Source organism: Arthrobacter sp. ISL-48 (genome assembly GCF_018613805.1).
Lineage (GTDB): Bacteria > Actinomycetota > Actinomycetes > Actinomycetales > Micrococcaceae > Arthrobacter.
Map to the genome: position 1 here is coordinate 229,565 of NZ_JAGGPL010000003.1, position 112,322 is coordinate 341,886.

General features: G+C 64.0%; 105 protein-coding genes, 4 tRNA genes, 3 pseudogenes and 3 riboswitches (2 of these 115 running past the window's edge). Of the genes and pseudogenes, 29 read left to right on the top strand and 83 right to left on the bottom strand.

Annotated elements, in window-relative coordinates; genetic code table 11:
• From J7E83_RS04850 to pdxT, 9 genes are all read right to left on the bottom strand, one after another.
• Positions 1 to 1,503 carry the 5' portion of a bifunctional (p)ppGpp synthetase/guanosine-3',5'-bis(diphosphate) 3'-pyrophosphohydrolase gene (locus J7E83_RS04850; protein WP_214959593.1) on the bottom strand. 891 nt of this gene lie to the left of the window's left edge, so only the first 1,503 of its 2,394 coding nucleotides appear in the window; its start codon is at positions 1,501 to 1,503; its stop codon lies off the left edge, out of view.
• Positions 1,504 to 1,638: 135 nt separating this feature from the next.
• Positions 1,639 to 2,658: a protein translocase subunit SecF gene (gene secF, locus J7E83_RS04855; protein WP_214959595.1), complete on the bottom strand. Its 1,020-nt coding sequence runs from the start codon at positions 2,656 to 2,658 to the stop codon at positions 1,639 to 1,641.
• A complete protein-coding gene (gene secD, locus J7E83_RS04860; RefSeq protein ID WP_214959597.1) occupies positions 2,658 to 4,415 on the bottom strand; it encodes a protein translocase subunit SecD in 1,758 nt (585 codons plus the stop codon). The genes secF and secD overlap by 1 nt, the downstream gene beginning before the upstream one ends.
• 113 nt (positions 4,416 to 4,528) lie before the next feature.
• Positions 4,529 to 4,918 (bottom strand): preprotein translocase subunit YajC, encoded by a 390-nt coding sequence (gene yajC / locus J7E83_RS04865; protein WP_214960958.1) that lies wholly within the window; start codon positions 4,916 to 4,918, stop codon positions 4,529 to 4,531.
• Between the two features lie 233 nt (positions 4,919 to 5,151).
• Positions 5,152 to 6,240, bottom strand: a complete 1,089-nt coding sequence (gene ruvB / locus J7E83_RS04870; protein ID WP_214959599.1) for a Holliday junction branch migration DNA helicase RuvB — start codon at positions 6,238 to 6,240, stop codon at positions 5,152 to 5,154.
• A complete protein-coding gene (gene ruvA, locus J7E83_RS04875) occupies positions 6,233 to 6,877 on the bottom strand; it encodes a Holliday junction branch migration protein RuvA (RefSeq protein WP_214959601.1) in 645 nt (214 codons plus the stop codon). Before ruvA ends, ruvB begins: the two co-directional genes overlap by 8 nt.
• A 98-nt stretch (positions 6,878 to 6,975) precedes the next feature.
• Complete coding sequence (gene ruvC / locus J7E83_RS04880; protein WP_214959603.1) at positions 6,976 to 7,554, bottom strand: crossover junction endodeoxyribonuclease RuvC; 579 nt, start codon at positions 7,552 to 7,554, stop codon at positions 6,976 to 6,978.
• Positions 7,555 to 7,589: 35 nt separating this feature from the next.
• Complete coding sequence (locus J7E83_RS04885) at positions 7,590 to 8,345, bottom strand: YebC/PmpR family DNA-binding transcriptional regulator (protein WP_214959604.1); 756 nt, start codon at positions 8,343 to 8,345, stop codon at positions 7,590 to 7,592.
• Between the two features lie 3 nt (positions 8,346 to 8,348).
• A complete protein-coding gene (gene pdxT / locus J7E83_RS04890; protein ID WP_214959605.1) occupies positions 8,349 to 9,059 on the bottom strand; it encodes a pyridoxal 5'-phosphate synthase glutaminase subunit PdxT in 711 nt (236 codons plus the stop codon).
• Positions 9,060 to 9,149: 90 nt separating this feature from the next.
• Between pdxT and J7E83_RS04895 the strand changes: the two genes are divergently transcribed.
• Positions 9,150 to 10,442 carry a Mur ligase family protein gene (locus tag J7E83_RS04895; protein WP_214959607.1) on the top strand — a complete coding sequence of 431 codons (1,293 nt, stop codon included), beginning with the start codon at positions 9,150 to 9,152 and terminating at the stop codon, positions 10,440 to 10,442.
• Complete coding sequence (locus J7E83_RS04900) at positions 10,439 to 11,191, top strand: type 1 glutamine amidotransferase (protein ID WP_214959609.1); 753 nt, start codon at positions 10,439 to 10,441, stop codon at positions 11,189 to 11,191. Before J7E83_RS04895 ends, J7E83_RS04900 begins: the two co-directional genes overlap by 4 nt.
• Positions 11,192 to 11,235: 44 nt before the next feature.
• On the opposite strand, the gene J7E83_RS04905 is transcribed toward J7E83_RS04900, so the two are convergent.
• The gene (locus J7E83_RS04905; RefSeq protein WP_214959610.1) at positions 11,236 to 12,483 is read right to left on the bottom strand and encodes a CapA family protein; all 1,248 of its coding nucleotides are present in this window, start codon (positions 12,481 to 12,483) and stop codon (positions 11,236 to 11,238) included.
• A gap of 83 nt (positions 12,484 to 12,566) precedes the next feature.
• On the opposite strand from J7E83_RS04905, the gene J7E83_RS04910 reads away from it, so the two are divergent.
• Positions 12,567 to 14,579 (top strand): M3 family metallopeptidase, encoded by a 2,013-nt coding sequence (locus J7E83_RS04910; protein WP_214959612.1) that lies wholly within the window; start codon positions 12,567 to 12,569, stop codon positions 14,577 to 14,579.
• Between the two features lie 97 nt (positions 14,580 to 14,676).
• Here the strand turns inward: J7E83_RS04910 and pdxS are convergent, their stop codons facing one another.
• From pdxS to J7E83_RS04940, 6 genes are all read right to left on the bottom strand, one after another.
• Entirely contained in the window at positions 14,677 to 15,603 is a 927-nt protein-coding gene (gene pdxS, locus J7E83_RS04915; protein ID WP_214959614.1) for a pyridoxal 5'-phosphate synthase lyase subunit PdxS, read from the bottom strand.
• Between the two features lie 146 nt (positions 15,604 to 15,749).
• The gene (pgsA, locus tag J7E83_RS04920) at positions 15,750 to 16,373 is read right to left on the bottom strand and encodes a phosphatidylinositol phosphate synthase (RefSeq protein ID WP_214959616.1); all 624 of its coding nucleotides are present in this window, start codon (positions 16,371 to 16,373) and stop codon (positions 15,750 to 15,752) included.
• Positions 16,363 to 16,950: an HIT domain-containing protein gene (locus J7E83_RS04925; RefSeq protein WP_214959618.1), complete on the bottom strand. Its 588-nt coding sequence runs from the start codon at positions 16,948 to 16,950 to the stop codon at positions 16,363 to 16,365. Before J7E83_RS04925 ends, pgsA begins: the two co-directional genes overlap by 11 nt.
• A 20-nt stretch (positions 16,951 to 16,970) precedes the next feature.
• Positions 16,971 to 18,977 carry a threonine--tRNA ligase gene (thrS, locus tag J7E83_RS04930; RefSeq protein WP_214959620.1) on the bottom strand — a complete coding sequence of 669 codons (2,007 nt, stop codon included), beginning with the start codon at positions 18,975 to 18,977 and terminating at the stop codon, positions 16,971 to 16,973.
• 115 nt (positions 18,978 to 19,092) lie between these two features.
• Positions 19,093 to 22,581, bottom strand: a complete 3,489-nt coding sequence (locus tag J7E83_RS04935) for a DNA polymerase III subunit alpha (protein WP_214959622.1) — start codon at positions 22,579 to 22,581, stop codon at positions 19,093 to 19,095.
• Entirely contained in the window at positions 22,578 to 22,916 is a 339-nt protein-coding gene (locus J7E83_RS04940; protein ID WP_214959624.1) for a DUF6504 family protein, read from the bottom strand. The genes J7E83_RS04935 and J7E83_RS04940 overlap by 4 nt, the downstream gene beginning before the upstream one ends.
• Positions 22,917 to 23,082: 166 nt before the next feature.
• Between J7E83_RS04940 and J7E83_RS04945 the strand changes: the two genes are divergently transcribed.
• On the top strand, positions 23,083 to 23,472 hold the full coding sequence (locus J7E83_RS04945; RefSeq protein ID WP_214959626.1) for a hypothetical protein: 390 nt from the start codon (positions 23,083 to 23,085) through the stop codon (positions 23,470 to 23,472).
• 43 nt (positions 23,473 to 23,515) lie between these two features.
• Here J7E83_RS04945 and J7E83_RS04950 read toward each other — a convergent pair whose 3' ends face one another.
• Complete coding sequence (locus J7E83_RS04950) at positions 23,516 to 23,839, bottom strand: chorismate mutase (protein WP_214959628.1); 324 nt, start codon at positions 23,837 to 23,839, stop codon at positions 23,516 to 23,518.
• Positions 23,840 to 23,855: 16 nt separating this feature from the next.
• Here J7E83_RS04950 and J7E83_RS04955 point away from each other — a divergent pair, with 16 nt between their 5' ends.
• Positions 23,856 to 24,278, top strand: a complete 423-nt coding sequence (locus J7E83_RS04955; RefSeq protein ID WP_214959630.1) for a VOC family protein — start codon at positions 23,856 to 23,858, stop codon at positions 24,276 to 24,278.
• Positions 24,279 to 24,305: 27 nt separating this feature from the next.
• On the opposite strand, the gene J7E83_RS04960 is transcribed toward J7E83_RS04955, so the two are convergent.
• Positions 24,306 to 25,055, bottom strand: a complete 750-nt coding sequence (locus J7E83_RS04960; protein WP_214959631.1) for an SOS response-associated peptidase — start codon at positions 25,053 to 25,055, stop codon at positions 24,306 to 24,308.
• Between the two features lie 163 nt (positions 25,056 to 25,218).
• Here J7E83_RS04960 and J7E83_RS04965 point away from each other — a divergent pair, with 163 nt between their 5' ends.
• Positions 25,219 to 25,476, top strand: coding sequence for a mycoredoxin (locus J7E83_RS04965; protein ID WP_214959633.1), 258 nt, complete (start codon positions 25,219 to 25,221; stop codon positions 25,474 to 25,476).
• Positions 25,477 to 25,497: 21 nt separating this feature from the next.
• Here J7E83_RS04965 and J7E83_RS04970 read toward each other — a convergent pair whose 3' ends face one another.
• Together J7E83_RS04970 and J7E83_RS04975 are read right to left on the bottom strand one after the other, a co-directional pair.
• Positions 25,498 to 26,265, bottom strand: coding sequence for a lipoyl protein ligase domain-containing protein (locus J7E83_RS04970; RefSeq protein WP_214960960.1), 768 nt, complete (start codon positions 26,263 to 26,265; stop codon positions 25,498 to 25,500).
• A gap of 122 nt (positions 26,266 to 26,387) precedes the next feature.
• The gene (locus J7E83_RS04975; protein WP_214959635.1) at positions 26,388 to 27,191 is read right to left on the bottom strand and encodes a thioesterase family protein; all 804 of its coding nucleotides are present in this window, start codon (positions 27,189 to 27,191) and stop codon (positions 26,388 to 26,390) included.
• 160 nt (positions 27,192 to 27,351) lie between these two features.
• Here J7E83_RS04975 and J7E83_RS04980 point away from each other — a divergent pair, with 160 nt between their 5' ends.
• On the top strand, positions 27,352 to 28,029 hold the full coding sequence (locus tag J7E83_RS04980; RefSeq protein WP_214959637.1) for an endonuclease/exonuclease/phosphatase family protein: 678 nt from the start codon (positions 27,352 to 27,354) through the stop codon (positions 28,027 to 28,029).
• Here J7E83_RS04980 and J7E83_RS04985 read toward each other — a convergent pair.
• Positions 28,023 to 28,605 (bottom strand): annotated as a pseudogene (locus tag J7E83_RS04985) (NUDIX domain-containing protein). The gene J7E83_RS04980 and the pseudogene J7E83_RS04985 overlap by 7 nt on opposite strands.
• A 58-nt stretch (positions 28,606 to 28,663) precedes the next feature.
• Positions 28,664 to 28,855, bottom strand: a complete 192-nt coding sequence (locus tag J7E83_RS04990; protein WP_214959639.1) for a DUF1918 domain-containing protein — start codon at positions 28,853 to 28,855, stop codon at positions 28,664 to 28,666.
• Between the two features lie 71 nt (positions 28,856 to 28,926).
• On the opposite strand from J7E83_RS04990, the gene J7E83_RS04995 reads away from it, so the two are divergent.
• Positions 28,927 to 29,433 carry a metallophosphoesterase gene (locus J7E83_RS04995; protein ID WP_214959641.1) on the top strand — a complete coding sequence of 169 codons (507 nt, stop codon included), beginning with the start codon at positions 28,927 to 28,929 and terminating at the stop codon, positions 29,431 to 29,433.
• Between the two features lie 139 nt (positions 29,434 to 29,572).
• Positions 29,573 to 30,466: a glucose 1-dehydrogenase gene (locus tag J7E83_RS05000; protein WP_214959643.1), complete on the top strand. Its 894-nt coding sequence runs from the start codon at positions 29,573 to 29,575 to the stop codon at positions 30,464 to 30,466.
• 80 nt (positions 30,467 to 30,546) lie between these two features.
• Here the strand turns inward: J7E83_RS05000 and J7E83_RS05005 are convergent, their stop codons facing one another.
• From J7E83_RS05005 to J7E83_RS05030, 6 genes are all read right to left on the bottom strand, one after another.
• Entirely contained in the window at positions 30,547 to 30,987 is a 441-nt protein-coding gene (locus J7E83_RS05005) for a DUF1810 domain-containing protein (protein WP_214959645.1), read from the bottom strand.
• Between the two features lie 15 nt (positions 30,988 to 31,002).
• The gene (locus tag J7E83_RS05010; protein WP_214959647.1) at positions 31,003 to 31,530 is read right to left on the bottom strand and encodes a DNA alkylation repair protein; all 528 of its coding nucleotides are present in this window, start codon (positions 31,528 to 31,530) and stop codon (positions 31,003 to 31,005) included.
• 7 nt (positions 31,531 to 31,537) lie between these two features.
• Positions 31,538 to 31,900, bottom strand: a complete 363-nt coding sequence (locus J7E83_RS05015) for a TraR/DksA C4-type zinc finger protein (RefSeq protein WP_214959649.1) — start codon at positions 31,898 to 31,900, stop codon at positions 31,538 to 31,540.
• A 122-nt stretch (positions 31,901 to 32,022) separates the two neighbouring features.
• Positions 32,023 to 33,309 (bottom strand): lytic transglycosylase domain-containing protein, encoded by a 1,287-nt coding sequence (locus tag J7E83_RS05020; protein WP_214959651.1) that lies wholly within the window; start codon positions 33,307 to 33,309, stop codon positions 32,023 to 32,025.
• Positions 33,310 to 33,414: 105 nt separating this feature from the next.
• Entirely contained in the window at positions 33,415 to 33,861 is a 447-nt protein-coding gene (locus tag J7E83_RS05025) for a nuclear transport factor 2 family protein (protein WP_214959653.1), read from the bottom strand.
• Positions 33,862 to 33,883: 22 nt separating this feature from the next.
• Positions 33,884 to 34,402 (bottom strand): putative immunity protein, encoded by a 519-nt coding sequence (locus J7E83_RS05030; protein ID WP_214959655.1) that lies wholly within the window; start codon positions 34,400 to 34,402, stop codon positions 33,884 to 33,886.
• Positions 34,403 to 34,486: 84 nt separating this feature from the next.
• Between J7E83_RS05030 and J7E83_RS05035 the strand changes: the two genes are divergently transcribed.
• Together J7E83_RS05035 and J7E83_RS05040 are read left to right on the top strand one after the other, a co-directional pair.
• Positions 34,487 to 35,203: a DJ-1/PfpI family protein gene (locus J7E83_RS05035; protein WP_214959657.1), complete on the top strand. Its 717-nt coding sequence runs from the start codon at positions 34,487 to 34,489 to the stop codon at positions 35,201 to 35,203.
• Between the two features lie 72 nt (positions 35,204 to 35,275).
• Positions 35,276 to 35,944 carry an HAD family hydrolase gene (locus tag J7E83_RS05040; protein ID WP_214959659.1) on the top strand — a complete coding sequence of 223 codons (669 nt, stop codon included), beginning with the start codon at positions 35,276 to 35,278 and terminating at the stop codon, positions 35,942 to 35,944.
• Between the two features lie 19 nt (positions 35,945 to 35,963).
• Here J7E83_RS05040 and J7E83_RS05045 read toward each other — a convergent pair whose 3' ends face one another.
• Positions 35,964 to 36,359, bottom strand: a complete 396-nt coding sequence (locus J7E83_RS05045; RefSeq protein ID WP_214959662.1) for a GNAT family N-acetyltransferase — start codon at positions 36,357 to 36,359, stop codon at positions 35,964 to 35,966.
• A 167-nt stretch (positions 36,360 to 36,526) separates the two neighbouring features.
• Positions 36,527 to 37,045 carry an adenylyl-sulfate kinase gene (locus J7E83_RS05050; RefSeq protein ID WP_214959664.1) on the bottom strand — a complete coding sequence of 173 codons (519 nt, stop codon included), beginning with the start codon at positions 37,043 to 37,045 and terminating at the stop codon, positions 36,527 to 36,529.
• A gap of 192 nt (positions 37,046 to 37,237) precedes the next feature.
• Between J7E83_RS05050 and J7E83_RS05055 the strand changes: the two genes are divergently transcribed.
• Complete coding sequence (locus J7E83_RS05055; RefSeq protein WP_214959666.1) at positions 37,238 to 38,665, top strand: HNH endonuclease signature motif containing protein; 1,428 nt, start codon at positions 37,238 to 37,240, stop codon at positions 38,663 to 38,665.
• Between the two features lie 73 nt (positions 38,666 to 38,738).
• Here the strand turns inward: J7E83_RS05055 and J7E83_RS05060 are convergent, their stop codons facing one another.
• Positions 38,739 to 39,716, bottom strand: coding sequence for a dienelactone hydrolase family protein (locus tag J7E83_RS05060; protein WP_214959668.1), 978 nt, complete (start codon positions 39,714 to 39,716; stop codon positions 38,739 to 38,741).
• A gap of 137 nt (positions 39,717 to 39,853) precedes the next feature.
• On the opposite strand from J7E83_RS05060, the gene J7E83_RS05065 reads away from it, so the two are divergent.
• Entirely contained in the window at positions 39,854 to 40,327 is a 474-nt protein-coding gene (locus J7E83_RS05065; RefSeq protein WP_214959670.1) for a nuclear transport factor 2 family protein, read from the top strand.
• Here the strand turns inward: J7E83_RS05065 and J7E83_RS05070 are convergent.
• The gene (locus J7E83_RS05070) at positions 40,324 to 41,091 is read right to left on the bottom strand and encodes an MBL fold metallo-hydrolase (RefSeq protein ID WP_214959672.1); all 768 of its coding nucleotides are present in this window, start codon (positions 41,089 to 41,091) and stop codon (positions 40,324 to 40,326) included. The genes J7E83_RS05065 and J7E83_RS05070 overlap by 4 nt on opposite strands.
• A gap of 190 nt (positions 41,092 to 41,281) precedes the next feature.
• Positions 41,282 to 41,481, top strand: a riboswitch (cyclic di-AMP (ydaO/yuaA leader).
• 69 nt (positions 41,482 to 41,550) lie between these two features.
• On the opposite strand from J7E83_RS05070, the gene J7E83_RS05075 reads away from it, so the two are divergent.
• Entirely contained in the window at positions 41,551 to 42,315 is a 765-nt protein-coding gene (locus J7E83_RS05075) for a LysM peptidoglycan-binding domain-containing protein (protein ID WP_251043453.1), read from the top strand.
• Positions 42,316 to 42,535: 220 nt separating this feature from the next.
• Positions 42,536 to 43,735, top strand: a complete 1,200-nt coding sequence (locus J7E83_RS05080) for an acyltransferase (protein ID WP_214959676.1) — start codon at positions 42,536 to 42,538, stop codon at positions 43,733 to 43,735.
• A gap of 315 nt (positions 43,736 to 44,050) precedes the next feature.
• Here the strand turns inward: J7E83_RS05080 and J7E83_RS05085 are convergent, their stop codons facing one another.
• Together J7E83_RS05085 and J7E83_RS05090 are read right to left on the bottom strand one after the other, a co-directional pair.
• Positions 44,051 to 44,578 carry a mycothiol transferase gene (locus J7E83_RS05085; RefSeq protein ID WP_214959678.1) on the bottom strand — a complete coding sequence of 176 codons (528 nt, stop codon included), beginning with the start codon at positions 44,576 to 44,578 and terminating at the stop codon, positions 44,051 to 44,053.
• A gap of 164 nt (positions 44,579 to 44,742) precedes the next feature.
• Positions 44,743 to 45,288 (bottom strand): YceI family protein, encoded by a 546-nt coding sequence (locus J7E83_RS05090; protein ID WP_214959680.1) that lies wholly within the window; start codon positions 45,286 to 45,288, stop codon positions 44,743 to 44,745.
• Between the two features lie 145 nt (positions 45,289 to 45,433).
• On the opposite strand from J7E83_RS05090, the gene J7E83_RS05095 reads away from it, so the two are divergent.
• Positions 45,434 to 45,910 carry a MarR family winged helix-turn-helix transcriptional regulator gene (locus tag J7E83_RS05095; protein WP_214959682.1) on the top strand — a complete coding sequence of 159 codons (477 nt, stop codon included), beginning with the start codon at positions 45,434 to 45,436 and terminating at the stop codon, positions 45,908 to 45,910.
• 153 nt (positions 45,911 to 46,063) lie between these two features.
• Positions 46,064 to 46,245: riboswitch (cyclic di-AMP (ydaO/yuaA leader) on the top strand.
• A gap of 646 nt (positions 46,246 to 46,891) precedes the next feature.
• Here the strand turns inward: J7E83_RS05095 and J7E83_RS05100 are convergent.
• Positions 46,892 to 47,113, bottom strand: a complete 222-nt coding sequence (locus J7E83_RS05100; protein WP_214959684.1) for a hypothetical protein — start codon at positions 47,111 to 47,113, stop codon at positions 46,892 to 46,894.
• A gap of 15 nt (positions 47,114 to 47,128) precedes the next feature.
• Positions 47,129 to 47,293 (bottom strand): hypothetical protein, encoded by a 165-nt coding sequence (locus tag J7E83_RS05105; protein ID WP_214959686.1) that lies wholly within the window; start codon positions 47,291 to 47,293, stop codon positions 47,129 to 47,131.
• A 369-nt stretch (positions 47,294 to 47,662) separates the two neighbouring features.
• Between J7E83_RS05105 and J7E83_RS05110 the strand changes: the two genes are divergently transcribed.
• On the top strand, positions 47,663 to 48,145 hold the full coding sequence (locus J7E83_RS05110) for a hypothetical protein (RefSeq protein ID WP_214959688.1): 483 nt from the start codon (positions 47,663 to 47,665) through the stop codon (positions 48,143 to 48,145).
• A 165-nt stretch (positions 48,146 to 48,310) separates the two neighbouring features.
• On the opposite strand, the gene nrdF is transcribed toward J7E83_RS05110, so the two are convergent.
• From nrdF to J7E83_RS05135, 6 genes and pseudogenes are all read right to left on the bottom strand, one after another.
• The gene (gene nrdF / locus J7E83_RS05115; protein ID WP_214959690.1) at positions 48,311 to 49,285 is read right to left on the bottom strand and encodes a class 1b ribonucleoside-diphosphate reductase subunit beta; all 975 of its coding nucleotides are present in this window, start codon (positions 49,283 to 49,285) and stop codon (positions 48,311 to 48,313) included.
• A gap of 91 nt (positions 49,286 to 49,376) precedes the next feature.
• Positions 49,377 to 51,497, bottom strand: coding sequence for a class 1b ribonucleoside-diphosphate reductase subunit alpha (gene nrdE / locus J7E83_RS05120; protein WP_214960962.1), 2,121 nt, complete (start codon positions 51,495 to 51,497; stop codon positions 49,377 to 49,379).
• A gap of 68 nt (positions 51,498 to 51,565) precedes the next feature.
• Positions 51,566 to 52,051, bottom strand: a complete 486-nt coding sequence (nrdI, locus tag J7E83_RS05125; RefSeq protein ID WP_214959692.1) for a class Ib ribonucleoside-diphosphate reductase assembly flavoprotein NrdI — start codon at positions 52,049 to 52,051, stop codon at positions 51,566 to 51,568.
• Positions 52,052 to 52,105: 54 nt separating this feature from the next.
• Positions 52,106 to 52,351 carry a glutaredoxin-like protein NrdH gene (nrdH, locus tag J7E83_RS05130; protein ID WP_015937305.1) on the bottom strand — a complete coding sequence of 82 codons (246 nt, stop codon included), beginning with the start codon at positions 52,349 to 52,351 and terminating at the stop codon, positions 52,106 to 52,108.
• A gap of 849 nt (positions 52,352 to 53,200) precedes the next feature.
• Positions 53,201 to 53,521: pseudogene (locus J7E83_RS21045) on the bottom strand (hypothetical protein); the annotation flags it as partial.
• 202 nt (positions 53,522 to 53,723) lie between these two features.
• Positions 53,724 to 54,623 (bottom strand): M48 family metallopeptidase, encoded by a 900-nt coding sequence (locus tag J7E83_RS05135; RefSeq protein WP_214959694.1) that lies wholly within the window; start codon positions 54,621 to 54,623, stop codon positions 53,724 to 53,726.
• A 374-nt stretch (positions 54,624 to 54,997) separates the two neighbouring features.
• On the opposite strand from J7E83_RS05135, the gene J7E83_RS05140 reads away from it, so the two are divergent.
• Positions 54,998 to 55,372 carry a hypothetical protein gene (locus J7E83_RS05140; protein WP_251043454.1) on the top strand — a complete coding sequence of 125 codons (375 nt, stop codon included), beginning with the start codon at positions 54,998 to 55,000 and terminating at the stop codon, positions 55,370 to 55,372.
• Positions 55,373 to 55,468: 96 nt separating this feature from the next.
• Here the strand turns inward: J7E83_RS05140 and J7E83_RS05145 are convergent, their stop codons facing one another.
• The 6 genes and pseudogenes from J7E83_RS05145 to J7E83_RS05170 all read right to left on the bottom strand — a co-directional run bounded on the left by J7E83_RS05145 (position 55,469) and on the right by J7E83_RS05170 (position 60,774).
• The gene (locus tag J7E83_RS05145; RefSeq protein ID WP_214959697.1) at positions 55,469 to 55,924 is read right to left on the bottom strand and encodes a DUF4304 domain-containing protein; all 456 of its coding nucleotides are present in this window, start codon (positions 55,922 to 55,924) and stop codon (positions 55,469 to 55,471) included.
• 194 nt (positions 55,925 to 56,118) lie between these two features.
• Positions 56,119 to 56,706 (bottom strand): NAD(P)H-dependent oxidoreductase, encoded by a 588-nt coding sequence (locus J7E83_RS05150; RefSeq protein ID WP_214959699.1) that lies wholly within the window; start codon positions 56,704 to 56,706, stop codon positions 56,119 to 56,121.
• Between the two features lie 196 nt (positions 56,707 to 56,902).
• Entirely contained in the window at positions 56,903 to 57,688 is a 786-nt protein-coding gene (locus J7E83_RS05155) for a DUF695 domain-containing protein (protein ID WP_214959701.1), read from the bottom strand.
• Positions 57,689 to 58,065: 377 nt separating this feature from the next.
• Positions 58,066 to 58,482: pseudogene (locus J7E83_RS05160) on the bottom strand (IS30 family transposase); the annotation flags it as partial.
• Between the two features lie 452 nt (positions 58,483 to 58,934).
• Positions 58,935 to 60,269, bottom strand: a complete 1,335-nt coding sequence (locus J7E83_RS05165; protein WP_214959703.1) for a PP2C family protein-serine/threonine phosphatase — start codon at positions 60,267 to 60,269, stop codon at positions 58,935 to 58,937.
• A 286-nt stretch (positions 60,270 to 60,555) separates the two neighbouring features.
• Positions 60,556 to 60,774 carry a hypothetical protein gene (locus tag J7E83_RS05170; RefSeq protein ID WP_214959704.1) on the bottom strand — a complete coding sequence of 73 codons (219 nt, stop codon included), beginning with the start codon at positions 60,772 to 60,774 and terminating at the stop codon, positions 60,556 to 60,558.
• A gap of 212 nt (positions 60,775 to 60,986) precedes the next feature.
• Here J7E83_RS05170 and J7E83_RS05175 point away from each other — a divergent pair, with 212 nt between their 5' ends.
• Positions 60,987 to 61,904, top strand: a complete 918-nt coding sequence (locus tag J7E83_RS05175; RefSeq protein WP_214959706.1) for a LysR family transcriptional regulator — start codon at positions 60,987 to 60,989, stop codon at positions 61,902 to 61,904.
• A 45-nt stretch (positions 61,905 to 61,949) separates the two neighbouring features.
• Entirely contained in the window at positions 61,950 to 62,456 is a 507-nt protein-coding gene (locus J7E83_RS05180; RefSeq protein ID WP_214959708.1) for a DUF2004 domain-containing protein, read from the top strand.
• A gap of 73 nt (positions 62,457 to 62,529) precedes the next feature.
• Here the strand turns inward: J7E83_RS05180 and metE are convergent, their stop codons facing one another.
• Both metE and J7E83_RS05190 read right to left on the bottom strand, forming a co-directional pair.
• On the bottom strand, positions 62,530 to 64,869 hold the full coding sequence (gene metE, locus J7E83_RS05185; RefSeq protein WP_214959710.1) for a 5-methyltetrahydropteroyltriglutamate--homocysteine S-methyltransferase: 2,340 nt from the start codon (positions 64,867 to 64,869) through the stop codon (positions 62,530 to 62,532).
• A gap of 56 nt (positions 64,870 to 64,925) precedes the next feature.
• The gene (locus J7E83_RS05190; protein ID WP_214959712.1) at positions 64,926 to 65,891 is read right to left on the bottom strand and encodes a methylenetetrahydrofolate reductase; all 966 of its coding nucleotides are present in this window, start codon (positions 65,889 to 65,891) and stop codon (positions 64,926 to 64,928) included.
• 359 nt (positions 65,892 to 66,250) lie between these two features.
• On the opposite strand from J7E83_RS05190, the gene J7E83_RS05195 reads away from it, so the two are divergent.
• Positions 66,251 to 66,454, top strand: coding sequence for a hypothetical protein (locus J7E83_RS05195; protein WP_214959714.1), 204 nt, complete (start codon positions 66,251 to 66,253; stop codon positions 66,452 to 66,454).
• A 13-nt stretch (positions 66,455 to 66,467) separates the two neighbouring features.
• On the opposite strand, the gene J7E83_RS05200 is transcribed toward J7E83_RS05195, so the two are convergent.
• The 6 genes from J7E83_RS05200 to J7E83_RS05225 all read right to left on the bottom strand — a co-directional run bounded on the left by J7E83_RS05200 (position 66,468) and on the right by J7E83_RS05225 (position 73,403).
• Complete coding sequence (locus J7E83_RS05200) at positions 66,468 to 67,352, bottom strand: carbohydrate ABC transporter permease (protein ID WP_214959716.1); 885 nt, start codon at positions 67,350 to 67,352, stop codon at positions 66,468 to 66,470.
• Positions 67,349 to 68,212 (bottom strand): carbohydrate ABC transporter permease, encoded by an 864-nt coding sequence (locus J7E83_RS05205; RefSeq protein ID WP_214960966.1) that lies wholly within the window; start codon positions 68,210 to 68,212, stop codon positions 67,349 to 67,351. Before J7E83_RS05205 ends, J7E83_RS05200 begins: the two co-directional genes overlap by 4 nt.
• A 57-nt stretch (positions 68,213 to 68,269) precedes the next feature.
• On the bottom strand, positions 68,270 to 69,622 hold the full coding sequence (locus tag J7E83_RS05210) for an extracellular solute-binding protein (protein ID WP_214959717.1): 1,353 nt from the start codon (positions 69,620 to 69,622) through the stop codon (positions 68,270 to 68,272).
• Positions 69,623 to 69,729: 107 nt separating this feature from the next.
• Entirely contained in the window at positions 69,730 to 70,932 is a 1,203-nt protein-coding gene (locus tag J7E83_RS05215) for an ROK family transcriptional regulator (RefSeq protein WP_214960968.1), read from the bottom strand.
• Positions 70,933 to 71,106: 174 nt separating this feature from the next.
• Positions 71,107 to 72,282, bottom strand: a complete 1,176-nt coding sequence (locus J7E83_RS05220; RefSeq protein ID WP_214959720.1) for a class I SAM-dependent methyltransferase — start codon at positions 72,280 to 72,282, stop codon at positions 71,107 to 71,109.
• Positions 72,283 to 72,320: 38 nt separating this feature from the next.
• The gene (locus tag J7E83_RS05225; RefSeq protein WP_311379581.1) at positions 72,321 to 73,403 is read right to left on the bottom strand and encodes an FAD-dependent oxidoreductase; all 1,083 of its coding nucleotides are present in this window, start codon (positions 73,401 to 73,403) and stop codon (positions 72,321 to 72,323) included.
• A gap of 209 nt (positions 73,404 to 73,612) precedes the next feature.
• Here J7E83_RS05225 and J7E83_RS05230 point away from each other — a divergent pair, with 209 nt between their 5' ends.
• Positions 73,613 to 74,947 (top strand): cyclopropane-fatty-acyl-phospholipid synthase family protein, encoded by a 1,335-nt coding sequence (locus J7E83_RS05230; RefSeq protein WP_214959724.1) that lies wholly within the window; start codon positions 73,613 to 73,615, stop codon positions 74,945 to 74,947.
• 68 nt (positions 74,948 to 75,015) lie between these two features.
• Here the strand turns inward: J7E83_RS05230 and J7E83_RS05235 are convergent.
• From J7E83_RS05235 to J7E83_RS05295, 13 genes are all read right to left on the bottom strand, one after another.
• Positions 75,016 to 75,091: transfer RNA gene (locus tag J7E83_RS05235), tRNA-Ala, on the bottom strand.
• 211 nt (positions 75,092 to 75,302) lie between these two features.
• Positions 75,303 to 75,375 (bottom strand) — tRNA-Ala (locus J7E83_RS05240).
• Positions 75,376 to 75,474: 99 nt separating this feature from the next.
• Positions 75,475 to 75,876: a ribosome silencing factor gene (gene rsfS, locus J7E83_RS05245; RefSeq protein WP_214959726.1), complete on the bottom strand. Its 402-nt coding sequence runs from the start codon at positions 75,874 to 75,876 to the stop codon at positions 75,475 to 75,477.
• A 49-nt stretch (positions 75,877 to 75,925) separates the two neighbouring features.
• On the bottom strand, positions 75,926 to 77,182 hold the full coding sequence (locus tag J7E83_RS05250; protein ID WP_214959728.1) for a hypothetical protein: 1,257 nt from the start codon (positions 77,180 to 77,182) through the stop codon (positions 75,926 to 75,928).
• Between the two features lie 7 nt (positions 77,183 to 77,189).
• Positions 77,190 to 77,849 (bottom strand): nicotinate-nucleotide adenylyltransferase, encoded by a 660-nt coding sequence (gene nadD, locus J7E83_RS05255; RefSeq protein ID WP_396020518.1) that lies wholly within the window; start codon positions 77,847 to 77,849, stop codon positions 77,190 to 77,192.
• Between the two features lie 10 nt (positions 77,850 to 77,859).
• A complete protein-coding gene (locus tag J7E83_RS05260; RefSeq protein ID WP_214959730.1) occupies positions 77,860 to 78,099 on the bottom strand; it encodes a hypothetical protein in 240 nt (79 codons plus the stop codon).
• 78 nt (positions 78,100 to 78,177) lie between these two features.
• Positions 78,178 to 79,563, bottom strand: coding sequence for a glutamate-5-semialdehyde dehydrogenase (locus J7E83_RS05265; RefSeq protein ID WP_214959732.1), 1,386 nt, complete (start codon positions 79,561 to 79,563; stop codon positions 78,178 to 78,180).
• 26 nt (positions 79,564 to 79,589) lie between these two features.
• On the bottom strand, positions 79,590 to 80,741 hold the full coding sequence (gene proB, locus J7E83_RS05270) for a glutamate 5-kinase (RefSeq protein WP_214959734.1): 1,152 nt from the start codon (positions 80,739 to 80,741) through the stop codon (positions 79,590 to 79,592).
• Positions 80,731 to 82,320 carry a GTPase ObgE gene (gene obgE / locus J7E83_RS05275; RefSeq protein ID WP_214959736.1) on the bottom strand — a complete coding sequence of 530 codons (1,590 nt, stop codon included), beginning with the start codon at positions 82,318 to 82,320 and terminating at the stop codon, positions 80,731 to 80,733. Before obgE ends, proB begins: the two co-directional genes overlap by 11 nt.
• A 116-nt stretch (positions 82,321 to 82,436) precedes the next feature.
• On the bottom strand, positions 82,437 to 82,700 hold the full coding sequence (rpmA, locus tag J7E83_RS05280; protein ID WP_009372867.1) for a 50S ribosomal protein L27: 264 nt from the start codon (positions 82,698 to 82,700) through the stop codon (positions 82,437 to 82,439).
• Between the two features lie 59 nt (positions 82,701 to 82,759).
• A complete protein-coding gene (gene rplU / locus J7E83_RS05285) occupies positions 82,760 to 83,068 on the bottom strand; it encodes a 50S ribosomal protein L21 (protein ID WP_090953333.1) in 309 nt (102 codons plus the stop codon).
• Between the two features lie 339 nt (positions 83,069 to 83,407).
• A complete protein-coding gene (gene thiD, locus J7E83_RS05290; protein WP_214959738.1) occupies positions 83,408 to 85,024 on the bottom strand; it encodes a bifunctional hydroxymethylpyrimidine kinase/phosphomethylpyrimidine kinase in 1,617 nt (538 codons plus the stop codon).
• A riboswitch (TPP riboswitch) is annotated at positions 85,007 to 85,104 on the bottom strand. Its footprint overlaps the gene before it by 18 nt.
• Positions 85,105 to 85,215: 111 nt before the next feature.
• Positions 85,216 to 88,572 (bottom strand): Rne/Rng family ribonuclease, encoded by a 3,357-nt coding sequence (locus J7E83_RS05295; RefSeq protein WP_214959740.1) that lies wholly within the window; start codon positions 88,570 to 88,572, stop codon positions 85,216 to 85,218.
• Positions 88,573 to 89,027: 455 nt separating this feature from the next.
• Here J7E83_RS05295 and J7E83_RS05300 point away from each other — a divergent pair, with 455 nt between their 5' ends.
• Complete coding sequence (locus J7E83_RS05300) at positions 89,028 to 89,705, top strand: vitamin K epoxide reductase family protein (protein WP_214959742.1); 678 nt, start codon at positions 89,028 to 89,030, stop codon at positions 89,703 to 89,705.
• 98 nt (positions 89,706 to 89,803) lie between these two features.
• Here the strand turns inward: J7E83_RS05300 and ndk are convergent, their stop codons facing one another.
• The 4 genes from ndk to ileS are packed head-to-tail and all read right to left on the bottom strand — an operon-like array spanning position 89,804 to position 95,400.
• The gene (gene ndk / locus J7E83_RS05305; RefSeq protein ID WP_214959744.1) at positions 89,804 to 90,217 is read right to left on the bottom strand and encodes a nucleoside-diphosphate kinase; all 414 of its coding nucleotides are present in this window, start codon (positions 90,215 to 90,217) and stop codon (positions 89,804 to 89,806) included.
• A gap of 38 nt (positions 90,218 to 90,255) precedes the next feature.
• Positions 90,256 to 90,699, bottom strand: coding sequence for a DUF4233 domain-containing protein (locus tag J7E83_RS05310; RefSeq protein ID WP_214959746.1), 444 nt, complete (start codon positions 90,697 to 90,699; stop codon positions 90,256 to 90,258).
• A gap of 3 nt (positions 90,700 to 90,702) precedes the next feature.
• Entirely contained in the window at positions 90,703 to 92,061 is a 1,359-nt protein-coding gene (locus J7E83_RS05315; RefSeq protein ID WP_214959748.1) for a folylpolyglutamate synthase/dihydrofolate synthase family protein, read from the bottom strand.
• 3 nt (positions 92,062 to 92,064) lie between these two features.
• Positions 92,065 to 95,400 carry an isoleucine--tRNA ligase gene (ileS, locus tag J7E83_RS05320; RefSeq protein ID WP_214959750.1) on the bottom strand — a complete coding sequence of 1,112 codons (3,336 nt, stop codon included), beginning with the start codon at positions 95,398 to 95,400 and terminating at the stop codon, positions 92,065 to 92,067.
• Between the two features lie 385 nt (positions 95,401 to 95,785).
• On the opposite strand from ileS, the gene J7E83_RS05325 reads away from it, so the two are divergent.
• Positions 95,786 to 96,802 carry an endonuclease/exonuclease/phosphatase family protein gene (locus J7E83_RS05325; protein WP_214959753.1) on the top strand — a complete coding sequence of 339 codons (1,017 nt, stop codon included), beginning with the start codon at positions 95,786 to 95,788 and terminating at the stop codon, positions 96,800 to 96,802.
• Here the strand turns inward: J7E83_RS05325 and J7E83_RS05330 are convergent, their stop codons facing one another.
• On the bottom strand, positions 96,803 to 97,561 hold the full coding sequence (locus tag J7E83_RS05330; RefSeq protein WP_214959754.1) for an SDR family oxidoreductase: 759 nt from the start codon (positions 97,559 to 97,561) through the stop codon (positions 96,803 to 96,805). It abuts the gene before it with no gap.
• A gap of 152 nt (positions 97,562 to 97,713) precedes the next feature.
• On the opposite strand from J7E83_RS05330, the gene valS reads away from it, so the two are divergent.
• The gene (gene valS, locus J7E83_RS05335) at positions 97,714 to 100,320 is read left to right on the top strand and encodes a valine--tRNA ligase (protein WP_214959756.1); all 2,607 of its coding nucleotides are present in this window, start codon (positions 97,714 to 97,716) and stop codon (positions 100,318 to 100,320) included.
• A gap of 353 nt (positions 100,321 to 100,673) precedes the next feature.
• On the opposite strand, the gene J7E83_RS05340 is transcribed toward valS, so the two are convergent.
• From J7E83_RS05340 to J7E83_RS05365, 6 genes are all read right to left on the bottom strand, one after another.
• Complete coding sequence (locus tag J7E83_RS05340; RefSeq protein WP_214959758.1) at positions 100,674 to 101,288, bottom strand: DsbA family protein; 615 nt, start codon at positions 101,286 to 101,288, stop codon at positions 100,674 to 100,676.
• Positions 101,289 to 101,369: 81 nt separating this feature from the next.
• Entirely contained in the window at positions 101,370 to 102,650 is a 1,281-nt protein-coding gene (gene clpX / locus J7E83_RS05345; protein ID WP_214959760.1) for an ATP-dependent Clp protease ATP-binding subunit ClpX, read from the bottom strand.
• A 179-nt stretch (positions 102,651 to 102,829) separates the two neighbouring features.
• Positions 102,830 to 103,489: an ATP-dependent Clp protease proteolytic subunit gene (locus J7E83_RS05350; protein ID WP_214959762.1), complete on the bottom strand. Its 660-nt coding sequence runs from the start codon at positions 103,487 to 103,489 to the stop codon at positions 102,830 to 102,832.
• 37 nt (positions 103,490 to 103,526) lie between these two features.
• Entirely contained in the window at positions 103,527 to 104,150 is a 624-nt protein-coding gene (locus tag J7E83_RS05355) for an ATP-dependent Clp protease proteolytic subunit (RefSeq protein ID WP_214960972.1), read from the bottom strand.
• Positions 104,151 to 104,374: 224 nt separating this feature from the next.
• Complete coding sequence (gene tig, locus J7E83_RS05360; protein WP_214959764.1) at positions 104,375 to 105,772, bottom strand: trigger factor; 1,398 nt, start codon at positions 105,770 to 105,772, stop codon at positions 104,375 to 104,377.
• A gap of 81 nt (positions 105,773 to 105,853) precedes the next feature.
• Positions 105,854 to 105,928, bottom strand: a tRNA-Pro gene (locus tag J7E83_RS05365).
• A gap of 132 nt (positions 105,929 to 106,060) precedes the next feature.
• On the opposite strand from J7E83_RS05365, the gene J7E83_RS05370 reads away from it, so the two are divergent.
• A tRNA-Gly gene (locus J7E83_RS05370) sits at positions 106,061 to 106,131 on the top strand.
• 89 nt (positions 106,132 to 106,220) lie between these two features.
• Here J7E83_RS05370 and J7E83_RS05375 read toward each other — a convergent pair.
• From J7E83_RS05375 to J7E83_RS05385, 3 genes are all read right to left on the bottom strand, one after another.
• Positions 106,221 to 107,111 (bottom strand): DNA-formamidopyrimidine glycosylase family protein, encoded by an 891-nt coding sequence (locus J7E83_RS05375; RefSeq protein ID WP_214959766.1) that lies wholly within the window; start codon positions 107,109 to 107,111, stop codon positions 106,221 to 106,223.
• Positions 107,111 to 107,605 (bottom strand): ribose-5-phosphate isomerase, encoded by a 495-nt coding sequence (locus J7E83_RS05380; RefSeq protein WP_214959767.1) that lies wholly within the window; start codon positions 107,603 to 107,605, stop codon positions 107,111 to 107,113. The genes J7E83_RS05375 and J7E83_RS05380 overlap by 1 nt, the downstream gene beginning before the upstream one ends.
• Positions 107,606 to 107,776: 171 nt before the next feature.
• Positions 107,777 to 108,796, bottom strand: coding sequence for a hypothetical protein (locus J7E83_RS05385; protein ID WP_214959769.1), 1,020 nt, complete (start codon positions 108,794 to 108,796; stop codon positions 107,777 to 107,779).
• A gap of 174 nt (positions 108,797 to 108,970) precedes the next feature.
• Between J7E83_RS05385 and pepN the strand changes: the two genes are divergently transcribed.
• From pepN to J7E83_RS05400, 3 genes are all read left to right on the top strand, one after another.
• Positions 108,971 to 111,523 carry an aminopeptidase N gene (gene pepN, locus J7E83_RS05390; RefSeq protein WP_214959771.1) on the top strand — a complete coding sequence of 851 codons (2,553 nt, stop codon included), beginning with the start codon at positions 108,971 to 108,973 and terminating at the stop codon, positions 111,521 to 111,523.
• Between the two features lie 22 nt (positions 111,524 to 111,545).
• Positions 111,546 to 112,019 carry an OsmC family protein gene (locus J7E83_RS05395; protein WP_214959773.1) on the top strand — a complete coding sequence of 158 codons (474 nt, stop codon included), beginning with the start codon at positions 111,546 to 111,548 and terminating at the stop codon, positions 112,017 to 112,019.
• A 97-nt stretch (positions 112,020 to 112,116) separates the two neighbouring features.
• Positions 112,117 to 112,322 carry the beginning of a hypothetical protein gene (locus J7E83_RS05400; RefSeq protein WP_214959775.1) on the top strand. Its footprint extends 610 nt past the window's final position, so 206 of the gene's 816 nt are visible here — the first part of the coding sequence; its start codon is at positions 112,117 to 112,119; its stop codon lies beyond the right edge, outside the window.

Sequence of the window (112,322 nt, forward strand, 5' to 3'; positions counted from 1 at the left end):
GACCAGCTTGCCGTTGACCCGTGCCCCGATGGTGCGGTGCCCCACTTCAGTGTGGACTGCGTACGCGAAGTCCACGGGGGTAGAACCGGCCGGCAATGCCATGACCTCGCCCTTGGGCGTAAAAACGAAAACCTCACGGGCATTGATTTCGAAGCGCAACGAATCAAGGAACTCCCCGGGGTCGGAGGTTTCCTGCTGCCAGTCCACCAGGGACCTGAGCCACCCCAGATCCCCGTCGCGGGGACTGCCCGGGCCGGTCGCCGTGCGGTTGGGCTGATCCTTGTACTTCCAGTGCGCGGCCACGCCGTATTCAGCGCGGCGGTGCATTTCATGGGTCCGGATCTGGATTTCCACAGGTTTGCCGCCAGGCCCGATGACGGTGGTGTGGAGGGACTGGTACATGTTGAACTTGGGCATCGCAATGTAGTCCTTGAAACGCCCGGGCAACGGATTCCAGCGCGAATGCATGGTCCCAAGCGCCGCGTAACAGTCCCGTACCGAGTCCACCAGTACCCGGACGCCCATCAGGTCGTTGATGTCATCAAAGTCCTTGTCCCGGACGATCATCTTCTGATAGATCGAGTAGTAGTGCTTGGGCCTGCCCGTGATGGTCGCCTTGATCTTGGCTGTCCGGAGATCCTCGGTGATCTGGTCCCTGATGACCCCAAGGCTCTTCTCGCGCTCCGGAGTACGGTCGCCCACCATGCGGACGATCTCCTCATAGACCTTGGGGTACAACGCTGCGAAGGACAGGTCCTCAAGCTCCCACTTGATGGTGTTCATACCCAGCCGATGCGCCAGCGGGGCAAAGATTTCCAACGTTTCGCGCGCCTTGCGGGCGGAAGATTCCGCGGACACAAATCGCCACGTGCGCGCATTGTGCAGCCTGTCAGCCAGTTTGATCATGAGGACCCGGATGTCCTTGGCCATGGCCACGACCATCTTGCGGACAGTCTCGGACTGGGCAGCTTCGCCGAAACTGACCTTGTCCAGCTTGGTGACGCCGTCCACCAGCATGGCGACTTCGGGGCCGAAGTCCCTTTTCAGGTCAGCCAGCGTGTACGGGGTGTCCTCTACGGTGTCATGGAGCAAGGCGGCGGCAAGGGTTGTGCCACTCAGGCCCAGTTCCGCGAGGATCGTCGCGACCGCCACGGGGTGGGTGATGTACGGATCACCGCTCTTGCGCTTCTGCCCCCGGTGGCTGCGTTCGGCCACTTCGAAGGCGCGCTGGATGAGATCAAAGTCCTCTTTGGGATTATTCGCCCGGACCGTCCGCAGCAGCGGTTCGAGGATGGGCGAATAGCTGGCGGCCGCTCGACCAGTCAGGCGGGCAAGCCGGGACCTGGTACGTTCGCGCCGGCCAGGAAACGTGGGGCGGGCACCGGAATTGTCCACCGGGACAACCGGTGTTGGACGTGCGGAAGCTGCGAGCCCAGTCTTCAATCCGTGGCCCGGGCTGTTGTCCCCGGCTGCCGTTGGCACCGACGCCGAACGTTCTTCCAATGAAGCACCCCTCACGACCGTTTAATTACCTCAGTCTATTCCTCCGTCGGGGCTCCCATGTAACCGGTGCTTAAATGCGAACGGGCCAGCCGGCGTCGCTATTCCGACGCCGGCCGGCCCGTTCGGGAGGTTCGCTCAGGACTGGGCGGGTGCGGCCGCAGCGGCCGCCCGGGACGAGCCCTCGGCCCGCCGTTGCTCCACGCGCCGTGCCTGCTTTGCGAGCTCGGGTTCGTTCTGCCGAAGCCAGGCATACAACGGCGCGGCCACGAAGATGGTGGCAGCCGTGCCGATCAGGATGCCAACGAACAGGGCGAGGGACAGATCGCGCAGCGTGCCCGCCCCCAGCAGCCCGGCACCGATAAACAGGATGGCACCGACGGGGAGAATTGCCACCATCATCGTGTTGATGGAACGCACCAAAGTCTGGTTCACGGCAAGGTTGACTTCCTCGCCGAACGTCCGCCGGCTCGACGAACTTATGTCCGCCGTGTTCTCACGGATCTTGTCGAACACCACCACGGTGTCGTAGAGCGAGTAGCTGAGCACAGTCAGGAAGCCGATGATCGCCGATGGCGTCACTTCGAAATCACTGAGTGCGTAAACTCCGGCCGTGATGAACATCGTGACGAGCATGCCGGCGATCGCGGACAGCGACATCTTCCAGGTCCTGAAGTAGAGCGCCATCAGGGCTGCCGCCAGGACCACGAAGATCACGAGCCCGAGCAGTGCCTGCTTGGTGACGTCCGCACCCCACGTGGGTCCGACGAACGTGGACGTGACCTCGTTGTCCGTGACTCCGTAGGCAGCTGTCAGGCCGGCCTTGATCTTCAAGGTCTCGTCGTCGGTGAGCTTGTCCGTCTGGATGCGCATGGTGTTGCCCGCTACGTTGGCCACGCGGGGAATGCTCCCCGGCACGACGTCCTGGACGGCCTTCTCCCCCGCACTGGTATCCGTGGTCTTGACGTTCGAGACGGTAAATTCAGAACCGCCGCGGAACTCGATGCCAAGGTTGAACCCGCCCTTGGCGACCGGGATCAGGATGGACAGGGCCACGGCTACAGCCGCAATGAGGAACCAGATCTTCTTGGCGCCCACAAAGTTGTAGGAGCGCTTGCCGGTGTAGAGCTCGTTACCGAAAGTGGCAAAGCTGGACATTATTTGGTCTCCTTGGCTGCGCTCTTGGAGGAGCCGGCGAGCTGCTCCTGCTTTTCCGCGAGGCGGCGTTCCGCGATGGTCATCCGGCGTTCGGCCTCGGCTGCGGCTCCGGCGTTCTTGGCCCGGACGACTTGAGGCTTCGCATCCGGCGTCCGGAGGCGGCCGGCACCGCGGTACAGCGGAACGGCGCCGAGCCGCTTCGGGTCAAGGCCGGAGAAGCGGTGGCCTTCGCCAAAGAACCTGGTCCTCGCCAGCACCTGCAGCATCGGGTGGGTGAACATGAAGACCACGAGGAGGTCGGCGATGGCGGTCAGGCCGAGGGTAAAAGCAAAGCCACGGACGTTGCCGACCGCTACGAAGTACAGCACCAGGGCTGCGAGAAGGTTGACCGCCTTCGAGGCAAGGACGGTGCGCTTGGCGCGCTTCCAGCCGTTTTCCACCGCTGAAACCAGGCCGCGGCCCTCACGCAGCTCATCACGGATGCGCTCGAAGTAAACGATGAAGGAGTCTGCGGTCTGGCCGATAGCCACGATGAGGCCGGCCACACCCGCCAGGGACAGCCGGTAGTTCTCAGTCCAGCCCAGGATCGCGATGGCCAGGTATGTCAGGGCGCCTGCCACCACGAGCGACGCGATCGTGACAAAGCCCAGGGCACGGTACTGGAACAGCGAGTACACGACCACCAGCAGCAGGCCAATCACGCCAGCCAGGAGTCCCATGCGGAGCTGTTCGCCACCCAGGGTCGCGGAAATCTGCTGCTCACTTTGGATTTCGAAGCTGATGGGAAGCGCTCCGAAACGGAGCTGGTCGGACAACGCCTTTGCCGTCTGCTCAGTGAACCCGCCGGTGATCTGGGGCCGGCCATCAGTAATGACGGCAAGGGCCCGCGGTGCGGAGATGACCTGGTCATCCAGCACAATGGCGAACTGCGCCTTGGGATCGGTGCCCGATTCGCCGCCGGCTGCGGCGTAGAACTGGTTCAGCCGTTCAGTGACCTCTTTGAACTTGGCCGTGCCGTCCTGGTCGAACTGGATATTGACGGCCCATTCATTGGTGACAGCACCCTGTGCGCCCTGCTTGAGCTGGAAGGAGGAAGTGACAATGTTGGTGCCCTTGACCTCCACCGGACCAAGGATGTACTTGACCGCGGGCGAAGATGCCGTGGCCGGCTGGCAGGTCGCCAGCGGCTTGGTGGGATCCGAGCGCTCCTGCTTATCCTGCGACGGGTTGTCGCAGTCCAGCGTTTCGAATTTCCGGTACACATCAGCCGTGATCCAGTTGGTGTCGCTGCTGTTCGCAGGTTCGGCCGTCGGCTTGGGCAACTGGTCCTCGGGCGTCAGGGACTCCGTGGGGACAGCGGCACCGGCTCCGTTGAGCAGCACCGGGCGGAAGTTCATGTCCGCCGAGGCCTGGATGAGGGCCCTGGTCTGCGTTGACGGGGTTCCAGGAAGGCTTACCACCACGTTGCGGCCGGACTGGGTGCTGATTTCGGCTTCTGCAACGCCTGAACCGTCAACACGCTGCCTGATGATGGCGACCGCCTGGTTGAGTTGGTCTTCGTTAATGTCCGAACCGCCCTCAACCTTGGGCGCCAGGATCATCTGGGTGCCGCCTTCGAGGTCCAGCGCGAGCTTGGGAGCCCAGCTCGCCTGTCCGGCCATGGTGCCGCCGGCCAGGACCGCGGTCAGCACGGCGAGTACCACGCCGAGCCATACCAGTACTCTGAGTCCTGATTTCTTGGGGCCAGTTCGTGCCATTGTCGATCTTTCTCTTATTTACGGAGGAACCGCCGGTGCGAGTCTCTGCTCCCACCGGCGGTAGTCCGCAGCCGTAGAGGTGTGTAACGCGGTGTGCCGTGCGGCACCGCGGACTAGCTGTCCTTCTTGCCCTCATCGTTGAGGCGCTTGAGGGTTTCGTCCGGCGTCTCGGGAGTTGCCGTTGCGGTTTCCTCAGGGGCGAGGGAAGATGCGTCATCGGGGATGACAGTGGGCTCATCTTCGCCCACCACGGCCGGCTCCACGATCTTGGTGACTGCCTGGCGGTGAACTGTGGCGACGTTTCCGGGCGAGAGTTCCAGTACTACCTTGTTTTCGTCATCGTCAATGGACACAATCCGCCCAAAGAGACCGAAGCTGGTCATGACCTCTACTCCCGGCTCGAACTGGGACTGCAGTGTTGCCTGCTGATCCCTGGTTTTCTTGTTGCGGCGGAACATCATGAAGATGAAGATTCCGAGCATCACAAAGAGCAGGATCGTCATGATGTCGATGCCGCCGCCGGGCTGAGTGGTGGTCTGGGCAGTTATATGTCCGAACACGGGGAAGTTCCATTCTGTGCATGCGTAGCTGATTGACAGCGCCGTCCGCTTTGAACCGGGTGGCCTGGCAAAGTGCTGCATGCCAGCCACGGCAGCTGGTGGGCCGCCTGCGGGAACAAAGACCCGAACGTGCCGAGCGTCATACCAGTCTAATGGGAAAAGCTGAAAGGACGGTGCTATTGGCTGTTCGGGGCCCAGTCCGCTGCAGGTTCGCCGCTCTCCGCGTCCGTTTCGAAAAGGTCCAGGGGCTCCTGCCCGAAGACTCCGGCGGGAACGGCGTAGCCCAGGTGCGTCCAGGCGGGTGCCATGGCGATGCGGCCTCGAGGGGTCCGGCCCAGCAGCCCTTCCCGCACAAGGAACGGCTCCGCCACCGTTTCCACGGTCTCGGTTTCCTCCCCCACGGCAATGGCCAGGGTTGAGAGCCCTACCGGTCCGCCACCGAACTTGGTGATCAGGGCTTCAAGAACGGCTCGGTCCAGCCTGTCCAGGCCCCGCTTGTCCACCTCATACATATCGAGGGCGGCGGAGGCGGCGCGGGCGTCGATCTGTTCGATCCCGTGCACCAGCGCCCAGTCGCGGACGCGCCGAAGGAGCCGGTTGGCGATGCGGGGTGTGCCTCTGGACCGGCCAGCGATCTCGCTGAACCCGGCAGAGTTGACCTTTAGGTCCAGTAGGCCTGCGGATCTCCGGAGCACCAGTTCGAGCTCTGCCACCGAGTAGAACTCCAGGTGCCCGGTGAAACCGAACCTGTCACGCAACGGTCCTGGCAGCAGTCCGGCGCGGGTGGTCGCGCCGACCAGGGTGAAGGGCGGAAGCTCCAGGGGAATTGCGGTGGCGCCGGCACCCTTGCCCACCACGATGTCCACCCGGAAGTCTTCCATTGCCATGTAGAGCATTTCCTCAGCCGGCCTGGACATCCGGTGGATTTCGTCCAGGAAGAGGACCTCGCCCTCTGAGAGCGAGGAAAGAATGGCTGCGAGGTCACCGGCATGCTGGATGGCTGGGCCGCTGCTAATCCTCAACGGCGCGCTCATTTCGGACGCCACGATCATGGCGAGCGTGGTTTTGCCCAGCCCGGGCGGCCCTGAGAACAGCACGTGGTCTGCGCTCCGGCCGCGCATCCGGGAGGCCTGCAGGACCAGCGAGAGCTGCTTGCGGACGCGGTGCTGGCCTACGAAGTCGTGAAGGTTCTTGGGCCTGAGGGCAGCTTCAATGACCCGGTCCTCGGGTTCCTCTCCAGCCGCAACCACCGACTGCTCAGCCACGGCTGCCTACGCGGTTCCCGGCCCGCGCGCCGTCCTGGCCTAGCCAGCGGAGTGTCGTCCGAAGGATTTCGGCCACATTGCCGCGGCCCGACAAGTCCGGGGAGTCTTCGAGTGCCTTGTCGATGCTTGAGGTGGCATCCTTTTCCGACCACCCCAGACTGGTCATGGCCGCGACTACCTGCGGCTTCCAGGCCGCTTCCGAGGAAGCAGCGGGAAGGGGAGCTCCTTGGGTGCCATGCGGTACCAACTTGCCCGCGAGCTCCAGAACAATCCTCCCTGCCACCTTGGGGCCGATACCGGGCACTTTCGTGAACGTTTTGCTGTCCCCGGTGTGCGCTGCCACCCGGATGGCTTCTGGTTCGTGGACGGCCAGCACCGCAAGGGCGAGCCGCGGCCCCACCCCGCTGACACTGAGGAGGACGTCGAAGACTTCACGCTCGTCGTCGGAAGCAAACCCGAAAAGGGTCAGCGAATCCTCACGCACGATCAGCGAGGTGAACAGCTTGCCTTCCTCCCCGGTACGCAGCCGGCTGAGGGTCTGCGGGGTGGCGTTGACGCTCATCCCTGCGCCGTTGAGGTCGATCACGGCCGTGGAAAGACCAACGTGGGCAACTGTTCCGCGGAGGAAACTGATCAAGCCGGGCTCCTGGTGTACCGCCGGGCCGCCATCTGGAAGGAGGACAGGACCGGCTATCCGAACATATCTACGAATACCCTAGCAAGCTGGGAGGACATTCACCGTGCGCGGCGCGCCTTCGCTTCGGCATCCGCCCATGCCCGCTGGGCCGGCGTCAGCGACAAGCTTCCGGGCCCCGTGGTGGATACACTGGCGCCGCTTCCCGCCCGCCACGCGTGCGTGATGGCAAGAGCCAGCGCGTCGGCGGCATCTGCCGGGCGCGGCGGTGCGTCCAGCCTGAGGATTTTGGTGACCAGTTTTGTCACTGCCTCCTTGTTGGAGGTTCCGCTGCCGGTGACAGCAGCCTTGACCTCCGACGGCGTGTGAAGCGCCACCGGGATGCCGCGGCGGGCTGCGGCGGCGATCACCACCCCGGACGCCTGCGCCACTCCCATCACTGTGCTGACATTGAGCTGCGAGAAAACGCGCTCGACAGCCAGGACGTGGGGTTCGTAACGATCCAGCCACTCATCGATGGCCAGGGCGATCACCAGCAGCCTCCGGTCGAGGGTTTCTTCAGGGGACGTACCGACCACACCGACCGCAACCATGGTGGCCCGCCTGTTCCGCTCGACGTCGACTACCCCGATGCCGCAGCGGGTCAGCCCCGGGTCAACCCCCAGTACTCGCAGCGTCACTGTGCCGCAGCCGCCCTAACCCGCAAGGCGGAGGATCACTCGGCTTCCAGGGCGGCCTGGACTTCGTCGCTGAGGTCGGCGTTACTGTAGACGTTCTGCACGTCGTCGAGGTCTTCCAGTGCGTCAACCAGCTTCAGGAACTTCTTCGCGGCATCCACGTCGAGGGGCACTTCCATGGAGGGCACGAACTCGGCCTCGTCGGTGTCGTAATCGATCCCGGCGTCCTTCAGGGCGTCACGGACGGCCTGAAGATCCTTCGGATCCGAGTGGATTTCGAACGTCTCGCCGTTGTCCTTGACTTCCTCGGCGCCGGCGTCGAGGACGGCCATCAGGACGTCGTCCTCGGTCAGCTCCTTCTTGGGCAGGGACACCACGCCCTTGCGGCTGAAAAGGTAGCTCACGGAGCCGGGATCGGCAATGGTGCCGCCGTTGCGGGAAATGGCAAGGCGGACTTCGGAGGCCGCACGGTTCTTGTTGTCGGTGAGGCACTCGATGAGGAGCGCCGAGCCCTGGGGCCCGCGGGCCTCGTACATGATCTCGGTATAGTCCACCACTTCGCCGGTCAGGCCTGCACCGCGCTTGATGGCGCGGTCGATGTTGTCGGCCGGGACCGAGGTCTTCTTGGCCTTGGTGACGGCAAGTTCAAGGCTGGGGTTGCCGGAAAGGTCCGGGCCGCCCATGCGGGCGGCGACTTCGATGTTCTTGATCAGCTTGGCGAACGACTTGGCGCGGCGGCTATCGAGGATGGCCTTCTTGTGCTTGGTCGTTGCCCATTTGGAGTGGCCTGACATGCTTTACGCTTCTCCTCTGATCATTCGGATAAAAAGTTCGTGTACGCGTTTTTCCCCGGTCACTTCCGGGTGGAAGGAGGTGGCCAGCAGGTGGCCCGAACGCACTGCAACAATTCTAGCGGCCCCCGGCAGCGTGGCAGCGTGGGATGCGTGGGCAGGGTCGGCCGGCTCCACCTGGGCGAGGACCTCCACTCCGGGGCCGACCCGCTCCACCCACGGCCCGCGGATGAAGACGGCGTGGACTGGCGCAACGCCGTCGTCCGTGGCGCTGAACTCCAGGCTTTTGAAGTCAAGGTCGGTTTCGAAGGACTCCCGCTGCCGCCCGAAAGCGTTGCGGCGCACGGTGATGTCCAGGCCGCCGAAGGTCCGCTGCGGTTCGCCCGCAAGGTCGGTGGCGGGGTCGGCGATCTCGTCGGCGAGGAGGATCATCCCCGCACAGGAGCCGTACACCGGCAGGCCACCACGGATGCTTTCCTGCAGCGGCTCCGCCAGGTCAAAGGCCCGGGCCAGCTTGTCGATGGCAGTTGACTCACCGCCGGGGATGATGAGCCCGTCCAGGCCCTCAAGCTCGGCTGGGCGGCGGATCCCGACGCCGGAAGCACCGGCCGCCTCGACCACCCGGAGGTGCTCGCGGAAGTCGCCCTGGAGTGCCAGGACGCCGATCCGAAGGCCTGAGCCCACAGGTGCGGGAGCTGCCGAAAGGGGTTTTGTCATTCATTCAGCATAATGCGCCCGCCGGGCCAGGGGCTTTCGAGCAGCCGCCGGGGCCGGGTTTTATGCCGCTGCTGGGATATATTACTGAGCATGCTTTACTTCAGTATTCCGCTCGGCAAGCTGGTCCGCCGGGTGTCCCGGCTCAGGGGCGGCGGCTCAGCCTTGCCCGGGCTGGTGGTCGAAAAAATCGATCCCGGCTTCATGCGGCGGACCCTCTCCACCCTTCCGCACGGGGTGGCAGTGGTGAGCGGAACCAACGGAAAAACCACCACCACCAAGATGGTGGTGGAACTCCTCGAGAGCCAGGGCCTCAAGGTCTTCACCAACCGCACTGGCAGCAACTTCACCCGTGGGGTAGCAGCGGCTTTGCTCGGTGAAGTCGACTGGCGCGGCAGGCTCAAGGCGGATGTCGCCGTCCTGGAGCTGGACGAGGCCCACGCCGTGCACTTCGTGAACAGCGTTCCACCGCGCTACAGCCTCCTCCTCAACGTGCTGCGCGACCAGCTTGACCGTTTCGGGGAGATCGACAAGACGGCCCAGCTCCTGCAGCACGTTGCCGCCAAAACAACGGGAACGGTGGTGCTCAACCGGGAGGACCCACGGGTGGCACGGATCGCCGGCACCCTGACCGAACAGGATGTCCAGTATTTCGGCCTGGACGATTCCCTCCTGAGCACCTTCCCCAATGACGACGACATGCGGGCGGCTCCCGGCAGCCCTGTTCCGTCCTCGCTCCCCGAAAAGCCGCCGGCCGACGTCGTGCTCCGCCGGGTGGGGCCGGACACCGCTGATTTCGAGTACGACGGCGTCACTGTCACCACCGCCATGAAGCTCCGCGGCGTCTACAACATTTTTAATGCCGCGGCAGCACTTACCCTTGCCCGCAGCATCTGTGGCGGAGGCGCCGCCACGGCGGACCACGCCACGTTGCTCACCGCCCTGTCCCAGGTGGAACCCGCGTTCGGCCGTGGCGAAAGCCTCACGGTGGACGGCCAACCGCTGGACCTGGTCCTGGTGAAGAACCCCAGCGGCTTCCGGCTTGGCCTCAAGTCGTTCCCGGCAGGCGGTTACGCCACGATGATCGCCATCAACGACAACTACGCCGACGGCCGCGACATGTCGTGGCTCTGGGATGTCGAATTCGATTCCCTCCGCAACGGCGGCGTGGACCAGCTGACGGGCTCCCGTGCCTATGACATGGCCCTGCGGCTCCAATACGACGAAGTCCCGGTCGGCGCCGTCCAGCCGGACGTTGCCCCCGCCCTCGCCGCGTTCGTCCGTGAGGCCAAAGGAAGGCCCAAGCGGATCTTCTGCACCTACACAGCTATGCTTGCCATCCGCCGCGAGCTGTCCAAAATCACCACAGTGGAGGTTGTCTCATGAGCGCTGAACCAACCGCCGGCGGGCCGGACAGCAAAGGCACCATCCGCGTCGTGCAGCTCTACCCCCGCGACATGAACATCTACGGCGACTGGGGAAACGCCCTGGTTCTGCGGCAGCGCCTTACCTGGCACGGCTACACTCCTGAACTCCTGGAATACAACGTCGGCGACGAATTTCCTGAGGGCGTTGACATCATTCTGGGTGGCGGCGGCCAGGACAGCGGCCAGTTGGTCATCCAGGACGACCTGCAATCGCGGGCGGGTGTCCTTACGGACCTGGCCGAGGATGGCGCCCCCATGCTGGTCATCTGCGGCCTGTACCAGCTGTTCGGGCGGTTCTTCAAGACCCGTACCGGTCCGGTGATTCCGGGCATCGGGATCCTGGACGTCGAGACACACGGCACCGACGAGCGGCTCATCGGCAATGTCAAAGTGACAACGGACGAGTTCGGTGAGGTGCTGGGCTACGAGAACCACAGCGGCCAGACCACCTTGGGCAGCGGAGTGCGCCCGTTGGGCACTGTGGCCAAGGGAACGGGAAACAACAGCAACGATGGCCACGAAGGCGCCCGATACCGCAATGTGGTGGCGAGCTACCTGCACGGGTCCCTGCTGCCCAAGAACCCTGCCATTGCCGACTTCCTCATTCGAACCGCGGCGGAACGAAAATACGGGACCTTCGTGCCGGGAACACCGGACGACCGCTACTCCGTGCTGGCCCGGGAACACGCCGCCCGGCGTCCGCGCTGAACATTGCCACCGGGCGGGCTATTTAGGCTGCCTGCACACGCCTTTCAGCGTTCCTTGGTAATCAGCAGCTCGTGTGCCCCTGCCGTGGCCGCGCCCATGGCGTCCACGACCGTTGCAGTCCGGAGCCTGGTGGCCGCGTCGGCTTCAGGCGTGGCACAAGTGCCTTGCGGTGCATCGGATGCGACCGAGCACCAGCGGTAGGGCCCACGGACAATCACAGAAGGAGCCCAGGCAAGGTCGGACGCGGCCCATTTGCCCGAGGCATCCTGGCTGAACTGTGCCCGCACCAGCAACCCCTCGTTGTTGACCACGTACCAAGGCGAAAGTTCCGTCACGCCGTTGCCCAGGCCATACACGATCCACGTGCCCTTGTAGTTCTCGATGGGCAGCACGGAATGGGTGTGGTGACCATAGATCATCGTGAACTGGCCGCTGTCCACGAGGGCGTGCGCCACTTCCTTTTGCTGGGCGTTGGCTTCGCTCGCGTACTCGTCACCGGCGTGCATGGCTCCGAGCACAATGTCCGCGCCCAGTGCCCGCGCTTTTTGCGCCTTGGCGATCATGGTCGGCGCGTCCAGCATGTCCACCTGCCAGGCGTACTCGGGGTACAGTCCGTTGAGGCCATAGGCCCCGGCGATGACGGCGATCTTGGCCGCCTTGGTCTGCACCATGAGGATTCCCTGCGACTCGGCCTCTGTGCGATAGGAACCTGTATGTTTCAGGCCCGCCGCGTCCAGGGCATCAAGGGTGCGCAGCACGCCGTCGGTGCTGCGGTCGATGGTGTGGTTGCTGGCGGTTGTACAGGCCTGGTAGCCCACGTCCTTGGCGGCGGTGATGATCTGGGGTGGCACGTTGAAGGACGGGTAAGAGGAGAACGGCCCGTCCGGCAGTGCCACAGGTGTTTCCTGGTGGCAGATGGCGAGGTCACTGGCCTGGATATACCTGCGCTGGCCTTCCAGGAGAGGAACGAAGTCCAGTCCCGGTTTGCCGCCGGCCGCCGCGTCTTCACGGGCCTGCTGCCAGAGCTGGGTGTGGACGAGCATGTCCCCCGTCATCAGGACGGACGTACAGCGGAGCGTTGGACAGGCAGGACCGGCCCCAGACGTTGGAGTGGGCATCGCTGCCGGGGATACGCTCGGCTGAACGGTTCCCGTGCCGCTGCCGGATACCGCTGGCGTTGTCCGGGCGTTTTCTTCTGCGACCAGCCCACAGCCGGCAAGCACCGCCGCCAGTGTGAGCGCACTGGCCACCGCACCGGCGCGGTGGGCAGCCTTGGCAAGCCTGTTCCCCATACGTGCCATTCTAGGTTCGTTGCTTGCCCCTGACGCGTATTTGGTGCGTTGAGAAGAGTGCCGTCATGTGAAAGGTTTACTTCATGACGAACCCCCTGCTGAGCCGCAGCCCCTTGCCCTACGAGCTGCCGCAGTTTGCTGAGATCCAGGCCTCCCATTACGGCGAGGCGGTGGATCGGGGCCTCGCTGAACATCTGGCAGAGATCCGGGCGATAGTGGAAAATCCCGAACCTGCATCGTTCAAGAACACCGCGCTGGCATTGGAGCAGGCGGGCCGACTCCTGGAGCGGGCTACGGCATCATTCTTCACGCTGGTTTCCGCAGATGCCTCCGATGCGATCCAGGAGCTGGAGAGGGAGCTGTCGCCCCGTCTATCAGCCCACCAGGACGAGATCTTTCTCAGCCGGGCACTCTTTGACCGCTTCGCCGCCATAGACACAACGGACTGCGACCCGGAATCCGCACGGCTCGTGGAGGAGTACCTCAAGGAATTCCGGCAGTCAGGCATCCAACTGGATCTTCCCGGCCAGGAACGGCTGAAAGCAGTCAACGCGGAGCTATCCCGGCTGGGTACGGAATTCGGCCAGCAGGTGAAGGAAGCCATGAAATCCGCGGCCCTCATCCTCGACAACGAAGACGAGCTGGCGGGCCTGCCCGCCGACGACGTCGCCAGCGCAGCAGAGGCGGCCCGCGCTGCGGGCCACGACGGCAAGTTCCTGCTGACTCTCATCCAGCCCACCAACCAGCCAGCCATGGCCGCCCTCAAAAGCCGGGGAGTCCGGCGCCGGCTGTTTGAAGCGTCTGTCAGCCGAGGGAGTGACGGCGGGAACCTGGATGTCCTGGAACTGGCCAGGTCCACGGCCGCGCTCCGGGCGGAAAAGGCCGCCCTCCTGGGCTTCGCGAATTATGCAGAACTCGTGGTGGAGCAGCAGACGGCGCCCCACTTTGCAGCTGTCCAGACAATGCTCGGCCGGCTGGCACCGGCCGCCGTCCGCAACGCGGACGCGGAGGCGGCAGAACTGGCGGAGATTGCAGGGCATCCGTTGGAGGCCTGGGACTGGGCGTTCTACTCTGCCCGGGTCCGCCGGGAGAAGTACGCCGTGGATGAGCAGGCAATCCGGCCCTACTTCGAGCTGGATCGAGTACTGCGGGACGGTGTCTTCCATGCGGCGACGTCACTCTACGGCATCACCTTCCACGAGCGGGACGACCTTTCCGGCTACCACCCGGACGTCCGCGTCTGGGAGGTCCGGAACGAGGACGGCAGCGGCCTGGGCCTGTTCCTGGGTGATTACTACACCAGGGAAACGAAGCGCGGTGGGGCGTGGATGAACTCACTCGTTGAACAATCCGCCCTGCTTGGCACCAAGGCAGTGGTCATCAACAACCTCAACATATCCAAGCCGCCGGCCGGCGAGCCGACGCTCCTGACGCTGGATGAACTTCGGACGGCTTTCCACGAGTTCGGCCACGCGCTGCACGGGCTGCTGTCCAGCGTGACGTATCCCCGCTTCTCCGGGACCTCGGTCCCCCGCGACTTCGTGGAGTACCCGTCTCAGGTCAACGAGATGTGGATCATGTGGCCGGAGGTCATGGCCAATTACGCCCGCCACCACGTGACCGGCGAGCATCTCCCCCAGGATGTGGTGGACAGGCTGAACGCGTCTGTGCAGTGGGGTGAAGGCTTCGCCACCACCGAATACCTTGGTGCCGCCCTGCTGGACCTGGCGTGGCACGTCTTGGACGGCACGGACATCCCGGAGGACGTCGTGGCATTCGAAGCCAAGTCCCTGGCTGCCGCCGGAGTGGCCCACGCCTTGATCCCGCCAAGGTATCGCACGGGCTACTTCCAGCACATCTTCGCCGGGGCGGGGTACGCCGCCGGCTACTACTCCTATATCTGGAGCGAAGTGCTCGATGCGGAGACTGTTGACTGGTTCAGCGAGAACGGCGGCATGACCCGGGCCAACGGCGAAAAGTTCCGCCAGGAACTTCTGTCCCGGGGCAACAGTCGGGATCCCCTGGAATCGTTCCGAGCCCTGCGCAGACGCGATGCACGGCTTGAGCCGCTGCTGAAGCGCCGCGGCCTCGGGTAGCCCGCTCCCACCCCCTTAAAGAAGTACGACGCCGGTCCCCCACCAACAAAGGTGAGGAACCGGCGTCGTATGTTACATAGCCGAGACGAAAGGCGAGTTACCAGCCGCGCTCGGCGAGGCGGTGCGGCTGCGGGATCTCGTCCACGTTGATCCCGACCATGGCCTCGCCCAGGCCGCGGGAGGCCTTGGCGATAACGTCCGGGTCATCGAAGAACGTGGTGGCCTGAACGACGGCGGCGGCACGCTGGGCCGGATTGCCGGACTTGAAGATGCCAGAGCCGACGAACACGCCGTCGGCGCCGAGCTGCATCATCATCGCAGCATCTGCCGGGGTGGCGATGCCGCCGGCGGTGAACAGCACCACGGGAAGCTTGCCTGTGGCAGCGATTTCCTTAACCAGCTCATACGGGGCCTGCAGTTCCTTGGCCGCGACGTAGAGCTCGTCCTCGGGCAGGGCCGCAAGCTTGAGGATCTCGGCGCGGATCTGGCGCATGTGCGTGGTGGCGTTGGAGACGTCCCCGGTGCCGGCCTCGCCCTTGGAGCGGATCATCGCCGCGCCCTCGTTGATACGCCGCAGCGCCTCACCCAGGTTGGTGGCGCCACAGACGAAGGGAACGGTGAACTTCCACTTGTCGATGTGGTTGGTGTAGTCAGCCGGGGTGAGAACCTCGGACTCGTCGATGTAGTCCACGCCCAGCGACTGCAGGATCTGGGCCTCGACGAAGTGGCCGATCCTGGCCTTTGCCATGACCGGGACGGAGACTGCGTCGATGATCTTGTCGATCATGTCAGGATCGGACATGCGGGACACGCCGCCCTGGGCACGGATATCGGCGGGAACTCGTTCCAGCGCCATCACTGCAACGGCACCGGCGTCTTCGGCGATGCGGGCTTGTTCGACGTTGACGACGTCCATGATGACGCCGCCTTTGAGCATCTCGGCCATGCCGCGCTTAACACGGCTGCTGCCCGTGACGCTATTCGCGGACGAACCGGCTTCGCTGCTTACATCAGGTGTAGACACAAAAACCCCTATGGGTAGATAGATGACCTTCGCCGGGCGGGAAGGCGGCACGGAGATGCCGCTAGGTGCACGCACCGGATTGCCGGATCCATTGACCGGGCAGTCCTAATACTAGTCCCACCGCGGCCAGCAGGCTTAATTCAGGATTATTCGGATGCGGCAGCTTCGGCAAGGGCTTGGCGGCGGACGGACAGCACCCGCTGGACCACCGTGACCAGGCTGGCCAGGGCGAGGAGCCCGAGCGTCACCAGCAGGACGATTCCAGGAAGTCCAAGGCCGGTAAATCCTGTGACCACCAGGACCGAGACGAGCCGCTCGGCGCGTTCGGCGATGCCCACGTTGGCAGTGAACCCGAGCGACTCGGCTTTGGCCCGGGCGTAGGAAACCACCATGCCCAGGACCAGGCAGAGCAGGGCAGTTACGGCAATGGCAAAATGGGCACCACCGGTGAAGAACCAGATGGCCAGGCCAGCAAACAGGGCACCGTCGGCGATCCTGTCGAGCGTGGAGTCCAGGAAGTTACCCCACCGCCCACCGGCGTCGCGCATCCGTGCCATGATGCCATCCAGCACGTCTGAAAAGATGAAAGCCGTAATGAACAGTGTCCCCCACCAGAGGTGGCCGAGGGGGTAGAAGACCAGGGCGCCGACAACCACCCCGGCTGTACCGATGACCGTGACGGCATCAGGGGAAACACCGATCTTCAGGAGCCAGCGGGCGAGCGGGGTGAACAACGCGGTGAAAAATCCGCGGGCGTGCCTATTCAGCATCCGTCTCCCCGGGCCACGCCTGTGCAACCTGTTGGCGGACCTCATCCAGCGTCTGCGTGATGGCCTTGGTCTGGGCGATGATGGGGAAGAAGTTGCCGTCGCCGCCCCACCGCGGAACGATGTGCTGATGCAGGTGCGCTGCAATCCCTGCCCCACCCACCACACCCTGGTTCATACCCAAGTTGAAACCGCCCGGGTTCGCAACCTTACGAAGGACCTTCATGGCCGTCTGCGTCAGCTCTGCGAACTCCGCGGTCTCCTCCAGAGTAAGGTCCGTGTAATCGGGCACATGCCGGTACGGGCAGACCAGCAGGTGGCCCGGGTTGTACGGGAACAGGTTCAGCACCACGTAGCAAGTCTTCCCCCGGTGGACGATGAGGGCATCTTCATCAGTCCTGGCTGGGCCCACACAGAACGGGCAGTCGTCCTCGTCCTTGAACTGGTGCTGTCCGCCCTTGATGTAGGCCATCCGATGCGGAGTCCACAGGCGCTGGAAGGCATCCGGGACACCCGCGAGATCGAAATCATCGGTCACGCCGGCATCACCTGGATATCCTCCGCCTGTGTTCTCCTGCACCGTGTCTATATCCGTTTCCGCTAGCTGGTCCGGTTGCGGACGGCTTCGGTAATCCGCTTGACCGCTTCTGCCACGGGCACTCCGTTGTCCTGGCTGCCGTCGCGGAAGCGGAATGACACTGCGCCGGCCTCGGCGTCGTCACCGCCTGCGATCAGCACAAACGGGATCTTGTTCTTGCTGGCGGTGCGGATCTTCTTGGGGAACCTGTCCGAAGTAGTGTCCACCTCGGCGCGGATGCCCGCCGCCTTGAGCTGGTCCACGACGTCGAACACGTACTCATTGAACGTTTCGGCCACCGGGATGCCCACCACCTGAACAGGGGCAAGCCACGCAGGGAACGCGCCGGCGTAGTGCTCGGTGAGCACGCCCATGAACCGCTCGATGGAGCCGAACAGGGCACGGTGGATCATCACGGGCCGCTGACGGGTGCCGTCCGCCGCTTGGAACTCCAGTTCGAACCGTTCGGGGAGGTTGAAGTCCAGCTGGATGGTGGACATCTGCCAGGTGCGGCCAAGGGCGTCCTTGGCCTGGACCGAGATCTTCGGTCCATAGAAGGCGGCTCCGCCTGGATCCGGGACGAGTTCCAGCCCGGATTCGTGGGCCACCTCGGCGAGGGTCGTGGTGGCCTCTTCCCAGGCGGCGTCGTCACCGACGTACTTCTCGGGGTCCTTGGTGGACAGCTCCAGGTAAAAGTCGTTCAGGCCATAGTCCTGCAGCAGGCCAAGGACGAAGGTGAGCGTCTTGGTGAGCTCGTCCTTCATCTGCTCCCGGGTGCAGTAGATGTGGGCGTCGTCCTGGGTCATGCCGCGGACCCGGGTCAGGCCGTGAACCACACCGGATTTCTCATACCGGTAAACCGATCCGAATTCGAAGAGGCGCAGCGGGAGTTCGCGGTAGGAGCGGCCGCGGGAACGGAAGATCAGGTTGTGCATGGGGCAGTTCATCGGCTTGAGGTAATAGTCCTGGGCGGGCTTGCGGACAGTACCGTCAGCGTTGAGTTCCTCATCCACCCGCATTGGGGGGAACATGCCGTCCTTGTACCAGTCAAGGTGGCCCGAGACCTCGTACAGGTGACCCTTGGTGATGTGGGGTGTGTAGACGAACTCGTAGCCGGCGTCGACGTGGCGCTGGCGCGAGTAGTCCTCCATTTCCTTGCGGATGATTCCGCCCTTGGGGTGGAAGACGGGCAGGCCTGAGCCAAGCTCGTCGGGGAACGAGAACAGGTCCAGCTCCACGCCAAGCTTGCGGTGATCGCGCCGTTCTGCTTCGGCGAGGCGTTCCTGATAAGCCTTCAGTTCGTCCTTGGTGGGCCAGGCGGTGCCGTAGATGCGCTGCAGCTGCTGGTTTTTCTGGTTGCCCAGCCAGTAGGCGGAGGACGAACGCGTCAGTGCGAACGCATTGGAGATGAGCTTGGTGTTGGGCAGGTGAGGGCCGCGGCAGAGGTCGCACCAGACGCTGTCACCGCTCTTACGGTCCACGTTGTCGTAGATGGTGATGTCCCCGGCGCCCACCTCGACGTTGACTCCTTCGCCGGCGTCGGCGTCGTTCTTCTTTCCTAACAGCTCCAGCTTGTAGGGCTCGTCCTTCATGGCTTCGCGGGCTTCATCCTCGCTGACCACGCGGCGGACGAATTTCTGGTTCTGGTTGATGATCTTAAGCATCATCTTTTCCAGGGTCTTGAGGTCCTCGGGGGTGAACGGTTCAGCGACATCGAAATCGAAGTAGAAGCCGTCTGTGATGTACGGACCGATGCCCAGCTTGGCATCCGGGCGCAGTTGCTGCACCGCCTGGGCCATGACGTGGGCGGTGGAGTGGCGGAGCACGTTCAGGCCGTCGGGCGAACCGATGGTGACAGCCTGGATTTCGGCACCCTCGGGCAGCTCCTGGTCCAGGTCCTTGAGTTCGCCGTTGACGCGGGCCACGACAACGTCGCGGCGCTCAAAGTAGAGTTCCGCACCGGTTGTCCCGGTAGTCACCTTGGTCTCTTCGCCGTCGACGATGAGGGTGATCTGCTGGGCATCTGACACGGGTGTCTCCTATTCAAAGTTAAGGCTTCATAGCTTGTGGCATACGGGGACCACAGCCAGCCATCGTCAATGCTATCGGTTTCGCGGGAGGCCGACCAACGGGGCCCGGGTGTGCTCAGCCGCCCATTCCGGTAATGGCAAGGCTCCGGCTGATTCCGTCCAGCGGGTGCGGGACGTCCGCATTCTCCGGCCCGGGCTGCGGGAAGGGCAGGGTTTCGATGCGGCTCAGGTCCCAGGCCATGTTTGCGCTCAGGCTGATTCCCCTGGGACCGGTCCGCCGCGTGGTGCCCCGGATCAACAGGAGCCGGGTTCCGAACAGCAGCAGTCCTGCCTGTTCCTGGGCCTCATGGAAGAAGACGGAGTCGACGCAGCCCGTGCCGTCGTCGATGCTGATAAAGACCACCCGCCGCCCGCCCCGCATGGGCGGGGTCTGGGTAGCGATGCGCACCCCGGCGACCAGGACCTCAGTTCCATTGCGCAGGCCCAGCAGTTTATCTGCAGTGGTGACCCCCAGCCTGTCCAGCAGGGGGCGGTGGCTGTCCATCAGGTGCCCGCTGACGTCAATGGCCATCAGATCCAGTTCCGCCCTGACGTTTTCCACCAGGGTTGGCGCGGGAAGGCCCGGCTTGACGTTCCGCAGTTCCACGTCCCCCAGCGGCAATGCCAGCTGCCCCTCCATGACCTCGGGACCCTTCCTGGTGCTTCCCGTGGCCTGGAGCCTTTGCAGGTGCTGGACGAGATCCGCCCTATTGGCCGCACCGCCCGACTCCCGGTGGAGGGAATCAAAGGCACCCAGCTGGGCCAGCCTCTTGATACTGGGCTTGCTCAGCCTGGATCGTGCCCGGAGATCCGCCAAAGAGTCATAGGGCTGGCCAGCGACAATCCGTTTCAGCTCGGCGGCGGACATCCCATAGATCCCGTTGAGGCTCAGCCTGATCCCCAGCTTGCCGCGGTCCTGCCCATCCGCAACCCGCTCCACCCGATATTCCGCCTGGCTGCGGTTGATGTCCAGGGGCAGGATGGGGATGCCCAACCTGCGGGCCTCGGCCACCAGGAGCCTCTTGGGATACATGCCGGGATCGTGCTCCCACAAGCCCGCCAGGAAAGCCTCGGGATGGTGCGCCTTGAGCCAGGCCGACTGGTAGGTGGGTACGGCGAATGCCGCCCCGTGTGCCTTGCAGAAGCCAAAACTGGCGAAGGACTTCAGGGTCCCCCAGACCTTGTCCACCACGTCAGGCGCATAGCCTTTGGCCCGGGCTTCCTTGCGGAAGTACTCCTCTACTTGCGGCTCGAGAGCTTCATTGCCGAGAATGCGGCGGAATTCGTCCGCACGCGCCAGGCCGCAGCCTGTCATGACGTCGAAGGTCTTCAGGATCTGTTCATGGAAAACGGTGACCCCATGCGTTTCCTGCAGCACGGGTTTCAGGTCTGGGTGCGGATAGACCTCCGGCGCGAAACCGTGGCGGTGCTCCAGGAAAGGCCGCACCATGTCCGATTTCATGGGCCCCGGCCGGAACAGCGAAATATCGATAATGAGGTCATTGAAGTCACGGGGTGCCATCTTGCCAACCAGCTCACGCTGGCCCGGGGACTCGATCTGGAAACAGCCCAGGGTATGGGTGCTCCGGATCAGCTCATAGGTTGGTTCATCATCAAGCGGCACAGCATTGAGGTCGATGTGGCCGTTCTCGGCGATGTAGTCCGGTCCCGTGCCATAGGGGCCCGCGGGGTGGTCACCTGCAGCAACCACTTCTGCTTTGGAGGGGTGGATCCGGATGACTTCCCTGACAGCAAAGGCCATGGCACTCTGCATTCGCACTCCAAGGACATCGAGCTTGAGCATGCCCATCGGATCCATGTCGTGTTTGTCGAACTGGCTCATGGGCAGCCCAAGTCCGCTCGGCTGCACAGGGGTCCGGTCAAGCAGGGTGGCATCGCCCAGGATCACTCCGCAGGGGTGCATGGAAATGTGCCGGGGCAGCCGGTCAAGGCGTTCGGTGAGGTCCACGAGCAGGTCCAGCTGCTGGTTTTCAGTGAAATCGCGCTGTTCCACCCGCCCGGCGAACTCCCGCAGCTCTGGCTTTTCCGCCAATGCTTCGCGGAACTTCCTGGCCGAAAAACGCCACAGTTGCTTGGCGATTTCGCCCACATCGCCTTCATCCATGCCCAGAGCCATCCCGGCATCCCGGACGGCCCCGCGGGCGCGGTAGCCGTTCTGCATGCTCATGAGCGTGACCCGCTCGGCGCCGAACCGGTCAAAGATCTTCCGATAGACGTTGTGCCGTTCGGCGCTTTCGACATCGATGTCGATGTCAGGCAAGGTGGCCCGGTCCCGGGAAAGGAAACGTTCGAAGATGAGGTCGTGCTGCAGGGGGTTCACCTGGCTGACATCAATCAGGTAGTTGACCAGGCTGGAAGCGCCGGAACCGCGGGCTGCGGCGCGGACCCCCATGTCGATGATCATTCTTGAGACTTCCGCCACTGTGAGGAAGTAGGAGGAGAATCCCAGGTTCCGGATGATTCCCAGTTCGTGGCTGAGTCGCTGGCGCATCTCCTTTTCGGCGGTACCGGAAATCCCCGGGAACCGCCTGCCTATCCCGGCCTCGCAGCGCTGCACCAATTCAACCTGAGGGTCCTGGCTGATGCCGATCACCGATGCTTCAGGGACCACCGGCTGCTTCCAGCCCATATCCGCGACAGGATCGATCCGGCAGAGGTCCGCGAGCGCCTCGGTCTGTGCCATCAGCTGCTTAAGGTCGGCGGCACCATACCCTGCGGCACTGATGATTTCCCTTCCCAGCTGGAGCATCTGCCCGGATGATTTCAGCCAGCCCTGGCCGTTGGGCTGGAGGAGGGGTTCGGCGGCGAGTTCCGGGAGTGACTTCAGCGTCCGGGCCGAATCCAGCACGTCTGCTGTGGCGGCACCGTCCTCTGCGCAGTACCGGACAGCGTTGGTGAGTACGGCCGGAACCCGATGTTCTTCCGCGAGTTTAAGCATGCGCACTGCATGGGCCGTGCTCAGGGGCGCGCCTGGTGCGCTGAGCTGGGAGACAATTTCAGCCACCACAGTCCCTGCTGGCATGACATCAAGCCAGCGTTTGAAGAGGGTGCGGGGTCGCAGGTAGCGCCGTCCGCCCAGTGCCTGTCCGACGTCGGAATCAGGTCCGATCAGGACTGTCAGTACGGGTTTAAGGGTGCGTGGATCAAGGGTCCGTGAGGCGAGTTCGGCCCGGGTTACTGCCACGGGGACCGCTCCCCCGGCTTTGCCGGAAGTGCGGGCATGGGCATCGGAAACGAGCCGGCACAGGGCGCGGTAACCGGCTCCCTGGTTGTTGCCTCGAGCGAGCACCACCACACGGCCAGCGAGCTGGGTGCGGTGGTCGCCGTCGTCGTCGAAGACTGCGAGGTCAACCCCCACTATGGGGTCTATTCGGGCAGCCGTGCACGCTTTAAGGTGTTTGATGGTGCCGTACAGCCCGTCCCTGTCTGTGCATGCGAGCGCTGTGGCGCTATCCGCTGCGGCGACCTGGGCGAGCTCATCGGGCCAGGAAACGCCGTAGTGGGCGCTGAAGGCAGTGGATACGTGGAGGTGCGTGAAAGTCATGCTGTTCTGGGCTTGAGTGCGTCGTGGATCCGCAGGAGCCTCCAGCGGTCACTGCCGATATGCCTGGTCAGGTCCAGGGTGAGCGGCTCTTGGGTGGCACCGTTGGAACCCCGGGGATTATCCGCAGCGAGAACCTGCACCCGCCAGATCTCGTGGTCCACCAGCCCGGGCCCGCTTCCCAGGGGTGCGCGGCTTTCCTCCACCCACCACTGCCGGCGTTCGTACCACCTCACAGGCTCCGCACACACGGTGTAGCGGCGACCGGCCCATTGAAGCTCCAGAGGCTGGCCGGAAGCGGTGCAGACGACGTCCACGGACTCGCTGAACATGCCCATGGGCGCCTCCCGAACAGGACTGAAACACTTGCTGAATCCATGCTGAGCCGTTAGCCGCAAACACCGATTGTTCGAATACATATTCGAACAGTTCCAGTCTACGCCGCTGCCATGACAAAACCTAGAAGGGGTGGACGGACTGGACGGCAGGGAGCAGGATTGTGCCATGAGTACCCATGACGCACTCCTCAAGCACGTAAGCATCAAGGCCCAGGATTCAACCCTCGTGGCCACCTTCGATATCGAGGGCAACATCCCGGGGGCCGGTGCATACGTGGTGGGGCTTGTGGCGGCCAGCCCTGACTATTCGTCACAAAGACGATTAGGCATTGAGTTCATGAATGGGGAGGCGATTGCCTTCTACTCATTCAGCCATGAACAAGGCACTGAAGAAAACTACGATCTCAGCGGGGTTTCGCACTCCGGCAACACGATCACGGGTAACTTTCCCACTGCAGCGATCCATGGGCTGGGCAAGGGGCATGTGATGTCGGCCTTCAGCGAGGCCGACGGCCGGGAATTCCAGTCCGGCGTCGCCGTCGAGGAAGCGCTGTAAGGAAGCACTGTAGCGAAGCACCGCAAGGAAGCGGCGCTACAGCTCAGCTGTTCTGTTTGTGGACCTTAAGCTCGAGTTCAATGAAGCCCGAGATCATTGCCCGATAGGTGGACTCCACGATGTCCGGATCGATGTCCTTCTTTTCAGCAGCCGAACGGACGTGGTCGATGATCCTTTCCACCCGGCCGGGGGCGCGGACTTCCGCGTCGTCGCCCTTAAGGGTTCCAGCGATCCGGATCAGCCGTTCGCGCCGAGCTATGAGGGTGACGATCTGGTCATCCACCTCGTCGACCGCGATCCGGACGGCAGCGAGCTGTTCCTTGTCCGCCAGAGCGTCCCTGTCGTTTCCTTGAATTGTCGCCATCATCTGACAGTATCGAAGCATGCAGCCCCGAGTCGACTTTTTGTCATTAGGTGTACGCAGCGTTGCCGTCTCCCGCCGCTTCTATGCGGAGGGTCTCGGCTGGCCCATCCACCGCGAGTTTCCCGGCGACGTCGTGTTCATCCAGGTCAACCATGGCCTGATGTTGTCCCTCTGGGACGCCGGCCAGATGCAGGCGGAGGCGGGCGTCAGTCCTCCCGGCGCGGTGCCCTGCATCACCCTCAGCCAGAACCTGGGAAGCACCGATGAGGTGGACAGGGTCATGGCGGAAGCCGCAGCCGCGGGGGCGGTCATCGTTGCCGAGCCTGTCACCCAGCCATGGGGCGGGTACAGCGGCTATTTTGCCGACCCGGACGGCTTCCGCTGGGAGATTGCCTACAACCCCACCTGGGCAGTGGACGACGCCGGCAAGGTCACCGTCTAGGCGCCGGTTCGGCTTCCGCAGCGTCTGCTAGAAGAGTGCCTCCACGGGCTGGATCAGTTCCGGTCCGTTGTTGCGTACGTTACCCACGTCTTTGCCCACGGAGTCCACGCGCCAGTCCGAGGCGACATCCTTGACCCCGGACCGCACCATATCCACCAGCCCGGCGGCGTCGTCCACCTGCGGGTCGAGCCAGGCCTGCATGGTGGCCTTGTCCATGGGCAGGGGAACACGGTCATGCAGGGCGGTCAGCTTGCCGAACACCGTGGATTCCGAGCCGGCAGGGGGCGTGTCTGTTGTCAGGATGGACGTGGAGAGCATCCACTGGCCGGGCTCCCCCGCAGGGACGGACGGATCTTTCCACCACTCGTAGAGGCCGGCGAAAACCAAACCGCTTCCGTTGCCCGGATGGACGTAGTAGGGCTGCTTGGTCTTGCCGGCACCCTGCTTCCATTCGTAGTAACCGTCCGCCGGGACGGCGCATCTCCGCGATTGGATGGCCTTGCGGAACGCCGGCTTTTCGAGCACCGTCTCACTGCGGGCGTTGATCATCCTGGGTCCGATGCCGGGGTCCTTGGCCCAGGAGGGCACCAGCCCCCATCGGGCCACATGCAGCTGCCGCACTGTCGTGTCATCGATCAGCCGCTCCAGGACAATGGGCACGTCATCCGTAGGCGCCACGTTCCACGATGGCGGAATCTGCACCTCTTCCTCGAGCCGGGCATCAAACTCAGCCAACAGGTCCCCCACGGCCCGTGCCATCACATAGCGTCCACACATGGCTCCAGCATGCCATCGCCGTCTACCGGTGTCACCCGACATCTTCCGGAGCCTCACAGAGACGCGTCATCCTTCGACGGATGCCGCCACCGGGTCCTGGGAATACTGGCCGGCAGGTTACCGTTGATGGGAACGAACCCCCTCACAGCTTTAGGAGAGCTCCGTGGACTTTACCCCCGAATCCGGCACTATCACCATGTTTTCCACCACCTGGTGCGGCTACTGCAACCGGCTGAAGAAGCAGCTGGATGCCCAGGGCATCGGCTACACGGAAATCAACATCGAGGAAGTCGATGGGACTGCCGAACTCGTGGAGCAGATCAACGGCGGCAACCGCACCGTCCCCACGGTGCTTTTCCCGGACGGTACCGCCGCCACCAACCCCTCGGCCGCCGAGGTCAAGTCGCGCCTCGCTGCATAACGAGGACAGGCGGCGGGCAGATTAAGCCTTCACGCTCTCGAAGCCGGCATAGCTGCCGAACTCGGCGTACTGGAGCGAGGCGTGGGCCGCGTAGGTGGCAAGCACTGCACCCTCGATCGCTTTGACATCCAGGCCGGGTACCAGATCGTCGACGGCCCCGGCGGTCGAGGGATCCCAGTCAAGGCCCAGGGCTTCGTAGCTGTCGGTCAGCACGCTGCGGATCGGCGCAGAATTCTCCACGACGATGACCGAGCTGAACAGCCAACCCCCGGCCACGACCCGCTGTGCCGTACCAATGAGCTTCACCTGGTGCCGGGCGTCCCCCGTGCCTGTGCCATGGACGCTGAATTCGCCGGGGCAGTACTCGCCCGGAATTTCGCCGACGGCTGCCTGCACGCCCGCACTCCGAAGGGCTTCGGCCAGGAGTTCACCAAAGAAACCGAACCTGCCCTTTGATCCGGCAATGGCGTCCGTGTGGGGCTCCACATGGTCAACAACCAGCGTGCCCTCGTGGTATGCAGCAGCGCGCCCCCCGGCCTTGCGGACCAGGGGTTCAAAGCCGTGGACACGGCAAGCTTCGGCGGCCGCTTCGAATCCCGGCAGCCGGGCGTCCCGCTGGCCAAAGGCCACCGTGGGCTTCGGCCGGTACAGCCGCAGGGTGGGGCCGATCCTGCCGGTTTTTGCCTGTGCCAGCAGCCCAAGCCCGAATTCAAGGTCCCGTGCCGCACCAAGGGACCGCTCCTGCCGCACCACGGTAAGAGTCCGGAGTCCGCCCTCGGCGTCCTGCATATTCGTGAGCTCCCTTATGGTCATGGTGCAATTCCTCGCTGTCCCGGCCTCGATGTAGTCGAGCCAAACCTAGGTTACGCCTTGGTCTTCCAGGTCATAACCTTCAACGTTGTGACCAAGCGTCAGGATTCTCGCAGCGTCAGGATCTGTTCGGCGCGCCCAAAAGGTCCTTGAAGGTCGTGCAGGACAGTGGAGGTGAGGCCGATACCGTCGGCCCCGAAGGAAACGGCGTTGTCCAGTCCAAGCCATTCGCCTTCTGGCCGGCGGTGCATGTGGATTTGAAGGTCAAGGTTGGGGAATGCATAGCTGCCCTTCCCTGGAGGGACCCGGGCAGCGATCCCATTCGCGGTGTCCACCAGCCCCACCAGGCGGGCAAGATCGCCGCTGTCTGCGCTGTCTGTGAGCGGGTGCTCAGTGCGCAGCCAGACCTTCCCGGCGCCTGGCCGGTGTCCCTCCGCAACGCGCATTTCCAGGGACCGGATGTAACCGCCCGGCCAGACGCTGGCGCCGTCGTACGGCTTGCATTCGTCAGGTGCCGGAATGGCGGCGTCCTCGACGGCGGCGACTGCGCTGGTGTCGCTGGTGACCATGCGCCAGGCAGTGGCGCGGATAGCCACCCTGCCATTGGCAACAAGTTCCGCCTGCAGCAGCTCGATAGTCCGGCCAGGACGGAGGGTGGTGGTTTCGATATGGAACTCACCGCCGGGGATCAGGCCCAGGATCTCGAAACTCAGGCGCGCCATCCGCATGTCCGCGCGGGGCTGGTGCCGCTCAAGACTGTCCACCATCAGGCCCGAGGCCGGCGCCATGTGCTGTTCGTGCTCGTTCCAGGCGCCCTGGGCATGGACGGTGGAACGGAAACGGCCGCCGCCCAGCGACTGATAGTAGAAGTTGCCTTCGGCAAGTTCGGGCAGTTCTGCGGTCATGGTGGCCCCTCCGGTGGTTCTGGGTGAATCGGGATTAACTCTAACCTTTGGCTCGGGACGCGTTGCTCTGGACCGGCGAAATGTTGGAGCCCGGCGCCGGCTATCTGGGTAGACTCAGGAACTGGTCCTGTCAGCAACCCTCGGAAGAGGTGCTCAACCGATGCGCGTCATCAGCTACAACCTTCGCAAGCACAAGGCGAGCGGGGAGCTCCTTGCCCTTGCCCAGAATTTCGAGATCGACGCCCTGTGCCTGCAGGAGGTGGACTCCAGCGATCTGCCGGAGACCCTTGGGCCGCTGCACCTTGCGGACACCACCAAGGGAAACCGCCTGGGACTCGCCATCTACTACCGCTCCAGCCGTTTTACGGCCATGGACACCCAGTCCTTCGCGTTGAAGAAGTCTTTGCATGACAGGGTGCTGGCCCCAGCCCACGAGCGCCTCATCGGGACACGTGTGATGGACAACGAAACGGAGCACGAGCTGGTGATCGGATCCTTCCACGCCGCACCACTGACCGCCTCCAATTCCCTGCGGCGGAAGCAGATCCATGCAGCCCACGCCGAGCTGCTGAGCATGGGAAGCGGCCTCATGACCCTCATGGTGGGCGACTTCAACTACCCGTTCTTCACCAAGAACCTCGATGAGCACATGAAGAACTCGGGGTACGCCCTGACTCTCAGCGACCGCCGCACGTACACCCGCTACAAGGTGTTTAAGGGACACTTCGATTTCGCGACCTCGCTGGGCCTGGACATTGAAAGCGTGGAGACCCTGCCCAGGGGCGAGTCGGACCACCTGCCCATCCTGGTCAGCGCGGAGTACGGCAAGGACTACTGACCGCCGCTTCCACTGCCTGGCGCCGTCCTGGGGCGAATTGTACTCTCTGTGAGGTCCAGCATCCGCTGACGCAGCCCAGGCCACGCGGCTGCGAACCCAGGATGCAGTTCCTTGCGGTCCACCTCGGGCAGCGGAACCCACTGCAGCTCAATGCTTTCCGGATCACTGATAACGGGATCAAAAGGCTCCAGGACCAGCAGGACAACTGTGGTGTAGGACCAGTACTGGACGTCCAGGACAGAAGTGAACACGACGCTCACGTTCTCCGCGGGTACCGCGGCTTCCTCGTAGGCTTCCCGGAGCGCACCCGTGACGGCATCCTCGCCCTGGTGCAGGGCACCGCCGGGCAATCCCCAGGTTCCGCCATTGTGGCTCCAGACCGCGCTGCTGCAGGAGCACTCCCTTGTCCGGATCGTAGGCGAGGACACCGGCTGCGCCGAACCTGCCCCAGAACCGCCCCCGCTCCCCTTCCACCCAGGCGTCGCCGGGATCCCGCGGCCCCGTGCGGACCGGCGGAGCGTGGCCTGCGTTTCGATGGTCCGCATCGGGGGACGTGGCTGCCAAGGATTGATCCATCGGTCCAGTCTGACAGGCGCAGGGGTGCACATGCGAGGTCAGCGGCGCGTCGCCCGCACTAACCCGTGCGCCCGCGTTCGACGGCGAAATCACCGCCGGGATACATGATGGTCTCGTGCCCGTCATCGAAGCGCACAAGATAGGGCGGGGCACCAGCCTGGCCCCGGACTTCAACGATCACCCCGTGCCGGTCTGACGATTCGACGGTCCTTCCCCGAACGATGATCCGGTCGCCCTGCGTTGCCTCCATGGCAATCACCTCCAGCCCCAGAGTACGACTCGGGCAGGCGCGCGAACAGGGGCGCGTGACAGGATGCAGCTATGCCGTTGCGCCTCCTGCTGATCTCAGACACCCACGTCCCGACCCGTGCCCGCATCCTTCCTGCACAGGTGTGGACCGCCGTCGAAAACGCGGACGTTGTGTTCCATGCCGGTGACTGGGTGACGGCGGACCTCCTGGACGAGTTCGAGCGGCGAAGCCGGCGGCTGGTGGCCGTCTTCGGCAACAATGACGGGCCGGACCTGAGGCGCCGCCTTACCGAAAACGTGGCTGTGACGCTGCACGGGATGAACTTCGCCATGGTGCATGAAACAGGCCCGGCAAAGGTCAGGGAAGAGCGCTGCGATGAAGCATTTCCAGACGCCGATGTTCTGGTCTTCGGACACAGCCACATCCCCTGGGACACCACCTCGGCACGTGGGCTGCGGCTGCTGAACCCCGGCTCCCCTACCGACCGCCGGCGCCAGCCTGTCTGCACCTACATGACCGCGGTGGTGGATGCCGGCCAGCTGCTGAACGTCGAACTCGTGGAAGTCCGGAAGGACTGACCACTGGTTTGGCAGGGGCCTTTACCATTGCCTAGGCTGGAACCCTAAGCATGCTTAGCTTTTGGGCTGGTGAGGTATCCATGCTCGCCCAAACGAACCATCTGCCCGTGTTTCCACCACATTTACCAGGAGGACCACCATGACGGACCAGTACACCTTTCGGAACCCTGTGACCGCCTACGCGAAGATCTCGCCGCCGGAGCAGCACCAGCCCGAACCGGGCCTGGACGCGGAGCTGGAGCCGAGGGCCGACCTGGGTGAGGAAACCTACCGCGGCACTGGGCGGCTTGAAGGCCGCAAAGCCATCGTGACCGGCGCCGACTCCGGTATTGGGGCAGCCACGGCCATCGCCTTCGCACGCGAGGGCGCCGACGTCGTCCTGTCCTACCTTCCGGAAGAGGAGGAGGACGCCTCCCGCATCGCAGGCCTGATTGAGGCGGCCGGCCGCAAGGCCGTCAAGGTGCCCGGCGACCTCAAGGATCCCGCAGCCTGCCGCGACCTCGTGGACACCGCCGTCGCGGTCCTGGGCGGGGTGGACATCCTGGTCAACAACGCCGGAAAGCAGGTGGCCCAGGAGGACCTTACGGAAATCACCGATGAGCAGTTCGACCACACGGTGAAGACCAATGTCTACGCCATGTTCTGGCTCACGAAGGCCGCAGTCCCGCACTTGCCCGCGGGATCGGCCATCATCAACACCACGTCCATCCAGGCATACAACCCCTCGCCCACGCTCCTGGACTATGCCACTACCAAGGCCAGCATCAACAATTTCACCAAGGGCCTGGCCCAGCAGCTGGCTCCGAAGGGGATCCGCGTCAATGCCGTGGCACCGGGTCCTGTCTGGACGCCGCTGCAGGTCAGCAGCGGCCAGCCGAAGGAGCAACTGCCGGAATTCGGGCAGTCAACTCCCCTGGGCCGTGCCGGCCAGCCGGCCGAGCTCGCCCCGGCCTATGTGTTCCTTGCGTCCGCCGAATCCAGCTACGTGGTGGGTGAAACTCTGAACGTCAACGGCGGAAACCCCACACCGTAGCGGCTGCAGGACAGCAGAAGCCGGACGGCGTTGGCCGCTTTATCGGAACGGCCCCCGTCGTCGTCGTTCTGGTCAGTCCTTCAGCCCTTGTCCGAGAGCAGCAGCGATTCGGTTGCGGTATCAGGCTGGCCGTCAAAGAACTGATCCAGGACCTCGCGGAAAATCCTTTCCTCCGGGGCCGCGTGCAGGAACAGCGTCATGGAAGAATGCAGCTTCCTCGCGTCTATGCCGCCGAGGATGTCGGTGGCCGGACGGCCCGTGTGGGTCGCAACAGCAGCGCCGCATTCGAGCAGCCGGGGACCAAGCAGCTCGTGCTTCAGGTAGGCCTGCGCTTCGGCCATTGATCTGATGGCATACAGCCGGGACGTGGGGCTCTGCCCCAGCCCGGAGATCTGCGGAAAGATGAACCACATCCAGTGCCCCGCCTTGTTTCCGCGCTGAAGTTCTGCCAGGGCCTGATCGTAGGTTCCGCCGCTCTCCTGGGCGCTGACGAACCGATTGAGGTTGTAGGGGTCGTGCATATCGATCTCCTCTTCCTACGCTGTCCGGGTTGTGTCCTCAGAGGTGAGGGACGCGGCATGGCGAACCCAATCGTCAGGGTCCTGGTGCCAGCGGGAGATCACGGCGTCTGCGCGCTGCCGGTCCCTGACGCCCAGCGCATTCAGCAGCGGAACCACGACGTCGGCGATGAGCGGGTCCACCAGCTCACTTGTGTGCGCGGACCGGATGAAACCCTCGATCCTGGTCAGGTCAGAGTGCCGCAGGAGGGCCACCCGGGACTGCAGCAGGACGACGGCGGCCAGGCGGCGTTCGTAAACCGGCTTCCTGCCGGGGTGCGGCCGGCCCCAGAGCTCCGAGGCAAGGGCGGTTACTTCGTCATGGCCAAGGTCCTTGAACTTCCTGCCGGCATCGCGGACTGTGCCTCGCACCGCTCCCACCGACGCACCGTAGGAGGTCAGGACGCCACCCATCCGCGACTCCACATCTTCGGCCCGGTACCAGGCGCCTTCGTTCTGCAGGGTGGTGTCAATGAAGAGTGCAACATCCCGGATGTCACGGTCCATATGGGCGCTACCGTCCCTGCTGTCCGGCGGCGGCGTGGGCTATGCAAAACGGGGTCCACGGACGCGCTTCCAGCCGGCCTTCCGCAATTGGCTCCCCGCACACGTTGCACGTCCCGTAGGTGCCGTCGGCGATCCTGTCCAGGGCCGCTTCCACCTGGGCAAGGCCCAAAGTGCTCTGCTCAAGCAGTGCCGATGCCTGCGAGAGTTCAAAGGCAATGGTGGAGCCTTCCGGGTCGTGTTCATCGTCCACATTGGAGCCCTGGCGGGCTGCGCTGGCGGATGAGATGTCAGCACGGAGCGCGGGAAGCAGGGCCAGTTTCCGCTCCCGCTCTTCTTCAAGCAGGAGGCGGAACCGCTCAAAATCAGCCATAGGGAAAGCCTAGCGCGGTTGCTCGCGGCGCCCGTTTTTGCGGGCTGGTGGCAACGGCGTGGGATGGGCCAATGATCCGAATCCCTACCGCGTCGGTACTGGTTGCCTCAGTAGCAGTTGCCTCAGTACCAGTTGTTGGCCACTTCATGGTTCCAGGCGCCGCATGGGGAGCCGTACCGGTCCGCGATGTAGCTGAGGCCCCAATTTACCTGCGTACGGTAGTTGGTCAGCCAGTCGCTGCCGGCGCTGGCATACTTGCCCGCCGGAAGCGCCTGGGCGATTCCATATGCGCCGGAGGACGGGTTGGTGGCCGTGGTCAGCCAGCTCGACTCCTGCGTCCAGAGCCTCACAAGGCATGGGAACTGGTCTTGGCCCCAGCCGTAGGCGGACAACTGGCCGGAGGCATAGCTTTTGGCCCCGGCAGGATCGTTGACTGCGCCTCCGGGAACAGACGGCACGACGACGGGTGGCTGGGCCGGCGTCGGCCCCGGGCCGGGTGCTGCGGGTCCGGGGACCGGGCTACCAGGGGCGGGATTCGCCGGTGCCCGCGCGGCGGCCAGGGCTGCAGCCTTGGCCGCTTCGGCCTGCTGGCGTGCCTGCGCCTCTGCCGCGGCGCGCTTGGCAGCCTGGGCTGACTCATAGGCGGCGAGGGCGGCCTGGCCTTGCTGGTACTGGCCTTCAACCGCTGCAGTTGTTCCCTTGAGGGACGCCAGCTGTGCCGTAAGATCCTGACTGTGCTGCTGTTGCTCTGCGATCTGCTGGGCCATGGCCTGCTGGGCGGCCTGGGCGGCTTCCAGCTTGGCTTTCGCTTCGCCCGACAACCGCTCACGTTCTGCTTTGGCCGATTTTTCCTGGTCGGCGAGTGATTGGGAGGACTTCTCTGCTGCTGCTGACTTGTTGACGAGGGCGGCCGTTTTGTCGCTGACGATCTGGACGATGTTGAGGCCCTGGATGCTGTTGGTCTGCACTGCGTCGAGGGCAACGAAGAAACCCATGTTGGTCCCGCCGGTCTTGTAGGACTGCGCGGCGAGGGCACCGATTTCCTTTTTGTACTGACCCAGTTCAGTGTTGGCGCGCGCGGTTTGCGCCGTCAGGACGTCCACTTTGGCGCTTGCAGCCTCGAGGGCCGACTCGGCGACGGCATAGTCGGCAGCCGACTTGACCGCGGCAGTGCCCAGCGCCTCAGCCTGCGTCTGGAGTCCGCTCAGAAGGTCGCCGATTTTGGTGATCTCTGCGGCCTTGCTTGCCTCGCTCTGCTGGGCATTCTGCACGTCCTGCCAGGAGGGATAACCGCTCGGCGGGGCATCGTCGTCGGCGTTTGCCGGCAGCAGTGAGGCGGAACTTGCCAAGACAATTGCCAGCGCTCCAGCAATAACGGGGAGTTTCGGATTGAAACCAAACCAGGACATAGTTTGTGAGCTTACCGGGCGATCCTGGATTTCGCTGTCGGAAAAGCGAACGAAAGGCCGGGATGGCTGCCGTCTATTTGTTTGTGCCGGGCCAGGTTAGCTAAATCATTTGCCCTGGTCGTTTTCCTTGCCTTGTGAGGGGTTGCTTTGTGGGCGGCGTCCGGACAGTGACTCCACCGCTTGTTCTATATCAACCCATTCCTGCTCGACGTCCTCCAGGTACAGGCGGCCAGCAGTGATCAGGCCGTCCGCTACCTGGAAAAGGGCAACGCCTCGCATATGGAATGGTTCACCGTCGCTGCGGTTGCCGGACCAGTCCCATTCGATCCAGGTGGTATCCCCGTCGTCCACGGAGCGGATCACTTCTGACGTGAAGTCGGGAATTCCGGCGAACATCGCGGCCCAATTCGCATGCATTTGTGCCCGACCAGTAAAAGCCCGTCCCGGATGGGCGGGCTGCTGGCTGCGGTAGTCCTCGTGGAACAGCACCGCGGCCGCTTCGAGATCACGCGCGTTCAGCGCTGCAGCCAACCGATCTATTACTTCGCTCATCAGGTCCCCCTACTGTCAGTGGTCAGTCGTCGAAGGCGTTCCAGCAGATCGCGCTTCGACGCCGCTGGTCATCTAGGACCAACTCCCTAACCTCCATGGGAATTCTTTCTCGCTGCCAGTCCCGTTCCCGGACGCGTGCTGATTCTGTCTCACTCGCGACGGCGGAAGCAGCGGCTGCCCTGATCGCGTATGCGCCAGCTCCCAGGTCGTGGGCTGCGACATGTGCGACCGCCACCGCTTGCCCGGCCGCAAGAGCGGCGAACTCCGCCGGGCCGGGCAGTCCACGAGCGGCGGCACTCGCCACGAAAGCGGTCCGGTGCGCATCACGCATGCGCACCTCGCCGCGGATCCAGGCACGACCGACGCCGATAGCGTCACGTGGGCGGGTGTCATGTGGCTGCTCCTGCTCGAAGAGATGCAGGACGTGTTCGGCGCATACGGCTGCCCACTCCGCGAGCAGCCGATGGTGCTCATCTGTTAATGTTCCGCCGCGGCGCACGGTGATCAGTCGCGGGTCACGTTCGGCTGGCAGGATCGGCATGAATTCATTCTTTCCCATATTCCGGACGGATCGCCAGGTCCAGTCCGTCCGAGGTGCCGCCGGCAGCTCGTATAGTCTGAAAACATGCCGTCTCGTCCACTGAGAATCGTTGTCCTCCTTTTTCCCAGGGTCACCCAGCTGGACTTCACGGGGCCCGCTCAAGTTTTCTCCAAATTCCCGGACACCGAAGTTCACCTCGCTTGGCATAACCTGGATCCTGTCCCCACCGATGCCGGCTGGTGCATCGTGCCGACTACAACCCTTGACGAGTGCCCCCAGGCAGACATCCTCTTTGTTCCCGGAGGCGCAGGAGCGTTCGACATGTTCGACGACCCCAACGCCCTGGCGTTTCTCCGGACCCAGGGCCGGAAAGCCCGTTGGATTACTTCCGTCTGCACGGGATCATTCACCCTTGCAGCGGCCGGACTCCTCACCGGTTACCGAGCCACCAGCCACTGGGCTTCCCTGCAGATGCTCGAACACTTCGGCGTCCATCCGACCCCTGAAAGAGTTGTCCGCGACAGAAACCGGATTACAGGTGCCTGGGTTACCTCGGGGATTGATTTTGCCTTCACGCTGGCGGCGGAACTCTTTGGTGACGACGAAGCCCGGAGGATTCAGCTGGCCATCGAATATGACCCGGAACCCCCGTTTGACCACGGCTCACCATGCAAGGCAGACCCCGAAGAAGTAAAGAGCATCGTCGCCGCCACTGAAAACCTCCGCATGGCCCAGGTCCGAAGGTCTTCCAGCGCCCTGGCCGACGCGCAGCATCTCTCCGGGCTTGCCCGGTTCACATAGAGGACGAACCGACTGCAACCCTAGCCGGGTGCAAGGCAAATCCCTGGAACTGGGATGACTAAACTCTCACTCATGCCCCTCCTCCTTCTGGACTTGGACAATACTCTCGTTGATCGTGCCTCAGCCTTCCGCCGCTGGGCTGGAGAGTTCGCGGCCAGGCACGGGACCGGAGCCGAGACGGAGGTGGACTGGCTCGTGGCTGCTGACGCCGACGGCTACGAACCCCGGGCCCGGCTCTCAGCCCGCATACGCCATCGATTCACGCTTGGGGCGTCGGCGCGCAGCGAGCTTGAGGACGCCCTGCGCTGGGGCATGGCAGACCACCTGGAGCCGGACCCGACTATCGTTCAGGCTCTGGCTTCTGCCAGAAAAGACGGGTGGCTCCCCTTCGTCATAACGAATGGAACAGTGGAGCAACAAGAACGGAAACTCCGGGTTAGCGGTCTCGACCGGGAAGTCGCCGGTTGGGTCATCTCCGAATCAGCCGGAACGAAGAAGCCAGAGGCCGGCATCTTCTTCGCCGCGGCGAGTGCGGCTGGCTCAACGCTCGAAGGGGCTTGGATGATCGGCGACTCTCCGGGCGCCGATATTCAAGGCGCCCACTCCCTTGGCATCATGAGCGTCTGGTTGCACCGCGGCCGCACCTGGGATGATGCCTCGTTCTCGCCGACACTGACTGCCGGCAGCGTCGCAGCAGCCATTCAAGTTATTCCCATGCTGCCCCGGCCACTCGGCCGATGACATGCACCGTCATTTGCCCTCAGAGTGCCATGAGGCCGGCCGCTGTCGGTTGGAATCCGCACCGGGCGTAAAAACCTGCCAGGTGGGGCTCATAGTCGACATGGAGCCAGCTGGCTCCGCGTTCCCTGGCTTCGAATGCGGCCGCCTTGACCAGCTCGATGCCGAGGCCTCTCCGGCGGGCCTCGGGATGCACAGTCGTATCGAGGATGAACGCGTGTACGCCGCCGTCGCCCGCGACGTTGACGAACCCGACGAGCTGGCCGCGTACCCGCGCACCCACCCACAGGAGGCTCCGCGCGAGTACTGGAGCGAACGGCCTCATCTCGTGGTCGGGCCACGACGCTGCAAAAAGTTCGTTCAGTTCCTCGTCGCCGAGTTCGGGACACACTGCGAGGCGGGTGCTGTTGCTTGCCATTGGCCAATTATCCCGTGCCCCGGTTGTCTCATTGCCTGTCGGCATGCCGGCGGAGCGGGAAACTTGCAACGGCATTTCGCTGCCGCTGACTTAATGCAGTGCTGCGGAATCTCTTCCCGAGGTTCAGCAGCACCTGGTGCGTCCCGCCAGTGGCCCCGCACCGTCGACTAGTGTTGCCACCCTGTCAGGAGCAGGATCTCACGTGCGATATCTGCCGGCGGGCGGCCATCGGTCTTAATACGGTGTACCCACGGAGGCGTTAGTAGATCGAGTTCCCGTGCGGCGCTTTGGCTTCGCCCGTAGTGCGAGTCCAGCTCCAGTCCGGATTCCCGCCCTGCAAGCCTGTTGTAGGTGGTCAGATCCTCGGCCATGAGCAGCACGCCTGTGATCCCCGGATCGTCCCCCATCGCCGTTGCAAGTGCCTGTGTCTGCCGGACGCTGACGGTGTTGGTGTAGATCAGACGACGGTAGCCAAGCTCCCGGTAGTTCTTCCACATGGCGGCCAGGTTCTTCTCGGCCAGCCCATGCACCCAAGGCGCAGGATGGGCCATATCCAGGTTGTCGCCCTCAATCAGGCAATGTCGGAGATCCTGCGCTGACAGCTGGGAGTGGAGTTCGTAGGCCACCGTCGTCTTACCCACCCCAGAGCGGCCTCCTATGAACAAGGCCTCGCTTAGTTCAGTCACATCTTGAGTATTGACCACGCGCGGAATCAGGTCGAGCCTGTCAGTTTCTGAAATCGTCTTTATGCTGGCCGTTTAGGCTGCGTCGACCCGGATACGCTGACCGTGCATGCAGCCCCGATGGACCACTGAAACGACGCGGCACACAAGCCGGGTCCTTCCTTAATTGTCAGTGGTCCCTGAAAGACTCCAACCATGGAAGGAAATCCAGGGCTCCAGGCTAAGGCAACAGCCGACGACGATCGTGTCACGGTCGGGGATGTAGCGGCTTTGCTGGCTGCTGTTCGGCCCTGTGGCAATCGTGCGGGGTTGATCGATCAGCTTCGGGAGCTGGAGGATCTGAAGTCCGCTGCCGCGGGGCTGCAGGCGAGGATCGCCGTCGCCTTCGATGCCCGGGAACGCGGAGCCCAGCACAAGGCAGGTGTGCCCGCCGCAGAACTGGGACGAGGCGTCGCCGGGCAGATCGCGCTGGCCCGCCGCGAGTCCCCCGCCCGCGGAAGCCGTCTCCTGGGCCTGGCCAAAGCCCTCGTCACCGAAATGCCGCACACCCTCGCTGCCCTGCACACCGGACAGCTGAACGAATGGCGCGCCACCCTCCTCGTCAAAGAAACAGCCTGCCTCAGCGCCCCGGACCGGTGCGCCGTCGATGAACAACTCGCCGCGGACACCGGCGCCCTGGCAGGGATGGGCGACCGGGCGCTCGCCGCCGCCCGCACCGCCGCCTACCGCTTGGACCCCCGCTCGGTCGTCAACCGTGCCAGCAACGCCGCCGCCGACAGGCACGTCAGCCTCCGCCCGGCGCCAGACACGATGACCTACCTCACCGCCCTGCTCCCCGTTCGCGAAGGAGTCGCCGTCCACGCCGTCCACGCCGCCCTCGCCCGCCACGCCGACACCAGCCGCGCCGCCGCGGACACCCGCTCCCGCGGACAGATCATGGCCGACACCCTCATCGAACGCATCACCGGCACACCCGGCGGGATCACCGGCGTCCAAATCCAGCTCATCATGACCGATCGCACCCTCCTCCAGGGCGACACGGAACCCGCCCGTCTGCCCGGCTACGGCATCATCCCCGCCGAATGGGCCAGGACCGCCGCCTTCGCATCGCCTCACGCAAACGCCGACGGCACCGACACCACCAACGACGGCGACTCAACCGGCCGGGGCGGGTTCACCACCTGGCTGCGGCGGCTCTACACCGCCCCGGCCACCGGTGAGCTGGTGGCCATGGACTCCCGCGCCAGAATCTACCCGCCCGGGCTCCGCCGCTTCATCCAAACCCGCGACGACACCTGCCGGACACCCTACTGCGACGCCCCAATCCGCCATCTGGACCACATCATCCCCTGGCACCGGGGCGGCACCACATCCCTGGACAACGGCGCCGGACTCTGCGAAACCTGCAACCACACCAAAGAAACCCCAGGCTGGACAGTCAAGCCGCGCCCAGGCCCACGCCACACCATCCAGATCACCACCCCAAGCGACCACAAGTACCAATCCACCGCCCCACCCCTGCCCGGAACCCTGCCCTCCCTCACACATGGGCAGAGCCGAGGGCCCCGGAAGAGAGCCAAGGCGCTGAAACTCGCCCGCTATGCGGAGCAAAGGGCTGCTTGATTTCGCTTCGGTTAGGGTTCCAGGTCATGGCCGAAGAGAAGCCCAAGAATCGCCGTCATCTGACTTCACGCACTCAGACGTACTGACGGAACCAGGCCAGCGTGTCGTTCCAGGCAGCGGTGGCCTGCTCTACTTTGTAGCGTTCACTTGTGTCGTTATGGAATGCATGGTCGACGCCGGGATATACGGTGAGTTGATTGCGGATGCCACTGGCGGCCAAGGCATCGCGAAGGGCCGGCATCGCACCTGTGATCCGCTGGTCGAGCTCGGCATAGACGCCGAAGACCGCTGCCTTGATGGCAGGGACCTTATCCAGGTCCGGGGCGGGTCCGTAGAAGGCAGCGGTGGCCTTCAGCCCGGGCAACGCAGTGGCCGCCTGCCAGGTGATGCCACCCCCGAAGCAGTAGCCGTTCATGGCGATGCGGTCCGGGTCCACGAAGTCCTGGGACTGGAGGTAGTCATAAGCTGTGGCGAAGTCAGAGACATGGCGCTGCACACCGTCCTTGGTTAGCGCTCCGGGGACCGCGTCCGGGTCCATGTTCTCGGTGCCTCCCTCCCTGCTCAGCAAGTCCACTGCCAAGGCTGCATACCCGGCCTTGGCGAAGCGGCGTGCCACGTCCTGGATGTGGGGAGTCAGCCCTCGATTTTCGTGGCAGACCAGGACGGCGGGTCCCTTTGGGGCAGTGTCCGGCCGGGCGAGGTAACCACTGATGTCGGTTCCTCCGGACGGAAACCGTACTGTCGACGTCGTCAAGCCTGACTCACCTTCCGGAATGGAGAGCGGGCTTTTCGCCCCGGGGACCGCTCCGGCGGCCGCGGGGCCGGACCCTGCTGCGGACGACGGCGCTTCGGGGCTGGGCATGGGGTCAGTATCGGACGGCAGTTCCTCGGGAGTGCATCCGACCAACAGCATCGCAGCCGAGGTTGCGGCCATGCTGCCGGTGATGAACGCCACCCGGCGGGTAAAAGTCCGGTGAGTCATGGCGCCGGCGCGGTAATCGTCGAAGAATTCCTCGACCAGGTACCTCTCAAACTTGCCAAGCTGGATCATGATGGGCCTCCTCGAGTGTGCCGAACATCCTCCTCCAAAGTCGTCCGTCGGGCAAGGGTAGAAACTCGTCCTTCGCCCATTGCGGCGATGATCGGACACTTCGATAATGGTTCATAGCGGCAAGAGCGGAGGACGTCATGGACGACGTAGATGCATTCCTGGAAGATGTCATGCCCGGCTTGACGGAAGCCGACACGGCTCTGCATAACGGCGACGCTGAACCACGGAAAGGCCTCTGGTCACGCAGCGATCCTGTGACCCTTTTCGGGGCGGCAATGACAAAGATAGGAGCGGAGGAGGTGGCCTCCAGTTTCGACTTCCTCGCCGCCCGCTTTTCGAACTGCGCATCATTCGAGTACCAGGTCATCGCTGCCGGCGTCAGCGGCGACCTGGCGTACGTTGTGGGCGCTGAGCACACGACGGCATCAATCGGTGGCGGACCACCGTCGCCTTTTGCATTACGGGTCACTACGATCTTTAGGCGCGACGGCGGCGTGTGGAGGATTGTCCACCGGCACGGGGATGCCTTTCCGGATGCTGACATTGACTCGACCCGATTGCAGATCGACCGCGTCGGGCATCCTGACCGGACCACCAACGGTGGGTCCTAGGCAGTAGAGAGGGTGGCGATGGCGTCACCAATCCCCATCCGCAATGCTGGCCCGTGCCCAGGGAGGACCAAGGAGGCGTCGACGTCGGCCAGGCACTTTAGCGCCTCCCCTACCGCATCCGGGCGGCTGTGGAACATAGGGTGCAACATCTGGGCACCCGTTTCCTTGCTGAGCGGATGACCCGTGACCAGGGCATCCCCAGTCGCCACGGCATTGGCTTTGGGGAGCACGAACGTGGTGTGTCCAGGTGTATGCCCGGCAACCAGGACCGCTCGGGGCGAGCCGGGAAGCGATCCCAGTTCGTCGGCTCCCCACGCCCGTGCTTCTGTGGCTGGCTCCGCGGTCAGGGCGCCGGCCTTGATGACGTGCAGCATCCAGCGGAGAACCCGGGGCCGCCATGCCCGCCGAAGAACCTGGCCCAGGGTCACCTGGTGCTTTTCCTGACCCCGGACATGTGCCAGCTCCTCGGGGCTGCAGAGGATTGGAGTGCCGTACTCCTTCGAGAAGTGCGCGGCGGACCCTGTGTGATCAACGTGACCGTGGGTGATCAGCATCGCCTTGGCCTCCGCCGGCTCCAAGCCGATCTGTCGGATCGAAGCCAGTACGTGTACGACGTCGCGGGGGTAACCGCCGTCGATGACGATAAAGTCAGCCCCTTCGCGGACTATGACCCAGTTCGACGCCGGTCCCTCCACAAAGAAGACGCCTTCCGCAGGCTCCGTTGTCCGCTGCTCCGGAAGCCAGTCATGGTGTTGCTGAGGCATGGTCGTGCTTTCTTGTGGTTGGGAAGAAGCTTGTGGTTGGGAAGCGCCATCGCTCGCGGCCACTCTTGCCATGGCCGCATCGCAGAAGCTAGGCGGCGCGCCGAAGCACTACACACTCGTTACCGTAATGTGACAATACCCGGAAGCAGAAGATACCCTCTTCCGGTGCCCCGGTTTCAGCCGGGACATTTCCGTCAGTATGCCGAACCCTGCCGCTGACCGGGATCCAATCGCTTTCCAGCTGGCAGGGACGGGGGAACCACGTTTCCATGGCCTCTCACAGGCCTGGGGTTAAGTCGATAACGCTCCGTCCCGTACGGCGGCGTCTCCGGCCGGGTGTCTCCGACCCGAACCCGACAGCTCACCTCGCAGGCATGAGAGAGGCAAATCTCTGTGTCAAAAAACTCCACTACCGCCCGCCATCGCGCGACCTCCAGCCGATCCGTCGCACTTGAGGGCTTGTCAGCCGCAACCAAGTCGAATGCCCTGAACATTGGAAGGTCCGGCCTGGTTGTTGCTGCCGCATCCGGACTTCTGTTCGGCATTGGGGCACCGGCCCACGCCGGAACCCACGCGCCTGACAATTCCGGCAACACCAGTGTTCAGGTCCAGGGACGGGCCGCCGCGCCGGCACCGGCCCCCGCACCAGCAGCACCGGCAGCAGCTGCGGCCAGGGTCCACACAGTCGTCTCCGGCGACACCCTCGGCGCCATTTCGGCCAGTTACGGCGTGAGCCTTAACGCGGTCTTCTCGGCTAACGGCATGTCCATGGCAACCATCATCTACCCGGGCAACCAGATCACGATCCCCGGTGCCGGAACTGCTGCGCCAGCTCCGGCTCCGGCTCCGGCAGTCGCTCCGGCCCCGGCAGTACGCGTTGCCGCAGCTTCGGCACCCGCTCCCGCAGCTACATCCGGCTCTGTCGGTGCGGCCGTTCTGGCCTCTGCATACTCCCAGTTGGGTGTAACCCAGGACTGCACCGCCATGGTGGAGAAGGCTCTGCGCTCCGTTGGTAAGAGCGTGGGCGACTTGGCCCCAGGTCAGTTCTTCCAGTACGGCAGTGTTGTAGGGACGCCCGCTCCCGGTGACTTGGTTATCACTGCCGGACACGTGGGCGTTTACGCTGGCAACGGCCAGGTTGTCAGCGGTGGCGTGGATGGTTACAAGACCCAGGTCCACCCCATCAGCTGGCTTACCGGCGCTTCCTTCGTCCGCGTAGCATAGCCGCCAAGGTTGCGGCAGACGGGGCGGCGGACGGGAGACAACCGTCCGCCGCCTCTGCCTCCAAACCGGCCAAGGTCAGGTTCCGTCCAGCCAAATCGGGAATACTGGAGCGAGGCGCCGGACTTGGCGTCTGCAATCGCATTCGTGTCAACAGGCAACGGTCGGTCTTGCTTGAGTCAGCTGAAGCTGAAACCGGCCAGATCGAGGCTCCGGAGGTTATGTGACAGTGCCAGTTGAAGGAACGTCCGCGGCGCCCGCCCAGCAAACTGCCCATCAAACCGCAGTCCGCCCCAGGCTGGACGGCCTGGACGTTCTTCGCGGTACCGCCGTTGGCGCCGTTCTCTTGGGGCATTCCTGGCCCGGGATATTCCAAGGTGCAGGCATCGTCGGTGTCATTGTCTTCTTTGTGCTGAGCGGTTATCTGATAACTGGAGTACTCCTCAGGGACGTCGAGCGGCATCGGAAGATCCGTTACGGCCGCTTTTACGCGCACCGGGCTTTCCGGCTGCTGCCAGCCCTCATCGCCTTCCTGGGCGTGTATGCCGCCGTTGAACTGACGGCCGACGTCCTCGGAGACCGGTCCAAGGGAATTGTCGGCTATAGCCTCCTTGCCGGTTTCGGCTACCTCAAGGACATCCCGTTGCCGTTCGATGTCAGCCTGGCCATCGGACCGCTTTGGACTCTGGCCGTGGAAGAGCAGTTCTATCTGATCTGGCCGCCACTGCTGGTGTGGGCCCTGCGGAAGAACCGTCAGGGACGGCTGATTGGCTGGTCCGCCGCCGTCGTCTTCTCCCTCATGACGGCAAGTGTGCTGGCGATGCTGATCCTGGCTCCGCAACTTCACTCCATGGTCTACGCGCTGCCGACGACGTGGGGTCTCGGGCTGATCGTCGGTTCGGGACTGCGTCTGTACAGGGTCCATGTGTTCAGCTGGTTTTCCGGCCGGCGGTTTAGAGAGGCAGCACTGCTCGGCTCCATAGTTGTCCTGGCCTCGTTGATCTTCTTTCCCAGGGCCAACGAATCGCCGGCCTTTTTCTTTGTGGGAGGCCCGCTAGCCATGGCTGCCGCGGGGGCCCTGGTGGTGCTGGCCGCCTCCCGCGCCCAGGTAATGCCGAAGTGGACTCGAGCTCTGCAGGCACTGGGCACAGTTTCCTATGGGGCCTACCTCTGGAACTACATCGTCATTCTGTGGCTCAATGGCGGATCGACAGCCGACCTGCCGCCGCTGGTGGCAGTGTCAGCAATCCTGGTGACCCTGTTGCTGGCGGTCATCAGCTGGTACACCGTCGAGAGGCTGGGACGCATGGCGCGCGATCGCTTCGACAAGCACTTTCCGGACCAGCGGCAGACTGTCCGTAGCGTAGTTTCCCAGCCCGAACCTAGGTTGAGAGCGGCCGCGGACCAGGCTTCTGTTCAATAAGGCCCCTTTGGCGGTTCATCATGTCAGCGCGTGCAGAACCGTGGCGAGCAACGGGGCACCTCCGAGCATCAGGAGCACGGGAGCCGGAACGCCCAGCACTCAGGCCAGCAGCCGCCGTCGTGCCTGTTTCACAAGCAGCCGGACGGCACTGAACTCCTGCTGCAGCGCATGAACATTGCCCGGCTCTGCCGGCCTCAGGTGCCAGGTCCCGGTAGTACGGCTGCCGAGGCAATCCGGGCCACCTCTTCCGTGTCCAGCGTGCGGCTGAACCGGTTGAGCCAGCCCAGGAGCAGCCGCTCCGTCACCACTGCAAATCTAGGGCCGCCCGCTCCCCTGTCCGTTCTCGCGATTCAAGCCCTTGGCGTACGCGGCCTGCCCTACGTGCTGGAGGCAATCCGCGATGGTGCTGACCAGGCGCACCCCAAGCGTGACAGGCGGGTCCCAGCGGGTGTCTACGATGCGGTCGAAGTCCTGATCGCCCAGAGTCTTCAAGAAGCCCACGGTCTGCCGGTGAACGGCGTCGTAGTATTCGAGCAGAAGCTCCGGTGGAGCCTGCACGGCGTCGACTTTCTCCGTGGAATGGCCGTAGCCTGTGTCGCGCTCGGGCAGCGGCAGGCCGAAGCGCCCGACATAACCCTGGGACGTCCACACCTGATCAAGGCCGGCGGCGGAGGCGACCTGCGCATCCTCGACCCGGCTGAGGTGCCAGATCAACCACGCAATCGAGTTTCCGCTCCCGGCGGGCCGACGGATCAGAGACTCGTCGTCGACCCCTTCGAGGGTGGTGGCCACCGTTTCACTGATCCGGCCGAAGGCGTCCAGCAGCAGTTCGTTGGATTTCATCGAGTCCCCCTGATGCTCATTTGCTGTCAGCCCCATGCTTGCATGGGTGCGTCACCAGCGGATAGGGCAGCTTCGTATCACCCTTCCGGAGACCGCCGCCGCCCAGACCGCCTATTGGCGATTGGCGCGCCCCCAAGCCGGCGCCCAGGGAGATCATCCAACAGTCAGTTTTCCGCGGCGCGAACCACCTCTACGTCAAAGTCCAGGTCAAAGTAGCGGCCCACCCATCCCTTGGCCCCCGTGATACCGAACGAATAGCGGTCCAGATGGTCCGCCCGGGCCAGCACTTGGATTCGGCCGGAATTTCGGGCTACCCAGGATGAGACGGGCAATTGCACCGGGGCGAGGACCCCATGCATGACCACGGTCCCGAGGAGCACTATCCCGCGTTTGTCCTCCCGCACCTCTGTGGAAGTGAACTCGATCTGCGGAAAACTGGCAACGTCCAACAGGCCCGGAGCCTTGACATCTCGATCCCGCTTTGGATTGTCGGACGTGAAGCTGTCCGCGGCGATGGTCGCGGAGACGTGGCAGTCCGCGAGCGACTCTCCGATCTCCAGCCGCCCGGACGCGATGCTGAATTTGGCGCGTACCTTGCCCAGGCCGAACATGTGCAGGCTTGTGTAGGTGATGGCCGAGCGGACACCGTCAATGCGGTATGTGCCGGCGCCGGGGATGGTAAGGACTTTTGTATCTGGCTGGATGGTCATGGCCGTGCTCCTTTGGACTTTTGCCGGAATCCCCCATGCCGGGCAGTTGCTGATGTATCATCAATTTTGCCGTGTATAATGCTGATATGTCAACAACTTTTGCTCGATCCCTTCGAAAGGAATCCACTTGCCAAAGCCTCATTGGTTGAGCAAGGACGAGGAGGAAGCGTGGCTCGCCTACATTCTTTTCAGCCGTCAACTGGCCGCCGGAATGGAGCGCCAGCTGGCCGGGAGCGGAGTGTCCGGCGCGGACTACCAAATGCTCGCTCCGCTCGCTGAAGCCGGCGACACGGGGATGCGCCCGAGGGACCTGGGATACAGTGCTGGCTGGGACCGCAGCCGGCTGGCGCACCAGTTGGGACGCATGGAGAAGCGGGGGCTTGTCACCCGCCGGCCCGCTGTAGACGATGGCCGCGGTACTGTGGTCCACCTCACCGAAGCCGGTCGGGATGCCTTGCGGGCGGCATCCCCCGGCCACATCGCATGGGTCCGGGAGAACTTTCTCTCGCTGATGACGCCCGAGGATCGTCGGGTACTGGTGGCACTTTCCGAACGGGTGATGGCCAAACTCGAGCCCGGCTCACACGCCCGCTTGCCCGTGGGGACTCCAGGCCCGGTTTGAGACGGTCACGAAGAATCGACGAAATGCCCGCTTATCGGCTGAGCTTAACGGTCCCGGGTCGACTCGCCGCCGAGCATATACTCGTTACCGAAACGTGACTTAATGGCGGAGTTCCTGTACGGTTTTGGGGTGGCCCATCTAGGTCGGGCCGCGTCCGGGCTGACGCCGAGCTCTGCCACATCCCGGACTCCCAGACACTAAGGCAGAGACGGGGGACCCACAGTCTTCGGGCCGCTGCCCAGCGGCCCTAGGGGTGAAGCCGTCACTTAACGTGCCGGCCGGTTGACCTCTTCCGAACCCGACAGCTAACTCCGCAGGCGTTTGAGAGGCATCCATCATGTCCCGTTCGCTGGATCAGTCGCGCCCTTCCAGGGCCGGTCGACACCGCGCAGAAGCTGCGCAACTCGTCACCACACCACTCACCCCGATAAGCCCCGAAGCCGACACGCCAATCGCCGGGCCCGCTCCCACGCAACCAGCCTCCGCTCCACTGCGACGAAGCAGGAACAGGCGCCCGGCCTTCGAAGTACCGCCTGCCCCGGAAACAGCCCCCCAGGCGGAAGCAGCACTTCCTTCAACTGAAGCACTTGCGGTAGTAGCGCTGACCGGGAACTCCGCCACGGAAACCGCGCACATCACCGCGCCCGAGGCAACGCGACGCGTCAGGACGCGACGCGAGGCAGCCGAGAAGCAAACTGAGGCCACGCCGGCTGCAGCCCAGAACAGGGAGCCAGCGACAGTAGTGCGCCCTCAGATACCTGCTGCCTTCCGTTCCGACCCCCAGTCCGTCCTGAGGAAAGCAGCTTCAGTTCGCGTGATGGGTCACCGGATGGCCGTAGTCACTGGCGCCTTTGCCGTACTGCTTGCCGTCGGCACGGCCAGCCAAGCCACCGAGCTGCCCTTTTTCGGCAAGGAGGCGACCGCTCAGGATGCCCCCGGATCAACGGACGCCACTCGAGCCACGTTGGGAACGCGGCCTACCTACGTAAACGGCCGGTCGACGCCCCAGCCCAGTACTTCAAGCACTCCCCCGGGCACTGCGAGCGGAACCCCCACACTGCCCGCTCCGGGCGACGGCGATGTGCCGGTGGCTGTGGATCCAATCGGCACTGCTTTGCCAACCATCGCCCAGCCCGTGCCGGTGGACGCTCCCACGATGGCCGACATAGTGGCTGCGACTTCCGCGCCTGCTCCGCCCTCCACGGCACCTTCAAGCGTTCAGCCGCCGTCTGCCACTTCGGCGACGCCCGCCACATCAGCGGCGACACAGGCCCCGGCGGACACGCCGGCTCCAGCGACGTCCGAACCGACGACGACGCCGGCACCGACTGCAACACCGCCTGCACCTACCGCGGTGGCTCCCTCCCCTACTGCGACCACCACCGCTACCGCGCCTACGTCCGAGGATGACGAGCAGAAGACATCATCGACAACCGGGCCTGCGTCAGATCCCGACTGGCATCGGATGGATGGGTCGCGGAGCCGATGAGCGAAACAGAAAGTCATGGACACCGGCCGCATCGCCACGAAGGTGATCGCCTGCATGAACGGCCGGCACAGCAGCCTCACACCGTCCCAGCCGGAACTGACCCACTGGGCCGCCTCGGAGCACCGCAGTTCATGTCGACGAGGGCATCGACGTGTTGGAAGATATCGAGGCCTGACTGTCCAGGACGAGCTCTGCCGTGAGGTGCTGCTAGGCTACGCTAGCGGCCGCTGGGGCCGCACTTATCAAGTTCGGGGACTGATCTCATGCGCTCAAAAATCCTGCTTCGCCTTTCCGTCTATGGGGCAGCCGCGGCAGCGGTGATGAGTGTCGTTGCAGTGCCGGCCCATGCAGCCAGCACCCAGGGAGCCGAGATGACAAGCACCGGTGGGTGCACTGAGCCGACGCCGGATGTCACCGCGTGCACGTCACTCACAGAACGACGCATCGAAGTTCTCACCCCGGCCGGAATTGCGGTGTTCCGCGGTGAACGCGAGTATTCGGATGCAACCAGCTACCCTGGCGGCTCGTATACCATCGAAGGCACGCGCAAGTACGTCTACGTGTACGCATCGTCTGTGGCGGTTCCGGACGGCGTCATCTACTTCGATCCCAAGGTGGCCAAAGTGGGTGGTTCAGACGTGTTGTCCTACTCTGACGGACTAACCTGCAACCTCGAGACCAACTTCGTGGAAGCGAACGGCACCGGCGGCTACGACCACAGCACTGGATCCTGCACCAGCGGCTAAGGGCCGCCTCTCCTCCGACAAGTGCCATCTCCCACGGTAACGGCCTTTAGATACTGCTCCAGATAACCCGGTTGCGATTGCTGTCGCAACCGGGTCATCTGTGCCTCTTATGGAGTGCTCATCGTCCCTGAGGAGTGATGGCTCTCCGTCTGTTGATGAGTGGAACTAGAAGTCCCAGTCCTCATCCTCGGTGTTGACGGCCTTGCCAATAACGTACGAGGAACCCGACCCTGAGAAGAAGTCGTGGTTCTCGTCAGCGTTCGGCGACAGCGCGGACAGGATGGCCGGGTTCACGTCGGTGACGGACGCCGGGAACATGGCCTCGTAGCCCAGGTTCATGAGGGCCTTGTTGGCGTTGTAGTGCAGGAACTTCTTGACATCCTCGGCCAGGCCGACGGAGTCATAAAGGTCGTGCGTGTACTGGACTTCGTTTTCGTACAACTCGAAGAGCAGCTCGAACGTGTAGTCCTTGATTTCCTGCTTGCGCTCCTCGGAAAGACCCTCCAGGCCCTTCTGGAACTTGTAGCCGATGTAGTAGCCGTGCACGGCCTCGTCGCGGATGATCAGGCGGATCAGGTCAGCCGTGTTCGTCAGCTTGGCGCGTGAAGACCAGTACATCGGCAGGTAGAAGCCCGAGTAGAACAGGAAGCTCTCCAGCAGCGTGGAGGCCACCTTGCGCTTCAGCGGATCGTCGCCCTGGTAGTAGTCCATGACGATTTGGGCCTTCTTCTGAAGGTTCTCGTTCTCGGTGGACCAGCGGAACGCCTCGTCGATCTCCTTGGTGGAGGCCAGCGTGGAGAAGATGGAGGAGTAGCTCTTCGCGTGCACGGACTCCATGAAGGCAATGTTTGTGTACACGGCCTCTTCGTGCGGGGTCAGCGCGTCCGGAATCAGCGAAACGGCGCCCACGGTCCCCTGGATGGTGTCCAGGAGGGTCAGGCCTGTAAACACACGCATGGTGAGCTGCTGCTCGTCCGGGGTTAGGGTGGCCCACGACTGGATGTCGTTGGACAGCGGCACCTTTTCCGGCAGCCAGAAGTTGTTGACCAGGCGGTTCCAGACGTCGACGTCCTTGTCGTCCTGGATGCGGTTCCAGTTGATGGCCTCGACGTGGCTGAGCAGCTTGACCTTTTCGGTCATGTCATCCCCTAAACGTTGGGTTGGTTCTCTGAGTTAAAGCGTACGACGGCGGGCGGGCGCCCGCCGTCGTACTGTTACGGTTTAGTTGAAGCTACAACATGCAGGAGACGCAACCCTCCACCTCAGTCCCTTCCAGCGCGAGCTGGCGGAGGCGGATGTAGTAAACGGTCTTGATGCCCTTCTTCCAGGCATAGATCTGCGCCTTGTTGATGTCACGGGTGGTTGCCGTGTCCTTGAAGAACAGCGTCAGGGACAGGCCCTGGTCCACGTGCTGGGTGGCCGCGGCGTAGGTGTCGATGACCTTCTCGTAGCCGATCTCGTACGCGTCCTGGTAGTACTCCAGGTTGTCGTTGGTGAGGTACGGCGCCGGGTAGTAGACGCGGCCGAGCTTGCCCTCCTTGCGGATCTCAATCTTGGAAGCCACCGGGTGGATCGACGAGGTGGAGTTGTTGATGTAGGAGATCGAGCCCGTCGGCGGCACAGCCTGCAGGTTCTGGTTGTAGATGCCGTGCTCCATGACGGAAGCCTTGAGCTCGCGCCAGTCATCCTGCGTGGGGATGTGGATGTTCTTGAACAGCTCGGCGACCTTCTCGGTCTGCGGGACCCATTCCTGCTCCGTGTACTTGTCGAAGAACTCACCCGAGGCGTACTTGGACTTCTCGAAACCGCCAAACGTCTGGCCGGTCTGGATCGCCAGCTTATTGGAAGCACGGATGGCGTGGTAAACCACCGAGTAGAAGTAAATGTTGGTAAAGTCCAGGCCCTCTTCGGAGCCGTAGTGGACCCGCTCGCGGGCCAGGTAGCCGTGCAGGTTCATCTGGCCCAGGCCAATGGCGTGGCTCTGGTCGTTACCCCGGGCGATGGAAGGCACAGAGGTGATGTTGGACATGTCCGAAACAGCCGAGAGCGACCGGATGGCAGTCTCGATGGTCAGGCCGAAGTCGGGTGAGTCCATGGTCTTGGCGATGTTCAGCGAGCCCAGGTTGCAGGAGATGTCCTTGCCGGTGTCCGCGTAGGACAGGTCATCGTTGTACGTGGTGGGCTGGGAAACCTGGAGGATCTCCGAGCACAGGTTGGACATGATGATCTTGCCGTCGATCGGGTTGGCCCGGTTCACGGTGTCCTCGAACATGATGTACGGGTAACCGGATTCGAACTGAATCTCGGCGAGGGTCTGGAAGAACTCGCGCGCCTTGATCTTGGTCTTCTTGATCCGGGAATCGTCCACCATCTCGTAGTACTTCTCGGTGACCGAAACGTCAGAGAACGGCATCCCGTAGACGCGTTCGACGTCGTACGGCGAGAAGAGGTACATGTCCTCGTCCTTCTTGGCCAGCTCGAACGTGATGTCCGGGATGACGACGCCCAGCGAGAGGGTCTTGATGCGGATCTTCTCGTCCGCGTTCTCGCGCTTGGTGTCCAGGAAGCGGTAGATGTCCGGGTGATGGGCGTGCAGGTACACAGCGCCGGCGCCCTGGCGGGCTCCGAGCTGGTTAGCGTAGGAGAAGCTGTCCTCAAGGAGCTTCATCACGGGGATGACGCCGGAAGACTGGTTCTCGATCTGCTTGATCGGGGCGCCGACTTCGCGGATGTTGGTCAGGGCGAAGGCCACGCCGCCGCCGCGCTTGGACAGCTGCAGCGCGGAGTTGATGGAACGGCCGATCGACTCCATGTTGTCTTCGATGCGGAGCAGGAAGCAGGAAACCAGCTCGCCGCGCTGCTTCTTGCCGGCGTTCAGGAAGGTGGGTGTGGCCGGCTGGAAGCGGCCTTCGATGATCTCGTCAACCATCTGCAGGGCCAGCTGCTCGTCGCCGCGGGCCAGATGCAGGGCCACCATGCAGACGCGGTCCTCGTAGCGCTCCAGGAAACGCTTGCCGTCGAATGTCTTCAGTGTGTAGGACGTGTAGAACTTGAAGGCGCCCAGGAAGGTCTCGAAGCGGAACTTCTTCTTGTAGGCGCGGTTGTAGAGCTCACGGATGAAGTTCATCGTGTACTGGTCGAGGGTCTCGCGCTCGTAGTACTGGTTCTTCACCAGGTAATCAAGCTTCTCCTCCAGGTCATGGAAGAACACAGTGTTGTTGTTCACGTGCTGCAGGAAGTACTGGTGGGCGGCCTCGCGGTCGGCTCCGAACTGGATCTCACCGTTGGGGCCGTACAGGTTAAGCATGGCGTTGAGCTCGTGATAACCCAGCCCCTTGTAGGCGGCCGGCATCTCGGGCTGCTCGACGGCGGCGCCCAGCTTTTCGGCAGCGGCGCGGATGCCCTGGCCTTCGGCCCTGGTTACTTCTGTGTCTGAGACAGTCGTGTCCAAAACTTGTCCAATCCTTGGTTGACCCGGGTGACGTCTTCCGGCGTTCCCATAAGTTCGAATCGATAGAGGTGCGGGACCTGGCATTTGGCGGCGATGATGTCCCCCGCCATGCAGTAGTTGTCCCCGAAGTTTGTGTTGCCGGCACCGATGACGCCGCGAATCAGTTTCCTGTTCTGCGGATTGTTCAGAAAACGGATGACCTGCCTGGGGACCGATCCTTCTCCTCCGGTGCCTCCATACGTCGGCACCACCAGCACGTACGGCCTGCTGGCAAGAAGGGGTGCATCCTTGGCGTGGAGCGGGATCCGGGCCGACTCGCAGCCAAGCTTCGCAACGAAGCGGCTGGTGTTCTCGGAGGTAGAGGAAAAGTAGATCAGCTGGCTCTGCGTGGTGACGGGCTCCGCAGTGCCGCCGTTCACGGCGATGCAAGCTCCGGCCACTGCTAGTGCTGCCACGGGAGTCACCTCAGCTGCATTGAACGTTGCCAGAAAGGAGGAAAACGGGAGGCCTTAGGCCACGGAGGATACGGCAGACAGTGCCAGTTCCTCGATCTTGTCTGGACGGAAGCCTGACCAATGATCCTGGTCAGTAACCACGACGGGTGCCTGCATGTAACCCAATGCCTTCAGGCGGTCCAGGGCCTCGGCGTCCTGTGAGATGTCAACGCTCTGGTACGTGATGCCCTTTTTATCCAGCGCACGGTACGTTGCGTTGCACTGAACACAAGCCGGCTTTGTGTAAACCGTAACGGTCATGGTCCCTGTCCCCTTTATCGAATCTTCGTTCTTCTGAGGCGGGCCGTCCCGAACTGGAGTCCATGTCCGATTCTGCCCTTGCCTGCATGCCGCCCATGCGGCCCGTCTACAGTTTGATGTCTTGCGCTGGTGTCCCGCTCAAGCTGTATCTGAATACTACATGTAGTGCAGACGCCTCTTCGGAACCCCAAGATGATGTATTACAAGTATGTCATTTAATGCACTTTTAATCCACAGCCACGGGCCGTCAAAATGTCCGGATTTCAGCCGATTTTGAGGACGAAGTCCACAGCCTGTGGAGTACTTAGCCACAATTAACCGCCAGCGTGTCGCGCTGTAGACGGCATGTCGCGCCTAGTGCCGCACCTGCTCGTGACACTCACCCCCGCCCGCAAAGGAGCTCCAGCGTCCTCAAGAGGTGATCAATCCCATGTCTTGTCCAGAATGAAGCGGGCCTTTCAGACCAGGCATGCCGCAGGGGCTTGTTGGCCCTGATCCCAAGAGATCTCAATGATGTTGTCAACGGATTCCGTCGGGGTCCGGTTAGCGGTCCGGGCCCCGACGGATCGACATTCTGGGTACAGGCTCGTGGGCTTTCGTGGTGGTCATGGTGGTGTTCCTTTCGTAGTGGGTGGGGCGGTGATGGTGTCCGGCCAGCACCCCTCTCCCCCGACGCTTCTATGTCTGTCAAGCCGGTGGGAACGGGTGCGGGCGCGGACTCAAGGTTTGCCGGTAGGGGCTAGACAGGCCGGAGCGGACACGTACAATCCGTCACGACAGCAACCAAAACAGAAAAACGCTTCTACAGCCCGAGCGAAGCGAGGTCCGTGCAGTCAACCTGGGCGCTAGCTAAGCGAGGCCGAAAACCGGAGTCTTCAGCCAGCGCGTGGTTTCCGGGCTGGGTTGTGGTGCTCTCGCGTACAGCAAAGGCTTGCTGGTGGCGCCCCCTAGCACTTCAGATGATGCGCCTTTGGAGCTCGCGTACACAGTCGTCCGTGACACCCTGAACAGTTCGGCCAGAGTATACTCACCGGCATCGTGCAGTGTCAGAAGATGCTTCCGCTGCGTCTTGGACAATTTTGGCTGCTTGCCATTCAGTAGCCCCTTCGCCTTGGCGACTGCCATGCCCTCGCGGGTGCGCATCCGGATCAGGTCTGCCTCAAACTCGGCCTGTTATTTTCCAAAGTCGTCTGCACAAACGTCCAAAGTCGTCTGCACGTCTACTACATGTCCGGAAGGGGATCCCTAAACGCATGTTGCTGATTGGGCCGTCGCATCAGGGGAGCACCAGAGGCTATCGCGCCGCTGCATCCGCCGAAAAATCCGGAAGCTGGGCCGAGCTCTCTGAATCGGCTGACCGAACGGGTGCGGACTACCAGAGCAGGTCGAGGGCGAGCACGTCGATGCCGTGCCTGCCAGCCAGCCATCCGTCAATAACTCCGCCGAGGTCGGCTTCGTGGCCGGCAAGTCCAAGTCGTATCGCATCCTCTGATTTGGTGGGGATGTGTTCGTGTCCGTCCTCGGGTGCGCCGTGCGAACACTTCGAGCACATCAACCGGATCCCAGACCAATCGTCGAGCCCGAGCCCCCGCTGTCCGAGGAGGTCCGACAGCGCCTGGATATCCTCATCGGTCGCACCCACTATCTGCGCCTGCCATGTAGGAAGACCGGATTCTTCAAGACGTCCCAGCTCGTCGAAGACCGACACCCCCTGTCCATCGAGCCTCCGGGTCCCTTTGGGTTCCCCGTCGTGCAGGACCGTATCTCGGAAACGATGGCCAGACTCCGGCAGGGGAACGCTCGCGATGATTGCATGGGCCGGACTCCGGCGCCAGCACCAGACCACCTCAGTCTCCCCGACCGAAAACAGGACCTGGTGAGGGAGGCTGGGCTGGTCGGGATTGAGCCGGATGGGAGCCATGCCGCAGTCGACGTCGATGGGCCCGGCATCGGTCTGAAACCTATGCAGACCGTAGGCGCCCCACGCACCCCTGGCTTTGGACCAATCACCCAATGCTGTTGATGCGATGCCCATGTTCCAGGCAGCAGGATTGACGCCGTTGAACTCCTCGGCATCCTTCGGAGTAAATAGTTTCAGCGCCCGCGTGTTGCGGTCCAGGCTTTCCGGCCAGTTGCCAAGGGCCTTGGACAGCAGACCGGCCTGAAACCAGCTGTAATAGGACTCGGGCGTCAGCTCCAGCAGCTCGGAGGCCAGAACTGTCGCAAGGCTGGGGTCTCCCGCCTCATCCGCAGCCTTCCAGTCTGACCACACGTCGTGCGGTGTCCGTTTTTTCCTAAACCCCGCCCAAGTTCTTCCCACCATCTGAACAGTAGCAACACGCACCGATGACCGATCGATGCCCACTCCGTGGTTCGGCCTGATCGAGTAGAGCATCCCGGCCACGGGCAAATTGCAGATGTGTCAGTACCCGACCGGCTTTCGGGCGCCTCTGCTTGCTCTATCGCCGCCGCTTTCGACCCGGAATTGTGCATCAGGGAATGGGAGACACGCCAGCAAGGACCACTGAACGAGCAGCGTGGCAGCATCCTCGAGGGTCTGCCCATTCCCCCGTAACATTGGGCGCGAGCAGTCGGTGGCAACACGCTGCCGATCTTCGATGGTGGGGAGTGGTGATGGTTCAGTCCATGAAGCTGATTCTGATTGGCTACTGGGACGGTCCCCAGACAGACCGGTCATGGCCTTCTCCCGAGCAATTCGTTGACGCTAGTTGGGATACCGAGGAGCGTGATTTCGTCGCTTACTACTTGCAGATGGGGCTTATCGCGCGGAGCTACATGGGGTTCTCGCGCTGCCGATTCTGTGGGAAAGAGAACGGCAATCTGGAGTTGAGCGACGGCCATTTCGTATGGCCGGACGGGTTGGCCCATTACGTGGTTGAACACGCTGTGCGGCTTCCGGACCGGTTCGTTCGCCACTCGTTCGCTACGATTGACAGCCTTGAGAGCGCGGCTCGGGACGTCGAATGGTGGCGAGGAATCAGCTCGGCCAATAAGCACTGACTCAGCCAGCGGTCACCGCGGCATGCCACGCGGCAGCGGGATCAGGTGGAAGGCGTGCACCTATTCCGGGAGCGCGCCGCCCGCTAAAGGATCGGTTTACGGGCGGGCGTCATTGGCAGACTCCTGGGCGCGTAACCAGGCGATGCCCTTGTCTCTAATGGCGTCCACGACCTCAACGGCGACGTCTTTAGTGGATAGGTTCGGTCGGATAGCAAACCAGGTGTCGGTTCCCCACAGGAGTATCCCCAAACGCTTTGACGTCGTGACAGGACCCAAGACGTTTGCGCTCGGCCGCACGCCCATCCACTTCTCCGTCTCACGCTTGGTGGCCCAATCCTGGCGGTCGACTGCAGAAAGGTTCACCGTGAAGCGCACCTCATCCGCGGTACTGGACATTGATCTCTGCAAACCCAGCAATAACCAATGAGTGGCGGACGGAAGTTCGAACTGCGCGCCGCTTCCACGGAAGCCAAGACGACGCAACTCCGGTGCCAGTTCCGCGCGTACCATTGCACGAAAGTGGTCCTGCGCAGTCCCTCCATCGATGCTCACGGCACGAGCTTAGCCGCAGCAACGGAGCCTGGCGGCACAGTGGACTACGCTGCCCGGTGAAAGATCCCTCACCGCACGCCTCCGACCGTCGCGACCATCGAAACTGCATACAAGCCGCGCTGCTCCGGGCTACTCGCGCGCGGCCGGTAAACACAGAAGCACTTAAGCTGTATGCGGGTCGGCAGGGCGAATCGCTACTCCTTGATGGACTGCCTGACTTCGTTGATGGCGCTGAGGACGACTTGCTCCCGGGCGGCAGCATCGTCTCGCTCGGACTCATACACGAACGCCGTGACACCGCGCTGGCTGCCGCAGTAGTCGATGATGCCGTGCTCAATCTGTGTCCGCAGCGCTTGTTCGTACCCGTGCCGGTCGTACACGCCGGCATCATCACCGGCAACGGGCACCAGGTGCGTCGTCAGCTCCACGAGCTTGCGGCTCATCCCGCCCTCGACGGCGATTTCAAACGCCCAGCCGTTAACGAACACGCGGTCGATCCAGCCCTTGAGCAAGGCCGGCATTGACCACCAATAAACGGGGAACACCAGCACGAGGTGTGCAGCTCCGTCGAGCCTCAGCTGCTCAGCAGCGACGTCGGGGGCGAAATCACCCCCGACCCGGTATGTGTGCCGGTCGGCGAGGGTGAACCTCGGATCAAAGCCTTCTGCTGCTAGATCAGCAAGCTCCACATGCCCGGGCTGCAGCACCTGCTCGAGCCGACGAGCGATGTCATGAGTCAGCGAGTCAGGATCAGGATGGGCGGTAACAATGAGTGTCTTCACGCTCAATCATGACCCAACTCGCACTTCATCAACGCCACAGTTCCGGGCGAGTTGTGCAACGACGCCCTCGCAGCACCCGTCCCCATAGGGGTTGGTTCACCGGCATTGCAAAGCGTCCGCAAGCCGGTCCCTCAGCGGGCGCGCTCGGGTAGCCCCGTGCGGAGTTAAGAGCTGTCGCCGGTAGATTCGTTGCTTCTCAACCAGTGAACTGACGCACCCGGCGCCAAGCAGGGTCACGCGCGGGTTCGATGGCGAGCTGGCGGGAGCGTGCCCAGTCGGCTAGTCCTGCTGCGACATTCTGGTCTTCGCCGTCGGTGTAGACGTGGAACGTTCGACGGCCGGAGGTGGTCTCGTGGCCTACTAGCAGACCACGGGAGCCAATAAGCGATTCCAGCTCGTCCTCGAGCCTTCGAAGTGAGTCGAGCGCGGCCCCGTCCGCTGGAAGTCCGTTGTGCTGCGCTGCGAACGCAGCATGGACGCTGTGGTGTACGTCAAGAGTCGGGTGATCGATCCAACGCAGAGCTCGACGAAAGCTCGCAAATGCGGGCGTGCCATTCGAGTCTTCCCAGTGGGACAGAGTCCACTTGTCCGGGTCGTGCTGCTCGGCGATCGACTTGACAGCACGAAGCAGGCCGTCGTCGTCTGTGGACCCAACCGGAGCCGTCTCTAGTGCCTCAACCTGGCCCAGCCACCGCTCGACGTCATCCTCGCCGAGAAGCCAGTCGAGAACGAGGAAGGTCACTTGCAGCCGCGCGGGCTCCGGAAGGTCCCGGAACACCGGGTGGTGGACACCAACGTGGACCCGTAGCTCCTGCTCCACGGGCTCCATCCTGAACTCCGTTTTCGACAGATCGAGCTTGCTCCCGGCGATTTCCAGGACAGTGCCGAGAGCGTTCGGGTCGGCCTCTTGACTCGAACGAAACTCCCAGATCGCATCCGACGGCGGCGCTGCGCGGAGCCAGCGTTGGGCCGTCGGGCGCACTTCCGCGGTTCCGCCCGCTGATACCGTGAGTCGGTGTTTAGACTTTCTGCCCGGGCCGAAATGCCACGTCAGGTCGGGGTGGATCGATGCAACCTTTTGGCTCAGCTGTTCCAGAGCGGGCGATTGCTGGTGCGGATCGATCGTGTGGCCTTGGCTTATCCACCATTCCCAAAAGGCAGAGATAGGGTGCACGGGAGCAGACGGGTCTCTCCTACGGAAAAGGCGCATGGCGTAAAGACTTCCATTAAGGCCATGTCCTTACAACCCAGGCATCGCTGAAGCCGGAAGGCTGCTTCGTTGAGTTCCGTCAGTAGCCCCTGCGCTCATCCTGGCGGCTTGGGCGAGGCGTCGGCTAAAGGACCGGCGGATTCATTCGGTCATTGCAACAGGAGGTTTTCGATCAGTTCGATCGGTTTTCTGAACTCTAGTCTTTTGCGCGGCCGGTCGTTGAGTTCCTGGGCGACCCAGTCGAGGTCTGCGGCGCTGTGGATGCTCAGGTCCGTTCCCTTGGGGAAATAATGCCGCAGCAGGCCATTGGTGTTGTCGTTGATGCCGCGGTGCCAGGGTGAGTGCGGGTCGCAGAAGTAGATCTCGATGCCGGTGTCGATCTTCACGGTTTTCCCGTCCTGCATCTCGATGCCCTGGTCCCAGGTCAGGGATTGCCGCGGCGCCTCGGGGAGCGTCTTGATCTTCGCGGCCAGCGCATCACGCATCTGCTCGGCCTTGTACCCGTCCGGCAGGTGCACGAGCATCGTGTAATTGGTGGTCCGCTCGACCGGCGTCCCGATCGCTGACAGGTTGCCTTTGGCGGAGCATCGCGTAGCTGTGCCCGACGGAGCCGGGGCAACCCGAAGGGCAAGCAGTGGAGGGATTGTGCGAGGAAATAGGCGAAGCGCCGGACACCATTCATCAGCTGCGCAGCCGTCCGCAGGACGGTTGAGCCGGAGGAGCGGGCACGTACGATCCGGCAGGACAGCAGCAAAAAGCAGAAAAACGCTTCAACAGCCCGAGCGAAGCGAGGCCCATTCTCGAAACTGAGGCCGGCCCGAAAGGGCCAGCCTCAGTTGTCCCTTCAGCAAAAGACATCCGACGGTGCTACAGCGAAGCTGCCGTCGCCACGATGGACTCGGCCCGCGAAGCGGAGGACTATCAGCCCATCGAGAATGAAACAACCAACCGGGTCGCGCTCAGAACGGCCAGAGACCTTGAGTCAACAAACGCCCAGGCACTCTTTGGATTGGGCCTTTCATCTTGTCGGCTGTGCGTCAGCCAGTTCAAGGGATGCGGGTGTGTGCTCGCTTTCTTCTCGGCGACCGAGGGGAACTGGCTGCTGTGCTGTTCTGCGGACAGCGAGGATTGTTACGTCATCAGGGTTGGTTGTTCCAGAGGCACGCTTTTGAAGGGCTTCGACGACGTCTTTTGCCGAGGTGGCCGTGGTGGCCAACCGGGCGACCTCGTCGATGGCGGTGAGGGTGCCGTCGTACAGGTCCAGTACGCCGTCGCTGAAGCTGACGATCATGTCTCCGGGATTGAGGCGAATCTCGAATGAGTGCCACGTGGCCTCAGGCAGCAGCCCCACGGGCAGTTCCCGGGAGGCGAGCCTCTCCCAGGTCCTGTCTGCACGGATAAGCAGCGTCAGGCCATGGCCTGCATCGGAGAACAGGACCCGCCCGTCCTCGGCACGGAGGCGTGCGTGAAAGACGGTGGCGAAGGACGCTGCCTGGCTTAGCTCGGTGGTGAGGCAATCCGAGGTCAGCCTCAACGCTGTGGCGGGGTCCTCGCTGTTTTTGGCGCTGCGGATGACGGCCCGTGTGGTGGCAGCGATCATCCCCGCCCCTGCGCCTTTACCCATCACGTCCCCGAGGGTGAAACCCAGGCCGCCGTCGATTTCGTACCAGTCAAAGAAGTCACCGCCCACAGCCCTTGAGGGAATGCACGCCCCTGCTGTTTCATACCCGGGAAGCAGGGCGGCCTCTTTGGGCAGGAGGTAGCGTTGGATCTGGGCCGCCCGGCTGAGTTCCTCCGCCGAGGCTGTCGCCTGTGCGCTGGCGGCCTTCAGGTGACGGCCTCTGGTTGCCAGTTCGTTCACCACCCCTGCCGCTATGGCATAGAAGATGACGCTGTACAGACCGCCGAGCAGTTCCTCGGCGTGGTCACCCGTCCCGGTGCTCAGGGCGAACGGGACCAGGATTGCTAAGGCTCCTCCCAGGACGGCGTAAAGAATAGACCGGCGTCCTTCGTTCGCGGCGACCCACAAAAGAGGCAGGAGCGCGAGGGACACGTAGACCGAACGGCTTTCACCCGTCCCGTAACGAAGCAAGCCCGCGGCGAGGAAATCAGCGGCAGGAACGATGGCAACAAAACGCGACAGGTCTGGACGGGAAAAGATGGCCGCCAGTACGGTTGCCGCGATTACCAACAGGGCACCGGAAATCACCGCCGGCCAGCTGCCGACCGCCAGGGTCGAAATGGAAGCGATCATGACCGGCGCCGCAATAAAGAGGACCGTAATCGGAATCTGTTTGACCAGCGGAGGGATGTCATCAGGACCGGGCAGGCGTCGAACATGGATCTGAGTCATGATGCTTCTTTCACTGTGCCTGTTGTTTTTTGCTCCGTGGCGGCGTGACTCCGGTCGCTCAATACCGGTTCACAATTCTGCGCAGGGCAGGGAGGGACCGGGAGGCGATCCCGGCCGGAGTCGGTCCGCGTCGCCGCGGGATTGTTTTTCATTTCCTGATTTCCCCCATGCTCCCCACCGTGGCCAGATAACCGGGTTCCCGGCCCTCCAGCAGGCGGAGCTCGTTTGACAAACGTAGCAGTTGCCCTGACTCATATGACAGTGCTTGCCGGCACTGGTTCCGGCGTTAGCTGGCCGTGCGTGTTCTGCGGAGTGTCCAGTGGTTGGCGCCGTTGTGCCGTTCGTAAAGCAGGACGTCTAAGGCTGCCTTGGCCAAGGCGCGGCCGCGGCCTCCTTCGGCGAGGGCGTCGGGCATGGCGGCAGTGTCGACGTCGACGGGGCCGTGGGGTACCCGGCCAGGCTGCGCCAACTCACTCATCTGGGAGACCCACGACACATTACTCATGGACTTCCACTGCTGTCACTGTCGGGACAACCTAGGCTAAAGGCTCTCAATCAGCGGTCGGGTCATCGCGGGGTGGCGGGCGGCCAATCCTTCGAAGCCGTCACGCACGAGTCGTCCAGCCACAGCAACAAAGCCATACCCGCCGCCCCTGGGGTAGCCACGACCTTAGAATGGCCGGGGAACTGCACCCGGTAACAAACATAAGGACAGCGTTGGTAAATCCCGTACATCTGAAGACACTCCTTGAGGTCACCCGGCTGGGCTCGTTCTCGGCCGCCGCGGCCCGGCTGGGATATACCGCTTCTGCCGTGTCGCAGCAGATGTCCGCCCTGGAACGGGACACGGGCGTGGTCCTCTTCAAGCGCTCGGCCCGCAGCGTAGTTCCCACCGAAGCAGCAGTGGTGATGACCAGGCACGCATCCAAAGTACTCACTGACATCGAGGCGCTGATGGCGGCCGCCTACAAGACCCGCGACGGCAGCAGCCAGGAATTGCGGCTGGGCATTTTTCCGAGCCTGGCCACCTACGTCCTCCCCCGGATCCTGAAGAACCCGGCGTGGAAGGACCTGGGCATCGACCTGCGAGTCTCCGTGGCCGAGCCGGGGCAGACCATCCAGGGGCTGCGCACCGGCGGGGAGCTGGACGTTGCCCTGGTCTTCCAGGTCGGCCAGTCGGGCCTGGCATGGCCGCACGCCATCAATCGGCAGTGGATCGGCGACGACAACTTCCGTGTGGTGCTTCCGGCGGGATGGGGATTCCGCACCGACGCCAAGGTTGCCGCGGACCATCTGTCCGAGATGCCGTGGATCATGCACCATCCCGGGACAAGCGACGCCATGGTGATCGAGCGGCTGTTTGCCAGCTGCAACCTGCATCCCCGCGTGGTGGCCTACAGCGACGATTTCCATGCCAGCCTGGAAATGGCCGCCGCCGGACTGGGCGCCGCGCTCGTGCCGGAGCTTGCCCTGCTGCACCGGCCAGCCGGAGTGGTGGTGCTTGATGTCCCCGAGATCCGCCTGGCCCGCAACGTTTTCGCGCTCCTGATCAACGAATCGAAAACCGCGCGGGTGCAGCTGTTTGTGGACCTGCTGGCCGAAACCCTGGCGGGGCTGGGGACCGCGGGGAATTAGTCCCGAATGCTGGAATGCACCGCAGTTCGGGTCTATGTTGAAGGTATGAACAAGGTAGCGAGCCAGCACTTTGGTGAGATCGAACTCAACCATGGCAGGGACCACAACATTGCCGCGAAGCATGACCTCCGCGGCCATACGCTGGAACTCGACCTCAACATCAATGCGCATGACCACTTCGATGAAGCTGCCATGCACAAGGTGGATTACCGGCTGCGCTACCTGCCCGAACTCGTGGACGAGGTCCGCGAGATGATCGCCGAAGAACTGGAGCAGGAAGGCACCAGCCCGCAGGAATACCTGCACTTCCACTGCAACGCCCTGAAGGATGAACACCTGCAGAAAGTCTTCGGCGTGGAAGACCGCAGCCAGCTCACCAATGACGTGTTCCTCAAAGCCCTTAAGCTTGGCCACGTGGGCATCTTCCCGGGCCAGCCCGAACGCTACTTCGTCCTTGATTTCACTCTTGGCTCCCACTTCACGGACGAAGTCCTGGTCGCCTCGGCGGATGAAGACGGCGTGGTGGACGACGAAATTCTCTGGGAATCCTGACGGACAACAGCTTTTAACGCCCGACGGCGGCCGGTCACCTGGGTGACCGGCCGCCGTCGTACATTTGGTGCTGTTACTTGGCCGCTTCCAGCAGGCTGGCGCGGACCGACTTGGTGGCCTTCACGAGGTTGCGCAGGGACTCTTCGGTCTCGGCGTAGCCGCGGGTCTTCAGGCCGCAGTCCGGGTTGACCCAGAGCTGGCGGGACGGGACGTGCTTGACGGCAGTGCTGAGCAGCTCAGTGACCTCCTGCTCGCCCGGAACACGCGGCGAGTGGATGTCGTAGACGCCCGGACCGACGCCACGGCCGAAGCCATGGGACTCGAGGTCGTGGACGACCTCCATGCGGGAGCGTGCGGCCTCGATGGAGGTCACGTCCGCGTCCAGTCCGTCGATGGCGTCGATGATGGCGCCGAATTCGGAGTAGCACAGGTGGGTGTGGATCTGGGTGGCGTCGGCGGCGCCGGCGGTGGACAGCCGGAACGAGTTCACTGACCAGTCCAGGTAGGCAGCCTGGTCGGCCTTGCGCAGGGGCAGGAGCTCGCGCAGTGCGGGCTCGTCCACCTGAATGACCTTGATGCCTGCGGCTTCGAGGTCCGCGATCTCGTCACGCAGCGCCAGGCCAACCTGGTTGGCGGTCTCGCCCAGCGGCTGGTCATCGCGGACGAAGGACCAGGCCAGGATGGTGACCGGACCGGTGAGCATTCCCTTCATCGGCTTGTTGGTCAGGGACTGGGCGTACTTGGCCCACTCAACCGTGATGGGGGCGCTGCGGGTAACGTCGCCCCACAGGATGGACGGTCGGGTGCAGCGTGAGCCGTAGGACTGCACCCAGCCGTGGACAGTGACGTCGAAGCCTTCGAGGTTCTCAGCGAAGTACTGGACCATGTCGTTGCGCTCGGGTTCGCCGTGCACCAGGACGTCGTAGCCCAGCTCTTCCTGGAGCTCCACAACGCGCTTGATCTCATCCTTCATCAGCTGCTCATACTGCTCGTTGGTCAGATCGCCCTTGTTGTTGCGGGCACGCGCGGAACGGATTTCGGAGGTCTGCGGGAACGATCCGATGGTGGTGGTGGGCAGCGGCGGCAGGTGCAGTGCTTCTTCCTGGGCGGCTTCGCGGACCGAGTACTCGGAGCGGTTGAAGTCGGCCGGGGTCAGCGCCGCAGTGCGGGCACGGACGTCGGCGCGCTGGACGCCTTCGGCGGTTGTGCGGGAAGCGATGATGCGGGTGGCCTCGTCGATGGCTGGCTGGACAGCAGCCGCGTCGGTCAGGAGGCCTGCCAGGGTGGCAACTTCCACGGCCTTCTGGTCGGCGAAGGCCAGCCAGCTGCGGAGCTGCTCGGCAAGCTGGACCTCTTCCTCGACGTCGTGCGGGACGTGCTGGGTGGACGTTGACGTGCTGATGGCCAGCTTGGTCACAGACTTCTGCAGCTCGGCGATCTTGTCCGCGGAGGCCTGCAGGTCGTTGCGCCAGATGTTGTGGCCGTCCACCACACCGGCCACCAGGGTCTTGCTGCCCAGGGTAGCGAGCTCGGCGGCGGAAGGAACAGCGCCCTTGAAGACGTCAATGTGGAGGGCGTCGATGCCGGAGGCGGCAAGAGTGCTGAACTGCTCGTTCAGCGCACCGTACGGGGTGGAAACGAACAGCTGCGGACGGCTGGCAGCCGAGGAGAGGACCTCATAGCTGCGGGCCACGGCGGCCTGGATCTCCGCGGCCGGCGTTTCCTGGTCAACAACCAGGGCAGGCTCGTCCAGCTGGACCCAGCTGGCACCGGCGGCGGCCAGTTTCTGAAGCAGTGCGGTGTAGACCGGGAGGACATCCTCAAGGCGGGACAGCGGGCTGAAGCCGGCGGGGGCGTCGTCGGAAGCCTTGCTCAGCAGCAGGAACGTGACCGGACCCACGATGTACGGGCGGGTTTCCACGCCGTTGGCCAGCGCGAACTCGAATTCTTCGACGATGCGGTTGGAGGTCAGCGCAAAGTTGGTTTCCGGGCCGATTTCCGGGACAAGGTAGTGGTAGTTCGTGTCGAACCACTTCGTCATTTCCAGCGGCTGCTGTTCCTTGTTGCCGCGGGCCAGGGTGAAGTAGCCATCGATGTCCAGCTGGCCTTCGGCGTTGAGGAGGTTGCCGAAGCGGGCAGGGACTGCACCCAGGTGGGCAGCGGCGTCAAGCACCTGGTCATAGTAGGAGAACGTGCCGGGAACGGCCGCGGCCTCGGTCAGACCCAGGCCCTGGAGGCGCTTGGCCGTGCCCAGCTGGATTTCCTGGGCTGCAGCTTCCAGGGCGTCGGCGTCGATCTTGCCGGCCCAGTACGCCTCAATGGCCTTCTTCAGTTCGCGGCGGCGGCCGATGCGTGGGTAGCCGAGCAGCGAAGCGGCGGGAAACGCCGTAGCGGGAATGTTCTGTTCAGTCATGGGAAATTCCTTGAAGTATAGGGGAAAGCTGCGGATGGTCTGGTGAATGATCGGGGTCAGCTGGCCAGCTGGCGCCGGGCGATGGCGTTCCGGCGGCTCGCTGAGCGTGAATGGCGCGGAAGCGCCAGTTTGTCCAGCACCTCCAGCGCGCTCTGGTGCTCGTTGAAGGTGTAAAGGTGGATGCCCGGGGCGCCCGCTTCAAGCGCCGCATTTGCCAGGTCCACTGTGGCGCGGACGCCGATCCGGAGGCGTTCGGCGTCGCTGTCCGCGGCGGCGAGGCGCTCCAGGAGTTCCGGCGCAGGCTCGACGCCTGAAAGCTCGCCGAGCCTGGTGACGCGGCGAAGGCTCGTGAGCGGCATGACACCCGGAACGATGGGGATGGTGACACCGGCGCGGCGGGCACGCGTGATGAGGTCTGCGTACTGCTCCGTGTGGAAGAACACCTGGGTGATGGCGAAGTCGGCGCCTGAACGCTGCTTGGCCAGGAGCACCTCGACGTCGTGTGCCTCACTGGGCGACTCCGGGTGGCGGGTCGGATAGGCTGCCACGCCCACGGCGATCTTCCCAGCGCACAGCAGCGCCGAACGCCGCTGCTCGACCCGTCGGATGAGCTCAATAAGGTCCTGGGCGTACCGCAGGGACCCAGGGGCGGGCTCTGCCCCGTCCTTGGGCTTGTCGCCCCGGAGCGCCAGGATGCCCCGCACACCGGTGTCCAGCAGTTCGCCGATGATCTCGGCCAGTTCCTCTGGGGTGTTGCCGACGCAGGTCAGGTGCGCCAGCGGCCGCAGGGTTGTCTCCATGAGGAGCCGGTTGATGAGTTCGACGGCGGTGTCCCGGTTAGAGCCACTGGCACCGTACGTCACGGAGACATAGTCGGGTTCGGTGGTTTCCAGTTCGCGGATCGTATTCCACAGTGATTCTGCTGCGGCCGGAGAACGGGGCGGGAACAGTTCGTAGGAAAGTGCCACCGGGGCGGCGTCGGAGAGGTTCGGATGAGTGTCGATAAGGCTGGGCGGTGACATTTGCGTCCTTGGCTTTGGGCCATTACCGGAAAAACGTGCCAGTTGTGGCAGCGGTTCCGGCAATGAATTGAGTTTGGGGAACACGAAAAACTCCACAGGAACGCAGCCGCGACTGTTACGCCTGGAATGAAGTTGTCCGTGAGCAAATGTCAGGCCCACATGGGGGCACCCACACCCTCCGCAGGGAGGATCGCTGACACGTTACCTCGGTAACTTGTATAGAACTCTAGGAGCCACAGGAAGGGCGTTCAAGTTGGCCGCCGAATTAAGACGCAGTTTTACGCTGTATTTCATGGCGGCGCAGAATATTGTTCGCTGCACCTGTGGTTGTCCTTGCCGTGCAGGACTATATTGATGGCATGGTTCAGCTTCCAGCAAGTTACCAGGACTATCTGGCCGACAAGAGCGAGAGACTGATTAACGCAATCAAGCCCGTTCTGCAGCAGTCTGCTGCCGATCAGCTGCACGGGGTCCGGATCACGTACAACATCGGCTCGACCGGTCACCAGGCCCACCTCGACGAAAGCATTCCCTACGGCGTGATCGTTGAGGATATCGATTAGCGGCTGTAAATGTTCAGCCCTTGACTGCGCCGGACAGTGCGAAGGAGCTGCTCGCTCCCTTGGCCAGAATAACGTAGAGGGCCAGCACCGGAACTGAATACAGGATGGAGAAGGCGGCGAGCTGACCGTAGGCCACCGCCCCATGCTGTCCGAAAAAGCTGAAGATAGACACCGCCGCCGGTTGCCTTTCCTCGGACAGCAGCAGTACGAACGGAACAAAGAAGTTCCCCCAGGCCTGGATGAACACGAAGATGAACACCACGCCCAAGCCCTGGCGCATGAGGGGCAAGACAATCGCCCAAAGGGCGGACAGGCTCGAGGCGCCATCCACCCAGGCCGCCTCCTCAAGGGACACCGGAACAGCATCCATGAAATTCTTCATCATCCAAATGGCCATGGGCAGCGTGGTGGTGGCCATGAAGAAGATGGTGGCAGGCACGGAGTCCAGCAGTTTCAACTGCACGAACATGCCGTACACCGGCACCATGATGGCCGTGATGGGAAGGCATGTCGCGAACAGGATGGTGTACAAAAACGGCCGGTTGAACCTGGACTGGTAACGGGACAGCGGATAGGCAGCCAGTACGGCTGCGACCAAATTGACCGCCGCTGTCCCCGCGGACAGCACCATACTGTTCCAGAGCGGCCGGAAAAGCAGGCCCGGAGTCATCACCGCGGCAAAGTTGTCCAGTGATACCTCGTGGGGAAGCTGTGTCTGGTGTCCCGCACCGGTGTCAAGGGAGGCCAGCACCAGCCACAGCAGCGGAAGCACAAAGCAGGCGCCAATGAGAAGCAGGGCCACGTCAGCCGCAGTCTTAGCACGCCGCTGCGCCCGGGAGGTCGGTCCCGCCGGGGCCTGCCCTTGGGTGCGTAGGGAAGGTCGTGCCGCCGCCGTCATGGCTTGGTGTCCCGGAGGAGCCGGACGTAGGCCGCGCCGAACACCAAGCCGATGAGGATCAGCACCGACGCCACAGCCGTGCCGTAGCCAATGTCACCGAACTTGAAGGCCTCCTGGTACGCCAGCACCGGCAGCGTTGTACTGGCATTCGAGGGGCCGCCGGCCGTCATGACCCAGATCAGGGTGAAAACCGCCAGGGTCTGCAGCGTGATGAGCATGAGGTTGGTAGCGATGCTGCCGCGGATCATTGGCAGGGTGATGAAGGCCAGCCGCTGCCAGCCGCTGGCGCCGTCCATCAGCGCTGCCTCCGTGACCTCGGCCGGGACGTCATTGAGGGCGGCGCGGTAGACCAGCATCGAAAAGGCAGTGCCGCGCCAGATGTTGGCGAGCATGAGGGCCACCATGGGGAACGAATAGAGCCAGTCTGGCTGGCCCAGTCCTATGCCGCCCAGCAATTGGTTGAGGGTCCCATCGCGGCTGAAATAGGCGTAGGCCGCGAAGGCGGCCACAATCTCCGGAAGCACCCAGGCGGCCACCACGGCTGTTCCGACCAAGGCCAAGACTCCCCGGCGTGCGCGCCTCATCAGCACGGCAATCACGAGTCCCAGTATGTTTTGCCCCAGGATGGCTGAGCCGCCCACAAAGAGGACGGTGAGTGCCAGGGACAACGGCAGGACCGGGTCCGCCAGCAGCCTGCCGTAGTTTTCCAGTCCCACCCAGCCCGGGCTTCGGGCGTTGCGCCCTGTCAGCGCGGCGTTCGTAAAGGACGCGTGGAATGCCCAAAGGACGGGACCGGCCAGGAAGACCAGCAACAGGACAACGGCAGGACCAACAGGCAGAAGGCGTACCCAACGCCGCACGCGGGGTTGGGTACGCAGGGTGGGACTGGCGGCCCGGGGGCGAAGGACCGTCACGCGCTACTTTCGGACAGTCTTGTGGTCACCCACGAGGCCCTTAACGGCCGCGTCATAACCGGCGGCTGCCTGTTCCGGGGACTGGCTGCCGGTAATCACTGCTTCCGTAGCCTCCTGGATGGCGGCGGAGATCCGTGGGTAGTCACTGGTTGCCGGCCGGTAATGCGTGATGGACACGAGCTTTGACACGTCCTTCACGAAGGGGTTAGCCGCCTGGTAGCCGGGATCGGACGCAACATCGGACCGGACGGCAATCTGCGAGCTTGCGATGTTAAACGCCAGGGAATTCTTCTGGTTCAGGGCCTCGCTCAGGAAGTCAAAGGCCAGATCCGGGGCCTTCGTCGATGAACCGACCGCCAGGGTCCAGCCACCAGACATGCTAACTCCGCCGGGTGCCTGCCCCTTCTGCGTGGGGAAGGGCGCTACCCCCATGTCCTCCCCGTAAGCGGGCCATTCGTAGCTCCCGCCTTCCTGCCAGAACGTCGGCGCGTAGGAGCCTTCCACGGTGGCGCCCATCTTCCCCTGCGGGAGCCATTCCCCGAACACCTTTTTCCACACGTTCGCATCGAGGGCCTCTGATGGCGACACAGACAGCTTCTCGTCGTAGAGGGTTTTGAGGAAGGCCAGCGAGTCCGTGAAGCCGGCAGAGCCCACCACCCACTTCTTGGCGTCGGCGTCGTACAGCTCAGAGCCTGTCCCGTAAAGGAGCTCGTAGAAGCTCTGCATCACGGTGCCCTCGCCGGTGGCTTTACCGGCGTAGAGGTTGAACGGCACCTCTGAGGGATCGCTGGCCTTGATTTTCCTGGCCGTGTCCAGGATGTCCTGCCACGTGCGTGGCTGCCACGGCAGCCTGACTCCGGCGGCGGCCAGAACTTTCTTGTTGTACCAGATCGCCCTGGTGTCGGTGCCTACCGGGACCGCGTAGGTCCCGCCGTCGTCGCCCAGGCCGGCAGCCTTGGCGCCTTCATCGAAGGCGTCCCAGTCCTTCCAATCCTTCAGGTAGCTGTCCAGATTCAGCAGGTATCCGGCGTCGACGTCGGAACGGACCTTGAAAGTGTCTTCATAGAAGACATCCGGTGCCGTGGCCGGGGAACGGAGGGACAGGGCAAGCTTGGTGCCGTAGTCGTCGTCGTTCGCCTGGATGGGCTGCAATTCAACAGTGACGCCCTGGTGGGCGGCCTCGAACTCCTGCTTGGCCGACTGGAACATGGCGTCCAGCGCAGTGAAGGAATCCGTCTTCTGATAGACCACCTTCAGTGACTTGACCTCCCCCGCCGGAGCGCCCCGGGAACAGCCAGCCAACGCAAATGCTGCTGAGGCGATGAGGGACGTGATTGTCAGTACCCGGCGGCCCATGGTGCTCCATTCAGTAAATGGCTGCAGTCCCGGTTGTCTGCGGGCCCCAGCCGCGGCGATATCAAAATGCTAGAGGGGCCCTTTGCCGCAGGCAAGGCGCCGCCGGATCAGCTTTCCAAGAGGAGTCGCTGGGCCCGTGGGGCCAGCATATGTTCGAGGACCAGGCAGGCCGCACCCACGGCGCCGACGTCCTCACCAACTCCCGTTCCGACCACCTCGATGGGGTGGATCAGGCGGGCGGCGCTGTTCGCCTCCAAAAGGGCTGGCACCTGCTCCAGGAAGCGCTGGGACATCCTGGTCCAGAACGGTCCGCCGAAAACAACGCGTTCCACATCCAGGGTGTTGGTCACCACTGATACGGCCCGGGCCACCAGCACCACGGACTTGTCGATAATGGCGAGCGCCCGGGCGTCGCCTTCGTCGGCAAGGTCCCACAGCCTGGAAAAACTCTTCTGCACTTCGGCGCCGCTGTCGTCCGGCCGGGTGCCCTCCAGAATGCCTGCCGCTTCTGCTTCGGCTACCAGTACCTGGGGAATGGCGGATGACTTCACGCAGCCACGCTGGCCGCAGTCGCAGGCCGGCCCGTCCGGGTCCACCACAATATGGCCGATCTCGCCGGCGTTTCCAGACGTGCCGCGGATTACCTCATCATTGAGTACGATGCCGCAACCGATGCCGGTTCCCATGTACATGAAGACGAAGCTGCCGGCACCGCTGGGTCCGCCGGCCCAAGTTTCGGCGACGGCGGCGCTGGTGACGTCCTTGTCCACCAGGACTGAGTACCCGGTGGCTTGCTTCAGCGCGTTGCGTAGTTCGACCCGGCCCCAGCCCGGCATCAGCGGAGGCTCAACGATGGTCCCGTTGTCCAGGTCGATAGGGCCGGGAGCAGCGATGCCCACTCCGGCGATCTTCGCCGTATCCACCCCGGAATCCAAGACGAGTTGCTCGATCTCGGTGGCAATGGTGGATATGACGGCGGAGGGATCATTCCCGCCGGGCGTCTTGATCCTTGAATGCTGCACTACCGCACCCACCAGGTCCAGGACCGCAAACGTTGTCACTGCGGGGTCCAGGTGAACGCCAATGGCGTACATGCCTGACGGGTTGAGGCGGAGGATGGTGCGCGGTTTCCCCGGGCCGCTGCCTTCCTTGCCGGCCTCCACGATGAGGTGCTGGTCCAGCAGCCGCCGTGAGATGTTGGAGATGGTCTGGGGTGAAAGGCCCACAATCTGGGCGAGTTCCACCCGGCTCAGTCCGCCGGAGGACCTGCGGATGGCGTCAAGGATCACCGTAAGGTTAAAGTCCCCCATCCTGGGCAGGTTGGTTCCGCGCCTCGGCGAGGGCTGGCGGATCTCGGACACGGTTTCCCCTAAACGTCTTTTGGCCACATTCTAGTGATGTTTGCATCGTACGTTACCCCCTGGCGGACGCCCATACGTGCTATTGACGGCCCAATGGTGACGGCGCGGCGCGGGCGACGCCGCCTACGGCACCGGCCGCCTCCTGCTGACCGCCACCGTGAACTTCGGGTTTTGTCCCTTCACGGTGGTGGGTCCAACCAGGCTGTCCAGCGACGGAAGGTAATGCAGGTGCCGGTTGAAGACGGTCCACAGTTCACCGCCGGGAGCCAGGACCCTGGCGGCTGCCTCGAACAGCTTGATGCCCGCGCCGGCATGGACGCTGGCGCCCAAGTGGAACGGCGGGTTCAGCAGGATCAGGTCAGCGCTTCCCGCCGGCAACGTACTCATGGCATCATCCTGCAGGACGGCGATCCGGTCCGCGAGGCCGTTTGCCCGCGCCGTAGCCAAGGCAGACGCGACGGCGGCAGCTGACTGGTCAGTGGCTGTTACGGCCGAGCCTGGGTTGTGCCGGGCATACATGGCGGCCAGGATCCCGGTGCCGCAGCCGAGGTCGATTGCGTGCCGCGCTGCGGGCATCTCGGCCAGGAAGGTGAGCAGGAACCGGGTTCCGATGTCCAGCCTCGGACCTGCGAAGGCGGCGCCGTGGGCGGCGACGTCCAGGTTCAGCTCTGCGATGTGCTCGACGGCGGGTCCCGGTTCGGGAGCCGGGGATGCCTTTGCATCCCGTGCCAGGATGATGCGGGACTTCTGCCGGGCAAGCTGTGGTTGGACGGACCGGAAATGCCGCTCCAGAACCGCGTTCATCCCCAGGGACATGTGCTTAACCCGGCCGCCGGCCAGGAGCACGGCGCCCGGGGCAGCATGGCGTGCCACGGCGTCGGCGATCTCCTCGAGCTCCGCCAGCGTCCTCGGCAGTTGCAGGAGGACGGTGTCCGCATCGGACAGGAGCTCCTCCCCCAGCGGGAGCTGCGCGAATCCGCGGTCCCCACCAGCTCCGGGCAGCGACGCCCCTCCTGCCCCCGGCCCCAGGGCTTCCGCATTGTTCCGCAAGGCGCGCTCCCCCGTGATGGGATCCTGGTGGACCCGTACTCTGTGGATGCCGAGCGACCTCAGGGCTCCCAGGGTCAGGGCGCCGTAGCGGTCGCCGATCACGGCTACCTGGCTCTCCGGCGTGACGATGCCCGCGGCGGCCTCCAACAGGAGCCTGTCAGTGGCGTCCCAGGCCTGGAGGTTGGGCGCTTCCACGTCAGGGCGCCGCCGGAGTGTTCCGAAGACATCCTCAAGACTGTTCTGTGCCAACGTGTTCCTGCCGCCTGTCCCTGTAGCCTGCTGTGCGCCTATGCCAAATTTACCGTCCCCAGCCGGGGCCGGATGCCCGGCAGCTTCAGGATGGCCGCCACGGCAGCCCTGCCTGCCCGGTTTGCGCCGATGGTGGACGACGACGGCCCGTAGCCCACAAGATGGACACGCGGCTCGGCGGCCACCTGCGTCCCGTCCATCACGATTCCGCCGCCGGGTCCCCGCAGGTGAAGCGGGGCAAGGTGTTCGAGTTCCGCACGGAAACCCGTTGCCCACAGGATCACGTCCGCTGGATGCAGGCTGCCGTCCGCGAGCCGGACGCCGTCGGGCTCTATGGACGTGAACATGGGCCGACGGTCCAGCGCGCCGCGTTGTGCTGCCGCCCGAAGGGCGGGGGTCCAGATCAGGCCGGTCACGGCCACCACGCTTTGCGGCGGCAGTCCTTGCCGCACGCGTTCCTCGACCAGGGCCACGGCGTTGTGGCCGGCTTGGGCGTCGAATTCGGCGTCCCTCCACTCGGGCTCCCGACGGGTGAACCAACTGGTGGTGGTGACCTGCGAGATCTCGTCCAGCAGCCCCACCGCGGAAATGCCTCCGCCCACCACGATGACGTGCTGCCCCGTAAATTCGTCAGCCGAGACATAGTCAGCCACATGAAGCTGCCTGCCCCTGAAGGTGAATTGCCCCGGGTAGATGGGCCAGAACGGCCGGGTCCACGTTCCGGTGGCATTGATGACGGCTTTGGCCGACCAGTCCCCCTCGGAGGTGCTGACCAGCAAGCCGCCTGACGGGTCGGCATCTTCCCGCGTGACGGCGGTGACCTTGACCGGCCGCCGGACGGCCAGCCCGAGTTCCTGCTCGTAGCCGGCGAAGTAGCGGGTCAGGAATTCAGAACTCGGCTCGGCGGGGTCCACATCGGGCTTGCCGATGCCCGGAAGGTCGCTGATGCCGTTGACGGTGGCCATCCGAAGGCTCTTCCACCGGTGCCGCCAGGCACCTCCCGGACCTTCTTCGGCGTCGAACACCCTGTACGTCAGCCCGCGGCGCCGCAGGTGGTACGCGGCGGAGAGCCCCGCCTGGCCCGCACCGACGACCACGACGTCGGTGGTTCCGTTCTCCACGCGCGGTCTCCGCCCTGGATCGTTCACCTCCCCATGATAATCGCGGTGGCCCGGGTCCCGACTGGCCGCGGCAGGCATTCGGTGCCAATCGCTGACAGCGGACGGGTCCGGTCGTAGGGTTGGCCCATGGAATGTGTCCAAGAACCCGGTCGGCGGGAAGTGCTCCACTGCCGGGACATTGGAAAGGCGCCGGAAGGAAGGCAACAAACATGACAAAGGGAACGGGTGCGGCATCTCATCTGGCCAAAGCGCTGGCCATCGTCCTGGGGACGGAGAAGATACCCCTCAGGCTGGTGGCGTGGGACGGTTCGGAGGCGGGGCCGCCCGACGCGCCCGTCGTTAAGTTCCGGTCCCGCCGGGCCCTGCGGCGGATCCTCTGGTCGCCCGGCCAGCTGGGCCTGAGCCGCGCCTACGTTGCCGGGGACATCGAGGCGCCGGGAGACATCTTCGCCGCCTTCAGTGCCCTGAGCTCGGCCGGGAAGTTCGCGGACCCGGGGCCGTTCAAGCCACTCACCCCGGCCGAGCTGTGGACGCTGCTCAGGACTGCCGTCCGGCTCGGAGCAATAGGTCCCAATCCAGCTCCTCCCACGGAAGAAGCACGCATCCACCGCCACGGCCTGCGCCACTCCAAGAGCCGGGACGCCGCCGCGATCTCGCACCATTACGACGTTGGCAACGACTTTTACGCCCTGGTGCTGGGACCGTCGATGGTCTACTCCTGCGCAGTCTGGACAGACGGCCAAGAGGGCAAGGACGACGTCGTCCGCACCGGCAGCGAAGCCGGCGGCCTTCCGGCTGGTCTGGACGCCGCACAGGAAAGAAAACTGGACCTGGTCTGCCGCAAACTGGGGCTAAAGCCGGGGATGCGGGTGCTGGACGTCGGCTGCGGCTGGGGCAGTTTTGCCCTGCACGCCGCCCAGCGATACGGCGTCGAAGTGGTTGGAGTCACGCTGTCCACTGAGCAGGCGGTGCTGGCCCGCAAACGGGCTGCCGACGCCGGCCTGACGGAGAGCATCGACATCCGCATCCAGGACTACCGCGATGTGGAAGATGGTCCGTTCGACGCCATCAGCTCCATCGGGATGTCCGAGCACGTAGGCCGTGAGCACACGCCCCATTACGTCGCGCGGCTGCACAGCCTGCTTAAGCCTGGCGGGCGCCTGCTCAACCACGCCATTTCCTGGAATGCCGGCCCTACCAGCGATGACCCGGATTCGTTCATTCCGCGTTACGTCTTTCCCGACGGCGAGATGATCAGCCTGGGCGATATGGTTACCGCGCTGGAGTCCGGCGGCCTGGAGGTCCTGGACGTCGAGGCACTGCGCAGGCACTACGCGCTGACCCTGCGGGCGTGGGTGCGGCGGTTGGAGGACAACTGGGATGAGGCCGTTGAGCTCACCAGCCTTGCGCGTGCCCGGATCTGGCGGCTGTACATGGCGGCCAGCGCACTGGGTTTCGAGTCCGGCATAACGGGCGTCAACCAGGTCCTGGTACAACGACCCGGCGGTACCGAGCCGCCGCTGCGCCTGACGGACTGGCTCTAGGGGCAACGGCCATCAACGACAAGAGCCACCCAGCCGGGTGGCTCTTGTCGTTGATATTCGATTCCGTTTGGTGGAGCTGAGGGGACTCGAACCCCTGACCCCCTGCATGCCATGCAGGTGCGCTACCAGCTGCGCCACAGCCCCATACTTTTGTTCTCCGGTAATTCCAGCCGCCGGAAGCAACCTGATCAGCTTAATGGAGATTCGGCTGCGACGCCAATCGGGGCTGGTTGTCCCACGGCGGATTCTGCATGCTGTTCGCCGCTCCAGGGTGCTGTCACGAACCCCGGAGCGAGCGGCTCCTTCCGCCAACAAAAAATCCGCCGGAATCTTTCGATTCCGGCGGATCATCCGGTGGAGCTGAGGGGACTCGAACCCCTGACCCCCTGCATGCCATGCAGGTGCGCTACCAGCTGCGCCACAGCCCCGGACCTTCGTTGCTCCGCGGTCCTCCCCGGGCAACTCAAATATCTTAGAACAGCAATTCCGAAAATTCCAAATCGGGCATATTCGCTGCAGGGGGTGATTTACTCCGCGTCGGATGAGGCTACAGCCTTGGCTGACGCGTCGTCACCCAGCTGCAGGTCCACCACCGGGCAGTCCTTCCATAGACGCTCCAGGGCGTAGAAAACACGGTCCTCCTCGTGCTGGACGTGAATGACGATGTCCGAGTAGTCCAGGAGTACCCAGCGCCCGCCCGAACGGCCCTCGCGGCGTACGGGGCGTAGGTCCTGCTTTGAAAGTTCCTCTTCAATGCCATCCACAATGGCGTTGACCTGGCGTTCGCTCGGTGCTGAAGCAATGAGGAAGACGTCGGCCAGCGCGAGGCGTTCGCTGACGTCCAGGGCAACGATGTCCTGGGCGATCTTGTCCGCGGCGGCCTTGGCGGCCTGGCGGGCTGTGGCGATGGATGAATCTGATGCAGTCATGGAACTCCTTGTGGTTATCTGAAAGATTTTTGGTGTTGGCTCGGCCTGATCAACGCGATAGGCCGCTGATGATCAGGATGACGCCGGAAATGAGTGCGATGATGCCGAAGGCCAGGACGCCAAATTGCACGAGCCGCATGCGCTTCGCGCGGGCAAGGCCGGCAGTAGCAGCGTCCAGCGGTTCCAGTCCGTACGCGGAGCGGGCGGGGATGCGGGGAAGGTCATCAAACAGGTCTTCCGATTGACCCTCGGGCGGCACGGCTGCGGTGGGAACAACGGGCTTAGGCTGGGCGGCTGCGCGGGCAGCGGCCTCAGCGCGGGCAATGACCATGGAACGGCCCGTGGCGGCTTCTGCAGCGGGGCCGGTGGCCGAAGGCCTGGAACCCGTGGCGGGCTTGCGGCCCTTCCCGCTCGAGGGCTGGATCTTGGGCCCGGGGGTCGTGACAACAGGGACATAGGAAGTCGACGGCGGCTTCATGACCGGGCGGTCCACACCCGGCACTTGCACGAACTCCAATGGCGTGACCATGGCCAGGTTACTGGCTGTCGACGGACCGGGCCGCGGCGCGGACTCCGGCCGCGGAGCCTGCGGGGCCGCAGGTGTGACTGCTTGCTCGGCCAGCTTCTGCTTGGCCCTCGCGCGGCGGTTCAGGACAGCGGCCCGCTCTGCCAGCGCGATCTGTTCCGCGAGTATCTCCGGATCCACCGCTTCCGGATCGAGTGAGGCAATATGCTCCATCTTGGCGAGCTGGTTCTTGGCCTGCTCGGCGATCAGGGCACGCGCTGCCAACGCTTGCTCCACGCTGATGCCATCAGGGAGGCCGGAGCCTTCCGATGATGCCTCACGGCGCGTTATTCCCGACGCGGCGCCCTCTGCCTGCGCTGCCGGTGCGGGGCCGCCTTGCGCAATAGCGTCCTGCGCACTGGTGCCCTGCGCAGTGGTGTCCTGAGGACTGTTCTCTTTCTCAGGGGCTGCGGCCTGGCTTGCCGGCGGAACGACGGGGTTTGCCGATGTGACGGCCTGTTCCTTGAGCTGCTGAAGGCGCAACTGCCTGCGTGTGGGTGGTCCCCCCGCCGCGAGCTGTCCCTCTTTTTCCTCAAGGTCCTTGATGGCACGGAGCGCAGCCCGGTCCCGGGCGCGGATCTGCGACGAACGCTGCGCCTGCGTCTGTCCCGGCCCGGAGTCTGCGGGTTGTTTTGAGGCAGGCGAAACCAGGCCCGGACCTGCGGACCCGGTGGCCTGCTGCTCATCTCTAGCCTGCCGAAGTTCACGGCGGCTGCGGACGGGGGGCTGTTCCTGACTCATTGAGAACTCATTCAGTACTGGCTGGTTCGTCTGTTTCGGTAGTTGGTGCGTCGTCGGGGGCAGCCCCTTCGGCGTACAGTCCATATTTGGCGATGTATTGAACCACACCGTCCGGTACGAGGTACCAGACCGGGTTGTTCTCTGCCACCCTTGCGCGGCAGTCCGAGGAGGAGATGGCCATAGCCGGCACCTCAAGGAGGCTGACGTCCTTTCGGCCCATGCCGTCAAGCACATGCCCGGGCCTGGTCACCCCGACAAAATGCGCCAGAGACCACAGCTCGTCGATGTCCTTCCATGACAGGATCTGGGCCAGCGCGTCGGCGCCGGTAATGAAGAACAGATCCGCGTCCGGACGCTGGTTCCGAAGGTCACGCAAAGTATCAATGGTATACGTTGGACCGGGACGGTCCACATCCACCCGGCTCACCGTGAAGCGGGGGTTGGACGCCGTGGCAATCACCGTCATCAGATACCGGTGCTCAGGCTCGCTGACGTGCTTATGCGTTTTTTGCCATGGTTGCCCCGTGGGGACAAAGACCACTTCGTCCAGGCCGAACTTGGCGGCCACTTCACTGGCCGCAACCAGGTGGCCGTGATGGATCGGATCAAAAGTCCCACCCATCACGCCCAGCCGCAGCCGGCCCTGGGCACCGCTGTGGTGCAGAATGCGGGAAATGTTAGTGGCCCTGCCCGTGATCGTGCTTGTTGGGGTGCTGGCGGTGCGGGTCGGCGTGCTCGTCCGTGGCTGAGTGGCGGTTGCCCACGTTGGAGTAGGACCAGGTGATGAACATCAGGACCAGCAGGATAGCGAAAATGGATACCCCAAAGACCCACGGCGCGGCCCACAGCGGAGCGAGTTCCTCATGTTCTGCTTCGCCTGCGGCGACAATGGACGTGGCGATCTGCTGGAGCAGCATTTTCTCCCCTAGGGCTCAAAAGGATATGACGGCGGATCATCCCGCCGTTCCGGACTTCTGTTCTATGTTACCGCGCCGCTACCCGCGGACCTGGCCCTCACCCTGCACGATCCACTTGGTGGTAGTGAGCTCAGTCAGCCCCATCGGGCCCCGGGCATGCAGCTTCTGGGTGGAGATTCCCACCTCGGCGCCCAGGCCCAGCTCGCCGCCGTCAGTGAAGCGCGTGGAGGCGTTAACGATGACCGCCGCGGAATCCACCTCGGCGATGAAACGCTCGGCATTCGACAGGTCATTGGTGAGGATGGCCTCGGTATGCCCGGTGGACCAGGTGCGGATGTGCTGGACGGCCTCGTCGAGGCTGTCCACCATGGCCACCGCCAGGTCCAGATCCATGTACTCGGTGCCCCAGTCCTCGTCAGTCGCAGGCTCGGACGGAATGGAAGAGGGCAGGGAGGCCCTGATCCGGTCGTCGGCGTGCAGGGTAACGCCGGCGTCGCGCAGGGCCGCGGCCACGGCAGGCAGCACGGTGGACCGCGAGTGGATCAGCAGGGTCTCCACGGTGTTGCAGACGCTGGGGCGCTGGGTCTTGGCGTTCAGCAGGATCTCCACCGCCATCTCCTCGCTGGCAGATTCGTCGATGAAAATATGGACGTTTCCCTCGCCTGTCTCGATGACGGGAACGGCGGAGTTGTTGACCACTGTCTGGATGAGTTCACGTCCGCCGCGGGGAATCAGGACGTCCACACGTCCGCGGGCACGCATCAGGGCGGTGGCGCCTTCGCGGCCGTACTGGTCCACCGTCTGCACGGCGTCCGACGGGAGCCCGACAGAATCCAACGCTTCGCGAAGCACATGGACCAGGGCTTCATTGGTTGCGGCCGCGGCAGAACCTCCGCGAAGGATGACGGCGTTCCCGCTCTTGAGGGCCAGGCCGGCGATGTCCACAGTCACGTTGGGACGGGCTTCGTAGATAGCGGCCACCACGCCCATGGGCACGTTCACCTGGCGCAGCCGCAGGCCGTTGGGGAGCGTCTGGCCGCGGACCACGTTGCCCACGGGGTCGGGCAGGTTGGCCAGGCTGTCAAGGGCAGTCACAAGTCCGGCGATGCGGCTTTCGGTCAAGGTGAGCCGGTCAAGCAAGGCCACAGACGTGCCATTGGCCTTGCCGGCAGCAATGTCCTTGGCATTCGCCGCCAGGATGAGGCTCTTCCGCTCCAGCAACGCGGCGCCGATGGCGCGGAGGCCGCGGTCCTTCCAGGCACGGTTGGCCCTCGCCATCCGGCGGCCGGCGTGCCGGGAGCGGTCAGCGATGGCGTGGACGGCAGCCTCGACGTCACCGGCTGAGAGCTGCACTGCTGATTCCGGAACGTTTGACTCCGGGGTGGCGCCTGTCTCCGGAGAAGCAGGAACAGCAGTGGTGTCCCCGGAAATCGCAGCGGTGTTGTGGGTCAGTGCCTCAGTCATGATCCAAGTTTAGGCGAGAAGGGGGCTCAGACCAGCACAAGATCGTCAACGTGAACAACTTCACGGTCATACCCGCGGCCCAGGGCCTTGCCCAGTTCCCTGGTTGACCGGCCCAGCATTTGGGGAAGTTCGGCCGCCGAGTAGTTCACGAGGCCCCGCGCAATGACGGTGCCGTCGGCACTGACGATTTCGACGGCGTCGCCCGCTTCAAAGTCGCCGTCCACTGCGGAAATACCGGCGGGGAGCAGCGAGGTGCGGCGGTGTCGCACTGCCTTGACGGCGCCGTCGTCGAGGACAAGGCGGCCGTGTACCGAGGCGAGGTGCGCCAGCCAGAGCAGCCGGACGGGCTTCCGGGCACCGTTCACTGCGAACCAGGTGCCCACGTCTTCGCCTGCCAGCGCTGCGGCCGCGTTGGCGGTGGAGGTCACCAGGGCATGGATGCCGGATCCGGCCGCGATGGTCGCCGCCTCTACCTTGGTCACCATCCCGCCCGTGCCGACGCCAGCCTTTCCAGCCTTGCCGATAGACACGCCGTCGAGGTCGTGCGGTCCTTCCACGAGCGGGATCCGCTTGGCACCGTGCGACGGCGGACCGTCGTAGAGGGAGTCGACGTCGGACAGCAGCACCAGTGCGTCTGCCCGGACCAGGTGGGCAACCAAAGCGGCCAGACGGTCGTTATCGCCGAACCGGATCTCGTGGGTTGCCACCGTGTCGTTTTCATTCACTACCGGAACCACTCCGAGATTTAGGAGCCGGTCCAGGGCACGAAAGGCATTGGTGTGCTGGCTCCGGCGCATCAGGTCATCGGCGGTCAGCAGCACCTGACTGACCGTCACCCCGTGGGCACCGAAAGCCTGGGTGTAGCGTGCCATCAGCAGACCCTGACCCACACTGGCTGCGGCCTGCTGGGTGGCGAGGTCGCGCGGCCGCTTGGCCAGTCCCAGCGGGGCCAAGCCTGCCGCGATGGCTCCGGACGACACCAGAATAATCTCCGTGCCGGCGTTCCGTTTAGCAGCCAGGGCGTCAGCGAGGGCGGTGAGTGCTTCCTCAGAGATGCCGCCCTTGATGCTGGTCAGCGACGACGACCCCACCTTGACAACAATCCTGCGGGCCCCGGAAAGCACGCTTCTGTCCGCGGTCCGGTCCCCCGGCTCCGCAGCGATGGTGCTACTCGTCATCTTCTGCGCCCAGTCCACTCTCCTTGAGCGGCTTGGCGACCCGGCGGCTGCTGACGGATTCGGTCCAGATGCCGGCTTTGCGCTCGGCTTCGAGCTCGGCGCGGGCGGCGGCTTTGGCATCCTTGCGTTCCTGCTGCTCGTCGCGCTTCTGGCCACGGGTGGGACGGTCGCCGATATCTGCAAAGCGGACATCGGTGCCGCGGGGCGAAGCCAGCAGCTCGGCCCCGGCCATCATGGTGGGTTCCCAATCGAAGACCACGCCGTCGTCCTCACCGATCACCACTGTGTCGCCCGGCATGGCGCCCTGCTTGAACAGTTCGTTTTCGACGCCGAGCTTGGCCAGGCGGTCTGCCAAGTAACCAATGGCTTCCTCGTTGGTGAAGTCCGTCTGCTTGACCCAGCGCACGGGCTTTTCTCCCAGGACGCGGAACAGCGGTTCGAGGTTCTTTTCCTCGCGGCGGATCTTGAACCCGGATTCGTTGACCGCGCGGGGGCGCAGTACCGGCGGCTGGACCTTTGGCGGGGCAGCGGCAAGTGTGTCCCGGGCGGCCTGGACGATCTCACCCATGGCGAAGCCGAGCTGGCGCAGGCCTTCATGGCTCGTGGCGGAGATCTCGAAAACCCGGTATCCGCGGGATTCCAGCTCGGGGCGGACGAACTCTGCCATGTCCTTGCCGTCCGGCAGGTCGACCTTGTTCAGCGCCACCAGCCGCGGCCGGTGGTTCAGCGGGACAACCTCGCCATCCGTGCCGGCATAGCTCATGTCGACGGCGTACTTCTCCAGTTCCGCCTCGATGATGGCCAGGTCAGAGAGTGGATCACGGTCCGATTCGAGCGTGCCGCAGTCCAGAACGTGAACCAGCGCGGCGCAGCGCTCCACATGGCGCAGGAAGTTGTGGCCAAGGCCCTTGCCCTCGCTTGCACCTTCGATCAGCCCGGGGACGTCGGCAATGGTGAAGCGAACGTCTCCGGCCTGGACAACGCCCAGGTTGGGGATCAGCGTGGTGAAGGGGTAGTCGGCGATCTTGGGCCGCGCGGCTGACATGGCAGCAATGAGGCTGGACTTGCCAGCAGACGGAAAGCCCACCAGTGCGATGTCCGCGATGGACTTGAGCTCCAGCACGACGTCGCTGGATTCGCCCTCGATACCGAGGAGCGCGAAGCCCGGGGCGCGGCGCTTCTGTGACGAGAGGGCAGCGTTTCCCAGTCCGCCCAGCCCACCGGCCGCCGCGGTGTATTCGGTGCCTTCGCCGACGAGGTCGGCCAGGACCGTTCCGTCCTTGGATTTGACTACCGTGCCGTCCGGGACCGGAAGGATGAGGGTCTCGCCGTTCTTGCCGCCGCGCCAGTCGCCCATGCCGGGTCCGCCGTTGGTGGCATGGCGGTGCGGGGCGTGGTGGTAATCCAGCAATGTGGTGGTCTGGTGGTCGACGCGCAGGATGACGTTGCCGCCGTCGCCGCCGTTTCCGCCGTCGGGCCCGCCCAGGGGCTTGAACTTCTCACGGTGGACGGAGACACAACCGTGGCCGCCGCTACCGCCGGATACGTGCAGTACTACCCGGTCTACAAAGCTGGCCACGTGGATCTCCTCAGTGCTGTTTCCTGGACGCCCACAGGCGCCAAGACGATTGTAATGCGGTTAAAAGAACAGTGGAGCGGACCACATGGCCCGCTCCACCGCTTCAGAACTATTGGTTACTCTGCAGCTGCAGCAGCAACGATGTTGACAACGCGCCGACCGCGACGGGTGCCGAATTCGACGGCTCCCGGGGTCAGGGCAAACAGAGTGTCGTCGCCGCCGCGGCCAACGCCGGCGCCCGGGTGGAAGTGGGTGCCACGCTGGCGGACGATGATCTCGCCGGCGGAGACTACCTGGCCGCCGAAGCGCTTGACGCCGAGGTACTGGGCGTTGGAGTCACGACCGTTGCGAGTGGAGCTCGCGCCTTTTTTATGTGCCATTTGAAATGCCTGCCTCTAAATTCTGGGAATCTGCTGAAAACCTGAACAGTAACCGGTAGTTACTTGATACCAGTGATCTTGACCTTGGTCAGTTCCTGACGGTGACCCTGGCGTTTCTTGTAACCGGTCTTGTTCTTGAACTTCTGGATGACGATCTTCGGACCACGAAGGTCCTCGAGGATCTCAGCCGTAACAGTTACCTTGGCCAGGTCCGCAGCTGCGGAGGTGACCTTCTCACCGTCCACCAGGAGCAGTGCGGGCAGCTCAATGGTGCTGCCAGCTCCACCGGCGACGCGGTTCAGGGTAACGAAGTCTCCAACGGAAACCTTCTCTTGGCGGCCGCCTGCGCGGACAATCGCGTACACCACTTGGGAACTCACTTCTCTCGACGTCTATTACTAAATTTGCGTGCGGAACCTGGGTCCATTTTTGGCTGGGCTCCCGCTGTGCCTCAACGCCGTGGATCCGCGGGGAATCCGTGAGCTATCCCAAAAACAATCTCCACCCGTTGTCCAAGTGGCCTGCTCCCGGGGTCATAACCCAAGTGTTGGCGTAAGCACCGAAGATCTAGAATACGCTAATTTTGCCTTCGGCCGCAAATGAGGCTGGTTCCGGCGCATTGTCTGTGATAGGCAGCACAAGCACGCACAACACTGACAGCCGGAACCGTGCCTGACTATCCTACCGGCTGTCACCGCCGGAGGCGATCAGGCGTGGTGGCGCGGCGCGTCGAAGAATTCGACCTCGAAACGGCACGACTGCCGGAACGCCAAGATCATCGCCGCACGCTCGGCGTCGGAGCCACTGCGCCCGGCCTCGTCCGCCATGGAGACGGCCTGGCGGGTAGCGGCGGCGAAGTCCTCATCTGCGTACGTCCGCAGCCAGGTGGCGTAAGGGTGGTTTACTGGCGCCCCGGAAGCCAGGAACTGGGCATGAAGCGTTTTGCCAACCTCGGCGTACAGCCAGAAGCACGGAAGGACAGCCGCCACGAGCACGGCATAGCTCCCCGAGGTTGACGCAGCCGTCAGATGGTCCACATAGGACTTGGTGACAGGGCCCAGCCCCCGCTCCACGGTGCGGGTGCTTAGCCAGTTGCGGTGCAGTTCAGACTCGACCTCGAGGCACTGCTGGGCGGACCGGGCCCAGAACAACTGCCCGGCTTCGGTGGGGGCCAGCGCGCTTGCACGGGCTAACACCCGGGAGTAGCCGTTGAGGTAGATGGCGTCCTGCGCGAGGTAGTAGCCGAACTGCTTCTCATCCAGGCTGCCGGACACCAGGTCCCGGATAAACTCCAGTCCGTAGATGGCCTCAAGGTCCGGCTGCGCCTCACTCCAGAGGATTTCGGCAAATCCAGGGGTTCCGCCGGTGGCCGGGGAGGGCTGCAAATGGTGGAAGTGGTGGATAGGGCCGTTACCCGATCCCACTTCCAGCTGTCCGGAGTTTTGCAGCGCGGCGGCCAGCCACGGCTTCACCTGCCGCAGGGACGCTTCCCAGTCCTCCAACCGGGCCTGCGTGGTTGCCATAGCCGAGGACAGCGAGCAGCCCGTGCCGTGGCTGTTCCGTGTGGGGACGCGGTCCCCCTGCAACACCACCACTTCCTCGGAAAGCACTCCCCCGGTGTTGACCAGCGCATCCGGGCAGGCGCCGCCGTCGAGATGGCCGCCCTTGACCAGGACGGTGGAACCCGTAGCCGCCGCCAGCCGGCGCCCCTGCTCCAGGGCGTCCGGCCAGTTGTCCGTTTCCGGTTCATTCAGGAGCATGGCGAGTTCCGCCAGGTTGGGCGTGATCAGGTCCGCCAGCGGCAGGAGCGCGCGAAGCGCCGCCTCCGCCGACTCCTGCAGGAGCCGGTCCCCGCTGGTCGCCACCATGACGGGGTCAAGGACGACGACGCCGGGACGCACCTTTTCAAGCCAGTTGCGGACTGCGGCTATCACCTCGGAGTCGCCGAGCATACCGATTTTTACGGCGTCGATGGTGATGTCGTCGCTGATGGCGTCCAGCTGCTGGGCCAGGAAGTCGGCCGGCGGGACGTGCACCGCCCGGACACCCTGCGTGTTTTGGACGGTGAGGGCGGTGATGGCGGCCATGCCGTAGCCGCCGTGCGCCGCGATGCTCTTCAGGTCGGCCTGGATCCCAGCGCCGCCGGAGGGGTCTGATCCCGCAATGGACAGCACGCGGGGAACATCGCGCAGGGTGCCCGCCGCGGTGGACGGCAAAGCAACCGGCTGTGAGGCACCTGAGCCTCGGGCCGTCGATGAGGCACCGGTGGCACATGTGCTGGCCGTCGCTGGGGGCAGGACTGATGTTGAAGCCAAAGAAGACATCCCTTCGCCGGTGCTAGCCGGACAGGTTCAACGGGTGTGGATCTCAGCCGGCTCTCTGCCCGGCACCCCGTGTCAGTCCCCCAGCCTAACGCTGAAGTACGCGTTAACGCCGATTGCCCGGACGCAGCCTGTAAATTACAGGCACGCCCGGGCATCGTGGCCGGTCTCAGGCTTGGTCGAAGCTCTGCTTGTCAGAGCTCTGAGGCCGGAACCCCTACGCCCAGGATGATCGGGGCGTCAGCTGCAGCGGGCTTTTCAGTTGAGGCCTTCGCAGCCTCCGGCTCCGGAGCTTTGGCGGTGTGCGACTGAGCTGCCGGCGCCGCCTGCGTTGCCTCATGGTGTTCCACGGATGTGGCGTTGGCAGCGCCCTGCGCACGGCTGGCACTACGGTTGCGCCGCGGGCGGCGCGTACGGGACTGCTCGGCCGTGTGGTCGGAGTAGTCCTTTTCCTCCACAGCGGGCTGCTCAGGGGCAGGACGCTCGCCCTGCCGGGGCTCAGTCACGGGTCGCTCTGTCCGGGAACGTTCGGCTTCAGGAGCTGGCTCGCCCAGGTGGGCAAACGCCTCGGCCAGCCTGTCCAGAGTCAGCGCAGGTTGCTGCGGCTGGTCCCCCGCGTGCTCAACGAACGGCAGAACTACCTGTTCGCCTCCGAAGGTCAGCACGGCGGCCGGGCGGCCTGATGCGTCAGCATCGTGCCGCCCCGTTGCCGGCGACGGGGTTGCCTGTGCAGGTGATTGCGTTGCGGGTGCCGGCGTTGCGCGTTCCTGGGTTGCAGGGGCCTGGGCACCCGCGGAAGCGTGAGCCACCTCGTCGTCATGGAGGTGGGCCGCGTGTGCTGCTGCCGCGATGTTGGCAAGCGCCGCCCTGGTGGCCTCAGCCTTTGCGTGTCGCTCGGCATCATTCGGGTCCGGGTGGACCGTGTGGATCTGCACCGGCGCGGCCTGGGCAACATCCAGGGGCTGCCCTGCCCTGCCGCGGCGGCGTTTGCGGTCGGTCCGGCCGCCAGGCTGGCTGTCGGTCCGCTGGTTATCCGTTCGCTGGTTGTCCTGGCGGTTATCGGGCCGGCTGTCGAAGCGCTGGCTATCCGAGCGCTGAACGTGGTGCTCAGCGGCAACGATGTTGGCGCGACGGTGTTCCACGGGATCGTCATGTGTGACGATTCCCCGGCCTGCGCAGGTTTCGCACTGTTCTCCGAAGACCTCGAGGAGTCCTGTGCCCATGCGCTTGCGCGTCATCTGGACGAGTCCCAGCGAGGTGACTTCGGCCACCTGGTGCTTGGTGCGGTCGCGGCCGAGGCACTCCACCATGCGGCGCAGGACCAGGTCCCGGTTGGATTCCAGGACCATGTCGATGAAGTCAATGACGATGATGCCGCCGATGTCCCGGAGCCGGAGCTGGCGGACAACTTCCTCGGCCGCTTCAAGGTTGTTCTTGGTGACGGTCTCCTCGAGGTTTCCGCCGCTGCCCGTGAACTTGCCGGTGTTGACGTCCACCACAGTCATGGCTTCGGTACGGTCGATCACCAGGGAGCCGCCGGATGGCAGGAAGACCTTGCGCTCCAACGCCTTGTGGATCTGCTCGTCAATCCGCCATGCGCCGAAGATGTCCTGGTCCTTGGTCCACTTTTCAAGGCGGCCCACCAGGTCCGGGGCAACATATGTGACGTAGGCCTCGATGGTGTCCCAGGCCTCTTCACCGGAGACGATCAGCTTGGAGAAGTCCTCGTTGAAGACGTCGCGGACCACCTTGATGGTGAGGTCCGGTTCGCCGTAGAGCAGCTCCGGGGCCAGGATCTTGGTGGAAGTGGACTGGTTTTCAATACCCTCCCACTGCGCCCGCAGCCGGTTGATGTCGTGCGTAAGCTCCTCCTCGGAGGCTCCTTCCGCTGCCGTCCGGACAATGACCCCGGCGTGCTCCGGCAGGCGGTCCTTAAGGATGCGCTTAAGTCGGTTGCGTTCGACGTCGGGCAGCTTGCGCGAGATGCCAGTCATGGAGCCGCCTGGCACGTACACCAGGTAGCGGCCAGGAAGGGAGATCTGGCTGGTCAGCCGCGCGCCCTTGTGGCCGACGGGATCCTTGGTGACCTGGACCAGCACGGTATCGCCTGACTTCAGCGCGTTCTCGATTCGGCGCTGCTTGCCTTCGAGGTTGACGGCTTCCCAGTTCACTTCGCCCGCGTACAGTACGGCGTTGCGGCCGCGCCCGATGTCGACAAACGCCGCCTCCATGGAGGGGAGGACATTCTGGACCTTGCCCAGGTAGACGTTGCCGATGAGGGAGTCCTGCTGTGTTTTGGAAACAAAATGCTCAGCCAGGACGCCGTCCTCGAGGACCGCGATCTGGATTCTGTCGTCGCGCTGGCGGACGATCATCTGCCGGTCAACGGACTCACGCCGTGCCAGGAACTCCGCCTCGGTGATGACGGTGCGGCGGCGTCCGGTGTCGCGGGATTCACGGCGGCGCTGCTTTTTGGCCTCAAGCCTGGTGGAGCCCTTGACGCTGGTTACCCGGTTGTTGACCGCAGGTTCGCTCGCGGCCCGCGGTGCGCGGACACGGGTAACCGTATTGGGCGGATCGTCATCCCCGCCTCCGGTAAGTTCAAGATCCTGGTCACCCCGGCGGCGACGGCGACGGCGGCGGGACGTCACACCCTCTTCGGTCTGGCCGGCTGACTCTTCGTCGGCGTCGTCGCCGTCCTGGCTGTCTTCGGCCCCGCCGTCGGCGTCTCCCTCAACGTCCCGGCCAGCGGTGCGGGTGCGGCCGCGGCGGCCCCGGCTGCGGCGCCTCCGGCGGCCACTGTCATCGGCGTCGCCGTCCTCGGCGTCCTCCTCGTCCCCCTCGTCAGCGGCGGCCGGGGCGGGTGCGGGTCGTACCACTGTGCTCAGGTCAGGGGCCTGGAACAGCACCGACGTCGCCTGGCCCGGCTCCAGGAAGAGCGACCCGAAGGGGCTGGCAGGCCCGGCCGCAGCTGCTTCCTCGGCGTCCGCATCCGGTGCCGGAACGGCTGCGGCTTCCTGTGCTTCTCCTGACTGGACCGATGGCGCTGCCTCAGCCACAGCGTCGGGAGCGGCTTCGGCTTCAGGGGCTGCTGGCTCACTGGCGGCAGCGGTCTCAGGAGCCGATGCCTTGCGGGTCGCAACGCGGCGCCGCCGGACGGGCTTTGTCTCGGCCTCGGGGATGGTGCTTTCGGCAGTGGCCTCAGGGGCAGCAGGCCGGGCTTCGCTCTCCGGAAGGACAGGGTTCTCCGGGAGGGCCTCTTCAGCGCCTTCAGCGAAGGCCGGCAGTGGCTCTGCGGGGTCAGCTTTCTTTCGCGTGCGCGTGCGACGGACTGGCGCCTTGGGTTCCGGAGAGATGTCTTCCTGGCCCGGGGCTTCCGTGGCGATGGTTTCGGCAATGCCGTCCGCGGCTGGCAGCGCTTCCGTGGCGGCTTCCGCCGTTACGGCGTCAACGGTCTTCGGGGCGGCCTTCCGCCGCGTCCTGACGGCCTTCTTCGGCGCTTCAGCGGCCGCTGCATCGTCGTTAACGGCTGGCACTAGTTCATTTTCCATATGTGGCAACACTCCTGCCCCTGACGTACCGCCACATCCGGCACCCATTGGGGCACATATTGTCAAAACCCGCAGGCGTTGACAGAAGTCAAGTGGATACTCCCAGGTTCGCACCGGCAGTGGGGTGCGGCAGCCCGTGGGAGCCGGTGACTATGTCCTGAAAACCCGTTGTTCTACGTGCCACAACCAGGTGCCGACCAATGGAATTGCGGGAAGCCGGATCAGAGAATCCGAAGCCTGCCCTGCTCATCATTGGCGGTCTTGGGAACAAGCCACCGGACCGGAGTCCGAATGTGGATCAGCCTCCAGCCACGATTATTCTCTCACATCCCGGCACAAACGCGGCGGAAGCAATGGGTTGAGTCAGCAGGCGGAAGGCAGAGCTGCGTACCGCTTCCAGCCGCCGGCGCTACAATCGGGGCAAGGAGCACCCGATGCGAAGGACGCCAACAACCATGCCCAGTATCTCCCCCGTCAGCGGCACCGGCAGCCCGGCAGCGGCGCCCAGAGCAGGAGCGGTTTCCGCGTCGGCCCGAGCCGTTCCGCCCATGACGCGTAGCCGCTCCATGGGCTGGCTGATGCTCATCACGGGAGTCATCGGCTGGCTGGCCTCCGGAACGCTGGTCCTGGAAAAGCTTGAGGTCCTCAAGGACCCGAACCATGTGACGGTCTGCGACGTGAACCCATGGATCTCCTGTGGCGACGTGATGAAGACGTGGCAGAGTTCGCTCTTCGGGTTCCCCAACATGTTCATTGGCATTGTGGCGTTCGCCGTGATCATCACCGTAGGCATGGCGTTGCTGTCCGGGGCCACCTTCGCCCGCTGGTATTGGCTGGGACTCCAGGCCGGCGTGACCCTGGGCTTCGCGTTCGTGGTGTGGCTGTGGTCCCAGGCGCTGTACTCGATCCACATCCTGTGCCCGTTCTGCATGATTGTGTGGGCGGTCATGATCCCGCTGTTCGTCTGGGTGACCGTCAGGAACGTCGCCCAAGGCGCTATCCCCGTCCCGGCCCGCGCCGCGCGCATCCTCAGTGACTCCGGCTGGATCATCACGGCCTTGCTGTACGTAGCCGTCATCGCCACGATCTTCTTCGCCTTCATCCAGGTGTTTGCTGGCACCTCCGGTTTCTAGTCCCACACCACAAGAAGCGCGAACTGGCACGTAATACCCGCAAAACTCGGAATTGAGGGTATTACGTGCCAGTTCGCGCCTAGTGGTGGATGTAAGTGCTAGAACCAGATCTTGATTTCGCGCTCCGCGGAGTCCGTGGAGTCCGATCCGTGGACCAGGTTCTGCTGCACCTTCTGTCCCCAGTCACGGCCGAAGTCGCCGCGGATGGTTCCGGGCGCTGCGGTGGTGGGGTCTGTGGTTCCGGCGAGGGCGCGGAAGCCCTCAATGACCCGGTGGCCCTCGAAGATCGCGGCCACAACCGGGCCGCTGAGCATGAACTCGACGAGCGGCTCGTAGAAGGGCTTGCCTGCGTGCTCTTCGTAGTGCTGCTCCAGGAGTTCGCGGGTCGCATCCACTTTCTTCAGCTCGGCCAAGGTGTAACCCTTTGCCTCGATGCGGCTAAGGATGGCGCCGCTCAGGTTGCGGGCCACGCCGTCGGGCTTGATCAAAACTAGGGTGCGCTCAATGCTCACAGCTGCTCCAATGCGTTGGTGGGGGTTTCGGGACAATACTACGGGGCCTGCGCCTCCGGGTGCGCAGCATTCCATTCCGCCTGCTCGCGTTCCCGCTGGGCGGCCTCGGAGTCAATCCTGATGCCTGTACGGATTCCGTACCACCACGCCAGCCCGAACAACGCGCCCACCAGGAACATCATTGGTTCAACAATGCCGGTGAGGATCAGGACAATCTGCAGGATCCATCCCAGGCCCACGCCCCAGGGCTTCGACAGCACAGCGCAGGCGAGGATCATGAGGACGCTCAGGCCAATGCCGATACCAAGGATCAGGGCCGGCGGGAACTCACCGCGCCTGAGCCCGAAAACAGCCAGCGTGGCGAAGAAGACGACGAACGCCTCAAGCAGGAGGACTGTGGAAGCGAACATCACTTTGGTGGAACGGCGCTTCTTGGGCATCCCCGGACGCCAGTCACGCTGAGCCTTGGTCAGCTTGGCCATGCCCTAGGCCTCCGTCTTTCCGAGCAGGATCCGTGCTTCCGCGACCAGGGTGATGGACCCTGTGACCAGGACTCCGCCGGAGAGGTCGTCATTGGCTTCCGCACGTTCGACGGCCCACTCCAGGGCGTCGTCCAGCTTCTCCGCAATGTGGATGTTGTCCTCTCCGAAGCCCATTTCAGCGGCAAGTTCGGCAAGCTCCGCGGCGGGCACGGCACGCGGGGAGTTGGACTGGGTGAAGCAGTATTCCTCGGCCAGGTCTCCCAGCGACTCCTTGAGCTGGCGCAGGATCTCTTCGGCGTCCTTTTCCTTGAGCACGCCCACCACCGGCACCAGCTTGGTGAAGCTGAACGCCTCCTGGATCGCTTCGGCGGAGACCCTGATGCCGTCCGGGTTGTGTGCTGCGTCCACGATAATGGTGGGCGCGGTCCGGACAACCTCGAGGCGGCCAGGCGAGGTGACACTGGCAAACGCCTCCTGCAGCACCTCGGCGTCGAGTTCCTTTTCGCCACCGAAGAACGCCTCGAGCGCTGCCACCGCCACGGCCGCGTTCTGGGCCTGGTGGGCGCCGTGCAGCGGAACCAGCACGTCCGGGTACCGGCCTGCGATGCCCTGGATGCTGACCACCTGCCCGCCCACAGCCACGGTCCGGGATTCCACGCCGAACTCCACGCCTTCGAACCGGAACGGGACAGCCACGTCTTTGGCCTTTTCGAGCAGCACCTGGGCAGCATCCACCGGCTGCGCAGCGCTGATGAGGTAACCACCTGGCTTGATGATGCCGGCCTTCTCGTAGGCAATGTCTTCCGTGGTGTCCCCGAGCAGGTCCGTGTGGTCCAATGAAATAGGCGTGACCACTGAGACCAGCCCGTCCCCTACGTTGGTGGCATCGGTAATGCCGCCCAGGCCCACCTCGATGACGGCGACGTTGACCGGCTGGTCCGCAAAGACCGCGAAGCCCAGGATGGTGAGGCATTCGAAGTACGTGAGCCGGGGCTCGCCGGCAGCCGTGAGTTCGTCGTCGACGATCTGCAGGTAGGGGCGGATCTCGTCCCAGATCCGGACGAACGTCTCATCCGGGACGGGGTGTCCGTCAATGCTGATCCGCTCCGTGACCTTCGACAGGTGGGGGCTCGTGTAGCGGCCTGTGCTCAGTCCGTGCGCCCGCAGCCCTGCCTCGATCATCCGGGCCGTGGAGGTCTTGCCGTTTGTCCCTGTCACGTGGATTATCGGGAACGCTTTGTTCGGCGCGCCCAACACATCCATGGCCCGGAACAGCGGCGCCAGGCGCGGTTCCATCTTGTTTTCCGGTGCACGGCCGAGCAACTCGGCGTAGACACTTTCCACGGAAAATTCGTCGCTCATGTCCTAGGCCTCCACTTTTTCGACTGAAATCTGCAGTTCGGTGCCGTCGCCGTTGGAGTACAAGCCAAGCTCCTGGGTCAGGGTTTCGGTAACTACGAGGTTTTCGTGGGTCTTCAACGCGTCGACAACATCCATCGTGGCAGTGACGCTGGTCCGGATGCGGTCGCTGACATTCAGTCCGGCGTCCTTGCGTGCCTGCTGGATGGCGCGGACCATATCGCGGGCTGTCCCCTCGGCTTCAAGCTCGGGGGTGACCTCGGTGTTAAGAACCACAAAACCGCCTCCCGGCAGTACCGCGGCAGCCCGGGAGCCAGTGCCGGCGGCCGATTCGGCTACCACAGTTTCCAGGGTGTATTCATGAGGTTCCAACTGGAGCCCGCCCGCGGTGACCACGCCGTCGTCGTCTACGGACCAATCACCGGACTTGGAACCCTTAATGGCCACCTGGACGTTTTTGCCCAGGCGCGGCCCGGCGGCCCGGGCGTTGACCACGAGTTTCTGTTCGATGCCGAACTCCTCCGGGGAGGCGCTGGCCGCGTCCAGCAGGCGGACGGAACGGATGTTGAGCTCGTCGGCGACGACGGCGGCAAAGCCTCCCAGGGCATCCGCGCCGGGTGCCACAACAGTAAGTTCCTGGAGCGGCAGCCGGACGCGCAAGTTGGCGGCCTTGCGGAGGGAGGATCCGGTGGAGCAAATTTGCTGCACGCGGTCCATGGCCTCGACCAAGGAGGCATTGGCCGGGAACTGGTCAGCGTCAGGCCAATCGGCGAGGTGGACAGAGCGGCCGCCGGTGAGGCCACGCCAGATCTCCTCCGAGACCAGGGGCAGCAGGGAAGCCGCTGCACGGGAGACCGTCTCCAGTGCTGTAAACAGCGCGTCGAAAGCGTCCTGGTCCTCGTCGAAGAAGCGCTGCCGGCTGCGGCGGACGTACCAGTTGGTGAGCATGTCCAGATAGCTGCGCAGTTCGTCGCAGGCGCCGGAAATGTCGTAGCTGTCCAGCTGCGCTGTCATGTTGCGGACCAGGTCGCCGGTGTTGGCCAGCAGGTACTGGTCCAAGGTGTCCGCGTAGCCGTCGTAGCGGAGCTTCGCCTCATAGCCGGCACCTCCGTCAGCGGCGTTGGTATACAGCGTGAAGAAGCTGTACACGTTCCAGAGCGGCAGGATGACCTGGCGGACGCCGTCGCGGATTCCCTGCTCGGTGACCACCAGGTTGCCGCCACGCAGGATCGGGCTGGACATCAGGAACCAGCGCATGGCGTCGGAGCCGTCGCGGTCCAAAACCTCGGAAACGTCCGGGTAGTTGCGCAGGCTCTTGGACATCTTCTGCCCGTCGGAGCCCAGCACGATGCCGTGGCTGATGACGTTCCGGAAGGCCGGGCGGTCGAACAGGGCCGTGGAGAGGATGTGCAGCATGTAGAACCAGCCGCGGGTCTGCCCGATGTACTCCACGATGAAGTCCGCCGGGTTGTGGGTATCAAACCAGGCTTCGTTCTGGAAGGGATAGTGGACCTGGCCATAAGGCATGGAGCCGGAGTCGAACCAGACATCCAGGACGTCCTCCACCCTGCGCATGACCGACTGGCCCTCTGCCGGCGTACGGGGATCGTCCGGGTTGGGCCTGGTCAGTTCGTCGATGAAGGGGCGGTGCAGGTCAACTTCGCCGTCCTTGTTCAGCGGCAGGCGGCCAAAGTCCGACTCGATTTCAGCAAGGGAGCCGTAGACGTCGGTGCGCGGGTATTCGGGGTCCGTGGACTGCCACACGGGGATGGGGCTGCCCCAATAGCGGTTGCGGCTGATGGACCAGTCGCGGGCGTTGGCAAGCCACTTGCCGAACTGTCCGTCCTTGACGTTGCCGGGGATCCAGTTGATCTCCTGGTTCAGCTCGGACATCCGGTCCTTGAACTTGGTCACTTCCACATACCAGGAGGAGACCGCACGGTAGATCAGCGGGTTGCGGCAGCGCCAGCAATGCGGGTAGCTGTGCTCGTAGCTGGCCTGGCGGACCAGGCGGCCCTGGGCGCGCAGCACCTGGGTGATCGGCTTGTTCGCCTCGAAAACGTGGAGGCCGACGATGTCGTGCAGATCACCGTGCATGAACAGGGGCAGGAACTTGGCGCCCTCGTCCACGGACAGCACTACCGGGATGCCGGCCTCCTCGCAGACCTTCTGGTCGTCTTCACCGTATGCAGGCGCCTGGTGAACGATGCCGGTGCCGTCAGTGGTGGTGACATAATCCGCCACGAGGATCCGCCACGCGTTCTGGGTGCCGTACTTCTCCGTGTCGGCGAAGTCGTGCCAGAGCGGCTCGTAGACCAGGCCCTCAAGCTCGGTGCCCGTGTGGATGGAAACGACAGCCGCCTCGGCCGACTCGAAGTCGTCATAGCCAAGATCTTTGGCATAGGTGCCCAGCAGGTCTGCCGCCAGCAGGAAGCTTCCCGTGACGGGCGCCTCCGCGGCCGCCGCCTTGATGCCGTTGGGTCCGGCCGGGAGGACGGCATAGGTGATGGAAGGCCCGACGGCGAGCGCCGCGTTGGTGGGCAGCGTCCAGGGCGTCGTGGTCCAGGCGAGGGCCTGCACACCGGCGAGCTGCCGGGACAGCTCAGACTCCCCCGCTGTGATGGGGAAGGTGACCGTGACGGTCTGGTCCTGGCGGTTCTTGTAGACGTCGTCATCCATGCGGAGTTCATGGTTGGACAGCGGCGTCTCGTCCTTCCAGCAGTACGGCAGCACACGGTAGCCGTTGTACGTCAAACCCTTTTCGTGCAGCTGCTTAAAGGCCCACAGCACCGACTCCATGTATTCGACATTGAGCGTCTTGTAGTCGTTGTCGAAGTCCACCCAGCGCGCCTGGCGGGTGACATAGCTGCGCCATTCGTCGGCGTACTTCATCACGGAGGCGCGGCAGGCGTCGTTGAACTTGTCGATGCCCATGGCCTCGATCTGGGTTTTATCGGTCATGCCCAGCTGTTTCATGGCCTCAAGTTCGGCCGGCAGGCCGTGGGTGTCCCAGCCGAAGCGGCGTTCAACGCGCTTACCACGCTGGGTCTGGTAGCGGCCCACCAGGTCTTTGGCGTAGCCCGTGAGCAGGTGTCCGTAGTGCGGCAGGCCATTAGCGAATGGAGGGCCGTCGTAGAAGACGAACTCGTTGCTGCCCGGTTCACCACCGGGGGCATCGGCGCTGCGTTGGTCGATGCTGGCCTGGAACGTGCCGTCCTGGTCCCAGTACTTCAGGATGCGCTCTTCGATCTCCGGGAACTTCACGGAGGCTGACACTCCGGCGCCAGTACGGCTCGAAGCCGTGCCGGAAGGGGAAGCTGAGGCTTTGGGGTAATACGTCATTCTCGACATCCTGGGTTGAGCTGGCGAACAAGAAGTTCCGTTCAGGATGCGAGGACGGCTCCCGTGCCGTCCTGCGACTGCACGCGTACCGCGGTACCACCTCACTTACCGGCACCCAAGCCGCCCCGGGGAGGGGCTGTTTGCACGCCGACCGCTCATTACTGCTGTGACGGGCTTACCCGTCCGGTTCTAGTGACGCTGCCTGCCAACTAGGTGGCCGGCTGCGCGTTCTTCCGGAAGCTCACCGGTGATAGCCGGGTCATAGCCGCTTTCAAGTCTACTATCGCCGGGCCGTCCACCGCCATTCCGCAGCACCACCCGGCCCGCCTTGGGCGGCCAGCCCAGCCGGTGACACCTCCGCCGGCATCTGCCCAGACTCAAGCCCATGACTGATTCCACCCGCGGCAGGGTAAAGCCGAGCACTGCTGCCCTGTTCAGGTTGCTGTCGCTCCTGGCCGCGGTGCCGGTGTTGGCCCTGTCCCTCTTCCGGGCTGTGCCTGCCGAGTGGCCTGTCCTGGTGGTCCAGCTGCTGTCCTTCACGCCATGGCTGGCAATTCCTGCTTTGGTGGCTCTGCTCCTGGCTTTCGTGGGGAGGAGCCGGTGGCAACAGGTCCTCACAGGGGTGCTGCTTGTCTGCCAGGTGTTCTGGCTCTTCCCGCCCAATGTAGCGCGCCCTGCGGAGGCATCGGAGGGCGCCAGGGTTGAGCTGAAGGCCATGAACATTAACTCGGAGTTCGGCCAGGCCGACGCGGCTGGCATAGTGCGGCTGGTCAGGGAGAACGGCGTCGGGCTGCTCACTATCCAGGAGCACTCACAGGGACTTCAGGATAGGCTTTCGGTGGAAGGCCTGGACACGCTGTTGCCGGTCCGGGTCAGCGATCCCACGGACGACGCCGGCGGCTACGCGGTGTACTCCCGCTATCCGTTGGAGCTGGTGGGACTCCTCCCGGACACATCGTTCAAGATGCCCACGGTGCGGCTGACTGCTGGGGCCAACGGATCCGTGGCGGTACTTGAAGTGACCACCGTCCATGCGTTTCCTCCGGTGGACGACAGGGTCAGTCAGTGGCGCAAGGATCTGGCAGCCGTGGGCAGGGTGGCGGAGCGTGCTGGTAACACGCTCCTGATCGGTGATTTCAACGCCACGTACGACGATGCCGAGTTCCAGGACATCCTGGCCCGAAGACAAGCCGGAAACGGTGCCGGCATGATCGACGTGGCTGCTGCCTCAGGCTCACGGCTTGTGCCCACCTGGCCGATGGACGGGCAACCGCTTCCCGGCATCACCATCGACCACCTGGTGACCAGTGCGGGTCTGGGCAGCTCAGGTTATGAGGTGCATAAGGTCGCAGGAACGGACCATGCGGCTGTCCTTGCCACGCTGGCCATTCCGGGCGCCTGATCAGCTCTTCCGGATCAATTTGTGGTTGGCGGCCTGCGCCACCGGCCGGATCACGATCTGGTCCAGGTTGACGTGGTGTGGTGCGCTCACGGCATAACGCACTACGTCCGCCACGTCGGCAGCGGTCAGGGGTTTCTCGACTCCCTGGTACACGTTCTCCGCAGCCTGCCGGTCGCCGAGCCGGTTCAGGGCGAATTCCTCTGTCTGGACCAGCCCGGGTGCCACCTCGATCACGCGGACATTGTGCTCGGCTTCCTCCAGCCGCAGCGCCCCGGTCAGGGCATGCTGGGCAAATTTGGCAGCGTTGTAACCCCCGCCGCCCTCGTAGGCTGCCAGCGCGGCCGTGGACGTCAGGTTCAGCACGGTCCCTTCTCCGGTGGACCGCAGCATGGGCAGGAAGGCGCGGGTGAGCTTCATGGTGCCGAGGACGTTGACCCGGTACATCCATTCCCAGTCCTCGGTACTGGCAGCGCCCACAGGGTCGGCTCCCCTGGCTCCCCCTGCGATGTTAATGAGGGTGCCCACACCGCCTGCTTCACTGACACGGGACAGCAGGGCGGCAACGTCCTCATCGTCGGCGATGTCAGCGGGAATTCCGACGGCTCCGGTCTCCGCTTCCAGCGACGCCAGCCGTTCAGCGCGGCGCGCTACGGCGAAAACAGTCCAGCCGTCCGCCCGCAGGGCACGTACCGTCGCCTCGCCGATTCCAGTACTTGCGCCTGTGACTACTGCGGCCCGGTTCTGCGGAATGTCAGTCATATCCCAACCCTAACGGCATCGGCGTTACCTGGGCTGCTGCATGAACGCCAGCAGCACCCTGGCATGGTTCACGCCGGCCGATGTGCCCATATGCGGCATGGTACTGCAGGCCAACGTGCCGCGGGACGAAGAGACCATGAAACAATTGGCAGATGGCTGAAGCACATCAGGGTACAGACACGCCCTCCACCGCCCCTATCAACGTTCCGGACAAGCCCGCCCTTGAAGGGCTCGAAGCTGCCCTCACGCAGCGCTGGCTTGCCGAAGGGACCTATAAGTTCAACCCCGACACCACCCGGGAGCAGGTCTACTCGATCGACACTCCCCCACCCACGGCGTCCGGGTCGCTGCACGTGGGGCACATGTTCTCCTACACCCAGACGGACGTCCTGGCGCGCTACCAGCGCATGATCGGGAAGAACGTCTTCTACCCGATGGGCTGGGACGACAACGGCCTGCCCACGGAACGACGTGTTCAGAATTACTATGGTGTGCGCTGCGACCCGGCTATCGCCTATGACGCCGGCTACCGTCCGCCGGCCCAGCCCGCCAAGAACCAGCGCGACTTCGACGTCGTCTCCCGCCGGAACTTCATCGAGCTGTGTGAAGAGCTTGCCGTCGAGGATGAGAAAGTCTTCGAGAACCTCTTCCAGACCCTCGGCCTGTCGGTCGACTGGAACCTGACTTACCGCACCATCGACGACACGTCCCGGGCCATCTCCCAGCGCGCTTTCCTGGCCAACCTCGCCGCAGCCGACGCGTATATGGCCGAGGCCCCCACCCTCTGGGACGTCACGTTCCGGACCGCTGTCGCCCAGGCTGAACTCGAGGACCGCGAGGTGGCCGGGGCGTACTACCGCTACCCGTTCTTCACCGAGGACGGCGAAAAGATCTACATCGAGACCACCCGTCCTGAACTGCTGGCAGCCTGCGCCGCCCTCGTGGCCAACCCCGACGACGAGCGCTACCAGCCGCTGTTCGGCAAGAAGGTCACGTCCCCCGTCTTCGGCGTTGAGGTCGAAGTCAAGGCCCATCCGCTCGCGAAGGCGGACAAGGGCTCGGGCATCGCCATGGTGTGTACTTTCGGCGACCTGACCGACGTCACCTGGTGGCGTGAGCTGCAGCTGCCCACCCGCGCCATCGTGGGCAGGGACGGCCGGATCATCGGCGAGACCCCGGAGTGGATCACCACCGACATCGGCCGTGAGGCGTTCGCCGCCATTGCCGGCAAGACCGTCTTCAGTGCGAAGGAAGCCGTAGTGGAGCTCCTCGCAGTCCGGGACCTGCTCGACGGCGAGCCCAAGAAGATGATGCACCCCGTGAACTTCTACGAAAAAGGCGACAAGCCCCTCGAAGTGGTTACGTCTCGCCAGTGGTACATCCGCAACGGCGGCCGGGATGAGGACCGCCGCGAACGCCTGATCGCGCGCGGGCACGAGATCGACTTCCACCCCGCATTTATGCGCTCGCGCTACGAGAACTGGATTTCAGGCCTGAACGGCGATTGGCTCGTCTCCCGCCAGCGTTTCTTCGGTGTGCCCATCCCCGTCTGGTACCCGCTGGACGCCGACGGCAACCCGGACTACGACGCCCCGATCGTGCCGTCGGACGAGCAGCTGCCAGTGGATCCCGCCGCTGATGCCGCTCCTGGCTTCGAAGAGTCCCAGCGCGATGTGCCCGGTGGCTTTACCGGAGACGCCGACATTCTCGACACCTGGGCTACGTCCTCCCTGACACCGAAGATCGTGGGCGGCTGGAGCCGCGATGAGGAACTCTTCGCCAAGGTGTTCCCGTTTGACCTTCGGCCGCAGGGCCACGACATCATCCGGACCTGGCTGTTCTCCTCGGTTGTGCGGGCGGACGCCCTCCAGAACACTGCTCCGTGGAAGCATGCGGCCATCTCCGGGTGGATCCTGGACCCGGACCGCAAGAAAATGTCGAAATCCAAGGGCAACGTGGTGGTACCCACCGACGTGCTGGAGGAATACGGCTCCGACGCCGTCCGCTATTGGGCCGCGTCCGCGAAGCTCGGCGCCGATACGGCCTATGAGATCGCCCAGATGAAAATCGGACGGCGTCTGGCTATCAAGCTCCTGAACGCCTCCAAGTTCGTCCTGAACCTTGGGGCAACTGAGGACTCGGTGGTTTCCTCCGACCTCTCAGTGGTCACCAACGCGCTGGACCGCGCCGTGCTGGCACAGCTCTCTGACGTGGTGCGCCAGTCCACCAAGGCGTTCGAGAACTACGATTACGCCCGCGCGCTGCAGATCACCGAGACCTTCTTCTGGCAGTTCACGGATGACTACGTGGAGCTCATCAAGGACCGGGCCTACAGTGCTGCCGGCGAACAGGAGCAGGCGTCGGTGCTGGCGGCCCTCGCCACCAGCCTGGACACCCTGCTGAGGCTCTTTGCACCATTCCTGCCCTTCGCCACCGAAGAGGTCTGGGGCTGGTGGCGCAACGGTTCCGTGCACCTGGCCGAATGGCCCGCTGCACTGGAGGTAGCTGACGGCGACACCACGATGCTGGCTACCGTCGGCGTGGCACTGAGCGGAGTCCGGAAGGCGAAGTCCGAGGCGAAGGTCAAGCAGCGCACCGAGGTACTTTCCGCCACCATCACAGCCACGGAGTCCCTGACCACACAGCTCAAGGCCGGACTCGGGGACCTGAAGGCCGCCTCGAATGCCCGCGAGCTCACCCTGGTAGCGGGTGACGGGGAGTTGGCCGTCAGCGATGTGGTCCTCGCTCCGGCGGAGTAGGCCGCCCCGGCTTGTTTAGGGCAAAGGGGAAGCCCCATCAGCGTTTTGCCGTTGGTGGGGCTTCGACTTTTCGGCCATCCGGTGACGTCTTTGATGGTCTGGCAGAATCCTTAGATCTTCAGGTCTTCCTACCTCGTCACTGGTAGCTTGCATCTGACTCTGCCGATGGCTGCGTCGGATGCATATCACTGAATCTTTGGCTCCTGCGTCCCGCTTCTTTCGAAGTGGGTAACTCCCATTCTGATCCCGCATTTTTGGATGCGCAAGAGCCCCGGCCGAACTACATAGGAGTAGTTCGCCGGGGCTCCAATTGCCCGGCCACTAAGCTTTGCAGGCCTGTCTGCCGTAATGGCTCAGTCGAACTGGGGGCGTTCGGTGCGGCTGCGCTTGATTTCGAAGAAGTGCGGGTAAGACGCCAGGGTTACCGTGGCATCCCACAAGACGCCGGCCTGCTCGCCACGCGGGATGCGGGTCAGGACGGGCCCGAAGAATGCCGTGCCGTTGAACGCGACCACCGGGGTACCGACGTCCTGGCCCACGAGGGAAATACCCTCCTCGTGGCTCGCACGGAGCTGGGCATCGAACGCATCAGAGGTGGCGGCATCTGCCAGTTCGGCAGGAAGGCCGCACTCTGCCAGGGCCTTGCTAATAACGATGCCGAAGTCCTTCTGGCCGCCCTCGTGGATCTGCGTGCCCATCGCGTCGTACAACTCCTTGACCACGTGCTCGCCGTGCTGCTCCCTGGCTGCAGTGATGACGCGCACCGGTCCCCAGGCCTTGTTCATGGTTTCTCGGTACGCCGGCTCCACCTCCCGGCCCTCGTTAAGGACAGCCAGGCTCATCACATGCCACACAGTTTTGATATCGCGGACTTCTTCCACTTCGCCGATCCAGCGTGACGTGATCCAGGCAAAGGGGCACAGCGGATCGAACCAGAAGTCGGCCTGGTTGGTGGTGGTGTCAGTCATGGGTGATTTCCTCTGGATCTTCAGCTGGATGAAAGGCGACGCTTAGGAACACTCGCCGGAGGGAAGGGTCTGGAAGCGGGATTAGGCGGATTTGCGGCGCTTGGTCACGTGCGGGACCATGGTGGGCTCGGCTTTGCTCAGCACTACTGGTGCCGTGATGACCACGCTGGCGACGTCCTCGCGGCTGGGGAGGTCGAACATGACGGGGAGCAGGACTTCCTCCATGATGGCGCGCAGGCCGCGGGCGCCTGTGCCGCGCTCGAGGGCCTGGTCGGCAATGGCGTCCAGTGCGTCGTCGTCGAAGACCAGCTCCACACCGTCGATCTGGAACATCTTCTGGTATTGCTTGACCAGGGCGTTCTTTGGGGTGGAGAGGATCTGGATGAGGGCGTCGCGGTCCAGACTGGACACCGTTGTAATCACCGGAAGCCGGCCAATGAACTCGGGGATAAGCCCGAACTTCAGCAGGTCCTCAGGCATGACGTCGCCGTAGGAGTCCATCTTGTTGCTGGCATCGTTGAGCGGGGCGCCGAATCCGATCCCCTTCCGCCCGGAGCGCGAACCGATGATCTCTTCCAGGCCTGCGAACGCGCCCGCCACGATGAACAGGACGTTGGTGGTGTCGATCTGGATGAATTCCTGGTGCGGGTGCTTGCGCCCGCCCTGAGGAGGGACCGAAGCAACTGTTCCTTCGAGGATTTTCAGGAGCGCTTGCTGCACGCCTTCACCGGAGACGTCACGGGTGATGGAAGGGTTCTCGCTCTTGCGGGAGATCTTGTCGATCTCGTCAATGTAGATAATGCCCTGCTCAGCCTTCTTGACGTCGTAGTCCGCCGCCTGGATGAGCTTAAGGAGGATGTTCTCCACATCCTCGCCCACATAACCGGCTTCGGTCAGGGCGGTAGCGTCGGCGACGGCGAAGGGGACGTTCAGCCGGCGGGCCAGGGTCTGCGCGAGGTAAGTCTTGCCGCAGCCGGTGGGGCCGATCAGGAGGATGTTGGACTTAGCGATCTCGACGTCGTCGTGGTGCCCGCCTTCGGCAAGGCTGCCGCTCTTCGGGGCGTGGCCGGCCTGGATCCGCTTGTAATGGTTGTAGACCGCGACCGCGAGGGAGCGTTTGGCAGGTTCCTGGCCGATGACGTATTCCTGCAGGAAGTCGAAGATTTCGCGGGGCTTTGGAAGCTCGAAACTCCCCAGATCGGCAACTTCCGCGAGCTCTTCCTCAATGATCTCGTTGCAGAGTTCAATGCATTCGTCGCAGATATAGACACCGGGCCCGGCAATGAGCTTCCGCACCTGCTTCTGGCTCTTTCCGCAGAAAGAACACTTCAGCAGATCCGTGCTCTCGCCAATCCGAGCCATATGTGAACCCCTTTAGTATCTTGCTGCCAGGCAGCTTTGCACCGTTGCTGGAATCTCAATCCGCCCTGGGAGGGCGGCGTGACAACATCCACTCTAGGTCACATTCGCTCCCAAGGGTGGAAAGCGAAGGCCGGAGCGGCCCAAATGAACTGGACCGCGCCGGCCTTCGAAGAAGCCTGCTACCTGGTAATCGCCTGCGGCTTGATCTTCCGCGAATCAAGCACCTGGTCGATGAGGCCGTAGCTCATGGCCTCATCGGCTGTCAGGATCTTGTCGCGCTCAATGTCATTGTTGACCTGCTCAGAAGTACGCCCTGAGTGGTGCGCCAGAGTGTCCTCAAGCCACGAACGCATCCGCATGACTTCGGCCGCCTGGATCTCGAGGTCCGAGGCCTGTCCGCCCTGCCCGCCGGAAAGGGCCGGCTGGTGGATGAGGACCCGCGCGTTGGGCAGTGCAAGCCGCTTGCCGGGCGTGCCGGCCGCGAGGAGGACCGCGGCGGCGCTGGCGGCCTGGCCGAGGCAAACGGTCTGGATCTCCGGCCGGATGTACTGCATCGTGTCGTAGATCGCCGTCATGGCCGTGAAGGAACCACCTGGTGAGTTGATGTAGATGGTGATGTCGCGGTCCGGGTCGGTGGACTCCAGGACGAGCAACTGGGCCATGACGTCGTCAGCCGAGGCGTCATCTACCTGCACGCCGAGGAAAATGATGCGGTCCTCGAAGAGTTTGGTGTACGGGTCCTGGCGCTTGAAGCCATAAGGGGTGCGTTCCTCGAACTGCGGCAGCACGTAACGGCTGGTGGGAAGGTTGCCGGCAGTCGATCCGAAGTTGTAGGTCATTTTTGTTGCTCCTGATCTAAGTGGTCTGAGTGCCGGGTCAGTTCTGGGATGCCGACTCGCCGGATGTCCCGTTGGCGGTTCCGCCACCGCCTGCCACAGAGCCGGCGTGGGCCGCAATCTTGTCAAAGAAGCCGTACTCGAGGGCTTCGGTGGCAGTGAACCACTTATCGCGGTCGTTGTCCTTGAGGATCGTGTCCACGGTCTGGCCGGTCTGATCGGCCGTCAGCTCTGCCATGACCTTCTTCATGTGGAGGATCAGCTCGGCCTGGATCTTGATGTCCGAGGCCGTTCCGCCGATGCCGCCGGAGGGCTGGTGCATCAGGACTCGGGCATTGGGCGTGGCGTAGCGCTTGCCCTTGGTCCCTGAGGACAGCAGGAACTGCCCCATGGAAGCGGCGAGGCCGGTTGCTACGGTCACGACGTCATTCGGGATGAACTGCATGGTGTCGTAGATAGCCATGCCTGCCGTGACGGAGCCGCCCGGAGAGTTGATGTAGAGGTAGATGTCTTTGTCCGGGCTCTCGGCGGACAGAAGCAGCAGCTGCGAGCAGATGGCGTTTGCGTTGTCGTCGCGTACTTCAGAGCCGAGCCAGATGATCCGCTCCTTGAGGAGGCGGTTGTAGATGTAGTTGTCCTGGGCTGCTGGATCGACGGTAGCCATCCGTGGGGCTTCTGCGTGCTGTGACATGTGTACTTACCTCTCGCTGGTGACGGTGACATCACTGAACTTCACTACTTGGACACTAACCGTTTTGGAGGTCGAATTGTTCGCCGGAATCGCGCTGTTCGCTGACGGCGCACGATCCCGGGAAGCGGCCCGTTAAAGCAGGCAGCCCCCGGACCGGTAGGTCCAGGGGCCGCCGTGCTGGCAATGCCGGAGGCGTCTTAGAACTTCACGGCCGCAGGATCGTCATTCGGAACGGTCGAGTCTGTTGCGTCTTCTGCAGAGTCCTCGGCAGCTTCAGCCTCAACGACTGGAGCCTCTTCTTCGCCACCGGGGCGGACGAAGTCGCTGAGGTCTACGGTGTTCCCGGCGGTGTCTGTTACGGTCGCCTGGCCGAGCACAACAGCCAGCGCCTTGCGGCGGCGGACCTCCGAGACCATCATGGGAACCTGGCCGCTCTGGTCGATGATCTGCGCGAACTGGTTCGGGTCCATGCCGTACTGGCTGGCAGTGCTGACGATGTAGTCGATCAGCTCGTTCTGGCTGACATTGACTTCTTCCTTTTCAGCGATGGCGTCAAGGATGATCTCATTCTGGAAGGCGCGGGCGGTGTTGGCCTTGACCTCTTCGCGGTGCTCTTCGGTGTCGTGCTCGCCTTCGCCGTGGTCGTTGCCCTCTTTGAAGTGGGCTTCGAGCTGCTCTTCCACTACGGAGTCCGGAACCGGAACCTCAACAAGTTCGACGAGCTTGTCAAGGACCTTGTCGCGGGCCTCTACGCCCTGTTCAACGATCTTGGAGTCAGCAGCCTGCTTGGCCAGGTCCTCACGGAGCTCAGCAAGGGTGTCAAACTCGGACGCCAGCTGGGCGAAGTCGTCGTCCGCCTCGGGGAGTTCGCGCTCCTTGACGGCCTTCACAACCACCTTGACCTGGGAGGCCTCGCCTGCGTGGTCGCCGCCCACCAGGGTGGTGTCGAAGATGGCGTCCTCATCCACGCTCAGACCCGTGACGGCCTCGTCCAGGCCCTCAAGCATGGTGCCGGCACCTACCTGGTAGGACAGGCCGGAAGCGGAATCGACCTCGGCGCCGTCAACGGTCGCGGTGATGTCGATCGTCAGGAAGTCGCCATCGGCTGCCGGGCGGTCCACGGACTTGAGCGTGCCGAAGCGGCCGCGCAGCTCGTCAAGTGCTTTGTCCACGTCCTCGTCGGAGGATTCAGCCGCCGCAACCTCAACCGTGATGCCGGCGTAGTCAGGCAGTTCGATTTCGGGGCGGACATCAACTTCTGCGTGGAACTTGAGTTCACCATCGGTGGACGTGGGGTCCGGAACCTCGGTGATCTCAACCTCGGGGCGGCTCAGGGGACGAATGCCGGATTCCTGCACCGCTGCCTGGTACCAGCCGTTGAGGCCTTCGTTGATGGCGGTCTCCAAAACGTAGCCGCGGCCCACGCGCTGGTCGATCAGCTTGGACGGGACCTTGCCCTTACGGAACCCAGGGACCTGGATCTGCGAAGCAACAGTCTTGTATGCCTCGTCGATGCTGGGCTTCAATTCCTCAAAGGGGACCTCAACATTGAGCTTGACCCGCGTGGGGGTGAGGTTCTCGACAGCGCTCTTCACGGTCTAAGTACTCCTGGGATTGTGGGATGGGTTTCTGCAAACGCAATGTTCTGTCCAGGCCGTAGGGTCCGGGCCGCAGAGTCGGGGTGACAGGATTTGAACCTGCGACTTCCTGCTCCCAAAGCAGGCGCTCTAGCCAAGCTGAGCTACACCCCGTAAGTGCACAGGCAAGTCTACGGCCATATCGGCCGTGTTTGCACATTTGACACGTGGGGCATGGATTAGGTTTAGTTATACCCGGCTTGAACAGCCAGCCCGAAAGAACGCGGTAACTACTGCGATTCTCTCGGGGACGTAGCTTAATGGTAAAGCCTCAGTCTTCCAAACTGATTACGCGGGTTCGATTCCCGTCGTCCCCTCCGCCAAGGAAGGGCCCCAGCGAGGGGCCCTTCCTTTTGTTTATTCTCCTGCTGTCAGTTCTGCTGCCGGCTGTTAATTCTGTTGGCAGCTATTTCTGTTGGCAGGCCGGGCACCAGTAGAGCTTCCGGCCGACGAGCTCCGTCAGTGCCACTGGCCCGGCGCAGACCCTGCACGGCAGCCCCTGCCTTTTGTAGACGTAATGCGCTTCATCACCACCCGGCAAGGCGGCGCCCGCTTCCCAGTACTCCGACGGCGTGCTGATGATCCGTCCGTCGCGGACCCCGTCGGACATAAGTGTTGCAGTGTCCTCCCAGAGGAGTTCCGCAGCCGCGCGGGACAGAGCGTTGCCCGCCAGCCACGGATCGAGCCGCTGCCGGAACAGCACTTCGGCCCGGTAGACGTTTCCGACGCCGGCAATCACCTTCTGGTCCATCAGCAGGGCCGCAATCGGGGTCTTCCGGGACTGCAGTCCCGCCACAAAACGGGCCCGGTCCGACGGGAGGTTACGGAGCGGATCCGGCCCCAGCCGGGCCAGTACCGCCTCCGCGTCCGTCTCGGTAATCGCCGCACAGGTGGTGGCGCCGCGCAGGTCTGCCCAGCCGTGCCCACTGACCAGTCGGACACGGACGGCACCCCTCGGGGCGGGCGGGCCGGAGTACCCTGTCCCGGGGCCGCCGTCGAACGCCTCCCGCTCCCCCACCCTTCTGGGGGCGCCAATGCTGGACGCGCCACGGAAGGTGGCGTCGCCGCCGAAATCCCAGGCACCGTAGAGCCCGAGGTGGATGTGCAGCACCATTGCATGGTCGAAATGCAGGAAGAGGTGCTTGCCATGGGCTCGGGAGTCCACCAGCGTGTGGCCGTCCAGCAGCGCGGCACCGGCGGCAAACCGGCCCTGCGGGCTGGTGACGGAAAGTCTTTCGCCCGTGAAGACGTCGCCAAACTGCTGTGCAAGGCGCCGTATCGAGTGCCCTTCCGGCACTATTCGATGACCTCGCCGGTGGTTTCATAGGCGGCAATCTTGCCGATCCGGCGGACGTGGCGTTCGTCGTTGCTGAACGGTTCCGCCAGGAAGGCCTCGATCAGTGTGGTGGCTTCCTCCACCGTGTGCTGGCGGCCGCCCACGGCGATGACATTGGCATCGTTGTGCTCCCGGGCGAGGGTGGCGGTGGAGTGGTTCCAGGCGAGGGCGGCGCGGACCCCCTTGACCTTGTTGGCGGCGATCTGCTCGCCGTTGCCCGAGCCGCCGAGCACGATTCCGAGGGCGTGGATGCCGGCCCGCTGGTCGGCCACGACAGCGAGCGCGGCGTTGATGCAGAAGGACGGGTAGTCATCCTGGGCGTCGTAGACCTTGGGCCCGTGGTCCACCACGTCGTAACCCTTGGCCGTGAGGTGGCTGACCAGGTGGGCGCTGAGCTCCATCCCTGCATGGTCGGTGGCGATGTGGACCCGCGGGAACGCAGGGGAAGAAGTCACGACAGTATCCGTTCGGTTTTGAGCGCTAGTGGCCAGCGGGGGCTGGTTCAGGCCAGGGTCAGATCAACACGGACAAGGATACTAGGGTGCAGGAATATTGGGACGCAGCAGTATCTGGACCGCTTTGCCAGGCCTGCGTTATCAGTACTGCCTCGTCACAACGGCGCAGCGTCAGGAATCAGGCTCACCGGCCGCAGTGCCGGTGGCACCGCTGCGGCGGGCCCTAGCGGCCACGCGGGTGAGGACCTCTGCGAGCCTGGCAGCCGTTGCCGGGCTGCCGCCGCTCACTGCGAGCCTCTGCCCATCCGTTTTGCGCACGACGACGGCGGGCCCGCTGCTGACGAGCATCGCCGCGGTGCCGCTGTGGTTCCGGTAGCCCCACCCTCCGTAGTCCGCAGCACGGACGTCGGAGGCGTTTGCGGCGGAAATGGCCGCCGCCGGCACATGCATGACCGGCACCACGCCTGCTACCAGCACACGCAGGCCGCTGCGGTCGGCCTTGACTCGGGCGCACAGGAACGCTGCAGCGACAACTGCCAGGACCACCAGCAAGGCGCCAACCCAAGGCAAGGCTATGGAGATCAGGGCAGCCGGGAACACGCTGGCAACGGCGATCATGACGAAGACGGAGCTGCGCGCATGCACCCAAAGCCGGATGGTGTCCTCCGGGAGTTCGGGATCGAGCTCCCGGATAACGGCCTGCTGGAATGCCCGGTCGTCCTCGGGCGTCCATTGCCTGTCCGCCTTGAAAACGAAGCCCATGATCACACCCAGCGATACCGCAGCGCCGCTTCCCAGCGCAAGCACCGTGAGGTCCAGGCGGGACTGCCGCGCATCTGGAAGTCCGGTTTGTCCCACCAGCCCGGCAGCCAGGACACTGGTGAGGAAGAGGCACAGGAATAGCCCTGCGCCCATCATGACCCTGCGCATCATGGCAGGCCGGGAAACGGGGACCGCCTGCGACAGGACAAGCCAGCCCGCGGCCACGATAACCAGCGCGCCGCCAGCCGCATAGGTGGCGAAGGGAGCGAAGGCGGCACCGCCGCCGTCCGTCCAGCTGATTGCCAGCGGCTCCGGAAGGTTGGGGCGCAACAACGAAGCGCAGAACACGAAAGCCGCGGCCAGCACCACGGGAAACCCCACTGCGAACCGCAGCGCCTTGGCATCCACCGCATCACGGAACTTTCCCATGCATTAACGCTACTCCCCGGCGCGGGCGCCAGTCCCGCAGCATTTGCGCACGATCCCGATGTGATCCGCGCAACTTGCCAACCGGCCATGAAGTGAAAGAATGTTTTCACAGTGCCGGCGCAGGCCGCTGCCCGCCGGCAACCGCAAACCTTCTGGAGGCACCACTTGCCAGGTATGAACCTGACGCGCGCCGAAGCCCGCGAGCGCGCCGAACTGATCGCCGTCGATTCCTACGATGTCAGCCTGGACCTGACCAAAGGCGACAAGGTCTTTGGCACCACCACCACCGTGAAGTTCACGGCCAGGCCGGGATCCTCCACTTTTATCGATGCCGTGACGCACGCGGTTCACAGCGTCACCCTGAACGGCACCAGCCTGGATCCGGCCACAGTATCGGACGGGATCCGGATCCAGCTTCCGGACCTTGCCGGTACGAATGAACTGACAGTGGTCGCAGATGCTCCCTACATGAACACCGGCGAAGGCCTGCACCGCTTTGTGGACCCGGTGGACAATGAGGTCTACCTGTACACACAGTTCGAAGTACCCGATTCCCGCCGGATGTTCCCAGTATTTGAGCAGCCCGACCTCAAAGCGACGTTCACGTTCACCGTCACCGCACCGTCACACTGGGACGTCATCTCCAACTCCCCAACGCCGGCCCCGGAGGAAGTCGAGCCGGCGGACGACGGCGGTACCCGCTCCGTTTGGAAGTTCGCCGCCACGCCGCGGCTGTCCTCGTACGTCACCGCCCTGATCGCGGGCCCCTACCAGTCGGTCCGCAGCGAGGTGGCGAGCTCCGACGGCCGGATGATCCCGTTAGGTGTCTTTGCCCGCAAGTCGCTCATGCAGTACCTGGACGCGGATAACATCTTTGAACTGACCCGGCGGGGCTTCGAGTTCTTCGAGGCGCAGTTCGGCTGCCCGTATCCGTTCGAAAAGTATGACCAGCTGTTCGTGCCGGAGTTCAATGCGGGCGCTATGGAAAACGCGGGTGCCGTGACCATCCTGGAAGGCTACGTCTTCCGCAGCAAGGTTACCGGTGCGCAGGTCGAGCGACGGGCGATCACCGTGCTGCATGAGCTGGCACACATGTGGTTCGGCGACCTCGTGACCATGCGCTGGTGGAACGATCTCTGGCTCAACGAGTCCTTCGCCGAGTACATGTCGCATCTGGCCGCCGTCGAGAACACATCCTTCACAAGTGCGTGGACCACGTTTGCCTCCGTGGAGAAATCCTGGGCCTACCGCCAGGACCAGCTGCCCACCACGCATCCGATCTTCGCCGAAATCAACGACTTGCAGGATGTTGAAGTCAACTTCGACGGCATCACCTATGCCAAAGGTGCGTCGGTGCTCCGCCAGCTGGTGGCATGGGTTGGACCCGAGCAGTTCATGGCTGGGGTGCGCGAGTACTTCGCCAAGCATGCGTGGCAGAACACCGAACTCAGCGACCTGATGGTGGAACTGGAGAAGGCCAGCGGCCGTGACCTGGACCTTTGGGGACGGCTGTGGCTGGAGACTGCCGGGGTCAATACCCTCATCCCGGAACTCGAAGTGGACGGAGAGGGAAAGCTGACCTCCTTCGCCATCCTCCAGTCCGCCGTCGACGAGTGGCCCACTATCCGGCCGCACCGCCTAGCCGTGGGTTTCTACAACCTCAACGGCGACGGCAAGCTGGAGCGGGTCCACCGTGAAGAGCTCGACGTCGACGGCGAGCGCACTGAGGTTCCTGCCCTGGCGGGCATCGCGCAGCCTGACCTGATCCTGGTCAACGATGACGACCTTGCCTACGCCAAGGTCCGGCTGGATGAGAAGTCCCTTGCCACCGCGACCAGGCACCTGAAGGATTTCGACCAGAGCCTTCCCCGCACGCTGGTGTGGAACTCGGCCTGGGACGCCGCCCGGGACGGCGAGACGCCAGCCCGCCGGTACGTGGAACTGATCCTGGCCAACGTGGCGGCTGAGTCGGACTCGTCCGTCATCCTGGTCCAGCTGCGCCAGCTTGCCACCACCCTGAACTTCTATGTCGCCGAAGGGCACCGCGAAGCCACAGCCGCGGCCGCCGCGGACAGGCTGTGGCAACTGGCAACATCCGTGCCCGGCGGGTCCGACGCCCAGCTGCAGTTCATCAAGTCGTTCGCCCTGCTGGCACGCAGCAGTGAGCAGCTGGACAACGTGGCGGGGCTTCAGGACGGCTCCATCACCCTTGACGGGCTGGCGATGGACCAGGACCTGCGCTGGGAGCTGCTGGCATCACTGGTGGCCGGCGGCCGGCTCGGCCAGGAACACATCGACGCCGAGCTGGAGCGCGATAACACTGCCAGCGGGCAGAACGCCGCAGCCCTGGCCAAGGCCGCCATCCCGACGCCGGAGGCCAAGGCCGCGGCCTGGGAGTCGATCGTGGTCAAGGGCGATCTGTCGAACGCCCTGCAGGGTTCGGCCGTGAACGGATTCATGCGGGTGCTGGACCGCTCGCTCCTGGAGCCTTATGCGGAAAAGTACTTCGAAGCCGTCCCCGGGGTCGTCGCCAGCCGCACCCACGCACTGGCCCAGCAAATCGTCGTCGGCCTCTATCCCGCGCTGCTGACCACACAGGCGACAGTCGACCGGACGGACGGGTTCCTGGCCGCGCTCCCGGCGGAAAGCGCCGCACTACGGCGGATGATGCTGGAAAACCGCGACGGCGTAGCCCGGGCGCTGCGCGCACGTGCGGCCGACGTCTAGCCGCCGCCATTAGGCTGATCACATGAGCATGGGTGAGCACCAGTATTCCCTGTCCGTCCGGTGGACCGGAAACCTGGGAGAGGGCACGTCGTCCTATCGTGGCTATTCACGGGACCACGACGTCCAGATCCCCGGGTTGCCGGTCCTCAGTGGTTCGGCCGATCCCACGTTCCACGGGGACAGGACACGGTACAACCCTGAGCAGTTGCTCCTGGCCGCCCTCGCGCAGTGCCACATGCTGTCCTTCCTGCACGTGGCGGTGCGGCACGGGGTGGTGGTCACGGACTACCAGGACGACGCCACGGGGGTGATGCGCCTGAACCGGGACGGCAGCGGGCAGTTCGAAAACGTCACGCTTAACCCGCGGGTGGCGGTGGCGGACCCAGCCCATGTGGAACTCGCCGCACAACTGCACCACGAAGCCAACCAGGTCTGCTTCATCGCCAGGAGCGTTAACTTTCCGGTGCTGCATTCACCCGTCACGGTGCCCGGCTAGGCGCGTCTCGCGGCTGGCGTAGCCGGACGATGTCCGTGGGCGCTGTGTCCCCCCTGGACGAGGAATTCCCGCCGCGCGGCGTTAGACTGGATCGATCATGATCGGTGCCCGTTCGCGTCTTCTGGCCTGGTTCGTCGCCCTGGCGACCCTCCTTACAGCCTGTGCGCCCGTGATCGGCCTCGACGATGCCGTCACCGATCGACCGGTCCCGGCTTCCTCGGCCGGGCCAGCCACGGGTGACGTCACCCTCGCTCCTCAGGGGGCCCAGACCCCCACCCCGACACCGGCCCCCACGCCACCCCC

What these genes read in the sequence shown, in the direction of transcription:
- J7E83_RS05310 (WP_214959746.1), bottom strand. Translation starts at nt 90,699, where the DNA reads ATGGCCAAGCTGACCAAGGCTCAGCGTGACTGGCGTCCGGGGATGCCC.
- J7E83_RS05395 (WP_214959773.1), top strand. Translation starts at nt 111,546, where the DNA reads ATGAGCATGGGTGAGCACCAGTATTCCCTGTCCGTCCGGTGGACCGGA.
- J7E83_RS05070 (WP_214959672.1), bottom strand. Translation starts at nt 41,091, where the DNA reads ATGCCTCAGCAACACCATGACTGGCTTCCGGAGCAGCGGACAACGGAG.
- secD (WP_214959597.1), bottom strand. Translation starts at nt 4,415, where the DNA reads ATGGCACGAACTGGCCCCAAGAAATCAGGACTCAGAGTACTGGTATGG.
- J7E83_RS05315 (WP_214959748.1), bottom strand. Translation starts at nt 92,061, where the DNA reads ATGAGCGACGAATTTTCCGTGGAAAGTGTCTACGCCGAGTTGCTCGGC.
- pdxT (WP_214959605.1), bottom strand. Translation starts at nt 9,059, where the DNA reads ATGACAAAACCCCTTTCGGCAGCTCCCGCACCTGTGGGCTCAGGCCTT.
- J7E83_RS04885 (WP_214959604.1), bottom strand. Translation starts at nt 8,345, where the DNA reads ATGTCAGGCCACTCCAAATGGGCAACGACCAAGCACAAGAAGGCCATC.
- J7E83_RS05300 (WP_214959742.1), top strand. Translation starts at nt 89,028, where the DNA reads ATGCCCAGTATCTCCCCCGTCAGCGGCACCGGCAGCCCGGCAGCGGCG.
- J7E83_RS05140 (WP_251043454.1), top strand. Translation starts at nt 54,998, where the DNA reads ATGAAGCTGATTCTGATTGGCTACTGGGACGGTCCCCAGACAGACCGG.
- J7E83_RS05250 (WP_214959728.1), bottom strand. Translation starts at nt 77,182, where the DNA reads ATGAGTCAGGAACAGCCCCCCGTCCGCAGCCGCCGTGAACTTCGGCAG.
- secF (WP_214959595.1), bottom strand. Translation starts at nt 2,658, where the DNA reads ATGTCCAGCTTTGCCACTTTCGGTAACGAGCTCTACACCGGCAAGCGC.
- J7E83_RS05020 (WP_214959651.1), bottom strand. Translation starts at nt 33,309, where the DNA reads ATGTCCTGGTTTGGTTTCAATCCGAAACTCCCCGTTATTGCTGGAGCG.
- J7E83_RS05040 (WP_214959659.1), top strand. Translation starts at nt 35,276, where the DNA reads ATGCCCCTCCTCCTTCTGGACTTGGACAATACTCTCGTTGATCGTGCC.
- J7E83_RS05265 (WP_214959732.1), bottom strand. Translation starts at nt 79,563, where the DNA reads ATGACTGAGGCACTGACCCACAACACCGCTGCGATTTCCGGGGACACC.
- J7E83_RS04910 (WP_214959612.1), top strand. Translation starts at nt 12,567, where the DNA reads ATGACGAACCCCCTGCTGAGCCGCAGCCCCTTGCCCTACGAGCTGCCG.
- J7E83_RS04895 (WP_214959607.1), top strand. Translation starts at nt 9,150, where the DNA reads ATGCTTTACTTCAGTATTCCGCTCGGCAAGCTGGTCCGCCGGGTGTCC.
- J7E83_RS05010 (WP_214959647.1), bottom strand. Translation starts at nt 31,530, where the DNA reads ATGGACCGTGACATCCGGGATGTTGCACTCTTCATTGACACCACCCTG.
- J7E83_RS05110 (WP_214959688.1), top strand. Translation starts at nt 47,663, where the DNA reads ATGCGCTCAAAAATCCTGCTTCGCCTTTCCGTCTATGGGGCAGCCGCG.
- J7E83_RS04905 (WP_214959610.1), bottom strand. Translation starts at nt 12,483, where the DNA reads ATGGGGAACAGGCTTGCCAAGGCTGCCCACCGCGCCGGTGCGGTGGCC.
- valS (WP_214959756.1), top strand. Translation starts at nt 97,714, where the DNA reads ATGGCTGAAGCACATCAGGGTACAGACACGCCCTCCACCGCCCCTATC.
- metE (WP_214959710.1), bottom strand. Translation starts at nt 64,869, where the DNA reads ATGACTGAACAGAACATTCCCGCTACGGCGTTTCCCGCCGCTTCGCTG.
- J7E83_RS05000 (WP_214959643.1), top strand. Translation starts at nt 29,573, where the DNA reads ATGACGGACCAGTACACCTTTCGGAACCCTGTGACCGCCTACGCGAAG.
- J7E83_RS05015 (WP_214959649.1), bottom strand. Translation starts at nt 31,900, where the DNA reads ATGGCTGATTTTGAGCGGTTCCGCCTCCTGCTTGAAGAAGAGCGGGAG.
- J7E83_RS05350 (WP_214959762.1), bottom strand. Translation starts at nt 103,489, where the DNA reads ATGACCTACAACTTCGGATCGACTGCCGGCAACCTTCCCACCAGCCGT.
- J7E83_RS05030 (WP_214959655.1), bottom strand. Translation starts at nt 34,402, where the DNA reads ATGCCGATCCTGCCAGCCGAACGTGACCCGCGACTGATCACCGTGCGC.
- J7E83_RS04950 (WP_214959628.1), bottom strand. Translation starts at nt 23,839, where the DNA reads ATGATGGCGACAATTCAAGGAAACGACAGGGACGCTCTGGCGGACAAG.
- J7E83_RS05090 (WP_214959680.1), bottom strand. Translation starts at nt 45,288, where the DNA reads ATGACCATCCAGCCAGATACAAAAGTCCTTACCATCCCCGGCGCCGGC.
- J7E83_RS04990 (WP_214959639.1), bottom strand. Translation starts at nt 28,855, where the DNA reads ATGGAGGCAACGCAGGGCGACCGGATCATCGTTCGGGGAAGGACCGTC.
- J7E83_RS05065 (WP_214959670.1), top strand. Translation starts at nt 39,854, where the DNA reads ATGGACGACGTAGATGCATTCCTGGAAGATGTCATGCCCGGCTTGACG.
- J7E83_RS04960 (WP_214959631.1), bottom strand. Translation starts at nt 25,055, where the DNA reads ATGTGTGGACGCTATGTGATGGCACGGGCCGTGGGGGACCTGTTGGCT.
- nrdH (WP_015937305.1), bottom strand. Translation starts at nt 52,351, where the DNA reads ATGACCGTTACGGTTTACACAAAGCCGGCTTGTGTTCAGTGCAACGCA.
- J7E83_RS04900 (WP_214959609.1), top strand. Translation starts at nt 10,439, where the DNA reads ATGAGCGCTGAACCAACCGCCGGCGGGCCGGACAGCAAAGGCACCATC.
- pgsA (WP_214959616.1), bottom strand. Translation starts at nt 16,373, where the DNA reads ATGCTGAATAGGCACGCCCGCGGATTTTTCACCGCGTTGTTCACCCCG.
- J7E83_RS05055 (WP_214959666.1), top strand. Translation starts at nt 37,238, where the DNA reads ATGGAAGGAAATCCAGGGCTCCAGGCTAAGGCAACAGCCGACGACGAT.
- J7E83_RS05190 (WP_214959712.1), bottom strand. Translation starts at nt 65,891, where the DNA reads ATGTCACCGCCCAGCCTTATCGACACTCATCCGAACCTCTCCGACGCC.
- J7E83_RS05295 (WP_214959740.1), bottom strand. Translation starts at nt 88,572, where the DNA reads ATGGAAAATGAACTAGTGCCAGCCGTTAACGACGATGCAGCGGCCGCT.
- proB (WP_214959734.1), bottom strand. Translation starts at nt 80,741, where the DNA reads ATGACGAGTAGCACCATCGCTGCGGAGCCGGGGGACCGGACCGCGGAC.
- J7E83_RS05330 (WP_214959754.1), bottom strand. Translation starts at nt 97,561, where the DNA reads ATGACTGACATTCCGCAGAACCGGGCCGCAGTAGTCACAGGCGCAAGT.
- J7E83_RS05045 (WP_214959662.1), bottom strand. Translation starts at nt 36,359, where the DNA reads ATGGCAAGCAACAGCACCCGCCTCGCAGTGTGTCCCGAACTCGGCGAC.
- J7E83_RS05060 (WP_214959668.1), bottom strand. Translation starts at nt 39,716, where the DNA reads ATGATCCAGCTTGGCAAGTTTGAGAGGTACCTGGTCGAGGAATTCTTC.
- clpX (WP_214959760.1), bottom strand. Translation starts at nt 102,650, where the DNA reads ATGGCTCGGATTGGCGAGAGCACGGATCTGCTGAAGTGTTCTTTCTGC.
- J7E83_RS04975 (WP_214959635.1), bottom strand. Translation starts at nt 27,191, where the DNA reads ATGACCGCAGAACTGCCCGAACTTGCCGAAGGCAACTTCTACTATCAG.
- J7E83_RS04945 (WP_214959626.1), top strand. Translation starts at nt 23,083, where the DNA reads ATGAGTACCCATGACGCACTCCTCAAGCACGTAAGCATCAAGGCCCAG.
- J7E83_RS04970 (WP_214960960.1), bottom strand. Translation starts at nt 26,265, where the DNA reads ATGCAGGACGCCGAGGGCGGACTCCGGACTCTTACCGTGGTGCGGCAG.
- nrdF (WP_214959690.1), bottom strand. Translation starts at nt 49,285, where the DNA reads ATGACCGAAAAGGTCAAGCTGCTCAGCCACGTCGAGGCCATCAACTGG.
- J7E83_RS05180 (WP_214959708.1), top strand. Translation starts at nt 61,950, where the DNA reads ATGAACAAGGTAGCGAGCCAGCACTTTGGTGAGATCGAACTCAACCAT.
- J7E83_RS05230 (WP_214959724.1), top strand. Translation starts at nt 73,613, where the DNA reads ATGACAAAGGGAACGGGTGCGGCATCTCATCTGGCCAAAGCGCTGGCC.
- J7E83_RS05085 (WP_214959678.1), bottom strand. Translation starts at nt 44,578, where the DNA reads ATGAAATCCAACGAACTGCTGCTGGACGCCTTCGGCCGGATCAGTGAA.
- pepN (WP_214959771.1), top strand. Translation starts at nt 108,971, where the DNA reads ATGAACCTGACGCGCGCCGAAGCCCGCGAGCGCGCCGAACTGATCGCC.
- J7E83_RS05005 (WP_214959645.1), bottom strand. Translation starts at nt 30,987, where the DNA reads ATGCACGACCCCTACAACCTCAATCGGTTCGTCAGCGCCCAGGAGAGC.
- ileS (WP_214959750.1), bottom strand. Translation starts at nt 95,400, where the DNA reads ATGACGTATTACCCCAAAGCCTCAGCTTCCCCTTCCGGCACGGCTTCG.
- J7E83_RS05195 (WP_214959714.1), top strand. Translation starts at nt 66,251, where the DNA reads ATGGTTCAGCTTCCAGCAAGTTACCAGGACTATCTGGCCGACAAGAGC.
- J7E83_RS04995 (WP_214959641.1), top strand. Translation starts at nt 28,927, where the DNA reads ATGCCGTTGCGCCTCCTGCTGATCTCAGACACCCACGTCCCGACCCGT.
- J7E83_RS05355 (WP_214960972.1), bottom strand. Translation starts at nt 104,150, where the DNA reads ATGGCTACCGTCGATCCAGCAGCCCAGGACAACTACATCTACAACCGC.
- J7E83_RS05215 (WP_214960968.1), bottom strand. Translation starts at nt 70,932, where the DNA reads ATGGGGGACTTTAACCTTACGGTGATCCTTGACGCCATCCGCAGGTCC.
- J7E83_RS04955 (WP_214959630.1), top strand. Translation starts at nt 23,856, where the DNA reads ATGCAGCCCCGAGTCGACTTTTTGTCATTAGGTGTACGCAGCGTTGCC.
- thiD (WP_214959738.1), bottom strand. Translation starts at nt 85,024, where the DNA reads ATGTCTTCTTTGGCTTCAACATCAGTCCTGCCCCCAGCGACGGCCAGC.
- J7E83_RS05260 (WP_214959730.1), bottom strand. Translation starts at nt 78,099, where the DNA reads ATGCTGCTCCAGCAGATCGCCACGTCCATTGTCGCCGCAGGCGAAGCA.
- rpmA (WP_009372867.1), bottom strand. Translation starts at nt 82,700, where the DNA reads ATGGCACATAAAAAAGGCGCGAGCTCCACTCGCAACGGTCGTGACTCC.
- J7E83_RS05165 (WP_214959703.1), bottom strand. Translation starts at nt 60,269, where the DNA reads ATGACTCAGATCCATGTTCGACGCCTGCCCGGTCCTGATGACATCCCT.
- yajC (WP_214960958.1), bottom strand. Translation starts at nt 4,918, where the DNA reads ATGACGATCCTGCTCTTTGTGATGCTCGGAATCTTCATCTTCATGATG.
- nrdE (WP_214960962.1), bottom strand. Translation starts at nt 51,497, where the DNA reads ATGCCGGCCGCCTACAAGGGGCTGGGTTATCACGAGCTCAACGCCATG.
- J7E83_RS05025 (WP_214959653.1), bottom strand. Translation starts at nt 33,861, where the DNA reads ATGAGCGAAGTAATAGATCGGTTGGCTGCAGCGCTGAACGCGCGTGAT.
- J7E83_RS05200 (WP_214959716.1), bottom strand. Translation starts at nt 67,352, where the DNA reads ATGACGGCGGCGGCACGACCTTCCCTACGCACCCAAGGGCAGGCCCCG.
- J7E83_RS04980 (WP_214959637.1), top strand. Translation starts at nt 27,352, where the DNA reads ATGCGCGTCATCAGCTACAACCTTCGCAAGCACAAGGCGAGCGGGGAG.
- J7E83_RS05035 (WP_214959657.1), top strand. Translation starts at nt 34,487, where the DNA reads ATGCCGTCTCGTCCACTGAGAATCGTTGTCCTCCTTTTTCCCAGGGTC.
- J7E83_RS05170 (WP_214959704.1), bottom strand. Translation starts at nt 60,774, where the DNA reads ATGAGTAATGTGTCGTGGGTCTCCCAGATGAGTGAGTTGGCGCAGCCT.
- J7E83_RS05385 (WP_214959769.1), bottom strand. Translation starts at nt 108,796, where the DNA reads ATGGGAAAGTTCCGTGATGCGGTGGATGCCAAGGCGCTGCGGTTCGCA.
- rsfS (WP_214959726.1), bottom strand. Translation starts at nt 75,876, where the DNA reads ATGACTGCATCAGATTCATCCATCGCCACAGCCCGCCAGGCCGCCAAG.
- J7E83_RS04940 (WP_214959624.1), bottom strand. Translation starts at nt 22,916, where the DNA reads ATGGGCATGTTCAGCGAGTCCGTGGACGTCGTCTGCACCGCTTCCGGC.
- J7E83_RS04935 (WP_214959622.1), bottom strand. Translation starts at nt 22,581, where the DNA reads ATGACTTTCACGCACCTCCACGTATCCACTGCCTTCAGCGCCCACTAC.
- J7E83_RS05325 (WP_214959753.1), top strand. Translation starts at nt 95,786, where the DNA reads ATGACTGATTCCACCCGCGGCAGGGTAAAGCCGAGCACTGCTGCCCTG.
- J7E83_RS05340 (WP_214959758.1), bottom strand. Translation starts at nt 101,288, where the DNA reads ATGACTGACACCACCACCAACCAGGCCGACTTCTGGTTCGATCCGCTG.
- J7E83_RS05210 (WP_214959717.1), bottom strand. Translation starts at nt 69,622, where the DNA reads ATGGGCCGCCGGGTACTGACAATCACGTCCCTCATCGCCTCAGCAGCA.